The 90,050-nt window shown below is 72.0% G+C and carries 82 protein-coding genes, 3 tRNA genes and 2 pseudogenes (1 of these 87 only partly in view); 44 read left to right on the forward strand and 43 right to left on the reverse strand.

Translation table 11 applies throughout. The annotated features are described in order from the left end of the window. The 6 genes from murJ to trxA form a co-directional block, all read left to right on the forward strand. Nucleotides 1-152: the end of a murein biosynthesis integral membrane protein MurJ gene (gene murJ / locus ABZ716_RS11730; RefSeq protein ID WP_358958325.1), read on the forward strand. Its footprint begins 2,023 nt before the window's first position; the window shows 152 of its 2,175 coding nt (coding positions 2,024-2,175); its start codon lies beyond the left edge, outside the window; the stop codon is at nt 150-152. Between the two features lie 117 nt (nt 153-269). After that, the gene (locus tag ABZ716_RS11735) at nt 270-1,994 is read left to right on the forward strand and encodes a serine/threonine protein kinase (RefSeq protein WP_358958328.1); all 1,725 of its coding nucleotides are present in this window, start codon (nt 270-272) and stop codon (nt 1,992-1,994) included. A gap of 24 nt (nt 1,995-2,018) precedes the next feature. Continuing rightward, a complete protein-coding gene (gene sigM / locus ABZ716_RS11740; protein ID WP_358958331.1) occupies nt 2,019-2,720 on the forward strand; it encodes an RNA polymerase sigma factor SigM in 702 nt (233 codons plus the stop codon). Continuing rightward, a complete protein-coding gene (locus ABZ716_RS11745; RefSeq protein ID WP_358958334.1) occupies nt 2,717-3,730 on the forward strand; it encodes a hypothetical protein in 1,014 nt (337 codons plus the stop codon). The genes sigM and ABZ716_RS11745 overlap by 4 nt, the downstream gene beginning before the upstream one ends. A 147-nt stretch (nt 3,731-3,877) precedes the next feature. Next, nucleotides 3,878-4,837, forward strand: coding sequence for a thioredoxin-disulfide reductase (gene trxB, locus ABZ716_RS11750; RefSeq protein ID WP_351877642.1), 960 nt, complete (start codon nt 3,878-3,880; stop codon nt 4,835-4,837). A 49-nt stretch (nt 4,838-4,886) separates the two neighbouring features. After that, nucleotides 4,887-5,225: a thioredoxin gene (gene trxA / locus ABZ716_RS11755; RefSeq protein ID WP_358809719.1), complete on the forward strand. Its 339-nt coding sequence runs from the start codon at nt 4,887-4,889 to the stop codon at nt 5,223-5,225. Nucleotides 5,226-5,301: 76 nt separating this feature from the next. Here trxA and ABZ716_RS11760 read toward each other — a convergent pair whose 3' ends face one another. The 9 genes and pseudogenes from ABZ716_RS11760 to rpmH form a co-directional block, all read right to left on the reverse strand. After that, nucleotides 5,302-5,925 (reverse strand): GNAT family N-acetyltransferase, encoded by a 624-nt coding sequence (locus ABZ716_RS11760; RefSeq protein ID WP_351877646.1) that lies wholly within the window; start codon nt 5,923-5,925, stop codon nt 5,302-5,304. Between the two features lie 86 nt (nt 5,926-6,011). Beyond that, nucleotides 6,012-7,106, reverse strand: coding sequence for a ParB/RepB/Spo0J family partition protein (locus ABZ716_RS11765; protein WP_358958336.1), 1,095 nt, complete (start codon nt 7,104-7,106; stop codon nt 6,012-6,014). Beyond that, on the reverse strand, nt 7,103-8,221 hold the full coding sequence (locus ABZ716_RS11770; RefSeq protein WP_358958339.1) for a ParA family protein: 1,119 nt from the start codon (nt 8,219-8,221) through the stop codon (nt 7,103-7,105). Before ABZ716_RS11770 ends, ABZ716_RS11765 begins: the two co-directional genes overlap by 4 nt. Before the next feature lie 266 nt (nt 8,222-8,487). Then, nucleotides 8,488-9,204, reverse strand: a complete 717-nt coding sequence (gene rsmG, locus ABZ716_RS11775; RefSeq protein ID WP_358809716.1) for a 16S rRNA (guanine(527)-N(7))-methyltransferase RsmG — start codon at nt 9,202-9,204, stop codon at nt 8,488-8,490. A gap of 117 nt (nt 9,205-9,321) precedes the next feature. Further along, on the reverse strand, nt 9,322-9,834 hold the full coding sequence (locus tag ABZ716_RS11780; RefSeq protein ID WP_351877654.1) for a R3H domain-containing nucleic acid-binding protein: 513 nt from the start codon (nt 9,832-9,834) through the stop codon (nt 9,322-9,324). A 14-nt stretch (nt 9,835-9,848) separates the two neighbouring features. Continuing rightward, nucleotides 9,849-10,955, reverse strand: coding sequence for a membrane protein insertase YidC (gene yidC, locus ABZ716_RS11785; RefSeq protein WP_351877656.1), 1,107 nt, complete (start codon nt 10,953-10,955; stop codon nt 9,849-9,851). A 30-nt stretch (nt 10,956-10,985) separates the two neighbouring features. Beyond that, nucleotides 10,986-11,240: pseudogene (gene yidD / locus ABZ716_RS11790) on the reverse strand (membrane protein insertion efficiency factor YidD); the annotation flags it as partial. Further along, nucleotides 11,237-11,611: a ribonuclease P protein component gene (rnpA, locus tag ABZ716_RS11795; RefSeq protein WP_358809715.1), complete on the reverse strand. Its 375-nt coding sequence runs from the start codon at nt 11,609-11,611 to the stop codon at nt 11,237-11,239. The gene rnpA and the pseudogene yidD, both read right to left, overlap by 4 nt. Nucleotides 11,612-11,632: 21 nt before the next feature. Then, nucleotides 11,633-11,770: a 50S ribosomal protein L34 gene (gene rpmH, locus ABZ716_RS11800; RefSeq protein WP_007265229.1), complete on the reverse strand. Its 138-nt coding sequence runs from the start codon at nt 11,768-11,770 to the stop codon at nt 11,633-11,635. A gap of 360 nt (nt 11,771-12,130) precedes the next feature. Here rpmH and dnaA point away from each other — a divergent pair, with 360 nt between their 5' ends. From dnaA to ABZ716_RS11850, 10 genes are all read left to right on the forward strand, one after another. Beyond that, entirely contained in the window at nt 12,131-13,930 is a 1,800-nt protein-coding gene (dnaA, locus tag ABZ716_RS11805) for a chromosomal replication initiator protein DnaA (protein WP_358958342.1), read from the forward strand. Nucleotides 13,931-14,794: 864 nt separating this feature from the next. After that, nucleotides 14,795-15,925 carry a DNA polymerase III subunit beta gene (dnaN, locus tag ABZ716_RS11810; protein ID WP_351877662.1) on the forward strand — a complete coding sequence of 377 codons (1,131 nt, stop codon included), beginning with the start codon at nt 14,795-14,797 and terminating at the stop codon, nt 15,923-15,925. Nucleotides 15,926-16,120: 195 nt separating this feature from the next. Then, a complete protein-coding gene (gnd, locus tag ABZ716_RS11815) occupies nt 16,121-16,996 on the forward strand; it encodes a phosphogluconate dehydrogenase (NAD(+)-dependent, decarboxylating) (protein ID WP_358809713.1) in 876 nt (291 codons plus the stop codon). An 80-nt stretch (nt 16,997-17,076) separates the two neighbouring features. Then, nucleotides 17,077-18,213 carry a DNA replication/repair protein RecF gene (recF, locus tag ABZ716_RS11820; protein WP_358958345.1) on the forward strand — a complete coding sequence of 379 codons (1,137 nt, stop codon included), beginning with the start codon at nt 17,077-17,079 and terminating at the stop codon, nt 18,211-18,213. Then, on the forward strand, nt 18,210-18,737 hold the full coding sequence (locus ABZ716_RS11825; protein ID WP_351877668.1) for a DUF721 domain-containing protein: 528 nt from the start codon (nt 18,210-18,212) through the stop codon (nt 18,735-18,737). The genes recF and ABZ716_RS11825 overlap by 4 nt, the downstream gene beginning before the upstream one ends. A gap of 354 nt (nt 18,738-19,091) precedes the next feature. Continuing rightward, on the forward strand, nt 19,092-21,113 hold the full coding sequence (gene gyrB, locus ABZ716_RS11830) for a DNA topoisomerase (ATP-hydrolyzing) subunit B (protein ID WP_358809863.1): 2,022 nt from the start codon (nt 19,092-19,094) through the stop codon (nt 21,111-21,113). Nucleotides 21,114-21,155: 42 nt separating this feature from the next. Then, nucleotides 21,156-23,768 (forward strand): DNA gyrase subunit A, encoded by a 2,613-nt coding sequence (gene gyrA / locus ABZ716_RS11835; RefSeq protein ID WP_351877670.1) that lies wholly within the window; start codon nt 21,156-21,158, stop codon nt 23,766-23,768. 3 nt (nt 23,769-23,771) lie between these two features. Further along, a complete protein-coding gene (locus tag ABZ716_RS11840) occupies nt 23,772-24,464 on the forward strand; it encodes a DUF3566 domain-containing protein (protein ID WP_358809711.1) in 693 nt (230 codons plus the stop codon). 94 nt (nt 24,465-24,558) lie between these two features. Then, nucleotides 24,559-24,632: transfer RNA gene (locus ABZ716_RS11845), tRNA-Ile, on the forward strand. A 145-nt stretch (nt 24,633-24,777) separates the two neighbouring features. After that, complete coding sequence (locus tag ABZ716_RS11850) at nt 24,778-24,912, forward strand: DLW-39 family protein (protein WP_208809277.1); 135 nt, start codon at nt 24,778-24,780, stop codon at nt 24,910-24,912. A 251-nt stretch (nt 24,913-25,163) separates the two neighbouring features. Here the strand turns inward: ABZ716_RS11850 and ABZ716_RS11855 are convergent, their stop codons facing one another. Further along, nucleotides 25,164-25,712, reverse strand: coding sequence for a DNA-binding protein (locus tag ABZ716_RS11855; protein ID WP_358809710.1), 549 nt, complete (start codon nt 25,710-25,712; stop codon nt 25,164-25,166). A gap of 162 nt (nt 25,713-25,874) precedes the next feature. Here ABZ716_RS11855 and ABZ716_RS11860 point away from each other — a divergent pair. The 3 genes from ABZ716_RS11860 (at nt 25,875) to ABZ716_RS11870 (ending at nt 27,421) form a co-directional block, all read left to right on the forward strand. Continuing rightward, a tRNA-Ala gene (locus ABZ716_RS11860) sits at nt 25,875-25,947 on the forward strand. Between the two features lie 284 nt (nt 25,948-26,231). After that, entirely contained in the window at nt 26,232-27,107 is an 876-nt protein-coding gene (locus ABZ716_RS11865; RefSeq protein WP_358958348.1) for a hypothetical protein, read from the forward strand. Nucleotides 27,108-27,265: 158 nt separating this feature from the next. Beyond that, nucleotides 27,266-27,421 carry a hypothetical protein gene (locus ABZ716_RS11870; RefSeq protein WP_358958351.1) on the forward strand — a complete coding sequence of 52 codons (156 nt, stop codon included), beginning with the start codon at nt 27,266-27,268 and terminating at the stop codon, nt 27,419-27,421. Between the two features lie 74 nt (nt 27,422-27,495). On the opposite strand, the gene ABZ716_RS11875 is transcribed toward ABZ716_RS11870, so the two are convergent. Next, entirely contained in the window at nt 27,496-30,630 is a 3,135-nt protein-coding gene (locus ABZ716_RS11875; protein ID WP_358958353.1) for a BTAD domain-containing putative transcriptional regulator, read from the reverse strand. Between the two features lie 203 nt (nt 30,631-30,833). Here ABZ716_RS11875 and ABZ716_RS11880 point away from each other — a divergent pair, with 203 nt between their 5' ends. Continuing rightward, nucleotides 30,834-32,309: an ATP-binding protein gene (locus tag ABZ716_RS11880; protein ID WP_358958356.1), complete on the forward strand. Its 1,476-nt coding sequence runs from the start codon at nt 30,834-30,836 to the stop codon at nt 32,307-32,309. 79 nt (nt 32,310-32,388) lie between these two features. On the opposite strand, the gene pepN is transcribed toward ABZ716_RS11880, so the two are convergent. The 12 genes from pepN to ABZ716_RS11940 all read right to left on the reverse strand — a co-directional run bounded on the left by pepN (nt 32,389) and on the right by ABZ716_RS11940 (nt 46,912). After that, nucleotides 32,389-34,977 carry an aminopeptidase N gene (gene pepN / locus ABZ716_RS11885; RefSeq protein ID WP_358958358.1) on the reverse strand — a complete coding sequence of 863 codons (2,589 nt, stop codon included), beginning with the start codon at nt 34,975-34,977 and terminating at the stop codon, nt 32,389-32,391. A 73-nt stretch (nt 34,978-35,050) separates the two neighbouring features. Continuing rightward, on the reverse strand, nt 35,051-36,181 hold the full coding sequence (locus tag ABZ716_RS11890; RefSeq protein ID WP_358958362.1) for an FAD-dependent oxidoreductase: 1,131 nt from the start codon (nt 36,179-36,181) through the stop codon (nt 35,051-35,053). A 59-nt stretch (nt 36,182-36,240) separates the two neighbouring features. After that, complete coding sequence (locus ABZ716_RS11895; protein ID WP_358809704.1) at nt 36,241-37,485, reverse strand: ATP-grasp domain-containing protein; 1,245 nt, start codon at nt 37,483-37,485, stop codon at nt 36,241-36,243. A gap of 52 nt (nt 37,486-37,537) precedes the next feature. Further along, nucleotides 37,538-38,044 (reverse strand): YbaK/EbsC family protein, encoded by a 507-nt coding sequence (locus tag ABZ716_RS11900; RefSeq protein WP_351877689.1) that lies wholly within the window; start codon nt 38,042-38,044, stop codon nt 37,538-37,540. After that, nucleotides 38,044-39,831: an ABC transporter substrate-binding protein gene (locus ABZ716_RS11905; protein WP_358958364.1), complete on the reverse strand. Its 1,788-nt coding sequence runs from the start codon at nt 39,829-39,831 to the stop codon at nt 38,044-38,046. The genes ABZ716_RS11900 and ABZ716_RS11905 overlap by 1 nt, the downstream gene beginning before the upstream one ends. Beyond that, the gene (locus ABZ716_RS11910; RefSeq protein ID WP_358958367.1) at nt 39,828-40,166 is read right to left on the reverse strand and encodes a hypothetical protein; all 339 of its coding nucleotides are present in this window, start codon (nt 40,164-40,166) and stop codon (nt 39,828-39,830) included. Before ABZ716_RS11910 ends, ABZ716_RS11905 begins: the two co-directional genes overlap by 4 nt. Next, nucleotides 40,163-40,969: a dimethylargininase gene (gene ddaH, locus ABZ716_RS11915; RefSeq protein WP_351877694.1), complete on the reverse strand. Its 807-nt coding sequence runs from the start codon at nt 40,967-40,969 to the stop codon at nt 40,163-40,165. Before ddaH (ABZ716_RS11915) ends, ABZ716_RS11910 begins: the two co-directional genes overlap by 4 nt. Further along, nucleotides 40,962-42,215 (reverse strand): ATP-grasp domain-containing protein, encoded by a 1,254-nt coding sequence (locus tag ABZ716_RS11920; protein ID WP_358958369.1) that lies wholly within the window; start codon nt 42,213-42,215, stop codon nt 40,962-40,964. Before ABZ716_RS11920 ends, ddaH (ABZ716_RS11915) begins: the two co-directional genes overlap by 8 nt. A gap of 14 nt (nt 42,216-42,229) precedes the next feature. Continuing rightward, nucleotides 42,230-43,543 carry an MFS transporter gene (locus ABZ716_RS11925; RefSeq protein WP_351877697.1) on the reverse strand — a complete coding sequence of 438 codons (1,314 nt, stop codon included), beginning with the start codon at nt 43,541-43,543 and terminating at the stop codon, nt 42,230-42,232. A 17-nt stretch (nt 43,544-43,560) separates the two neighbouring features. Next, nucleotides 43,561-45,180, reverse strand: a complete 1,620-nt coding sequence (locus ABZ716_RS11930) for a class I tRNA ligase family protein (RefSeq protein WP_351877699.1) — start codon at nt 45,178-45,180, stop codon at nt 43,561-43,563. Then, a complete protein-coding gene (locus ABZ716_RS11935) occupies nt 45,177-45,545 on the reverse strand; it encodes a cupin domain-containing protein (protein WP_358809700.1) in 369 nt (122 codons plus the stop codon). The genes ABZ716_RS11930 and ABZ716_RS11935 overlap by 4 nt, the downstream gene beginning before the upstream one ends. A gap of 50 nt (nt 45,546-45,595) precedes the next feature. Continuing rightward, nucleotides 45,596-46,912: a SidA/IucD/PvdA family monooxygenase gene (locus tag ABZ716_RS11940; RefSeq protein ID WP_358958372.1), complete on the reverse strand. Its 1,317-nt coding sequence runs from the start codon at nt 46,910-46,912 to the stop codon at nt 45,596-45,598. Between the two features lie 228 nt (nt 46,913-47,140). Here ABZ716_RS11940 and ddaH (ABZ716_RS11945) point away from each other — a divergent pair, with 228 nt between their 5' ends. Both ddaH (ABZ716_RS11945) and ABZ716_RS11950 read left to right on the forward strand, forming a co-directional pair. Continuing rightward, the gene (gene ddaH / locus ABZ716_RS11945) at nt 47,141-48,007 is read left to right on the forward strand and encodes a dimethylargininase (protein WP_358809698.1); all 867 of its coding nucleotides are present in this window, start codon (nt 47,141-47,143) and stop codon (nt 48,005-48,007) included. A 107-nt stretch (nt 48,008-48,114) separates the two neighbouring features. Continuing rightward, entirely contained in the window at nt 48,115-48,474 is a 360-nt protein-coding gene (locus ABZ716_RS11950; protein WP_358958375.1) for a LysM domain-containing protein, read from the forward strand. 73 nt (nt 48,475-48,547) lie between these two features. Here the strand turns inward: ABZ716_RS11950 and ABZ716_RS11955 are convergent, their stop codons facing one another. Beyond that, the gene (locus tag ABZ716_RS11955; RefSeq protein WP_358958378.1) at nt 48,548-49,270 is read right to left on the reverse strand and encodes a DUF5324 family protein; all 723 of its coding nucleotides are present in this window, start codon (nt 49,268-49,270) and stop codon (nt 48,548-48,550) included. A gap of 175 nt (nt 49,271-49,445) precedes the next feature. Here ABZ716_RS11955 and ABZ716_RS11960 point away from each other — a divergent pair, with 175 nt between their 5' ends. Next, entirely contained in the window at nt 49,446-49,985 is a 540-nt protein-coding gene (locus ABZ716_RS11960; RefSeq protein ID WP_358958443.1) for a peptidylprolyl isomerase, read from the forward strand. 48 nt (nt 49,986-50,033) lie between these two features. Next, nucleotides 50,034-50,909, forward strand: coding sequence for a rhomboid family intramembrane serine protease (locus ABZ716_RS11965; RefSeq protein ID WP_358958380.1), 876 nt, complete (start codon nt 50,034-50,036; stop codon nt 50,907-50,909). Between the two features lie 117 nt (nt 50,910-51,026). Here the strand turns inward: ABZ716_RS11965 and crgA are convergent, their stop codons facing one another. After that, nucleotides 51,027-51,284, reverse strand: coding sequence for a cell division protein CrgA (crgA, locus tag ABZ716_RS11970; RefSeq protein WP_358809694.1), 258 nt, complete (start codon nt 51,282-51,284; stop codon nt 51,027-51,029). A 92-nt stretch (nt 51,285-51,376) separates the two neighbouring features. Between crgA and ABZ716_RS11975 the strand changes: the two genes are divergently transcribed. From ABZ716_RS11975 to ABZ716_RS12000, 6 genes and pseudogenes are all read left to right on the forward strand, one after another. Beyond that, on the forward strand, nt 51,377-52,153 hold the full coding sequence (locus ABZ716_RS11975; RefSeq protein WP_351877715.1) for a DUF881 domain-containing protein: 777 nt from the start codon (nt 51,377-51,379) through the stop codon (nt 52,151-52,153). Continuing rightward, the gene (locus tag ABZ716_RS11980) at nt 52,122-52,838 is read left to right on the forward strand and encodes a class E sortase (RefSeq protein ID WP_358958382.1); all 717 of its coding nucleotides are present in this window, start codon (nt 52,122-52,124) and stop codon (nt 52,836-52,838) included. The genes ABZ716_RS11975 and ABZ716_RS11980 overlap by 32 nt, the downstream gene beginning before the upstream one ends. 103 nt (nt 52,839-52,941) lie before the next feature. Continuing rightward, nucleotides 52,942-53,118, forward strand: a complete 177-nt coding sequence (locus ABZ716_RS11985; RefSeq protein ID WP_226731531.1) for a hypothetical protein — start codon at nt 52,942-52,944, stop codon at nt 53,116-53,118. Continuing rightward, nucleotides 53,115-53,753 (forward strand): aminodeoxychorismate/anthranilate synthase component II, encoded by a 639-nt coding sequence (locus ABZ716_RS11990; RefSeq protein ID WP_351877721.1) that lies wholly within the window; start codon nt 53,115-53,117, stop codon nt 53,751-53,753. The genes ABZ716_RS11985 and ABZ716_RS11990 overlap by 4 nt, the downstream gene beginning before the upstream one ends. A gap of 143 nt (nt 53,754-53,896) precedes the next feature. Continuing rightward, nucleotides 53,897-54,577, forward strand: a pseudogene (locus ABZ716_RS11995) (class E sortase); the annotation flags it as partial. A gap of 24 nt (nt 54,578-54,601) precedes the next feature. Beyond that, nucleotides 54,602-55,333: a class E sortase gene (locus ABZ716_RS12000; RefSeq protein ID WP_358809692.1), complete on the forward strand. Its 732-nt coding sequence runs from the start codon at nt 54,602-54,604 to the stop codon at nt 55,331-55,333. Between the two features lie 66 nt (nt 55,334-55,399). Here the strand turns inward: ABZ716_RS12000 and pknB are convergent, their stop codons facing one another. The 6 genes from pknB to ABZ716_RS12030 all read right to left on the reverse strand — a co-directional run bounded on the left by pknB (nt 55,400) and on the right by ABZ716_RS12030 (nt 63,440). Next, nucleotides 55,400-57,436: a Stk1 family PASTA domain-containing Ser/Thr kinase gene (pknB, locus tag ABZ716_RS12005; protein ID WP_358809691.1), complete on the reverse strand. Its 2,037-nt coding sequence runs from the start codon at nt 57,434-57,436 to the stop codon at nt 55,400-55,402. A 156-nt stretch (nt 57,437-57,592) separates the two neighbouring features. Beyond that, a complete protein-coding gene (locus ABZ716_RS12010) occupies nt 57,593-59,056 on the reverse strand; it encodes a penicillin-binding transpeptidase domain-containing protein (RefSeq protein WP_351877727.1) in 1,464 nt (487 codons plus the stop codon). Beyond that, a complete protein-coding gene (locus ABZ716_RS12015) occupies nt 59,053-60,477 on the reverse strand; it encodes an FtsW/RodA/SpoVE family cell cycle protein (RefSeq protein WP_351877729.1) in 1,425 nt (474 codons plus the stop codon). Before ABZ716_RS12015 ends, ABZ716_RS12010 begins: the two co-directional genes overlap by 4 nt. A 31-nt stretch (nt 60,478-60,508) precedes the next feature. Further along, the gene (locus ABZ716_RS12020) at nt 60,509-61,972 is read right to left on the reverse strand and encodes a PP2C family serine/threonine-protein phosphatase (RefSeq protein ID WP_351877730.1); all 1,464 of its coding nucleotides are present in this window, start codon (nt 61,970-61,972) and stop codon (nt 60,509-60,511) included. A gap of 141 nt (nt 61,973-62,113) precedes the next feature. After that, nucleotides 62,114-62,614, reverse strand: coding sequence for an FHA domain-containing protein (locus ABZ716_RS12025; protein ID WP_351877732.1), 501 nt, complete (start codon nt 62,612-62,614; stop codon nt 62,114-62,116). Between the two features lie 10 nt (nt 62,615-62,624). Next, a complete protein-coding gene (locus ABZ716_RS12030) occupies nt 62,625-63,440 on the reverse strand; it encodes a DUF3662 and FHA domain-containing protein (protein ID WP_351877734.1) in 816 nt (271 codons plus the stop codon). 291 nt (nt 63,441-63,731) lie between these two features. Between ABZ716_RS12030 and ABZ716_RS12035 the strand changes: the two genes are divergently transcribed. From ABZ716_RS12035 to ABZ716_RS12060, 6 genes are all read left to right on the forward strand, one after another. Then, a tRNA-Leu gene (locus ABZ716_RS12035) sits at nt 63,732-63,814 on the forward strand. 212 nt (nt 63,815-64,026) lie between these two features. Beyond that, a complete protein-coding gene (locus ABZ716_RS12040; RefSeq protein WP_358958386.1) occupies nt 64,027-65,730 on the forward strand; it encodes a sensor histidine kinase in 1,704 nt (567 codons plus the stop codon). An 8-nt stretch (nt 65,731-65,738) separates the two neighbouring features. Continuing rightward, nucleotides 65,739-66,398 (forward strand): response regulator transcription factor, encoded by a 660-nt coding sequence (locus ABZ716_RS12045; RefSeq protein WP_358958388.1) that lies wholly within the window; start codon nt 65,739-65,741, stop codon nt 66,396-66,398. Between the two features lie 114 nt (nt 66,399-66,512). After that, the gene (locus tag ABZ716_RS12050; RefSeq protein ID WP_358958390.1) at nt 66,513-67,967 is read left to right on the forward strand and encodes a DUF2252 domain-containing protein; all 1,455 of its coding nucleotides are present in this window, start codon (nt 66,513-66,515) and stop codon (nt 67,965-67,967) included. A 159-nt stretch (nt 67,968-68,126) separates the two neighbouring features. Further along, nucleotides 68,127-68,957 carry a J domain-containing protein gene (locus ABZ716_RS12055; RefSeq protein WP_358958393.1) on the forward strand — a complete coding sequence of 277 codons (831 nt, stop codon included), beginning with the start codon at nt 68,127-68,129 and terminating at the stop codon, nt 68,955-68,957. Nucleotides 68,958-69,019: 62 nt separating this feature from the next. Next, complete coding sequence (locus tag ABZ716_RS12060; RefSeq protein ID WP_358809686.1) at nt 69,020-69,364, forward strand: rhodanese-like domain-containing protein; 345 nt, start codon at nt 69,020-69,022, stop codon at nt 69,362-69,364. 11 nt (nt 69,365-69,375) lie between these two features. On the opposite strand, the gene ABZ716_RS12065 is transcribed toward ABZ716_RS12060, so the two are convergent. The 6 genes from ABZ716_RS12065 to paaA form a co-directional block, all read right to left on the reverse strand. Then, entirely contained in the window at nt 69,376-70,518 is a 1,143-nt protein-coding gene (locus tag ABZ716_RS12065) for an acyl-CoA dehydrogenase family protein (RefSeq protein ID WP_358958395.1), read from the reverse strand. Between the two features lie 100 nt (nt 70,519-70,618). Next, nucleotides 70,619-71,722 carry a 1,2-phenylacetyl-CoA epoxidase subunit PaaE gene (gene paaE / locus ABZ716_RS12070; RefSeq protein WP_358958398.1) on the reverse strand — a complete coding sequence of 368 codons (1,104 nt, stop codon included), beginning with the start codon at nt 71,720-71,722 and terminating at the stop codon, nt 70,619-70,621. After that, a complete protein-coding gene (gene paaD, locus ABZ716_RS12075; RefSeq protein WP_351877750.1) occupies nt 71,723-72,229 on the reverse strand; it encodes a 1,2-phenylacetyl-CoA epoxidase subunit PaaD in 507 nt (168 codons plus the stop codon). Further along, nucleotides 72,223-72,966 carry a 1,2-phenylacetyl-CoA epoxidase subunit PaaC gene (paaC, locus tag ABZ716_RS12080; RefSeq protein WP_358958400.1) on the reverse strand — a complete coding sequence of 248 codons (744 nt, stop codon included), beginning with the start codon at nt 72,964-72,966 and terminating at the stop codon, nt 72,223-72,225. Before paaC ends, paaD begins: the two co-directional genes overlap by 7 nt. After that, nucleotides 72,963-73,247: a 1,2-phenylacetyl-CoA epoxidase subunit PaaB gene (gene paaB / locus ABZ716_RS12085; RefSeq protein ID WP_329196601.1), complete on the reverse strand. Its 285-nt coding sequence runs from the start codon at nt 73,245-73,247 to the stop codon at nt 72,963-72,965. The genes paaC and paaB overlap by 4 nt, the downstream gene beginning before the upstream one ends. Next, nucleotides 73,244-74,269, reverse strand: a complete 1,026-nt coding sequence (gene paaA, locus ABZ716_RS12090) for a 1,2-phenylacetyl-CoA epoxidase subunit PaaA (protein WP_358809682.1) — start codon at nt 74,267-74,269, stop codon at nt 73,244-73,246. The genes paaB and paaA overlap by 4 nt, the downstream gene beginning before the upstream one ends. A 148-nt stretch (nt 74,270-74,417) precedes the next feature. Here paaA and ABZ716_RS12095 point away from each other — a divergent pair, with 148 nt between their 5' ends. Genes ABZ716_RS12095 through ABZ716_RS12105 form a run of 3 tightly spaced genes read left to right on the forward strand, consistent with a single transcriptional unit; the run spans nt 74,418 to nt 77,082 of the window. Further along, nucleotides 74,418-75,086, forward strand: a complete 669-nt coding sequence (locus ABZ716_RS12095; RefSeq protein WP_358958403.1) for a DUF5819 family protein — start codon at nt 74,418-74,420, stop codon at nt 75,084-75,086. Continuing rightward, entirely contained in the window at nt 75,071-76,276 is a 1,206-nt protein-coding gene (locus ABZ716_RS12100; protein WP_358958405.1) for an HTTM domain-containing protein, read from the forward strand. The genes ABZ716_RS12095 and ABZ716_RS12100 overlap by 16 nt, the downstream gene beginning before the upstream one ends. Before the next feature lie 50 nt (nt 76,277-76,326). Next, nucleotides 76,327-77,082 carry a TrmH family RNA methyltransferase gene (locus ABZ716_RS12105; protein WP_358958407.1) on the forward strand — a complete coding sequence of 252 codons (756 nt, stop codon included), beginning with the start codon at nt 76,327-76,329 and terminating at the stop codon, nt 77,080-77,082. A 19-nt stretch (nt 77,083-77,101) separates the two neighbouring features. Here the strand turns inward: ABZ716_RS12105 and paaN are convergent, their stop codons facing one another. Beyond that, nucleotides 77,102-78,784, reverse strand: a complete 1,683-nt coding sequence (gene paaN / locus ABZ716_RS12110) for a phenylacetic acid degradation protein PaaN (RefSeq protein ID WP_358958409.1) — start codon at nt 78,782-78,784, stop codon at nt 77,102-77,104. 168 nt (nt 78,785-78,952) lie between these two features. Here paaN and ABZ716_RS12115 point away from each other — a divergent pair, with 168 nt between their 5' ends. Beyond that, nucleotides 78,953-80,491: a 3-hydroxyacyl-CoA dehydrogenase gene (locus tag ABZ716_RS12115; RefSeq protein WP_358809677.1), complete on the forward strand. Its 1,539-nt coding sequence runs from the start codon at nt 78,953-78,955 to the stop codon at nt 80,489-80,491. Continuing rightward, a complete protein-coding gene (locus ABZ716_RS12120; protein ID WP_355966853.1) occupies nt 80,488-81,081 on the forward strand; it encodes a TetR/AcrR family transcriptional regulator in 594 nt (197 codons plus the stop codon). Before ABZ716_RS12115 ends, ABZ716_RS12120 begins: the two co-directional genes overlap by 4 nt. Before the next feature lie 19 nt (nt 81,082-81,100). Here ABZ716_RS12120 and ABZ716_RS12125 read toward each other — a convergent pair whose 3' ends face one another. Continuing rightward, on the reverse strand, nt 81,101-81,763 hold the full coding sequence (locus ABZ716_RS12125) for an Lrp/AsnC family transcriptional regulator (RefSeq protein WP_358958445.1): 663 nt from the start codon (nt 81,761-81,763) through the stop codon (nt 81,101-81,103). Nucleotides 81,764-81,885: 122 nt separating this feature from the next. Between ABZ716_RS12125 and pdhA the strand changes: the two genes are divergently transcribed. The 3 genes from pdhA to ABZ716_RS12140 are packed head-to-tail and all read left to right on the forward strand — an operon-like array spanning nt 81,886 to nt 85,372. Further along, a complete protein-coding gene (gene pdhA / locus ABZ716_RS12130; protein WP_358958411.1) occupies nt 81,886-83,022 on the forward strand; it encodes a pyruvate dehydrogenase (acetyl-transferring) E1 component subunit alpha in 1,137 nt (378 codons plus the stop codon). Then, the gene (locus tag ABZ716_RS12135) at nt 83,019-84,026 is read left to right on the forward strand and encodes an alpha-ketoacid dehydrogenase subunit beta (RefSeq protein ID WP_358809674.1); all 1,008 of its coding nucleotides are present in this window, start codon (nt 83,019-83,021) and stop codon (nt 84,024-84,026) included. The genes pdhA and ABZ716_RS12135 overlap by 4 nt, the downstream gene beginning before the upstream one ends. Then, nucleotides 84,026-85,372: a dihydrolipoamide acetyltransferase family protein gene (locus ABZ716_RS12140; protein ID WP_358809673.1), complete on the forward strand. Its 1,347-nt coding sequence runs from the start codon at nt 84,026-84,028 to the stop codon at nt 85,370-85,372. The genes ABZ716_RS12135 and ABZ716_RS12140 overlap by 1 nt, the downstream gene beginning before the upstream one ends. A gap of 59 nt (nt 85,373-85,431) precedes the next feature. On the opposite strand, the gene ABZ716_RS12145 is transcribed toward ABZ716_RS12140, so the two are convergent. The 4 genes from ABZ716_RS12145 to ABZ716_RS12160 are packed head-to-tail and all read right to left on the reverse strand — an operon-like array spanning nt 85,432 to nt 89,714. After that, nucleotides 85,432-86,409, reverse strand: a complete 978-nt coding sequence (locus ABZ716_RS12145; RefSeq protein WP_358958414.1) for an NAD(P)H-quinone oxidoreductase — start codon at nt 86,407-86,409, stop codon at nt 85,432-85,434. A 22-nt stretch (nt 86,410-86,431) separates the two neighbouring features. Next, nucleotides 86,432-87,532, reverse strand: coding sequence for a potassium channel family protein (locus ABZ716_RS12150; RefSeq protein WP_358958417.1), 1,101 nt, complete (start codon nt 87,530-87,532; stop codon nt 86,432-86,434). After that, nucleotides 87,520-88,890 (reverse strand): molybdopterin molybdotransferase MoeA, encoded by a 1,371-nt coding sequence (locus tag ABZ716_RS12155; RefSeq protein WP_358958447.1) that lies wholly within the window; start codon nt 88,888-88,890, stop codon nt 87,520-87,522. The genes ABZ716_RS12150 and ABZ716_RS12155 overlap by 13 nt, the downstream gene beginning before the upstream one ends. Beyond that, complete coding sequence (locus ABZ716_RS12160) at nt 88,824-89,714, reverse strand: NTP transferase domain-containing protein (RefSeq protein ID WP_358958419.1); 891 nt, start codon at nt 89,712-89,714, stop codon at nt 88,824-88,826. The genes ABZ716_RS12155 and ABZ716_RS12160 overlap by 67 nt, the downstream gene beginning before the upstream one ends. Nucleotides 89,715-90,050: the final 336 nt, after the last annotated feature.

Genomic DNA, 90,050 nt, shown 5'->3' on the forward strand with positions numbered 1-90,050 from the left:
AGGTCCTGGGCAGCGGGGCCCTCGGCTCACTCGCCGCCCTCGTCGCCGGCGGGATCGCGCTGGGGGCGGTGTTCCTCCTCGCCGCCAAGCGCATGCGCATCGAAGAGCTCAACTCCATGGTCGGAATGGTCCGCGGCCGACTGGGACGCTGATGCGCACAACCGTCGGGTCCCTTCGCGTGTCGTGCATAGCGCCGGACTGTGGGCACAATTGGCATGGCTTCGCAGACTGGCCGACAGCGCGTAACGGATGGGGAGGCAGGGACGACGGTGGCGGAACGTAGCACAGCTGCCGTCGACGTGGCCGACAACAGCGGCGACCAGCCGCTGGCCGCAGATGCGGCCAAGGCCACGGCCGACGGGGTGGACACCCAGAACGGACGAGCCGCGGACGTGCCCATGCCCGAGAAGGACGGCGAACGCAGAAGCGCGGCGCCCGCCACCGCACCGGAACTCCACAGCGGCCACAAGCTCGCCCGGCGCTACCGCCTGGAGGAGTGCGTCACCCGTCTGGACGGATTCAGCAGCTGGCGTGCGATGGACGAGAAGCTGCGCCGCGCCGTCGGGGTGCACCTGCTGCCCGCCGACCACCCGCGGGCCCGCACGGTCCTGGCCGCGGCCCGCTCCTCCGCCCTGCTCGGCGACCCCCGGTTCGTCCAGGTCCTCGACGCCGTCGAGGAGAACGACCTCGTCTACGTCGTCCACGAATGGCTGCCCGACGCGACCGAGCTCACCGCCGTTCTCGCCGCCGGCACGCTGGAGCCCCACGAGGCGTACCAACTCGTCAGCCAGGTATCCCAGGCCATGGCCGCGGCCCACCGCGAGGGCCTGGCCCACCTGCGCCTGACGCCCAGCGCGATACTGCGGACCTCCACCGGCCAGTACCGCATCCGCGGCCTCGCCGTGAACGCAGCCCTGCGCGGCATCACCAGCGACACCCCGCAGCGGGCGGACACCGAGGCCATCGGCGCGCTGCTGTACGCGGCCCTCACCCAGCGCTGGCCGTACGAGAACGACGCCTACGGCCTGCGCGGCCTGCCCAAGGGCGTCGGTCTGCTCGCCCCCGACCAGGTCCGCGCCGGCGTCCACCGGGGCCTCGGCGAGCTCGCCATGCGCGCCCTCGCCAACGACGGGGCCACGGCCTCCCGTCAGGAGCCGCCCTGCACCACCCCGGAGGAACTGGCCAAGGCCGTCGCGGCGATGCCCCGCATCAAACCGCCCGAGCCGGCCTTCACCGCCCCGCCGGAGTACCAGCACACCACCTACCAGCAGGGCAGCTACGGCCGCCCGGCTCCCGTCGGCATGCCCGCGGCCCCGATCTCCGTGGCCGTGCCCCCGCCGCCCCCGCTGCAGAGCCGGACGGGCCGCGCCCTGAAGTGGGGCGTCGCCGCCCTCCTGATCGCCGCACTGGGCCTGGGCAGCTGGCAGCTGGCCGACGCGCTCCTGGACCACGGCAAGCAGAACAACAACGAGACGACGCAGCCCCAGCAGCAGGGTCCGGCTCCGGAGAAGAAGGAACTCGCCGCCCTCCCCATCAAGGACGCGAAGGAATACGCGCCCGACGGGACCCCCCAGAACCCCGGCGACGTCGACAAGACCTACGACGGGGACGCCTCCAGCTACTGGCGCACCAAGAGCTTCTCCGACGGCCCGAAGATCGTGATCAAGCCCGGCGTCGGAATCGTCTACGACCTCGGCTCCGAGCAGGAGGTCAAGGAGGTCTCGATAGGGCTCAGGTACGGGGGCAACCACACCACCCTGGCGCTCTACGCGGCCGACTCCCCGAGCCCCAAGGATGTCAAGGACGCCGTCGACCCGAAGAAGAAGTTCGCGGGTGTCAACACCAAGGACGACAGCGTCAAGCTGACCGCGTCGAAGCCGGTCAAGACGCGCTACGTGCTCCTGTGGATCACCGAGATGCCGTACGCCGGCTACGACAACTACAGCGGCGCGGGCTACAAGCAGGGCATCACGGACGTGACCTTCAAGGGCTGACGCACGGCAGGGGAGGGCTCACCGTTGGACGAAGCCGCAGCCGGTGACCGCAGCGACCAGGAGCTCCTGGCCCTGCATGTCGCCGGGGACCCCGATGCCTTCGGCGAGCTGGTGCGCCGGCACCGGGACCGGCTGTGGGCCGTGGCGCTGCGGACGCTGGGGGACCGGGAGGAGGCGGCCGACGCCGTCCAGGACGCCCTGGTCTCCGCCTACCGGGCCGCGCATACCTTCCGCGGGGACTCCGCCGTCACCACCTGGCTGCACCGGATCACCGTCAACGCCTGCCTGGACCGGGCCCGCAAGGCCGCCTCGCGCCGGACGGCCCCCCTCGACGACACGGACCGGCTGGAGCTGCTGCTGGAGCCCCACGAGTCCGCTGAGGCCCCCGCGGAACGACACGACCTCCACCGCCAGCTCCTGGCCGCCCTGTCCACCCTGCCCGACGATCAGCGAGCCGCCCTCGTCCTCGTGGACATGCAGGGGTATCCCGTCGCCGAAGCCGCCGCCGTCCTCGACGTCCCCGTCGGGACCGTCAAGAGCCGGTGTGCGCGCGGCCGGGCGAAACTCCTCCCGCTCCTCACTCATCTGCGCACGTCTACCGGGGATAACACCGCCACCGGGCGGGGAAGGAACCGGACGCCGGGGGCATCCGTCCCATCTGCGGCAGAAGCCAGGCATCCAGAACCGGACCCAGACCCTGTGAAGGGCGGAGGTGGACGACCGTGACCCCCACGACCGGCACTGCCGGCACGATCCGGCACCCGGAGGTCTCGGAGATCTCCGACCTCACCGAAGGACTCCTCTCCCCCTCCCGTACCGCCGAGGTCCGCCGTCACCTCGCCGGCTGCACGCTCTGTGCCGATGTCCTGGCCTCCCTGGAGGAGATCCGCTCCCTGCTGGGCACCTTGCCCGGGCCGCCGCGGATGCCCTCCGCCATCGCCGGGCGCATCGACGCGGCCCTCGCCGCCGAGGCCCTCCTCGACTCCACCGCTTCCCGGACCGAGGCCCGGACCGCACCCGAGCCCCGCGTCACCGACGACGTTTCACGTGAAACCAACGATGTTTCACGTGAAACCGCCGGTGTTTCACGTGAAACCGCCGGTGTTTCACGTGAAACGGCGTCGGCCCGGGCCGACGCCCGCCGACCCGCCGGTCACCCGTCCGGCGCAGCGGGGCCCGGTCGTCGCCGCGCCCGCCGCCGTATCGCCGTCCTCACCGGTCTGGCCGGGGCGGCCGCCTGCGTCCTCGGCGTCCTCCTCTTCAACGGGCTGAGCGGAACCGGAGCCCACGAGAGCGCCACGAGCAACAACACCGTCCGGGCCGCCGGCTCCCCCGCCCCCGGCGACTACACCGCTCAGGGACTCCAGCAGAACGTCCACCGGCTCCTGGCCGACGGGCCCACGGCGAACACCACCAAGACCGCGCCCGGTGACTCCAACCGGACCATGGAGCTCCAGGACTCCCCTCCGGGACTGGCCCCCGCCGAGCCGCCGGCCTCGCCGGGGCCGGCCGCGCCCGTGGTCCCCCGCTGCGTCCAGCAGGCCACCGGCCGCACCGAGACCCCCCTCGCCGCCGAACCGGGCCACTATCAGGGCACGGCGGTCTACCTCCTCGTGCTGCCCCATGCGGAGGACTCCGCTTTGGTGGACGCCTACCTCGTGGCCTCAGGCTGCGCGGAGAACCCCTCGACACCCTCCGGAAAGCCGCTTCTCACCCGGACCTACCCCCGCGGCTGAAGGGCTCCGCGGCCCGCTTCCGACGCATCCGGAGGCGGAGGGTGACGGAGGGGGAATGCGCGCGCCGTAGGATCCGTTGGGTGGGGTGAGAGTCCGCACCGGCCCCCGGTAGGCACCACGAAGTCCGCAGAGACGAGGAAAGAACCCGTGAGCGACGTACGAAACGTGATCATCATCGGCTCCGGGCCGGCCGGTTACACGGCCGCCCTGTACACCGCACGCGCTTCGCTCAACCCCCTGGTCTTCGAGGGTGCCGTCACCGCCGGCGGCGCGCTGATGAACACGACCGAGGTCGAGAACTTCCCCGGCTTCCGGGACGGGATCATGGGTCCGGACCTCATGGACAACATGCGCGCGCAGGCCGAGCGTTTCGGCGCCGAGCTCGTCCCGGACGACATCGTCTCCGTGGACCTCACCGGTGAGATCAAGACCGTCACCGACACCGCCGGCACCGTCCACCGCGCCAAGGCCGTCATCGTCACCACCGGGTCCCAGCACCGTAAGCTCGGCCTGCCGGGCGAGGACGCGCTCTCCGGGCGCGGTGTCTCCTGGTGCGCCACTTGCGACGGGTTCTTCTTCAAGGACCAGGACATCGCCGTGGTCGGCGGCGGTGACACCGCGATGGAGGAGGCGACCTTCCTCTCCCGGTTCGCCAAGTCCGTCACGATCGTCCACCGCCGTGACACCCTGCGCGCCTCCAAGGCCATGCAGGACCGCGCCTTCGCCGACCCGAAGATCAGCTTCGCCTGGGACAGCGAGGTCGCCGAGATCCACGGCGAGCAGAAGCTCTCCGGTCTGACCCTGCGCAACACCAAGACCGGCGAGACCTCGCAGCTGCCCGTGACCGGCCTGTTCATCGCCGTCGGCCACGACCCGCGCACCGAGCTGTTCACCGGCCAGCTCGACCTGGACGACGAGGGCTACCTGAAGGTCGACGCGCCTTCCACGCGCACCAACCTCTCCGGTGTCTTCGGCGCCGGCGACGTCGTGGACCACACCTACCGTCAGGCGATCACCGCCGCCGGCACCGGCTGCTCCGCCGCTCTCGACGCGGAGCGCTTCCTCGCGGCCCTCTCGGACGCCGAGACCGCCGCCGCGACCGTCTGACCCCGCTTCACCCCCCTACACCCCACCCCGCAGGAAAAAGGAGGCCGCTGTGGCCGGCACCCTCAAGAACGTGACCGACGCCGACTTCGACGCCGAGGTCCTTCGCAGCGACAAGCCCGTGCTCGTGGACTTCTGGGCCGAGTGGTGCGGTCCGTGCCGCCAGATCGCCCCCTCGCTGGAGGCGATCGCGGCCGAGTACGGCGACCAGATCGAGATCGTCAAGCTCAACATCGACCAGAACCCCGGCACGGCCGCCAAGTACGGGGTCATGTCCATCCCGACGCTGAACGTGTACCAGGGCGGCGAGGTCGTCAAGACCATCGTCGGCGCCAAGCCGAAGGCCGCCATCGTGCGCGACCTGGACGGCTTCATCCAGGCCAAGGCATAAGACAGCGGAACGGGGCCGCCCCTCCCGGGGCGGCCCCGTTCGCGTACCCGGGACCGTCACAGCGGTCCGGGGACCGTCACAGCGGTCGCAGCACCGGTTCCTTGCGCGCCCTCGCCCCGCTCAGCAGCCGGTCCAGGGCCAGTTCCACGTCTTCCTTCCACGACAGCGTCGTGCGCAGCTCCAGCCGCAGCCGCGGATGGGCCGGATGGGGGCGTACGGTCTTGAAGCCCACCGACAGCAGATGGTCGGCCGGCAGCAGGCAGGCGGGCCTCTCCCAGCGGGCGTCGCCGAATGCCTCGATGGCTTTGAACCCCCGCAGCAGCAGGTCCTTGGCGACCGTCTGGACCATCACCCGCCCCAGCCCCTGCCCCTGGTAGCCCGGCATGATCCAGGCCGTGATCAGCTGCACCGCGTCCGGTGAGACCGGGCTCGTCGGGAAGGAAGCGGCGCGCGGTACGTAGGCGGGCGGCGCGTAGAGGACGAAGCCCACGGGCACCTCGTCCACGTAGACCACCCGGCCACAGGATCCCCAGTCCAGGAGGACGGCGGAGATCCACGCCTCCTTCTCCAGCTCCGCGGTGCCCGCTTTCACGGCGGCCTCGCCGGTGACGGGATCGAGCTCCCAGAACACACAGCTCCGGCAACGCCTGGGCAGGTCCTGGAGGTTGTCCAGCGTGAGCGGTACCAGCCGACGACCCATAACGGCATCGTAACCACTGCCCCCCGCATCTTCGAGGGTGGACCTCTCACGACACAGGGGGCAGCGGCAAAACGCGAAGGGGAGAACTACTCCCCGGCGAGCCCCTGTTCCAGCACGCGGCCCTCACCCGGCGCCAGGGTGCCCAGGATCCGCTCCAGGTCCTCCATCGACGCGAACTCGACGGTGATCTTGCCCTTCTTCTGGCCCAGATCCACCTTCACCCGCGTCTCGAACCGGTCGGACAGACGCGTCGCCAGCTCGCTGAGCGCCGGGGACACCCGGCTCCCGGCCCGCGGGCCCTTGGGCTTCACGGGGCCCGACGGCTCGGAGCCCAGCAGGGCGACGATCTCCTCGACCGCGCGCACCGAGAGCCCCTCGGCCACGATCCGCTGGGCGAGACGGTCCTGCTCCTCCCTGTCCTCCACCGACACCAGGGCCCGCGCGTGACCCGCCGACAGCACCCCGGCGGCAACCCGGCGCTGCACCTGGGGGGAGAGCTTCAGCAGCCGCAGGGTGTTGGAGACCTGCGGGCGCGAGCGCCCGATCCGGTCGGCCAGCTCGTCGTGGGTGCAGTGGAACTCCCGCAGGAGCTGGTCGTAGGCGGCCGCCTCCTCCAGCGGGTTCAGCTGCGCGCGGTGCAGGTTCTCCAGGAGGGCGTCGAGGAGGAGCTTCTCGTCGTCCGTCGCCCGGATGATCGCGGGGATGGTCTCCAGCCCCGCCTCGCGGCAGGCACGCCAGCGCCGCTCACCCATCACCAGTTCGTACTGCCCGGGGGAGCCCGCCTGCCGGACCACCACGGGCTGGAGCACGCCCACCGTCTGGACCGATGTCACCAGCTCCGCGAGGGCCTCCTGGTCGAAGACCTCGCGCGGCTGGCGCGGGTTGGGCGTGATGGCGTCCAGCGGGAGTTCCGCGAACGTGGCGCCCGCCATCTCCGCGGCCTCGGGCCGCGCCGGGGCCGGCTCCTCCTGCGGCGGCGTCGCCGCCACCCCCAGGGAGAGAGAAGCATCGGCCTGCGCCAGCGCGGCGAGCTTCGCCGCGGCGATGCCCCGCTCCGACGTCAGTACCGGTACCGCCGACGGGGACGTGGACCCGGCTCCCATCGCCGGGTTCTTCTCCTGGGGAGCGGCCGGGATCAGCGCGCCGAGCCCCCGCCCCAGACCCCTACGTCGCTCACTCACTGGATCCCCTCCGCCATGCTCTGCGTGCTGTTCGTGCCCGTGCCCGGATGGGCGTACTGGGCGTCGTCAATGATTCCGGCTCCCCGGAACGCGATCTCCCGCGCCGCCTCCCGGTAGGAGAGGGCCCCGCTGGAACCCGGGTCGTACGTGAGCACCGTCTGCCCGTAGCTCGGGGCCTCCGAGATGCGTACGGACCGGGGGATGCTCGTGCGCAGCACCTCCTTGCCGAAGTGGGTGCGCACCTCCTCCGCCACCTGCGAGGCCAGCCGGGTCCTGCCGTCGTACATCGTCAGCAGGATCGTGGACACGTGCAGGGCCGGGTTCAGGTGCGCCCGCACCAGCTCGACGTTCCGCAGGAGCTGGCCCAGGCCCTCCAGCGCGTAGTACTCGCACTGGATCGGGATCAGTACCTCCGCGCCCGCCACGAGGGCGTTCACGGTCAGCAGGCCCAGGGAGGGCGGGCAGTCGATCAGGATGTAGTCGAGCGGCTGCTCGTACGCCTGGATCGCGCGCTGGAGGCGGCTCTCACGGGCCACCAGCGAGACCAGCTCGATCTCCGCACCCGCCAGGTCGATGGTCGCCGGGGCGCAGAAGAGGCCCTCCACGTCCACCACCGGCTGGACGACCTCCAGCAGCGGCCGGCTGTCGACGAGCACGTCGTAGATGGAGGGCACGTCGGCGTGGTGGTCGATGCCCAGGGCCGTGGAGGCGTTGCCCTGCGGGTCCAGGTCGATCACGAGGACGCGCGCGCCGTGCTGGGCCAGGGAGGCCGCCAGGTTCACGGTCGTCGTGGTCTTGCCCACGCCGCCCTTCTGGTTGGCGACCACCATGATCCGCGTCTCCGCGGGCCGGGGCAGGGGCACACCGGAACGTCCGAGACCCTCGACCGCCACCTGCGCGGCATGTTCGATCGGGGTGTCCTCGTCGTTGTCCACGAGGAGCGAGGGTGCCTCCGCAGCGGCCGCCGCCGGGGGCGCGCCCAGGGAAACATCCTCGCCTGGAGGTTCAGAGCGGGGACCGGGGACCGGATCGGCCATCGGCCCCGCGAGGTTGGCGTCGGACCGCACGGTGTCACTCTCCTCGGCAGCGGGCTCGCGATGAAGAGAGCCTGCCATGCCACCGGGGTCGCGAACCAGCGGGGCCCGTGCTCCTGTGGATGAATCCACCGTTGTGGACAACTCCGTCACCCCCGCGTCCCGGCGGGGGCGGGGGGCGGCAGCAGCCCGGCCGCGACTGATGATCCCGTGCAGCAGAGAGCGATGTTTCACGTGAAACACGATGCCGGGGCGGAGTCATCAGCCCTCTACGACACTCCGCAATCCCTGCCCATAGGGGTCAAACCCGCCCCGCACCGCTCCTTCTCGCCCCTCTGCCACCGCGGTCAGCGGCGCCGACGGGTCCTGCTGGTGCGCGCCGCCTTCGCCCGCTTGGCCGCGAACCGCACCCCGCCGGGACTCTCCCCGACCTCCACGCGGACCACCGTGGACAGGGGGTCGACCACGCCCTCGCCGACCTGGAGCACTGAGGTCTTCACCACACCGAGCTTGCTGAGCGCGACCTTCGCCGCGATCAGCTCCTCCTCGGCGGTGTCGCCCTTGAGCGCCAGCATCTCCCCGTAGGGACGCAGCAGCGGCACACCCCAGCCCGCCAGCCGGTCCAGCGGGGCGACCGCCCGCGCCGTGACCACATGCACCGGCTGGACCTTGCCGAGGACTTCCTCAGCCCGGCCGCGCACCACCGTGACATGGTCCAGCCCCAGCAGCTCGACGGCCTCCTGGAGGAAGGTCGTCCGGCGCAGCAGCGGCTCCAGCAGGGTGATCTTCAGGTCCCGCCGGACCAGGGCCAGCGGGATACCGGGCAGGCCGGCCCCCGAGCCCACATCGCACACGGTGACGCCGGCGGGCACCACCTCGGAGAGCACCGCGCAGTTCAGCAGGTGCCGCTCCCACAACCGGGGAACCTCACGGGGGCCGATGAGGCCCCGCTTGACACCCGCGTCCGCGAGCAGCTCCGCATACCGCACAGCTTCCGGGAAAAACTCACCGAACACCGCGCGCGCCTCTTCAGGCGCCGGGGGAAGCTCCGCTGCCTCCGTCACGGGGACCGTCCTTCCGTACAGAACCGCTCACGCCACAACCGTGGACGCTCGACTGCCAGGCTTACAAACATCGGCCCCGCCTGCGACACAGGCGGGGCCGACGCACAACTTTCCAGGTCAGGCCGGAAGCACAACGACGAAGCGCTGCGGCTCCTCGCCCTCGGACTCGCTCTTGAGGCCGGCCGCCGCCACCGCGTCGTGGACGACCTTGCGCTCGAACGGGGTCATCGGAGCCAGCTTCAGCGGCTCGCCCGATGCCTTCACGTCCGCCGCGGCCTGGGCACCCAGGGCGGCGAGCTCCTCGCGCTTCTTCGCCCGGAAGCCCGCGATGTCCAGCATCAGCCGGCTGCGGTCCCCGGTCTCCCGGTGCACCGCGAGGCGGGTCAGTTCCTGAAGGGCCTCCAGGACCTCACCGTCGCGGCCCACGAGCTTCTGCAGGTCGCGGCTGCCCGAGTCGCTGACGATCGACACCGAGGCACGGTCGGCCTCGACGTCCATGTCGATGTCGCCGTCCAGGTCGGCGATGTCCAGCAGCCCCTCAAGGTAGTCGGCCGCGATCTCGCCCTCCTGCTCGAGGCGGGTGAGGGTGTCGCCACTCTCAGCGGCGGCGGTGGTGGTGCCTTCCGTCACGGGAGGGACTCCTTCTACTTCTTGGAGGGCTTGCTGGGGGGCGTCTGGCGCTTCGACTTCGGCTGCCGCTTGGGCTGCTGCCGCTTCGTCGCGAGACCGCCGCTCGCCGCGTCGGCGTCCGCGGTGGCCTCGGAGCTCCTGATCACGGAGCCGTCCGCCTGTGCCGCCATGCCCTGCTTCGACAGCGCGGTGATGAACTTGCGCTCGTTGTCGTTGCGGTCCGGGCCCTTGGCCACGATGGCGGCGACGATCTTCTTCTTGCCCCGGCCCTTGACGGTCCCGTGCGTGGAGACGTGCTTCAGGAGACGGGTCAGGTACTGGTCCTGCGCCTTGCTGCCCGGGGTCGGGTTCTGGTTGATCACGTACATCTGCTGGCCCATGGTCCACACGTTGGTGGTCAGCCAGTAGACGAGGACACCGACGGGGAAGTTGATGCCCATGAAGGCGAAGATCAGCGGGAAGATGTACATCAGCATCTTCTGCTGCTGCATGAACGGCGTCTTGACCGAGAGGTCGACGTTCTTCTGCATCAGCTGGCGCTGGGTGTAGAACTGCGACAGCGACATCATGACGATCATGACCGCGGTCACGATGCGGACATCGGTCAGGGAGGCGCCGAGCGCCGCGACCTTCTCCGAGCTGTCCGTGAACTTCGCCGCCAGCGGAGCACCGAAGATGTGCGCCTGACGCGCGCTCTCCAGCAGCGACTGGTTGATGACGCCGATGGTCTGGCCGTTGGCGATGGCCGAGAGCACGTGGTACAGCGCGAAGAAGAACGGGGACTGCGCCAGGATGGGAAGGCACGAGGAGAGCGGGTTGGTACCCGTCTCCTTGTACAGCTTCATCATCTCTTCGGACTGACGCTGCTTGTCGTTCTTGTAGCGCTCCTGGATCGCCTTCATCTTCGGCTGGAGCGCCTGCATGCCACGCGTCGCCTTGATCTGCTTCACGAAGAGCGGGATCAGGCAGATACGGATCAACACCACCAGGGACACGATGGACAGGCCCCAGGCCCATCCGCTGTCCGGGCCGAAGATCGCGCCGTACAGCGAGTGGAACTGGACGATGACCCACGACACGGGTGTGGTGATAAAGCTGAACAGACTGGCAATCGTGTCCACTAATCAGGCTCCTTGAGCATTGCGAGATCTACGCAACGCACTGCGCAGCTGCTCGTGCCAACGCGGGCGTTTACGGGGTGGGACGTGGTCCACGCCGCCGGGGGACCACGGGTTGCACCGCAGGATCCGCCAGGCGGTCAGAGCCGTCCCCTTCACCGCACCATGCCGGTCGATGGCCGTGAACCCGTAGCGCGAACACGACGGGTAATAGCGGCACACCGGCCCGAGCAGCGGACTGATCGTCCACTGGTACAGCTTGATCAAAGCGAGCAGCGGGTACTTCATCGAGGCACGCCTCCCAGCAGCCGCCCGAGGGCGGCGTCCAGGTCGCGGGCCAGCTCGTCGACACCGGCGTCACCCGCTCCGGGCAGGGCCCGCACCACCACCAGGCTACCGTCGGGCAGCCGGCCCAGCCGATCCCGCATGAGATGGCGCAGACGGCGCTTCACCCGGTTCCGGACGACCGCGACGCCGACGGCCTTGCTGACGACGAAACCCGCACGCGGCGAGGGATGAGTCTCCCCCGGCTCGTGCGGGTCCGTGGCACCGCTGGTACGTAGGTGGACGACGAGGGACGGGCGACCTGCCCGGCGACCCCGTCGTACCGCGCTCGCGAAGTCCTCGCGCCGCCTCAGCCGATTTTCGGGAGACAGCACGACGTCACGACCTGCGCGTGGTTACGCGGAGAGGGCGGAGCGGCCCTTGCTGCGGCGGTTCGCCAGGATGGCGCGGCCGGCGCGGGTACGCATACGCAGACGGAAGCCGTGGGTCTTGGCACGACGGCGGTTGTTCGGCTGGAAGGTGCGCTTGCTCACTCGGGGGCTCCAGAGAATGAATCGTTGTGGCGGTACATCGCCTGGCTGTCACCGTGCGCCCACGAGGAAACTCGCGTGTTCGCCCGAGTGGACACCGCTAAATGATCACTAGTAGTGACCTTCGCCCATCGGTAGGCAGGCGGCAGCAGCCATCGACAACTCGACCTCGCTACGGTACGCGGGGCTACGCCATCCGGTCAAACCGAGCGCCCTTGCCCCACACTGTGCACAGGCTGTGGACAACGACTTGAACCGCAGCCACCAGCCTGACTACCGTTGTCTGATCCCTGATTTTTTGTCCCGACCGTCCCAAAGAACCACACATTCGTGGGACGAGGGACCTGTGAGAGAGCGTGCTCTGTGGCTGACGTACCTGCCGATCTTGCCGCAGTGTGGCCACGCGTGCTCGAAAAGCTGCTCGGGGAGGGCCAGCAGGGGATCGAGCCGAAGGACAAGCAGTGGGTCGAGCGCTGCCAGCCGCTGGCCCTGGTCGCCGACACCGCCCTGCTCGCCGTCCCCAACGAATGGGGCAAGCGGGTCCTGGAGGGCCGTCTCGCCCCGCTGATCAGCGACGCCCTCAGCCGCGAATGCGGCCGCCCGATCCGGATCGCCATCACGGTGGACGACTCCGCCGGCGAGCCCGCGCCCCCCGCCCCGCCCGCTCCCTCCCCGCGCGACTCGCGTGACTCGCGTGACCCCCGCGACTCCCGTGATCCCCGTGACTCCTACGAGCAGTACGGCGGCCCGCGCCCCGGCGCCGGCGAGCAGGAGCAGCTGCCCACCGCCCGCCCCGCCTACCCGGACTACCAGCAGCCGCGCCCGGAGCCCGGCGCATGGCCCCGCGGCGGGCAGGACGACTACGGCTGGCAGCAGCAGCGCTTCCCCGAGCGCGACCCGTACGCCTCCCCGCAGCCCGGCTACCTCCAGCAGCCGGAGCCCGGCGGCTACGAGCAGGGCGGCTACGAGCAGCAGAAGTACGAGCCGTCCTCCTACGAGCAGCAGAAGTACGACTCCCAGAAGTACGAGCAGCCCGCCTACGAGCAGCCCTCCTCCCGCCCCGCCCGGCCCACGCCCGCGCCGCCGCCGTCGGCGCCTTCCGGCGGTTCGACCTCGGGCCCGCTGGAGCCGACCGCCCGGCTGAACCCCAAGTACCTCTTCGACACCTTCGTCATCGGCGCCTCCAACCGCTTCGCGCACGCCGCCGCGGTGGCCGTGGCCGAGGCGCCGGCCAAGGCGTACAACCCGCTCTTCATCTACGGGGAGTCGGGGCTCGGCAAGACGCACCTGCTGCACGCCATCGGGCACTACGCGCGGAGCCTCTACCCCGGCACCCGGGTGCGGTACGTGAGCTCGGAGGAGTTCACCAACGAGTTCATCAACTCCATCCGCGACGGCAAGGGCGACGCGTTCCGCAAGCGCTACCGCGAGATGGACATCCTCCTCGTCGACGACATCCAGTTCCTCGCGAGCAAGGAGTCGACGCAGGAGGAGTTCTTCCACACCTTCAACACCCTGCACAACGCCAACAAGCAGATCGTGCTGTCCTCCGACCGGCCGCCCAAGCAGCTCGTCACCCTGGAGGACCGGCTCCGCAACCGCTTCGAGTGGGGCCTGATCACCGACGTCCAGCCGCCCGAGCTGGAGACGCGCATCGCGATCCTGCGCAAGAAGGCGGTCCAGGAGCAGCTCAACGCCCCGCCGGAGGTACTGGAGTTCATCGCCTCCCGCATCTCGCGCAACATCCGCGAGCTGGAGGGGGCGCTGATCCGGGTGACGGCGTTCGCGAGCCTCAACCGGCAGCCGGTGGACCTGGGGCTGACCGAGGACGTCCTCAAGAACCTGATCCCGGGCGGCGAGGACAGCGCGCCCGAGATCACCGCCGCCGACATCATGGCGGCCACCGCGGACTACTTCGGGCTGACCGTGGACGACCTGTGCGGATCCTCGCGCAGCCGGGTGCTGGTGACGGCGCGGCAGATCGCCATGTACCTGTGCCGGGAGCTCACCGACCTCTCCCTGCCGAAGATCGGGGCCCAGTTCGGCGGCCGCGACCACACCACCGTCATGCACGCGGACCGCAAGATCCGCGCCCTGATGGCGGAACGGCGCTCCATCTACAACCAGGTCACGGAGCTCACCAACCGCATCAAGAACGCCTGAGGACGGGCCCCGGACGGCGTGTCAGGGGCCTCCTGCGGACCTCTCACAGGGCGCTCCCGGCTCGAACCGGGGGCGCCCTTCGTCGTTCGTGCGCCCTTGCTCTGTTCGAATACGCCCCCGGGAGCGGCAGTTGTCCACAGATTCCCCAACTTTCTTCCGTCCACAGCCTGGGGAGGGCGATCGTCACCCACAATCTGTCCACAGGGGTACCGGGTGAGCCACCATCAGCCCAGCTCAAACGGCTGTGGATTTGTGCGCAAGCCTTGTCCACAGGCTGTGGACAGAATTTTCATCCACAGCCCCATCCACTCCTCTGTCCACCGCTGACTCACAGGTTGGCGCATCCTGTGCACAGGTTCCCCAGGGTTCTCCACACCGCTGTCCACTGTTCGGCAACCAGCCCCCTCCCGTCACCGCCAAGAGTGAAAGCGGTCACACGGATGTCGACGTTTGGGCTGTGGACTTCCGGGGGAAAACTGGGGACACACCTGTGGAGTAGTGGGGGTCCCCTGGGGACGGCCTGTGCAGAACTTTCTGTTCTCCACAGAGACACCGTGTTGTCCACCGGTGTCACCCACAGGGTGTGGGGATAAAAAACTGGGTCTGACCTGCAAAAACGAGGTTTTCCACCGTTTCCACAGGCCCTACTACTACCCCCATAGACAGTTAGCGCGGATTCGGTTTTCAAGCAGGTCCTGTGCACAACTCGTCGGACAGCCGTCCCGCCGCCCCGCTCCCGACTTGACCGCCAGCCGCAACGACTGTCGGCGCCGTACGTCAGACTGGTGACCGGCATCGGTCGAGGCATCGACGACCGACGACGAAGGCCGGCAGACGAGCGAGCAACAGCAGGAGGCGGTTCCGGTGAAGATCCGGGTGGAGCGCGACGTACTCGCGGAGGCGGTGGCCTGGGCCGCACGCAGCCTCCCGGCCCGGCCGCCGGTGCCCGTGCTCGCGGGCCTGCTGCTGAAGGCGGACGACGGCTCCCTGTCCCTCTCCGGCTTCGACTACGAGGTCTCGGCCCGCGTCTCCGTCGAGGCGGACGTGGAGGAGGAGGGCACCGTCCTGGTCTCCGGCCGGCTCCTCGCCGACATCTGCCGCGCCCTCCCCAACCGCCCGGTGGAGATTTCCACAGACGGTGTACGGGCGACCGTGGTCTGCGGCTCCTCGCGGTTCACCCTCCACACCCTGCCTGTGGAGGAGTACCCGGCGCTGCCCCAGATGCCCACCGCCACCGGCACCGTCCCCGGTGAGGTCTTCGCCTCCGCCGCAGCCCAGGTGGCCATCGCCGCCGGCCGCGACGACACGCTGCCCGTGCTGACCGGCGTCCGCATCGAGATTGAGGGCGACCGCGTCACCCTGGCCTCCACCGACCGCTACCGCTTCGCGGTCCGCGAGTTCCTGTGGAAGCCGGAGAACCCGGACGCCTCGGCCGTGGCCCTGGTGCCCGCCAAGACCCTCCTGGACACCGCCAAGTCCCTGACCAGCGGTGACACCGTCACCCTGGCGCTCTCCAGCTCCGGCCAGGGCGAGGGCCTCATCGGCTTCGAGGGCGCGGGCCGCCGCACCACCACCCGCCTTCTCGAAGGCGACCTGCCGAAGTACCGCACGCTCTTCCCGACGGAGTTCAACTCGGTCGCCGTGATCGAGACCGCCCCGTTCGTCGAGGCCGTCAAGCGCGTGGCCCTGGTCGCCGAGCGCAACACCCCCGTCCGCCTCAGCTTCGAGCAGGGCGTGCTCATCCTGGAGGCCGGCTCCAGCGACGATGCACAGGCTGTGGAGCGCGTCGACGCGACGCTGGAGGGCGACGACATCTCGATCGCCTTCAACCCGACGTTCCTGCTCGACGGCCTGAGCGCGATCGACTCGCCGGCCGCCCAGCTCAGCTTCACCACCTCGACGAAGCCCGCGCTGCTCAGCGGCCGTCCCGCGGTCGACGCCGAGGCGGACGAGGCGTACAAGTACCTGATCATGCCGGTCCGCCTCTCCGGCTGACCCGGTCCGGTACGCGGACACCGGGCCCGGTCCCGCGACTGCGCGGGCCGGGCCCGGCGCCGTCCGGAGCGGCCCCGCGCCACGGCCCGGCGTAGGCTCGGACCCGGCGGGCGACCCAGCGCAAACCGGCCGGAAACCACCGGCCCCCGGGGCGCCCCCGACACAGACGGCCCCAACGATTGAGGAACGCACCTGATGGAGCTCGGTCTCGTCGGTCTCGGCAAGATGGGCGGCAACATGCGCGAGCGCATCCGCCGCGCAGGCCACACCGTCATCGGATACGACCGCAACCCGGACCTCGCCGACGTCCACAGCCTCCGGGAGCTTGTGGACAGCCTCCAGGCCCCCCGCGTGGTGTGGGTCATGGTCCCGGCCGGCGCCGCGACGCAGTCCACCGTGGACGAGCTGGGAGAGCTGCTCTCGCCCGGCGACATCGTCGTGGACGGCGGCAACTCCCGCTGGACGGACGACGAGAAGCACGCCGCGGAGCTGGAGGCCAAGGGCATCGGCTTCGTGGACTGCGGCGTCTCCGGCGGCGTCTGGGGCCTGGAGAACGGCTACGCGCTGATGTACGGCGGCGACGAGAAGAACGTCGCCGTGGTCCAGCCGATCTTCGACGCCCTCAAGCCCGAGGGTGACTTCGGCTCCGTGCACGCGGGCAAGGTCGGCGCCGGCCACTTCGCGAAGATGGTCCACAACGGCATCGAGTACGCCATGATGCAGGCGTACGCCGAGGGCTGGGAGCTGCTGGAGAAGGTGGACTCGGTCACCGACGTCCGCGAGGTGTTCCGGTCCTGGCAGCAGGGCACGGTCATCCGTTCCTGGCTGCTCGACCTCGCCGTCAACGCGCTGGACGAGGACGAGCACCTGGAGCAGCTCAGGGGCTTCGCCCAGGACTCCGGCGAGGGCCGCTGGACCGTCGAGGCGGCGATCGACAACGCGGTGCCGCTCCCGGCGATCACCGCCTCGCTGTTCGCCCGCTTCGCGTCCCGCCAGGACGACTCCCCGCAGATGAAGATGATCGCCGCGCTGCGCAACCAGTTCGGCGGCCACGCGGTCGAGAAGAAGTAACCCCGCCCCAGCGGCGGGCATCACCGCACCACCAGCACCACAGAGCACAGCAGCAGGAAGCCGGGGGAGGTCGGCGCCGTATGCACGTCTCGCATCTCTCGTTGGCCGACTTCCGCTCGTACGCCCGGGCCGAGGTACCCCTCGCCCCGGGCGTCACGGCTTTCGTGGGCCCCAACGGCCAGGGCAAGACCAACCTGGTCGAGGCCGTCGGCTACCTGGCCACCCTCGGCAGCCACCGCGTCTCCTCCGACGCCCCCCTCGTGCGCCTGGGCGCCGACCGGGCCGTCATCCGGGCCGCCGTGACCCAGGGGGAGCGCCAGCAGCTGGTCGAGCTGGAGCTCAACCCGGGCCGCGCCAACCGGGCCCGGATCAACAGGTCCTCGCAGGTCAGACCGAGGGACGTGCTGGGGATCGTACGGACCGTGCTGTTCGCCCCCGAGGACCTGGCCCTGGTCAAGGGCGACCCGGGCGAGCGCCGCCGGTTCCTGGACGAGCTGGTCACCGCCCGCTCCCCGCGCATGGCGGCCGTCCGTTCCGACTACGAGCGGGTGCTCAAGCAGCGCAACACCCTGCTGAAGTCGACGGCGATGGCCCGTCGGCACGGCGGCCGGGCCATGGACCTGTCCACCCTCGACGTGTGGGACCAGCACCTGGCCCGCGCGGGCGCCGAGCTGCTCGCCCACCGGCTGGACCTGATCGCGACCCTGCTGCCGCTGGCCGACAAGGCGTACGAGCAGCTCGCGCCCGGCGGCGGCCCCCTCGCCCTCGCCTACCGCTGCTCCGCCGGAGAGAGCGTCGACGGCGGCGGGGCCCGCACCCGCGAGGCGCTCTACGAGGTCCTCCTCGCGGCCCTGTCCGAGGTCCGCAAACAGGAGATCGAGCGCGGGGTCACCCTGGTCGGCCCGCACCGCGACGACGTCCTTCTGCGCCTGGGCGAGCTCCCCGCGAAGGGGTACGCCAGCCACGGCGAGTCCTGGTCGTACGCGCTGGCGCTGCGGCTGGCCTCGTACGAGCTGCTGCGCGCGGAGGGGAACGAGCCGGTGCTGGTCCTGGACGACGTCTTCGCGGAACTGGACGCCCGCCGCCGCGAGCGGCTCGCGGAGCTGGTGGCCCCGGGCGAGCAGGTCCTCGTCACGGCGGCGGTGGAGGACGACGTACCCGGCGTGCTGACGGGGACGCGCTTCGCGGTGTCCGGCGGCGAGGTGACCCGGCTGTGAACGACGGCGAGCAGCAGAAGCGGAAGGCCCCCGAGCCCTCCGGCGTGGACCTGGCCCGGCAGGCGCTGGCCGCCGCCCGGGAGCAGGCCCGCGCCCGGGGCCACGCGGCGGGCGGGAAGCGCGGCCGGCAGCAGCCCGGGCTGCGTTCCGGGGCGCGAGCCGACGGCCGGGACCCGATGCCGCTGATGGCGGCGCTGGACCGGCTGCGCACCGAGCACGGCTGGGAGATGCCGATCGCGGTGGCCGGAGTGATGGAGCGCTGGCCGGAGATCGTCGGCCCGGAGATCGCCGCGCACTGCGAACCGGAACGCTACGAGGACCGCGAGCTGCTGGTCCGCTGCGACTCCTCGGCCTGGGCGGCCCAGCTGAAGCTGCTGGCCCCGCAGCTGGTGGCCCGGCTCAACGCGGAGCTCGGACAGGGGACGGTCCGGCTGATCAAGGTCCAGGGCCCGGGCGGCCGGCCGAAGCGGTACGGACCCCTGCGCGCGCCCGGCAGCGGCGGTCCCGGGGACACCTGGGGCTAGCCCCGGCGCGGCCTCCGGAGGCCGCCGGGGACGGATTCCGGCCGACGGTCCGGAGCCCGGCCGTCCCCCGGACGGACGCGTGGAATGCGGTGTCCCTCACGGTAGCCACGGGTTGACAGCCCGAAGCGCTGGACGCCCGCGTGAGCCTCTTTGAGCCCCTCCCCGGATATGGGGAGTCGGAGAGTGGAGGTTCAGGGCGGCACATGCGGACTCAGGCACCGGCAAACCCCCACTCATGTCAGTGGTACCGGTAGACTGGAAGCAATCCCGCCTCGACCGCGGGATCACGCAGACAACGCAGATCGACGCGGCCGCTCCCGCCGGCGCACATGCTGGTCCGGAGTACGGGCTGCGCTGTGCCAGAAAGGGCGCTTCGTGGCCGATTCCGGCGACTCCAACGAGAAGAATTACGACGCCAGTGCGATCCAGGTCCTGGAGGGCCTGGACGCGGTCCGCAAGCGGCCGGGTATGTACATCGGCTCGACGGGTGAGCGTGGTCTGCACCACCTCGTCTACGAGGTCGTCGACAACTCGGTCGACGAGGCGCTGGCCGGCCACGCGGACACCATCGACGTGACGATCCTCGCCGACGGCGGGGTGCGCGTGGTGGACAACGGCCGCGGCATCCCGGTCGGCATCGTGCCGTCCGAGGGCAAGCCGGCCGTCGAGGTCGTCCTGACCGTCCTGCACGCGGGCGGCAAGTTCGGCGGCGGCGGCTACGCCGTCTCCGGCGGTCTGCACGGCGTCGGCGTGTCCGTCGTGAACGCCCTGTCGACCAAGGTCGCGGTCGAGGTGAAGACGGACGGCTACCGTTGGACCCAGGACTACAAGCTGGGCGTGCCCACGGCCCCGCTGGCCAGGAACGAGGAGACCGCCGAGACCGGTACGTCGGTGACGTTCTGGGCCGACGGCGACATCTTCGAGACCACCGAGTACTCCTTCGAGACGCTCTCGCGGCGCTTCCAGGAGATGGCCTTCCTCAACAAGGGCCTGACCCTGACGCTGACCGACGAGCGCGAGTCGGCGAAGGCCACGGTGGGCGCCGACGACCCCGACGCCGAGGCGGCCGAGCCGCAGGCGCGCACGGTGAAGTACTACTACGAGGGCGGCATCGTCGACTTCGTGAAGTACCTCAACTCCCGCAAGGGCGAGCTCATCCACCCGACCGTCATCGACGTCGAGGCCGAGGACAAGGAGCGCATGCTCTCGGTCGAGATCGCGATGCAGTGGAACTCGCAGTACACCGAGGGCGTGTACTCCTTCGCGAACACGATCCACACGCACGAGGGCGGCACCCACGAAGAGGGCTTCCGCGCGGCGCTGACCGGCCTGGTCAACCGCTACGCGCGCGACAAGAAGCTGCTCCGCGAGAAGGACGACAACCTCGCCGGCGAGGACATCCGCGAGGGTCTGACGGCGATCATCTCGGTCAAGCTGGGCGAGCCCCAGTTCGAGGGCCAGACGAAGACCAAGCTGGGCAACACGGAGGCCAAGACCTTCGTGCAGAAGGTGGTCCACGAGCACCTCAACGACTGGTTCGACCGCAACCCGGTCGAGGCGGCGGACATCGTCCGCAAGTCGATCCAGGCGGCCACGGCCCGTGTCGCGGCCCGCAAGGCCCGCGACCTCACCCGCCGCAAGGGCCTGCTGGAGAGCGCCTCGCTGCCCGGCAAGCTGTCGGACTGCCAGTCGAACGACCCCACCAAGTGCGAGATCTTCATCGTCGAGGGTGACTCCGCCGGCGGCTCCGCGAAGTCCGGCCGCAACCCGATGTACCAGGCCATCCTGCCCATCCGCGGCAAGATCCTGAACGTCGAGAAGGCCCGCATCGACAAGATCCTCCAGAACACCGAGGTCCAGGCGCTGATCAGCGCCTTCGGCACCGGTGTGCACGAGGACTTCGACATCGAGAAGCTCCGCTATCACAAGATCATCCTGATGGCGGACGCCGACGTCGACGGCCAGCACATCAACACCCTGCTGCTGACCTTCCTCTTCCGCTTCATGCGTCCGCTGGTCGAGGCCGGGCACGTCTACCTCTCCCGTCCGCCGCTCTACAAGATCAAGTGGGGTCGCGACGACTTCGAGTACGCGTACTCGGACCGCGAGCGCGACGCCCTGGTCGAGCTCGGCAAGCAGAACGGCAAGCGGATCCGCGAGGACTCGATCCAGCGCTTCAAGGGTCTGGGCGAGATGAACGCCGAGGAGCTGCGCGTCACCACCATGGACGTCGACCACCGCGTGCTCGGCCAGGTCACGCTGGACGACGCGGCGCAGGCCGACGACCTGTTCTCGGTGCTGATGGGTGAGGACGTCGAGGCGCGGCGCTCCTTCATCCAGCGCAACGCCAAGGACGTCCGCTTCCTCGACATCTGAGTCGGCCTGTCGCTGACCGCCTGAAAGGACTTCTGACCAGCAATGGCCGACGAAACCACCCCCACCGCAGAGAATCCCGCGGAGGAGCAGCCCGTGCTGCGCATCGAGCCCGTCGGGCTCGAGACGGAGATGCAGCGCTCCTACCTCGACTACGCGATGTCCGTCATCGTCTCGCGTGCGCTGCCCGACGTGCGGGACGGCCTCAAGCCCGTCCACCGCCGCGTGCTGTACGCGATGTACGACGGCGGCTACCGGCCCGAGAAGGGCTTCTACAAGTGCGCCCGCGTCGTCGGCGACGTCATGGGCACCTACCACCCGCACGGCGACTCCTCGATCTACGACGCCCTGGTCCGCCTGGCCCAGCCGTGGTCGATGCGGATGCCGCTGGTGGACTCCAACGGCAACTTCGGCTCCCCGGGCAACGACCCGGCGGCCGCCATGCGGTACACCGAGTGCAAGCTCATGCCGCTGGCCATGGAGATGCTCCGGGACATCGACGAGGAGACCGTCGACTTCACGGACAACTACGACGGCCGCAACCAGGAGCCGACGGTCCTGCCGGCGCGCTTCCCGAACCTGCTGGTGAACGGCAGCGCCGGTATCGCGGTCGGCATGGCCACCAACATCCCGCCGCACAACCTGCGCGAGGTCGCGGCCGGCGCCCAGTGGGCGCTGGAGCACCCCGAGGCCACGCACGAGGAGCTCCTCGACGCGCTGCTGGAGCGCATCAAGGGCCCCGACTTCCCGTCGGGCGCGCTGGTCGTGGGCCGCAAGGGCATCGAGGAGGCGTACCGGACCGGGCGCGGCTCCATCACGATGCGCGCGGTGGTCGAGGTCGAGGAGATCCAGAACCGCCAGTGCCTGGTGGTCACGGAGCTGCCGTACCAGACCAACCCGGACAACCTGGCGCAGAAGATTGCCGACCTGGTCAAGGACGGCAAGATCGGCGGTATCGCCGACGTCCGCGACGAGACCTCGTCCCGTACGGGCCAGCGCCTGGTGATCGTGCTCAAGCGCGACGCCGTCGCCAAGGTCGTGCTGAACAACCTCTACAAGCACACCGACCTCCAGACGAACTTCGGCGCGAACATGCTGGCGCTGGTGGACGGCGTGCCGCGCACCCTGTCGATCGACGCGTTCATCCGTCACTGGGTGCAGCACCAGATCGAGGTCATCGTCCGCCGTACGCGCTTCCGCCTGCGCAAGGCGGAGGAGCGGGCGCACATCCTGCGCGGCCTGCTCAAGGCCCTGGACGCCATCGACGAGGTCATCGCCCTCATCCGGCGCAGCAACACCGTCGAGATCGCGCGCGAGGGCCTGATGGGCCTGCTGGAGATCGACGAGATCCAGGCGAACGCCATCCTGGAGATGCAGCTGCGCCGCCTGGCGGCCCTGGAGCGCCAGAAGATCGTCGCCGAGCACGACGAGCTCCAGGCGAAGATCGACGAGTACAACGCGATCCTGGCCTCGCCGCAGAAGCAGCGTTCGATCGTCAGCGAGGAGCTGGCCGCCCTCGTCGAGAAGTACGGCGACGACCGCCGCTCCAAGCTGGTGCCCTTCGACGGCGACATGTCCATGGAGGACCTGATCGCCGAAGAGGACATCGTCGTCACCATCACGCACGGCGGCTACGTCAAGCGCACCAAGACCGAGGACTACCGCTCGCAGAAGCGCGGCGGCAAGGGCGTGCGCGGCACGAAGCTCAAGCAGGACGACCTGGTCGACCACTTCTTCGTCTCCACCACGCACCACTGGCTGCTGTTCTTCACCAACAAGGGCCGCGTCTACCGGTCCAAGGCGTACGAGCTCCCGGACGCCGGCCGTGACGCGCGCGGGCAGCACGTGGCGAACCTGCTGGCCTTCCAGCCGGACGAGAAGATCGCCCAGATCCTCGCGATCCGCGACTACGAGGCCGCGCCCTACCTGATCCTGGCCACCAAGGGCGGCCTGGTGAAGAAGACGGCGCTCAAGGACTACGACTCGCCCCGTTCGGGTGGCGTCATCGCCATCAACCTGCGGGAGACCGAGGACGGCAGCGACGACGAGCTGATCGGCGCGGAGCTGGTGTCCGCCGAGGACGACCTGCTGCTGATCAGCAAGAAGGCGCAGTCCATCCGCTTCACGGCGACGGACGAGGCGCTGCGCCCGATGGGCCGCGCCACCTCCGGTGTGAAGGGCATGAGCTTCCGCGAGGGTGACGAGCTGCTGTCCATGAGCGTGGTGCGGCCCGGTACGTTCGTGTTCACCGCGACCGACGGCGGCTACGCCAAGCGGACCGCGGTGGACGAGTACCGCGTCCAGGGCCGTGGCGGTCTGGGCATCAAGGCCGCCAAGATCGTGGAGGACCGCGGGTCGCTCGTCGGCGCGCTGGTGGTGCACGAATCGGATGAGATCCTCGCCATCACGCTCGGCGGCGGTGTGATCCGTACGCGCGTCAGCGAAGTCAGGGAGACGGGCCGTGACACCATGGGCGTCCAGCTGATCAACCTGGGCAAGCGGGATGCCGTGGTAGGCATCGCCCGTAACGCCGAGGCGGGTCAGGAAGCTGACGAGGTCGACGAGATCGAGACAGGGATCGAGGCCGCGGCAGCCGAGGGTACGGCCGTCGAGGCCGCCGGGGACGCGGTGTCCCCGGATCGGGAGCACGAGGAGTAAGTCGTGAGTGGAGCCACGGGCGCCGGACCGGCCAAGACTGGAGCGAACGGTGCCCGTGGCCCCGCCACGGACTCCAAGGGCGGGGAGACACCCGCCGAGGGCGAGGGCAGGGGGGGAACCGTGACGGACACCCGAGGACCGCAGGCGAAGCCGGAGTCCAAGCCGGAACCGAAGCCGAAGTCGAAGCCGGCGTCCCAGCAGAAGCCGAAGCCCGCCGCGGACGCGGAGGCGGCCGGGCAGCCCTACCACCCCCCGCAGGCGTACGCGGCCCCCAAGGGGCCGGGCGCGCAGCGGGGACCCCGTCCGGGGACCCGTACGACGCCCCGGACGCGCAAGGCGCGGCTGCGGGTGGCCAAGGCCGACCCGTGGTCGGTGATGAAGGTCAGCTTCCTGCTGTCGATCGCGCTGGGCATCTGCACGGTCGTGGCGTCGGTGGTGCTGTGGATGGTCATGGACGCCATGGGCATCTTCTCGACGGTCGGCGGCACGATCAGCGAGGCGACCGGTTCCAACGAGGGCAACGGCTTCGACCTCCAGTCGTTCCTGTCGCTGCCCCGCGTGCTGATCTTCACCTCGGTCATCGCGGTGATCGACGTGGTGCTGATGACCGCCCTGGCGACGCTGGGCGCGTTCATCTACAACCTGTCGGCGGGCTTCGTGGGCGGCGTGGAGCTCACGCTGGCCGAGGACGAATGACCCGCTGACTGACCTGCGGGAAAGCCCCCGGGGAACGGATTTGGGTTCCACTGCGTCTGTGCGCTAATCTTCAGGAGTCAGCGCGCAGCGCAGAGGGGCTATAGCTCAGTTGGTTAGAGCGCATCCCTGATAAGGATGAGGCCACAGGTTCAAATCCTGTTAGCCCCACAGTGTCGAAGACCCCCAGGCCCCCGGGCCCGGGGGTCTTCGTCGTTGGGCCGTCGGGGGCATCCCAGATAACCGATCGGTATCGGTCGGTGTGTATTGTTGGCGCCCAGAAGTCCCCAACGTCAACGAAAGACGAGGTCGCGCGGTGAAGAAGCTGCTCCTGGTCGCACTGGCCGCCATCGGCGGGCTCCTCGTGTACCGCCAGATCCAGGCGGACCGCGCCGAGCAGGACCTGTGGACGGAGGCTACCGACTCCGTGCCTTCCGGTTCCGGCGTGTGAGCCCCACGTTTGATCTCATGAAGCCCCGGCTGCCGCTGCTGCCGGGGCTTCGTGCTGTTCCGAGGGCGTAACCGGTGGGCCCGGCAAGGGGCTTGTGCGCCCGTGTGACGGTCCGGAAGAGGTTTCGGGTGTCCCAGGTGCGGGAGGTGTGCGAAGGGGCCCCACAGCGCCACCGGGCCCGTCGCCCCGTGCTGTCCCCCTAACCCCCCGCCCCCGTGCTCGTCCCCCGTACCCCCCGCCCCCCGGCCGTGTCAGTTCTGGTGGGCCTCGTAATGGGTGATGGCCTCCGCCGTGCGCCCGGCGCCGTACACCCGCAGGAACTCCGCCAGTTCGGGGTGGCTGGGGGCGAGGGCGTTCGCCGCGTCGATGATGTCGCCGGCCGACGAGACCGACCGCAGCAGCGACTGGATCTCGCGGACCACCCGCTTGACGGTGGGCGCGCCGGAACTCGTGGCGCTCTGGGCGCTGTTGCTGAGGACGGAGCCCCCCTGGGTGTTCTTGATCTCGTCCATGCGGTCGGAAGCCTCGCCCGCGCTGACGCTGCCGTCCGCCACCTGTCCGGCGAGGTCCTGGAGGGCCTGGACCCGCTGGACCACGGCCGGGTTGCCGATCTTGGCGCGCTGGCCGCTCATCAGCTGGGACAGCATCGGTGCCGACAGTCCGAGGACAGCAGCGAGGCGGGCCTGGTTCAGGCCGAGGTCATCTATGAGCCGGCGGAAGAGGGCGCCGAGCGGCTCCCCGTACCAACTGCGCTGGAGCTCCCGGGCTCTGGCGGTGGCCTCCTGCTGTACTGCGTCCACGCTAACTACTCCCCTTCGCTGGTGCGAACCTCGCGAGCATCTTACGGAGCGTGGTCGCGGGGCGGGAGTCCCTATCATTTTGCGGGATGAGGGGGTTCACCGGGTACTCTGTCCTGCGGAACGGACGCTCCCTCCCGGGGGCGCGGCCGTGTCCGGGCGTACGGGGCCTTAGCTCAGTTGGTAGAGCGCTGCTTTTGCAAGGCAGATGTCAGGAGTTCGAATCTCCTAGGCTCCACTTCATCACCCCCTGACCTGCGGAAACGCGGGTCAGGGGGTTTTTGCTTCCCCCGCCTTCGCCGCCCCTCGCCCGGCCTCGTTCCCACCCCGTTCCCGCCCTGCTCGGGGCCACCTGGAGGATCCCCGGAGGGGGTCTGGGGCGGTGCTGGACGTGCTGGAGTCCGGGGCCGGTACGAATCCGGACAGTCCGGGGAAAGACGGCGGCCGTCCAGGACCACGGGGGGATCTGATCGGGAAGGCGGGACGTCACTATCTCCCGAGGAGTCCGACAAGGGGGACACGGTGAGTGACAACCAGAGCGCACAGCGGGCCAGAAGGGCCCTGCTGGTGATGCCCGGGCCGGGGCTCGTACGAGCGGCCCGGGCGGCGGGGCTGGAGGTCTGGGCCGCCCTGGACCACAGGCTGGAGGTGGAGCCGGGGGTCCGGGCCGAACTGCCGCCGGAGCGGATCCTGCGCGTGGACTTCGCGGAGACGGCCGCGCTGCGGGCCGTCCTGACGGACACGGCACGTCACCACGGCATCGGGCACATCCTCTACCTTCCCGGAGCGCTGACGGGCGGGGCCTCGGCGGCCGCGGAGGCGGTGGCCCGCGAGCTCGCGGACGGACGGGAGGAGGCGGCGGTGCCCGCCCTGCCGGACGCGGCGGCCATGCGGCGCGTCCTGAACGCCAGTGGGATCTCGGCCGTACGCGCCGAGGAGGCGGCCACCGTCGCCGAGGCGCGGGCCCTGGCGGAGGCGTTCCCGCTGCCGGTGGTGATCAAGTCCGCCGACGCGGCGGGCGTGTGGCACACGTCCCCGGTACGGGACCACGCGGCCCTCGCCGACTGGGCCGGGCGGGCCGTCGCCGGCCGCTACCCGGGCCCGCACCTGGTCGAAGAGCTGCTGACGGGGCCGCGGTTCAGCGTGGAGACCTTCTCGGTGGACGGGATGCACCTGGTCGCCGGAATCACCCCCGAGGGCCACGCGGAGCCGCTCTCCGAGGAGGACCGGGCGGGGGTGCGGGCGACCGTACGGGCGCTGCTGGACCTGTCCGGGTACGAGAGCGGGACCACGCGCACGCAGGTGCTGCTCACCTCGCGGGGGTCACGGATCGCGGCCTCGCGGGAGCCGTACGGGAACCCCGCGCGCCGGCCGGCGGGAAGCGGGGCACCGGCCTGACCGGTGGATACCGGACAGTGGTAACTCGCCAGAAGCACACAGGAGTTGGACAGGGATCGGAAAGGGAACGGTCCGGTATCGCCGTGGCCCAGTCTCAGTGATGTCGAAAGCGGCCCGCCGCACAGCGGAGCCGCACCGCACACATCAGGGGGATGGGTATGAAGAGCAAGCTGGCGGGCCTGGCCGGAATCTTCGCGGCGGCTCTGGTCCTGGGACTCGGGGTCACCGTGCACGGCGAGGGCGTGCCGGCGGGCCACCAGGTGCTCGCGGACGACCGCGGCCCGGCGGCGCCCTCCCCGGCCCCCCTCCACTGACGTCCGCGCGGTACCCACGAGACGGACGTGCCCCGCACCGGAGATCCGGTGCGGGGCACGTCCGTGTGCGCGGGTCAGCGGGCGCGGCAGAGTCCGGGGATCCCCATGAACGCGAAGATCTCCTCGGCCTCGGCCCACTGCCGCGCGGCGGCCGCCGGTTCCCCGAGCGCCTCGGACACCCTCGCCAGGCCGACCAGGGCGTCGGCCTCCTCGGGGCGCAGGCGCATCCCGGCCGCGATGCGGTGGGCGTGGGCCAGCAGGGTCCGCGCGGCCTCGTACTCGCCCCGGCGCACGAGCCGGCGTCCGAGGAGGTTCTCCACCTTCACCAGCCGGATCGGCGCACCACTGGCCCGGGCCAGGGCCAGGGCCCGCTCCGAGAAGGCCGCGGCCTCGGCCTCTTCGCCCAGCCGGTCCGCGACCTCCGCGGACAGCGCGAGCAGCAGGGCGCCGTCCGCCCGTTCCCCGCCCCAGTCGCACAGACCGCGAGCGGTCCGCAGGGAGGCGGACGCCTCCCCGTACTCGCCGCGGCCCGCCTGGGCGAAGGCCAGGTCCGTCAACGCCGTGACCTCGCCGCCCTGGTATCCGAGGCTGCGGCTGATCCCGAGCGCCAGACGGGCGGTCTCCTCCGCCTCCGTGAAGCGTCCGCAGTTCGCGTGCAGCGTGCTGAGCATGGTGAGGCCCTCGGACTCCTCGCGGCGCGCGCCCAGTTCCGCGGCCATGCCGATCGCCCGCTCGATCAGGGGGAAGGCGGCGGTGTACTGCCCGAGCGTCGACAGCAGCAGGCCGATGGTCGACTCGCTGTGGGCCTCGATGTGCCGGTCGCCGAGGCGTACGGCGGTGTCGCGGCCCTCCGCGGCCACCTCCAGCCCCTCCTCGAAGCGGCCGAGCTTCCAGCAGGCGGCGCCCAGGTTGGCCAGACTGACGCTCAGCAGGTGCGGGTCGTCGAGCCTGCGGGCGGCGGCGACGGAGATGCGGCCGAGGCTCCAGAACTCGTCGAACCGGCCGCGCGCGTGCAGGTGGAAGGCGAGGTTGCGGCTCAGGCAGGCCGTGTAGCGGTCGTGGCCGCGCTGGTCGGCGAGGGTGACCGCGGCCATGAGGCCGTCGTGTTCCTGGTCGAACCAGCGGCCCGCCAGGTCGGCGCGGCCCAGCGGGGGGAGTTCGCCCTCGTACGGGGAGATGCCCGTGGGGCGGTGCTTGCGGCCCGGGAACAGGACCTCGCAGGCGGTGTCCGTCGCCGTCAGGTAGTAGCCGAGCAGCCGCTCGACCGCCGCCGCGTCGGCGGCCTCCGTCGCCGGGACGCGCAGGCTCTGGGCGAAGCTGCGCACCAGGTCGTGGAAGGTGTAGAGGCCGATCTCGGGCTGCTGCACGAGGTGGACGTCGAGCAGGAACTCCAGGGTGTCGTCGGCGTCCCGGACGGTCGTGCCGAGGAGCGCCGCCGCCGTGTGGACGTCCACGTCGGCGCCCGGGTGCAGGCTCAGGATGCGGAAGGCCGTGCGGTGCTTCTCGTCCATGGCCAGGTAGGACAGCCGCAGCGTCGCCGCCACACTGCGCTCGCCGGAGCTCAGCTCGTCCATCCGGCGGGTCTCGTCGCGCAGCCGCTCGACCAGGTAACGGACCGTCCAGCGCGGCCGGTTGCGCAGCCGGGCGGTGGCGATGCGCAGGGCCAGGGGGAGGTGCCCGCACAGCTCGGCGAGCTCCGCGGCCGCCTCCGGCTCGGCGGCCACGCGGGCCGCGCCGAGCGTCTGCGTCATCAGGTCGGCGCTCTCCCCGGGCTTCATCAGGTCGACGGAGACCCACTCGACCCCGTCGAGGTCCATCAGCCGGGCCCGGCTCGTGACCAGCACCAGGCAGCCCGGCGAGGCCGGGAGCAGGGGCCGGATCTGGGCGGCGTCGGCGGCGTTGTCGAGGAGCAGCAGGACCCGGCGGCCGTCCAGTACGGACCGCCACAGGGTGGTGCGGCCCTCCAGGTCCTCGGGGATGCGGTCTCCGGGGGTGCCGAGGGTGCGCAGCAGGCCGTCCAGGGCGCTCGCGGGGTTCACCGGGGTCTCGCCCGGGGTGAATCCGCGCAGGTCGATGAGGAGCTGGCCGTCCGGGTAGCGGGCGGCCAGCCGGTGGGCGGCGCGGACCGCGAGGGAGGTCTTGCCCGTGCCGCCCATGCCGTCGATGGCGACGATGCGGGAGTACCGTTCCTGGCCCGGGCCGCCCTCCACGCCTGCCTGGACGAACGAGAAGAGCTCGTTCAGCTCCTCGGCGCGGCCGGTGAAGTCCGGCAGGTCGTAGGGGAGGGTGCACGGGGCCTCGGTGGCGGGGGCCGGCGGTGCCTCCTCCTGTGGCTGCGCGGGGACGGGGACGGGTACGGGCGCCGCGGCGGGCTCCGGGACCGGGTCGGGCGCCGGCGGCTCGGGGACGGCCAGTTCCGGGCCGTCGCGCAGGATCGCCTCGTACAGCCTGGCCAGCTGCGGCCCCGGGTCGATGCCGAGCTCCTCCACGAGCAGTTCGCGCACCCGCCCGTACTCCTGGAGCGCCTCGGCCTGCCGTCCCGTGCGGTACAGGGCGAGCATCAGCTGGCCGCGCAGCGTCTCCCGCAGCGGGTGCTCGCCGATCAGCGCACGCAGCCCCGGCACCAGCTCGCCGCTCTCCCCGAGGGTCAGGCGCAGGCCGAAGTACTGTTCGGCGGCGGACAGCCGGCGCTCCTCCAGCGCGGTCGCCACCCCGTCGATCACGGGCCCGCCGGCGCCGGACAGGACCGGACCCCGCCACAGGGCCAGGGCGGAGGCCAGGCGTTCGGCGGCGGTGGTCAGCCGGCCGTCCTTCGCCGCCTGGCCCGCGGCCTGGACGGAGGCGTCGAACTCGAGCAGGTCGAGCTGCCCGGCGGTCACGGCGGCCCGGTAGCCGGGGCCGTCGGTGACGATCACCTCACTGCCGTCGGGTATGCGTCGTCGCAGGTCGGCGACGGCTTTGCGGACCTGGTGCGCGGCCGTCGCGGGAGGGTCCTGCTCCCATGCGGCCTCGACCAGCCGGGCGACGTTCACCACCCGGCCGGATTCCAGCAACAGCATGGACAGGACGCGCTCCTGGATCGCGCCGCCCAGTTTCAGCCGCCCCCCGGCGGCCCAGCTCTCTAGGGATCCGAGCACGTTGAAGCGCAGCGCGTTCCCTTGGGGAACCGCCTCGCGTCTGCCCTCGGAGCCCGGTTCTGTCGTGGTCATCGACAGCTGATCCCCCCCAGCCCAACAAATCCCCAGGTAGGGGCCTTTGCCAACGGGATCATAGGCGGTTCCCCCGGGGCGCGGTAAGGCTGCGGGAAGGGAACGGGAAGGGCAATGCGGAGGCTGTGTCGGCCGACAGGTCCGGCCCCCGGGGCCGCTGTCGCGTGGCGCATTCGACACAGCGAGCGGCAAAGGAGCAGAAGGTGGGCAGACTGGAGAGACCCCTCGCCCCGGACGCGGGACCCGTCACCGCGTTCGCCCGGGAGCTGCGCAGGCTCCGGGCCGCCGCGGGCAGTCCCGGCTACCGGGACATGGCCAACCGGGCGATGTTCTCCGCTTCGGTGCTCTCCGACGCGGCCGCCGGATACCGGCTCCCGACCCTCCAGGTGGCCCTTGCCTTCGCCGAGGCGTGCGGCGGGGACCGGGCGAGCTGGGAGCGCCGCTGGCGGGAGGCCGCCGGTGCGGAGGGGGCCGAGGGGGTCTCCCGTCCGGCCGCCAAGAGCGTCCAGCAGCACCAGGAGGCCGAGCTGCGCGCCGCCGCCGTGCGGGCCGTGGTGCCGCCGCCCGCGCAGCTGCCGATGGAGCCGCACCGGCTGGTGGGGCGCGGGCACCTGCTCCAGCGGGCCCGGGCGCTGACCGCGTCCCGGGGCGGGGGGAACAGCGCGGTCCGGCCGCTGGTGATCACCGGTCAGGTCGGGGCGGGAAAGTCGGCGTTCGCGCTGCGGCTCGCCCACGAGATGGCGGCGGACCTGCCGGACGGACAGCTGTACGCGGACCTCGACCCGGCCGCCGACGGCCGCAAGGACGCCCACGGGATCGTCGGCGGTTTCCTGGAGGCGCTCGGCATCCCGGCCGACCGGATCCCGGCCGACACCGGTCCGCGGTTCGGCCTCTACCGTTCGCTGCTCGCCCGCCGCCGGGTCCTGGTGGTCCTCGACGGGGTGCAGCACGAGCGTCAGGTGCGCGAGCTGCTGGCCGCCGCGCCGGAGAGCCGGATGGTCGTCACCAGCCGCTCGCGGCTGCTGGGCCTCGACGGGGTGCAGCGGCTGCGGCTGCCGGCCCTGGACCGGGACGAGTCGGTGGAGCTGCTGGTGGAGCTGCTGGGCGAGGAGCGGGCCGGGGCGGAGCCGCGGGCCTGCCTGCGGCTGGCCGAGGCGTGCGGGGACCTGCCCGCCGCGCTGAACCTGGCCGGGCGGCGGATCGCGGCCCGGCCGGAGTGGATGCTGGAGGACTGTGTCGCGGAGCTGCTCGGCGAGGGCGCGCCGGCGCCGGGGCCGTTCCTGTCCCGGCTGCGGGCCGGGGACGAGAGCCTGAACCGGCGTCTGGAGGCCGCCTGGCGTGCGGCCGTGCCGTGGGCCCGTCCGCTGCTGCGCGAGATCGCCGTCTCCGGGCGGCCGTCGGTGGACGCGGTGGTGTACGCCTGCGCCGATGCGCTCGTCCAGGGGGTGGAGCGGTCGGCGGAGCCGGTCGAGGACCTTCTGGAGAGCCTGCTGGACGTGGGTCTGCTCGCGCCCAGTGACCTGCCGGGCCAGTACGGACTGCCGCCGCTGGTACGGGCGTTCGCGCTGGCCCAGCCCGATCCGGAGGCGTCCGCCGGCTCCGCCGCGGGCCCGTCCCCGGCGGCTTCCGCGGCTGCCGCGGTGGTCGCCGCCGCCCGGGCGGCCGCCGCGGGCTCCTGACGCCCCCCCGGCCCGTCCACAGGCCCGTGATCCCCTGGGGACGGGCCCCTTGAGACCGGCCCCCTTCCCCCGGGGGGCCTCAGCCGCGCGCTGCCGCGTCCACCCCCTGGGCGCGCAGCGCGCGGCTCATCTCGTCACGGGCCTCGGTCAGCAGGCGCCGCAGGGCCGGCGGGGGCGCGGCCTCGGCCAGGTAGGCGTCCGTGCGGTCCACCGTCTCCTGCTCGACGAGCAGCCTCGGGTAGAGCCCGGTCACCAGGGTGCGGGCCACCTCCGGCGAACGCCGTGCCCACACCTCGCCGATCTCCGCGAAGTACCGGTCCGCGTACGGGCGCAGCAGCTCCCGCTGGCAGCCCTGGGCGATGCCGAGTCCGATGGGGCTGTGGACCCCGCCGATCAGCGCCCGCCGGGTGCCGTTGCCGACGTCCTCCCGTACGGCCGCCTCCCACGCCTGGGCCTTGGCCTCGGCGTCGGGCCGCGCGGCCAGGGCGCCGGCGGCGTACTCGGCGCCGGCCGTGGTGCCGTCGCGCAGCCGCTCGGCCTCGATCTCGGCCGGACCGGCCTGGTCGCCCCTGACGAGGGCGGCGAGCAGGGCCCAGCGGAGCTCCACGTCCACGACGAGGCCCTCGATCTCCACGCTGCCGTCCCGCAGTCCGGCGATCAGGCGCAGTTCGGCGGCGGTCCCCGCCACCCGGGCCAGCAGCAGCGCCCAGGCGAGCTGGATGTCGCTGCCGGGCGCCGACGAGGTCAGCCGCCGGCGGGCCGCCTCGGCCACGGCGGCGCGCAGCTGCCGGCGGGACTGCGGTGCGGCGTACTGGTCGAGGCTGGTCAGCAGGGTGGAGTGCAGGGTCTGGACGACCTCGGTGTCGCTCTCGCTGTCCACCCCGGCCAGGACGAGGTGGACGTAGTCCCCGGCGGCCAGTTCCCCGGCCCGGACCATGTCCCAGGCGGCGGCCCAGGCCAGGGCGCGCGGCAGGCCCTCGGTGAAGGCGCCGACGCCGTCGGGGCTGTCAAGGAGGCCGCTCAAGGAGTGCGGGTCGAGCCGGATCAGGGCGTACGTGAGGTCCTCGTCGTTGAGCAGCACCACATCGGGGCGGGCGGTCCCGAGGAGGGCGGGCACCTCGGTACGGGCCCCGGAGACGTCCACGCGTACCTGGCCCACCCGCCGCAGCGCTCCCTCCCGCCGGGAGTACAGGCCCACCGCGAGCCGGTGCGCGCGCAGGTACGGGTGCTCGGCCGGGGCCTCCTGGAGGACGGCGAAGGAGGTGAAGCGGCCCTCGTCGTCCACGGTGTACTCGGGGCGCAGGGTGTTGACGCCCGCCCGGCCCAGCCACTCCCGCGCCCAGCCGCCCAGCTCGCGGCCGGATGCCTCCTCCAGGGCGGCGATCAGGTCGGCGAGGGTGCTGTTGCCCCAGGCGTGGCGGGCGAAGTAGGTCCGCATACCGGTGAGGAACTCCTCCTCGCCGACCACGGTGACCAGCTGTTTGATGGCGGAGGCGCCCTTGTAGTAGGTGATCTGGTCGAAGTTCTCCAGGGCCTGCTCGATGTCGGCGGCCGGGCCGGCGACGGGGTGGGTGGAGGGCAGCTGGTCCTGGCGGTAGGCGTTGGCCTTGTCGGCGGTGGCGAAGCCGGTCCAGGAGTCGTGCCAGCGGGTCGTGGCGACCTGGGCGCGCACCGACATGTAGGTCGCGAAGGTCTCCTTCAGCCAGATGTCGTCCCACCAGCGCAGGGTGACCAGGTCGCCGAACCACATGTGGGCCAGCTCGTGGAGGATCGTCGCGGCGCGCCGGTGGCGTACGGCGTCGGTGACCTTGGAGCGGAAGACGAAGTTCTCGCGGAGGATGACGGTGGCGGCGTTCTCCATGCCGCTGAGGTTGTACTCGGGGACGAAGACCTGGTCGTACTTGGCGAAGGGGAAGTCGGTGCCGAAGGCTTCCAGGTAGAAGTCCAGGCCGCGCTTGGTGGTCTCGAAGAGCTCCTCGGCGTCGAGGTGTCCGGCGACCGAGGCGCGGCTGGCCAGCCGCAGCGGGACCTCCTGCCCGGACTTGGCGGTGTAGTGGTCGCTCACCAGGTGGTACTCGCCGGCGACGAGCGAGGTCAGGTAGGTGGGCAGCGGGGGCGTGGGCGCGAACCGCCAGACGGCCGCGCCGTCCGGGGCGGGCTCGGGCCGGGGGGTCGGGGAGGCGGAGAGGACCGTCCAGGAGGCGGGGGCGGTCACCGTGAAGGTGAACGGCGCCTTCAGGTCGGGCTGTTCGAAGGTGGTGAAGACCCGGCGGGCCTCCTGCACCTCGAAGTGGGTGAAGAGGTAGACCCTGCCGTCCACCGGGTCCACCGAACGGTGGAGCCCCGCGCCGGTGTGGGAGTACGCGCAGTCGGCGACCACGAGCAGCTCGTTCTCGGCGGCCAGCGCGTCCAGGTGGATCCTTCCGCCGCGGTGGACGGCGGACGGGTCGAGGGGGCGGCCGTTGAGGGTGATCCCGTGGACCTCTTCGGCCAGCAGCTCCGCGAAGGTGGCGGAGGGTCCGGCGGGGTCGGCGGTGAAGCGGATCAGGGTGGTGGAGCGGAAGGCGGCCGGACCGCGGGTGAGGTCGAGGCCGACCTCGTAGGAGGTGACCGAGAGCAGGGCGCTGCGCGCGGCGGCTTCTTCGTGGGTCAGGTTCGGGCCGCTCATGGTGGTGGTGCTCCTCGTCTCGGTCGTGCTCGCGCGGGTGGCAGGGGAGTGACGCGGGGGGTGGCAGGGGGAGTTACGCGGGGGAGGGCAGGCGGGTGTCGAGCGGGTGGTCGAGGGCGGCGAGGCCGACGGGGGCGGGGTCGGCGCCGGTCAGCCGTTCGGCCAGGGCCCGGGCGATGAGGGGGGCGAACTTGAAGGAGGTGCCGCCGCAGGCCGCGTACGCGTATCCGTTGCCGCCGAGCGCCACCAGGAGCGGGCCGCCGGTGTCGGCGAAGGACATGTAGTAGGCGTCCTTGGCGTCGGTGATCCAGGCGGGGCCGATCCCGGGGATCAGGTCCGCGAACTCCGCCTCCAGCCGGCGCCGGAAGCCCTCCTCGGTCGCGTAGTCGGTGATCTCGTCCACCGCGCGGCAGACCGAGGCCGAGGTGATCTTCAGTGCGGTGCCCGCCACCGGCGGGATCAGCCAGGCACCGCGCCGGGTGCCCAGCGAGGGAACGGCCGGGGTGGCCGCCCAGGCCGCGGCCTGCCGCCGGGGGACGCGGCAGTACAGCAGGGACTGGCGGAACAGCACCAGCCGCTCGGCGATCCCCGGCGGCAGCAGCCCGCGCGACCAGGGGCCCACGGCGACCAGGACCGCGTCGCCGCGCAGGACCCGGCCGTCGGCCAGCCGGACGCTGGCGCCGTCGCCGTCCACCTCGGTGGCCGCGCGGTGCTCGATCAGCTCGATGCCGGGCTGCCACTTGAGCCAGGCGACGCAGGCATGGAGGACGCGGTCGGCGAGCAGCACCCCCGCCTCGTCCTCCAGTACGGCGCCCAGCGCACCGTCCAGGTACAGGTGCGGGTAGCGCTCGGCGAGGGCGGAGGCGGTGAGCTCCCGGGCACTGCCCCCGGCGCCGGCGACGAGCAGCGCTCCGGCGGCGGCCGCGGCGGGCGGCAGCACGGTCAGGGCGCCGACCTGCTCGTAGAAGCGGGTGGAGAGCAGCTCTTCCAGTTCGAGCCAGCGGCGGTGGGCCCGGAGCGCGGCCGCCGTGGCCGTCGGGTCGGCGGGGTGCAGGGCGCGCAGGATGCGGTGCTGGTCGAAGGAGGTGGCCCGGCTGAAGGGGATGGGCCCCTGGTCCACGATCGTGACCTTGTGCCCGCCGAGTACGCACTCGACGGCCGTGAGCAGGGCGATCACGCCGCCGCCCACCACTGTCACTCTCATCGCACACCTCACTTTCTTGTTGGCGTAGGGCCGGGCGGGTGCCCGGTGGGGCCGGCGGGTCAGCTGTCGAGGACGAGGGTGGTGAGGGCGGCCGCCTTGTCGAGGGCCTCCTCGACGTCCGCGAAGTCCTCGCCGGCGCAGATGACGTAGGCGTAGCGGGCGAGGTAGCCCTCGGGCGGGAGCAGCAGGGTGGTGCCGGGCTCCACCATGGGGACGGCCTCCAGCAGGCCGGGACCGGCCGCGGGCTCGGGGACGTCGACCGAGCGGACGGTGCCGTTGGCGTGCGGGCAGAGGAAGCGGATGCCCACGGTCCGCCGGTGGGCGGGGGTCCACTCGGGGCGGACGCCCGTCGCCGCGTCCACGGCCAGCGCGGCCGGGTCCACGCCGGTGGCGAGCTTGCCGAGGTAGGGGATGAGGTCGCCGCCCAGGCGGGCGTTCACCTCGATGATCACCGGGCCGCGGGAGGTCAGCTTCACCTCGGTGTGGGTGATGCCGTACGCGATCCCCAGTTCGCGGTGGGCCGTGCGCAGGACGTGCAGCAGCTCCTCGTCCTGGAGCAGCGGGTCGGTGGCGCTGAGGGTGTGGCCCGTCTCCTCGAAGTACGGGGCGGGGCCCAGTTCCTTGTGGGCGAGGAACAGCGGGGTGTACTCGCCGTCGAAGTTGACCCCGTCGATGCTGATCTCGGGCCCGGTCACGCACTCCTCGACCAGTACCCCGCCCTCGTAGGACAGGGAGCCGCCACGGCTCGCGGAGTCCGCGACGTCGAAGGCGGTGAGCACCTCGCCGGGGCCGTCGACGCGGATGACGCCGATGCTGGCGCCCATGCCGCGGGGCTTGAGGACCACCGGGTAGCCGAAGGAGTCGGCGGTGACCAGGGCCTCGTCGGCCTCGGTGACATAGGCGAAGCGGGGCTGGGGCAGTCCGGCGGCGGTGAGCACCTGCCGGGTGTTGTGCTTGTTGCGGCAGTTCTCCACGCCGGCCACGGTCAGCCCGGGCAGGCCGAGCCGCTCGGCGATGTGGGCGGTGGCCACGACGAGGGTCTCGTCGTAGCTGAAGACACCCGCCACGCGGTGGGTGCGGGCCACCTCCTCGGCGGCCGCGACCAGCGCCTCCTGGTCGGGGACCAGGCGCTCGGCGTCCAGCAGGGGGACGGTGGTCGACCCCCGTACGTAGGGTTCCTGCCAGGTGGGGTCCACCGCGTCCAGGATCCAGACCGGGTGGCGGCGGGCCGCGCCCGCGAGGAGGTACTCGCGGTAGGGGCGGCCTCCGCTGCCGACCAGGATCACCACTGCGTCGTCCGTCATGTCCTTCACCTCGTTCGTCACTGCCTGGGTCGTGTGGTCGTTCATCGGGGCGTCAGCCCGCCGCGGTGGCGAGGACCCGGTCGTCGGCCGTCGATATCGCCGCGACGCGCGGCTGCGCGATGCGGAGGTAGTCGGCGGTGTCCAGGGCCACGGAGCGGTCGAGGCGGGCGGCGTTGAAGTAGATCTCGTCGTGGTCGAGCAGCCGCTCGTCGACGATCAGCCGGAGGTCGGGGTGGAAGCCGAAGGGCATCACCGTGCCGCTGACGCTGCCGGCGAGGCGTTCCGCGATCTCCCGGGTGGCGAAGGCGGTGCGGCCGCAGCCGCCGACCAGGTCCGCGAGGGCGTCCATGTCCACCTGGCGGTCGCCGGGCACCACGGCCAGGACGTACACCCCGGTCCGCTTGGTGATGCCCACGCGGACGATGAGGCACTTGGCGGCCTCGTCGAGCCGGTGGCCGCGCAGCACGCTCGCGAGGTCCGTGCGGCCCTCGGCGGGGTGGTCGATCAGCCGGTAGCGGGCCTGGTGGGAGTCGAGGAGGTCGATCAGCTTCCCGTACATCACAGCTCCTGTTCCGCGTAGTACCAGTCCTCCGGGTTGATGAGCCCGAAGGGGTTGACGGGGGCGACGCCGTGGAGGTCCTTGGCGACCTCCAGCAGCCGGAAGGGGAAGTTCGGCATCCAGATCACCGGTACCTGCTCGGCGATGTAGTCCTGGTAGGCGTGGAGGTCGGCCAGGTCGTCGCTGACCACGGTCCGGGCGATCAGGGCGTCGGCCCGGGGATCGCTGTAGCTGCCGAAGTTGACGGAGGATCCGGTGGAGTAGAGGGCCTCGCCGGTGGGGTAGAAGCCGGGGCCGTAGCCCCAGCCGCCGTTCCAGTCGCTGAACTCCCACAGGCAGGGGCTGTCGGGGCCCGGGGTGCAGGTGGTGTCCTCCAGGACCAGGACGCTCGCCTCGACCTCGGTCAGCTCGATCGCGATACCGGCCTGCGCGGCGTCGGCGGCGAACTTCCGCATGACCTCCGTGAGGGTCTCGTGGCCCTGGGCGTAGCGCATGGAGAACCGCAGCTCGGTGCCGGCGGGGATGCCCTCGCCCGCCTCGCCGGGGCCGGTGCCCGGGCGGACGCAGCGGGCCGGGGTGGTGGAGGTGTCCCAGCCGTTGGCCTCCAGCAGGGCGCGGGCCCGGCCGACGTCGAAGGGGTACGGGTCCTCGCGGCGGGCGGGGGAGAGCAGGGGGCTCTCGGGCAGGGCCGGGACGGGGCCGGTGGTGGGGTAGCCGTAGCCCTTGTAGACGTCGCGGATGGCGCCGCGCCCGTCGAGGCAGGACTGGAGGGCCTGGCGGAAGTAGAGCTCCTTGCAGATCCGGCCCTTGACGGTGGGGTTGTTGAAGTTGATGGGGAAGTAGTGGATCTTGTAGGTGAGTTGGGGCAGCAGGTCGTAGTGCTCGCCCAGCGGGTTGGGGCCGCCGGTCATCGGGTCCTCGGCCGGCTCGGTGATCTCGTCGAAGGGCAGGAAGCCGATCTGTACCCCGCCCGGGACACCGGGGCCCTTGAGGAGCCGCTCGTACTGGTCGGTGTCGGAGTCGGTCGGGATCAGCCGGAACGCCTCCAGGTAGGGCTTGTTCGGCCCCGAGTAGCTCTCGTTCGGCACGAGCACGCACTCGCCGGTGACCCCGTCGATGGTGTAACGGTCCAGCTTCCAGGGGCCGTTGACCACGCTCCACACCGGGCTGGTGTCCCAGCTCGTGCGGTCGTCGTTGCAGGCCCTCAGGTAGGCGTAGACGGCGGCGGCCTGCGCGGGGTCGTGGGTGGCGTCGGCCGGGCCGTCGGCGGTGCGGTCCCAGGCCCTCGGCAGCGGGGTGATGGTGCTGAACTGGTTCATCAGCACCCAGTTGTGCGAGTACGCGTCGTCGAAGGTGAAGCTGACCTTGTCCTCGGCGACCTTCTCGTAGGAGACCAGGTTGTCGGGGAAGAAGCCCGGGGTGTAGCCGCCGAAACGCTCCTTCTCCGCCTCCAGCAGGTGCATCCACAGCATCACGCCGTCGGCGTCCACCGTCTCGCCGTTGGACCACCGGTACGGCTTGACGGTGATCGTCGCCCTGCGCCCGTCGGCGTCCCACACGGGGGGCTCGGCGAGGCTGCGCGTGTAGTCCACCGTCGGCTGGCCGCCGCTGCCGTACCAGTACAGCGGCCGGTACATCAGCGTCTGGAACTCGTGCAGGTTGGCGACCCCGTAGTAGTCGCCGGGCGTGAAGGGGAAGATGAACACCGGGCTGAAGCCGCTGGTGCAGGCCCAGGTGACGCTTCCGCCGCGGCGCGGGGCAGGGTGGGTCGTCGGGGTCGTGGTCATGTCAGTACCTCTTCCAGGGCGGACTCGCCGCTGTTCGCGCGCTCGCCGTAGCGCTCCCAGCGCTCGTTCAGCCGGATGCGTCCGTCGGCGAGGATCTCGGGGGTGCTCCAGCACCGGCCGGCCACCACCTCGCCGTCGTCGAGCACCATCGTGTAGGTGAATTCGAGGGTCCCGTCGGCGTTGACCAGGCCGCTGAGGGCGCCCCGGCGGACCGGTCCGCCGTCGAAGTGGGCCCACAGCAGGTCGCCCTCGTGGCGGTAGTGGCCGACGGGGGCGCTCTCGCCGGGCGCGTAGCCGGTGTTGCGGAAGCGCCGGCCGTCGTAGTCGATGCTCACCGGCGGATCTCCAGCGTGCAGCACTTCACCGATCCGCCGGCCTTCAGCAGCTCCGAGGTGTCCACCCCGTGCGGGACGAACCCGCGCTCGCGCAGCTCGGCGATGAGCCCGGTCGCCGTCTCCGGCAGGACCACGTTGAGCCCGTCGCTGACCGCGTTCAGCCCGAACGCCTCGGCGTCCTCGCGGGAGGCGATGACCGCCTCCGGGTACAGGGCCCGCAGCACCGCCAGGCTCTCGGCGGAGAAGGCCGCCGGGTAGTACATGACCGTCTCGTCGTCCAGGACGCACAGGGCGGTGTCCAGGTGGTAGAAGCGCGGGTCGACCAGGGTCAGGACGACCACGTGCAGGCCGAAGAACGCCTCCAGCCCCTCGTGCGCCGCCGCGTCGCTGCGGAAGCCCGTGCCGGCCAGGATCCGCCGGCCCGCCGGGGCGAAGTCCCCCTCGCCCTCGTTGACGTACTCCGGGACGTGCACCTCGGCGTAGCCGCGCTCGGCGAACCAGGCCCGGTAGGCGTCGGCCTCCGCGGCCCGCTCCTCGTGGCGGAAGCGGGCCACCAGCACCCTCCCGTCGATGACGGTGGCGCCGTTGGCGGCGAAGACCATGTCCGGCAGGCCCTCCACGGGGTCGATCAGATCGACCCGGTGGCCCAGCTCGCGGTACAGGTCGCGGATCCGCTCCCACTGCGCCATCGCCAGGTCCGCGTCCACCGGCTTGCCGGGCCGCATCCAGGGGTTGATGGCGTAGCTGACCTCGAAGTGGGCGGGCGGGCACATCAGGTAGTGCCGCTGGGTCGCCTCACGCATGCTCCGGCCTCATCTCGGTGCGGATGCGGCTGGCCATGACGTGGGCGGTGCTCAGCGCCTCCTCCAACGAGGCGCCGCGGGCTCCGAGGAAGCCGAGGATGTTGTTGCCGGCCGGCGGCCGCTTGATGACCGTGCCGGGCGTGGCCGTGATCTTGAGGAAGAAGACCGAGGGGTCCTCGGCGGCCCCCTCCGGCACCTCCACCGAGGCCACCGTTCCGGAACCGCTGATCAGGCACATCGCGGCCGTGTGCACCTGTGTCGGGGAGTACGGGGAGACGTCCGGGCGTTCGCCGCGCGCGACGTCGGCCACGCAGCGGATCGGGTCGTGGCCGGCGCTGATCCGGGCCATGTGGTCCAGGCCGCCGCCGCCGGGGCGGACGGCGATCTCCAGGACGAACGGGCGGCCCTGGTGGAAGCGGATCTCGGCGTGCAGCACGGCCCGGCGCAGCCCCTGGGCGTGGGCTGCGGTCCGCACCACCTGGTGCACCTCGGCGACCTGCTCGGGGGTCAGGGAGGTCGGCGCGTGGTGCACGTCGTCGTCGAAGGTGCCGCTCTCGACCGTGATCCGGTCGACGATGGACCCCAGGTAGACCTCGTCGTCCCAGGCCACGGCCTCGATGAGGTGCTCGTGGCCGTCGAGGTAGCCCTCGATGATCACCCCGTTGGGTCCCAGGTCCAGGCCCTCGGCCTCCATCAGGGCCCAGGTCATCGTCTCGATGCCGGTCATGACGTCGGCGAAACGGACCCGCATCTCCTGAGGGTCGTCCACCTTGAAGACGAAGTTGCTCGCCGCGCCCAGGGTCGGCTTGAGGATGAGCGGGTAGCCGAGCTCGGCGCCGGCGGCCAGGGCCGCGTCGACGTCCGCGGCGAAGCGGAAGTCGGGGTGGGCGGCGCCGCCGCGTTCGTGCGCCTGGCGCATCAGGTACTTGTTGCGGCTGGTGCGGGCGGCCTCGACCCCGATGCCGGGCAGGCCCAGGGCCTCGGCGACGGCCGCGACGGCGACCACGCCCGACTCCGAGAAGGTCAGGACCCCCTCGAACTCCTCCTCGGCGTGCCACTCCTTGGCCGCCTGGATGATGTCACCGATGTTCTGCGATCCGGCGATCCGGTAGCGGGCCGGGTCCCAGAAGTCCTCGGTGCCCAGGCCGTTGAGCACGTGGAGCTCGGCTCCGAGCGCCTCGACCTGCTGGTAGCGCGACACGTAGTACGTGGCGTTCTGGCTGGCCTCCACGGCGAGCAGCTTCATCTTCGTTCGCCCTCTCAGGACTTGGCCGCGGCGGTCACGAGGACCTGGGCGTCGGCGTCGGATGCGGTCTCGGTCGCCGGCGCGGCGGCCGGGGCGGGGGCCACGGCCTCCGGCTGCGCGGCGGGAGCCGTGCGGAAGGACTTCGGCAGGGCCAGCACGGTGGCCGTGGCGACGACCACGACCAGGGCGGAGAGGGCGTAGAAGCCGTACTCCACCCTGGTGGCGTCGACCAGGAGGGAGATCGCCGTCACGGCGGCGGTGCCGGCCGCGAGGCCGAAGGCGTTGGTGGCACCGAAGACGAAGCCGGTGCGCTCCTCGGGAGCGGCGGTCATCAGGGCGGTGCGGGCGGCGATACGGGCCACGCAGAAGGTGATGCCGGCGAACGGAATGGCCGCCATCATCGCGTACAGGTGGGTGGACTCGGTGATCAGGATGACGGCCCAGACGAGGTAGCCGATCAGGGCCGTCTTCACCAGGCCGGAGCGGGCGCTGAGCTTGCCGAAGGTCCAGGGGGCGGCCAGGGCGCCGAGGCCGAACAGGGCGTCCACGATGCCCAGGTAGCCGGTGTTGCTGTGGAAGGCGTCGATGACCAGGACCAGCATGATGCTGTTGCCGGTGATGATGACGATGTTGCCGATGGCGTAGAGCAGGGCCAGGCGGGCCAGCGGCGGCTTGGGCCCGGTGGCCTTGGCGGCGGTGGCGGCGGCCTGGGCGGCCTTCGCGGCGGAGGCGGCCGCGGCGCCCGCCGGGCGGCGGCCGATCGCGAACAGCATCAGGGCGGAGAGGAAGAAGGTCGCGGAGTTGAAGTAGAAGAGGGCGTCGACACCGGTCCAGACGATCACCCAGCCGCCGAGCGCGGCCGAGGCGAGCGAGCCGGCCTGGATGGCGACCTCGGAGTTGCCGTTGAACTTCGCCAGGCGGGCCTCCGGGATGCGCTCCTTGATCAGGGCGTTGCTGGCTGGGAAGAACAGGGCCGCCGAGATCGACAGGACGAAGCTGGCGACGTAGCTCACCGTGGACGGCTCACCGCCCAGCGCCAGCCACAGCGGCAGGCCGATCGCCGCCACACCGCTGACCAGGTCGGAGGTGACCGCCAGGGTGCGGCGGTCGAAGCGGTCGACCAGCTTGCCGAAGTACACCGACAGCGCGACCTGCGGGATGGTCACGGCGATCATCAGCCAGCTGACCGCGAGCATGGTGTTCTGGGCGGTGAAGACCAGGTACGAGGCGGCCGTCAGCTGGATGCCGTTGCCGAGGTTGGTGATGAACGTCGCGGGGACGAGCAGCCGTTCGGCCTTGTTGGCCTTCGGCGGGGCGGTCGTGGACACAGGGGCTCCTCGGGGGGTCAGACTCGGACGTCGACCGGCTCGGCGGGGGCGTCGAAGGCCCCTGCGGCGGTGGACAGGGTGGGCAGTCGCAGGGCCGCGACGGGGGTGGCCGGGGTGAAGCGGCCCGGAAGGCTCAGGTCCATGCCGGCCGCCTCGGCGCGCTCGGCCAGGTCCACCAGGAGCGGCGCGGCGCAGGCGAGCAGGGCGCGTACGGACAGCAGCAGATCGGCGGTGGCCGGCAGGTCGCCCGCCGTGGTGCGCTCCGCCTGCTTCAGCAGCCGGTCGAGGGAGACGACGACCAGGTCGGAGGCCCGGTGCAGGCTGAAGCTCTCCAGCTCGTAGTGGGCGCGGAAACGGTCGACCAGGATCCCGGCCCGCTCGGCGCCGGTGGCGGACACCGGCAGCCGCGTGCCCTCGGCCACCCCGTCGAGCAGCTCCGCCACCCGGCCGGCCAGCCGGTTCCACGGATCGACCAGCCGGGAGGAGGCCAGGGAGTCCAGGGCCGCGCGGCTGAAGTTGGTCCGGGAGTGCTCGGGCGCGGTCAGGGCCAGGTAGAAGCGGACCAGGTCACGGGGGACCTCGGCCACCAGGTCGGCGGCCCAGACCACGTGCCCCTTGCTGGTGGAGAACTTCTGGTTCTCCAGCTCGTAGAACTCGTTGGAGACGATGGCGTGCGGTTCGACGTACCGGCCGCCGTGCGCCATCAGCAGCGCCAGGTGCGTCATCCCCCAGAAGTAGACGTTGTCGAAGCCGAGGAAGTAGACGAGCTCGATGTCGTTCTCGGCGAGCCAGTGCGCGTCGAAGGCGTCGGTGCGGTCCCCCTGCTGGGCGGCGGCCCACCAGGTGCAGTACATCGACGCCGCCATGCCCTCGGCCCAGGCGTTGAGGACCTGTCCCGGGGTCTCCGCGAACGGCGCCGCGATGCCCCAGGACAGCGGGTAGGTGACGGGGAAGTCGGGCAGCGGCCGGGCCAGTGCCTCGCGCACCAGCTGCTCGGTGTGCGGGCGCAGGACGTCGCGGTGCGAGGCGTAGTAGGCGGTGAGCCGGTCGCGGTACTCCTCCATCGGCAGGACCAGGACGGTCGCCTCGCGGTGGGTGACCACGGCGTCCGGGTCGGTGGTGGAGCGGGGGCGGAGCAGCTCGTCGAAGTTGTTCGGGTGGCCGCAGGACTCGCACAGACCGCCGCGGCTCTCCAGCAGGCAGACGGGGCAGTCGCCGGCGACCAGGCCCTCGACGAGGTACTCGCCGGTGGCCTCCACGTACGGGAAGCGGACCGTCTTCAGCCGGAACGCCCCCGCGGCGTGCAGGTCCGTGACGAAGTCCAGGACGGTGGTGCGGTAGCCCTGGTCGAAGGGGGCGAAGCCGTCCACGGAGACCCCCGCCGCCTCCAGGGTGGCGGTGATCTGCGCGGCGGAGCGGTCGGCCAGCTCCTGCGGCTCCAGCCCGGCGCGCAGGGCGCTGGCGACCACGTAGGTCTGGCTGTCGTCGGTGCCGCTGGTGTACGTCACCGGGCGGCCCGAGGCGCGCAGGTAGCGGGCGTACACGTCGCCGGCGAGGAAGGGGCCCGCCAGGTGCCCGGTGTGCAGGTCCCCGTTGGGGGTCGGCGGGGGCGCGATGATGACCGTACGGCGCGTCACCGGGCCGCCTCCGCGTGACGGGCCGAGAAGCGCTCGGTCATCTCCAGGTCCCACCAGACGCTGTACATCTGGAAGTCCGCGTCGGAGTCGTTGACCACCCGGTGCCCGGTGCCCGGGGTGAAGTGGACGATGTCCCCCGGCTCGAAGGGCACGCGCTCGCCGTCGGACTCCAGGAAGGCGGAGCCGGAGACGGCGATGAAGACCTCGTACTCGTGGTGCGCGTGCGGGGTCGAGGCGGTGCCGGGCGCGATCACGCACCACGAGCCCTCGAAGGGGGCGTTCAGTTCGGGCCAGGGCAGCAGCCGCTGGGCGTCCAGTCCGTTCTCGTGGACCAGACCGGGGCGGTCCAGGTGCTTGATGAGCATCGGGTGGTCTCTCTCGTGGAGTGGCGGGAGGCGTACGGGCGGCGGGACCGTCAGACGGCGGCGCCGGCGAACGCGAGCTCGCGGGCCTGGGCCGGGATGGCCACCGGGGTGGTCGAGCGGTGCGCGAGGATGTCGAGGGTGATCTCGGCGGAGCGGCCCGCGAGGACGCTGAGCAGCGAGTCGGCGATGCCGTGGGTGGCCTCGTTGACGCCCTGCAGGTAGACGGCGGCGCTCGCGGGGCGGCCCAGGTCGAGCCGGTAGTGGCGGCTCACCTCGATCCGCTCCAGGCCGATGGAGCCGGCCAGGCCGCGGACCGCGCGCGGCATGTCCCGGACGAAGCCGGTGCCGAGGAGGACCAGGTCGGTGCGCATCTCCCGTTCGGCGCCCGTCTTGCGGTCGGCGAGGGTCAGGACGACCTCGTCGCCGTCCATGCGCGCACCGCGGACATCGGTCATCGGCTGCATGCCCAGGCGGCCCTCGCCGCTGCGGCGGTCCTGGTAGAACTGCCGGTAGAGGGCGTCCAGGGTGGCCGGGGCCAGACCGCCGTAGTTGGAGCGGTACATCTCGCCGAGCAGCTGCCGGCGCGCATCGGGGGCCGAGTCGTAGAACTCGTCGATGAAGGACGAGTAGTAGAGCTCGTTGGTGAACTTGCTGCTCTCGTAGCCGTTGAGGCCGATCGAGCGCATGATCATCGTCGGGCGGCACCCGGGCAGGTCCCGCAGGGCCTGGCCGAACAGCTCGGCCGCGCTCTGCGCGCCGCCGATGACGGCGACCCGGTGCGGGAGCCCGGCGTCCACCTCGCGGATGCGCTGCGTGTACTGCGTGCTGTGGATGACCCGCTCCGCCGGCAGGCCGGCGAACACCTCGGGGACGTGGGCGTCGCGGCCCGCGCCGACCACCAGGTAGCGGCACTCGATGGTGTCACCGTTCGCGAGGGAGACCACCCAGCCGGTGATCTCGCCGTCCTCCGCCGTCCGCGCGGTGACGGCGGCGCACTCGCGGCCGTACTCGATGCGCACCGTGGCGAGTTCGTCCGCGACCCACTGGAGGTACTCGGATATCTCGCTGCGGTACGGGACCCAGCTGCCCAGGTTGACGAAGGCGTCGAGACGGTCGTTGGCGTGCAGGAAGTTGACGAAGGAGAAGCGGCTCTGCGGGTTGCGCAGGGTCACGAGGTCCTTGAGGAAGGAGACCTGGCTGAGCGCGTCGGGCAGCAGCATGCCGCGCTGCCAGACGATGTCCTGTTCGCGTTCGATCAGCAGGGTGTCGCCGGCCAGCTCAGGGGCGAGCTCCTCGATCGCCACGGCCAGGGCCAGGTTCGCCGGTCCTGCGCCTACCGCGAGCAGTTCGACCTTGCGATGTGCCATGGAAGTTACCTCCGAGAGGGGGTGCGATAACCGGATTCCACGCCCCGCCGGGATTGCCCGGAAGCTCTGGACGGCACGGACAATCAACTCGGCCGAGGCGGGGCCCGGAGCGTTGATTGACCGGCTCTCCAGGGCGCTTCCGGTCAACGTGCGGCCGGATTTCGATGGGCCTTGACCCCCGTGACCCTCCGCACCCATGACCCTCCGCACCCGTGACAAGGAGTGCCCGTGCCGATCACCGACACCATCACCCCCGCCGGCACGTACTACCGGCCGGCCGCTCCGGCCCGGGTGGCCACCCGCCGCCGCCTGCTCATGTGCCGGCCCCGGCACTACGACGTGACGTACTCGATCAACCCGTGGATGAACCCGCAGCTGGCCACGGACACCGCGCTCGCGGTCCGCCAGTGGGAGGGGCTGCGCGACCTCTACCTGGAGCTCGGCCACGTGGTGGAGGAGATCGACCCCCTCGACGGGCTGCCCGACATGGTGTTCGCCGCCAACGGCGCGACCGTCGTCGACGGCCGGGTCTACGGCGCCCGCTTCCGGCACGCGGAGCGCACCGCCGAGGGGCCCGCCTACCTGCGCTGGCTGGAGGGCCGCGGCTACAAGGACCTGCTGTGGCCCGAGTACGTCAACGAGGGCGAGGGCGACTTCCTCACCGTCGGCCGGCGCATCCTGGCCGGCACCGGCTTCCGTACCGATCCGCGCTCGCACCTGGAGGCCCAGGAGTTCCTCGGCCTGCCGGTCACCTCGCTGACCCTGGTCAACCCGGACTACTACCACCTGGACACCGCGCTGGCGGTGCTCTCGGACGAGGAGGTCATGTACTACCCGGCCGCCTTCTCCCCCGGCAGCCAGGCCGTCCTGCGCGCCATGTTCCCGAGCGCCATCCTGGCGAGCTCCGAGGACGCGGCCGCCTTCGGCCTCAACGCCTTCTCCGACGGCCGCCACGTCCTGCTGCCCGCCGCGGCCACCGGTCTGCACGGGCAGCTGAGGGCGCGCGGCTTCGAACCGGTCGGTGTCGAGCTCTCCGAGCTCCTCAAGGCCGGCGGAAGCGTGAAGTGCTGCACCCTGGAACTCAGGGACCGCTGAGGTCCCCCGGACGGCCCGGTCACAGGGCCGCCGCGCGTCAGGTGGCCGACAGTGGGTGCAGGTACGCACCCAGGGGGTCCACCACACCACGCCGGAGGCGCACGCAGATGGGACTCTTCGATTTCCTGAAGCACGACAAGAAGAAGCAGGAGGAGCGGACCGGGGCCACGGCCAAGGCGTCCGCGGCGTCGCGGACGGCCCCCGCGGCGTCCCGGCCGCACCCGGGGCCCGCCGAGCCCAGCGACCACTCGGCCGCGCACAAGGCCGTACCGGTGCCGCCGAAGCCGGCGCCGACGGCCAAGAAGCGCACGTACACCGTCAGGCCGGGGGACTCGCTGTCCGCGATCGCCCGCCGCGAGCTCGGCGACGAGGCGCGCTGGCGGGAGGTGTACGCGATGAACCGGGGGGTGATCGGCACCGATCCGGACGTCATCCACCCGGGGCAGGTGCTGACGCTGCCCGTGTGAGCGGCGGCTCCGCCCACGGGCAGGGGCCCGGATCCCGCCGGATCCGGGCCCCTGCCCCTGGGGGCGGGTGCGCTCAGTGCGCCCCGTTCCCCTTCTCCGCCTGCTTCCCCGGATCGGACGGCTCGCCCGATCCGGCCTGCTTCTCCTTCTCGGCGAGCTCGTCGTCGAAGCTCGCCGGGGCCGCGTCCTGCGAGGACAGCTCGGTGGCGGCCGGGGGCTCCACCAGCCAGTCCGGGTTCGACTGCTGGTCCCACCACCTCCATGCCGCGTAGGCCACGCCGGCGATCAGCCCGGCCAGCGCCAGGCCCTTGAGGGCCCGTCCGTACGCGGCCCGCCGCTGGTTGCGCCGCACCAGCCACTGCACGTCCTCGGGGGTGACCTGCCCGCGCAGGGCGGCCAGCGCGGCGATGGAGCGGTTCGACGCCTCCTCGGCCACCGGTTGGGCGGCGGCGAGGGCGCTCTCCAGGCGGGGGGCGGTGTAGTCGACGGCGTGCCGGCACGCATGCCGCGTCTGGTGGACGGCCTTGGTGGCGGCCCGGTCCACGTTGGGGGGCAGGTGCGTGCGCGCCGCGTGCATCCGGGGCTGCAGATGGGTGCCGTAGGCGGCGCGGGCCTGCTGGGACGCCTGACCGGCGACGTAGGAGACCTTGGGGGCCAGTCGTGCGTTCGCTTCCTGGGCGTAGTGGACGGCCGCGTCCTTGGCGGTCCCCGCGTAGGGTGCCACCACTTCCGCCGCGTGCCTCATCGCGTCCCTGGCGTTCTCGGCGGCCAGGCTCACGCTGTCCTTGCGGGTCACGGGATCCTCCTCCTCGGTGGCGGACACGGTTCACCTATCCACCCTTTGTCGGATCATGCCTCCCATAGCGGCGCGGGGCATGTGTGACAGGGCATCCGGGTGGAGGAATTTCCGCCACGTACGGCCCTCCGTGGGAGGATCGGAAGCGACAGCGATGACTATGGAAGGCAGATCCGTGGCCGAGAAGCTCTACGCCACCCTGAAGACGAACCACGGCGACATCGAGATCGAGCTGCTGGAGAACTTCGCGCCCAAGACCGTCCGGAACTTCGTGGAGCTCGCCACGGGCGCCCGCGAGTGGACCCGCCCCACGGACGGCCAGAAGACCACGGCTCCGCTCTACGACGGCACCGTCTTCCACCGCGTCATCAGCGGCTTCATGATCCAGGGCGGGGACCCGCTCGGCAACGGCACCGGCGGCCCCGGCTACCAGTTCGCCGACGAGTTCCACCCCGACCTGGCCTTCACCAAGCCCTACCTGCTCGCCATGGCCAACGCCGGCCCGGGCACCAACGGCTCGCAGTTCTTCATCACCGTGGCGCCGACCGCCTGGCTGACCCGCAAGCACACCATCTTCGGCGAGGTCACCGACGCCGCCAGCCAGAAGGTGGTCGACGCCATCGCGTCCGGTCCCACCAACCCGCGCACCGAGCGGCCGCTGGACGACGTGATCATCCAGTCCGTCACCGTCGAGCGGCGCGAGATCCGCCGCTGACGGAGGGACCGAGGGGGATCGACGGACCGAGGGGACCGTGGGGGACTGATGGACACCGAGCCTCTGCCGGGCTGCTACCGCCACCCGGAGCGCGACACCGGAATCCGCTGCGCCCGCTGCGAGCGGCCCATCTGCCCGGAGTGCATGATCAGCGCCTCGGTCGGCTACCAGTGCCCCGCGTGCGTGCGCGGCGGCTCCGGCACCGGGCACGCCCCGGCCGCCAACGCCCCGCGTACGGTCGCGGGCGGGCTGGTCGCCGGCGATCCCCAGCTGGTCACCAAGATCCTGATCGGGATCAACGCGGCCGTGTTCCTCGTCGCGTACGCCGTCCCGGGGCTGGCCGTGCAGCTGGAGCTGCTCGGCCGGTACGTGGAGTACTACGGGGCGCCCGTCGAAGGGATCTCCACCGGGCAGTACCACCGGCTGCTGACCTCGGTGTTCCTGCATGTCGAGTGGTGGCACATCTTCGGCAACATGGTCGCCCTGTGGGTGATCGGCGGCCCGCTGGAGGCGGCCCTGGGCCGTGTCCGCTACCTGGTCCTCTACCTGCTGTCGGGACTGGGCGGAAGCGCCCTCGTCTACCTGCTGACCGCGCCGAACACCCCCACGCTCGGCGCGTCCGGCGCGATCTGCGGGCTGCTCGGCGCCACCGTCGTCCTGGCCCGCCGGCTGCGGTACGAGATGCGGCCGGTGCTGGTCACCCTCGGGCTGATGCTGCTGGTGACCTTCGTGCCGCTGGGCGGCGGCTGGTCGGTGTCCTGGCAGGCGCACATCGGCGGCCTGGTGACGGGCGCGCTCGTCGCCCTGGGGATGCTCGCCCCGGCCACGGGCAGGAAGCGCACCCTCGTCCAGGGCGCCACCTGCGCGGCGGTGCTGCTGCTGACGGTGGCGCTGGTGCTGGTGCGGACCGCCGCACTCACCTGATCACACCGGCGTCAACTCTCCACAGAGTTATCCACAGATCTTCTGTCTTTTCCTCAGGTGTGGATGACGCTGTGGATAACTCATGGGGAGAGGTTGCGCGGCTGGGCTATCCGTGTACTACTTCCACTGGGTGGAGACGCCGAAGCCGGCTGCGATGAATCCGAAGCCGACCACGATGTTCCAGTTGCCCAGCGCCTCGATCGGCAGCTGGGTGTCGGTCACATAGAAGACGACGATCCACGCGAGGCCGATCAGGAAGAAGGCCAGCATGACCGGCGCGACCCAGCCGCGGCTGCCCAGCTTGATCTGCTGCGGCTGCTGCTTCGCCGGCGGCGGCGTGTAGTCGTCCTTCTTGCGGATACGTGACTTCGGCACGAGGGGCTCTCCTGTCGATGCGCTGGGGGACCTTGCCTGCCCCGGGCGTCCGTTAGCGTAGTGGACCTGTGGCGTTGAAGGAGAAGGGTACGTTGACCAATTCCGACGACTCCTCCGCGGGTCCCCGCCGGCGGGTCCGAGCGGTGCGGCTGCTGACCGCCGCCGTGTTCGCCCTCGCGGGCCTCATCTTCGTCACCAGCTTCAACACGTCCAAGGGTACGAACCTCCGCACGGACGCCTCCCTCCTCAAACTCTCCGACCTGATCCACGAGCGCAGCGCCAAGAACGCCGAGCTGGAGAAGAGCGCCGCCGCCGTCCGCTCCCAGGTGGACGCCCTCGCCGACCGCGACAACGGCAGCACCAAGGCCGAGGACGCCAGGCTGGCCGCCCTGCGGCGGGCCTCCGGCACCGAGGAGCTGGCCGGCAAGGGCCTCAGCGTCACCCTCAACGACGCCCCGCCGAACGCCACCGCCCGCGTCCCGGGCGTCCCCGAACCGCAGCCCAACGACCTCGTGATCCACCAGCAGGACCTCCAGGCCGTGGTGAACGCGCTGTGGCTGGGCGGCGCCGAGGGCATCGAGGTCATGGGCCAGCGGCTGATCGCCACCAGCGCCGTGCGCTGCGTCGGCAACACCCTGATCCTCCAGGGCCGGGTCTACTCGCCCCCGTACAAGGTGACGGCGGTCGGCGACCCCGGCGCCCTGCGCAAGGCCCTGAACAACTCCCCCGCCATCCAGAACTACCAGCTGTACGTCAACGCCTACGGGCTCGGCTGGAAAGTGGAGGAGGACAAGAGGCTGACACTTCCCGGCTACTCCGGCACAGTGGACCTCCACTATGCGAAGCCGCTGGAGTCCGCCTCGCCCTGACGCCGTACTGCGCCTGCTGGTGCGGGCGTTGAGCGAGCTGTGCCTGACGGCCGGGACCCTGGTCGTGCTGTTCACCGCGTACGTCCTGCTGTGGACCGGGGTCAAGGCCGACCAGGCCATGGACGCCGAGCGGGCCCGGCTGCGCGATCGCTGGGCCGCGGGCTCCCCCGCCGCACCGGCTCCCCCGCCGGCGTCCTCACCGGCCCCGGCGCCGGTCAGCGCCCCGCAGCCCTACCCCGCAGGGCGGGCCTTCGCGGAGATGTCCGTCCCCCGCTTCGGCGCGGACTGGAGCAAGCCCGTCCTGGAGGGAACGGACACCGAGCTGCTCAAGAAGGGCCTCGGCCACTACCCCGGCACCGCCCGCCCCGGCGGCGACGGCAACTTCGCCGTCGCCGGCCACCGGCGCACCTACGGCGACCCCTTTAAGGACCTCGACGCGCTGCGCCCCGGAGACACCGTGATCATCCGCGACGCCGGGAACCTCTACACCTACACCGTCCGCGCCGAGCCCCTGCGCGTCCTGCCCACCGAGACCGGGGTGGTCGAGCCCGTCCCGCGCCGCTCCCCCTTCGCCACCCCCGGGCGCTACCTCACCCTCACCACCTGCGACCCCGAGTGGGGCCACAGCCACCGCCTGGTCGTCTGGGCGGAGCTCACCGGCACCCGGCCCGCCGATCCCCGGTGATTGCCCGGGTGAGCCCCGCCGCGGGGGCCCCGGCCCGTAGTCTGGTGCGGTACCGCCCCCGCGGTGCGTGAGTGAATCGTGGACGACGAAGGAAACAGACGGAATGTACGGCTGGATCTGGCGGCATCTGCCGGGCAACGCGTGGGTGCGGGCGCTGATCTCTCTCGTACTGGTCCTCGCGGTGGTGTTCGTACTCTTCCAGTACGTGTTCCCGTGGGCCGAGCCGCTCCTTCCCTTCAACGATGTGACGGTGGACGAGGGATCGGGAGCCACTCGGTGAGCGCGCGCATTCTGGTTGTCGACAACTACGACAGCTTTGTCTTCAATCTGGTCCAGTACCTCTACCAGCTCGGCGCCGAATGCGAGGTGCTGCGCAACGACCAGGTCGAGCTCGCCCACGCCCAGGACGGCTTCGACGGCGTCCTCCTCTCCCCCGGCCCGGGCACGCCCGAGGAGGCCGGCGTCTGCGTGGACATGGTCCGGCACTGCGCCGCCACCGGCGTACCGGTCTTCGGCGTCTGCCTCGGCATGCAGTCCATGGCCGTCGCCTACGGCGGGGTCGTGGACCGCGCCCCCGAGCTGCTGCACGGCAAGACCTCCCCCGTGCTCCACGAGGGGCTCGGAGTCTTCGCCGGACTGCCCTCCCCCTTCACCGCGACCCGCTACCACTCCCTGGCCGCCGAGCCCCAGACCCTGCCGGACGTGCTGGAGGTCACCGCCCGCACCGAGGACGGGATCATCATGGGCCTGCGTCACCGGGAGCACGAGGTGGAAGGCGTCCAGTTCCACCCCGAGTCGGTGCTGACCGAATGGGGCCACCGGATGCTCGCCAACTGGCTCGTGCGCTGCGGTGACGCCGGCGCCCTCGCCCGGTCGGAGGGCCTGGCCCCGGTGGTGGGCAAGGCCGTCGCGTGACGACGGTCGCGCCGTCCGCGCCCCATGAGGGCCGGGCCGCGCGGCGCAAGGCAGCGCGGGAGGCCGCCAAGCGCTCGCACGCGCGGGCCCGCAAGCGGGGCGGCCGTGGCAGACGTCGCGCCCGCGGCCCGCGCTCCGGCGGGCCGGTGGTGGTGCTCAGCCGGGCCGTCGGCGAGCTGTTCATCACCGCCGGTGTGGTGATGCTGCTCTTCGTCGCCTACCAGCTCTGGTACACGAACCTGCTGGCCGAACGGGCGGCGAACGGGGCCGCGGGCTCGCTGCGCCAGACCTGGGAGCACCCCCCGGCGGCCGCCGCGCCGCCCGTGGCCGCCTTCGAGCCGGGGCAGGGCTTCGCCATCCTCCACATTCCCAAGCTGGACCTGAAGGTGCCCGTGGCCGAGGGCGTCAGCAAGCCCAAGGTGCTCGACAAGGGGATGGTCGGCCACTACGGCGAGGGCGCGCTGAAGACGGCCATGCCCTCCGACAAGGAGGGCAACTTCGCGCTCGCCGGCCACCGCAACACCCACGGCGAGCCGTTCCGGTACATCAACCAGCTGGTGCCCGGGGACCCCATCGTGGTCGAGACCCGCGACACGTACTACACGTACCGGATGACCTCGGTCCTGCCGCAGACCTCCCCGGCGAACGTCTCCGTGATCAAGCCGGTGCCGGAGGGTTCCGGGTTCACCGGGCCCGGCCGCTACATCACCCTGACGACCTGCACCCCTGAGTTCACGAGCACCTACCGGATGATCGTATGGGGCAGGATGGTCGACGAACGCCCGCGCAGCCAGGGTGCTCCGCCCGCGCTGAACAGCCGCTGAACAGCCTGTAAGGACGAATCCGCAGTGTCTCGTGCCCGCCGTCGCTCCGCACCGCCGACCGCCGACCGCAGTGTGATCGCCGGGGCCCTGAGCCTGCTCGGAGAGCTCCTGATCACGGTGGGGCTGGTTCTCGGCCTGTTCGTGGCGTACTCGCTGTGGTGGACCAACGTCCTCGCCGACCGCCAGGCATCGGCCCGCGGCGACCAGATCCGCCGGCAGTGGCAGCAGACGCCCGCCGCCGCGGGCAGTGGCGGACAGCCGGGGGCGCTCGACACCGGGGACGGGATCGGCTTCCTGCACGTGCCCTCGATGGACAACGGCGAGGTGCTGGTCAAGCGCGGCACCTCCCCGGAGGTCCTCAACGACGGCGTGGCCGGCTACTACACGGACCCGGTGAAGTCGGCGCTGCCCTGGGACGACAAGGGCAATGTCACGCTGGCCGCGCACCGCGACGGGCACGGGGCGAAGTTCCACAACATCGACAAGGTGAAGAAGGGCGACGCGGTCGTCTTCGAGACCAAGGACACCTGGTACGTGTACAAGGTCTTCGCCGAGCTCGCCCAGACCTCGAAGTACAACACGGACGTGATCAACCCGGTTCCGAAGGAGTCGGGCAAGACGGCCCCGGGCCGCTACATCACGCTGACGACCTGCACCCCGGTGTACACCTCGAAGTACCGGTACATCGTCTGGGGCGAGCTGGTGCGCACGGAGAAGGTGGACGCGAACCGTACCCCGCCGGCCGAGCTGCGCTAGTTCCACGTGAAACAGGCCCGGCCCACGCGGGGGCCGGGCCTGTTTCACGTGAAACCGTCGTTCGGGTTACCGGCGACCGCCGGTCAGACCGCCGAAGAAGCCTCCGCCGCCCTGCTGGCCGCCGTCCTGCGGCGGGTTCGGGTTCGCCATGGTGCGGACGTTGACGACCGTGCCCGCCGGGACCGGGGTCCCCGCCGGCGGGTCGGAGACCACCACGATGGCGTTGTCGTCGGTCGGACCGCCGAGGACCGACCCGAAGTTCAGGCCGGCCACCTTGAGGGTGTTCTTGGCCTGGGCCACGGTCTGCCCCGCCACCACCGGCACGCCGGCCGGCTGCGCGTTCCCCTTGGCGATGCTGACGTTGACGGTGGTGTCCTTGGGGAGCTGCTGACCGGGCTCGTACTGCTGGGCCACGATCGTCTTGGGCGCGGCCCCGGGCTGGTCGACCTCGGTGGTGCTGCCCAGCTTGAGCTTGGCGTCCTGGAGCGCCTTGCTCGCCTGTTCCTTGGTCATCCCGCTGAGATTGGGGACGAGGCCCTTGGCGACCTCCTTGGCCACGGTGAGGGTGATCACCGAGCCCTGCTCGGCCTGGGAGCCGGACTTGGGGTTCTGGTCCGTCACGGTGCCGGGGGTGGCGTTGTCGTTCTCGACGAGCTTCTTCTCGACCTGGAACTTCTTGTCCTTCAGCGTCGACTCGGCGTCCTCGAACTTCAGCCGCAGCACATCGGGGACCGCCATCTTGGGGGCGCCCGAGGAGACCTTGACCTTGACCGTCGAGCCCTTGTCGACCTTGGTGTCGGCCGCCGGGTCCTGCGAGCAGACGTTGCCCTTGGGCTGGTCCGCGCAGGGCTCCTCGGCCTCCTTCACCACGGTCAGCCCCATGTTCTTGCCGCTGCTCTGCGCCGCGTCGAAGCTCTGGCCGACGAGCTTGGGCACGGCGGGGCGGTTGTCGGCGCTGCTGGAGAGGGACTTGCCGATCAGGATCGCGCCGACCAGGACGAGCACCCCGGCCACGGCCAGCAGGATCGTCGAGGCCCGGCTCTTCTTCTGCGGGCGGCGGCCGTGACCCTGGTCGTAGCCGCCCTGGTCCGGGTACCCGTAGCCGCCGTCGCCCCCGGGGGGCATCGGCGGCATCATCGAGGTCTGGTTCGCGTCCGGGGAGCGCAGGGCGGTGGTGGGCTGGTCGTAGCCCTGGTGCCCGTAGCCGCCCTGGTCGGGGTAGCCGTAGCCGGCGCCGCCCATGGTGGCGGTCGCGGCGACGGGCTGGCCCTCCAGGCACGCCTCGATGTCGGCCCGCATCTCGTCGGCGGACTGGTAGCGGTAGTCGGGGTCCTTGACCAGGGCCTTGAGGACGATGGCGTCCATCACCGGCGTGATCTCGGGGTCGAAGTTCGACGGCGGCTGCGGCTCTTCCCGCACGTGCTGGTAGGCGACCGCCACGGGGGAGTCGCCGACGAAGGGGGGCCGCACGCACAGCAGCTCGTAGAGCAGGCAGCCCGCCGAGTACAGGTCGGAACGCGCGTCGACCTGCTCGCCCTTGGCCTGCTCCGGGGAGAGGTACTGGGCGGTGCCGATCACGGCGGCCGTCTGCGTCATGGTCATCCCGGAGTCGCCCATGGCGCGGGCGATGCCGAAGTCCATGACCTTGACCTGGCCGGTCCGGGTGAGCATGACGTTGGCCGGCTTGATGTCACGGTGGACGATGCCCGCGCGGTGGGAGTACTCCAGCGCCTGGAGGATGCCGATGCACATCTCCAGGGTCCGCTCGGGCAGCAGCTTGCGGCCGGAGTGCAGCAGCTCGCGCAGGGTGGAGCCGTCGACGTACTCCATCACGATGTACGGGATGGAGATGTTGTCGACGTAGTCCTCGCCGGTGTCGTAGACCGCGACGATGGCCGGGTGGTTGAGCGAGGCGGCCGACTGGGCCTCTCGGCGGAACCGGGCCTGGAAGGACGGGTCACGGGCGAGGTCGGCACGCAGGGTCTTGACGGCTACGGTACGGCCGAGCCGGGTGTCGTGTCCGAGGTAGACCTCGGCCATGCCACCGCGGCCGAGCACGTGGCTCAGCTCGTACCGGCCGCCGAGGCGACGCGGCTCTTCCATAACGTTCCAGCCCTCTCCGTCAGTCCCGACCGCACCCGTGTGTGGTCCGGCGGTGTGCTGTTCGCGGCAAGGCTACCGGCCGATCGTCAGTGATCGGTTCGTGACCACAGGCTGATATCGGACCGGTACCGAGCGCTCGGATCCTGTCTGCGGGTCTCATCCCTTGTTCTTCAGGACGGCTTCCATGACGGCCTTCGCGACGGGCGCGGCCAGACCGCCGCCGGTGATGTCGTCGCGGTCCTGGACGTTGCTGTCCTCGATGACGACGGCCACGGCCACCGGGCTGGTTCCGTCCGGCAGCTCCGCGTAGGAGATGAACCAGGCGTAGGGGCGCTTGGCGTTCTTCTCGCCGTGCTGGGCGGTACCGGTCTTGCCGCCGACCTTCACGTTCTTGATCTTGGCCGGGGTACCCGTGCCGTTCTCGACGACGTTCACCATCATCTGCTGGACCTTCTGCGCGTTCGCCGCGCTGAGGGGCCGGCTCATCTCCTGCGGCTCGTGCTTCTCGATGGTGTCGAGGTTGGGCGCGGTGAGCTGCTCGACCATGTACGGCTTCATCAGCTTGCCGTCGTTGGCGATGGCCGCGGTGACCATGGCCATCTGGAGCGGGGTGGCCGCCGTGTTGAACTGGCCGATCGAGCTGAGCGCGTTGCCGTCCTTGCCCATCGTCTTGTCGTAGACGCTGGCGAAGGCGCGGACCGGGGTGTCGATGGTGCTGTTGAAGCCGAACTTCTGGGCGGTCTCGACCATGCCGTCACGGCCGACCTTGTCACCGACGTTCGCGAAGACCGAGTTGCAGGAGACCTGGAGCGCGTAGTTCAGGGTCGCCTTCTCGCAGCCGGTGGCGTGGTTGACCATCGGGGTCTTCGTGCCGGGCAGGATGTACGGCTCGGGGGTGTCGGTCGGGGTGTTGATGTCGCTGATCACCCCGTGCTCCAGCGCGGCGGCGGCGGTGACCACCTTGAAGGTGGAGCCCGGCGGGTAGGTCTCGCGCAGGGCGCGGTTGACCAGGTTCTTGTCGGCGCTGTCGTTCAGCTCGCGCCACGCCTTCTCGTCGTTCTTGGAGTTGCCCGCGAAGGACGAGGGGTCGTACGAGGGGGTGCTGGCCAGGGCCAGGATGGCGCCGGTGCGCGGGTCGATCGCGGCGACCGCGCCCTTCTTGTTGCCCAGCTGCTGGAAGGCGGCCTTCTGGGCATCGGCGTTCAGGGTGGTGATGACGTTGCCGCCCTGCTTCTTCTCACCGGTGAACATGCCGATCGTCCGGTCGAAGAACAGCCGGTCGTCGTTGCCGGTGAGGATGCCGTCGTCGATCTTCTCCAGCTGGGTGGAGCCGAACGCCTGCGAGGCGTAGCCGGTGACCGGCGCCCACAGCGGGCCGTCGATGTAGGTCCGCTTGAACTTGAAGTCGCTGCCGTCGGTGACCGCGGAGCCGGTGACCGGCTGGCCGCCGACGATGATGTTGCCGCGTTCGGTGGCGTACTGGGCGATCTGGACCCGGCGGTTCTCCTTGCGGGTGCTGAGGTCCTCGGCCTGCACGTACTGCAGCCAGTTGGTCCGGATCAACAGGGCGAGGACGAGGAGCCCGCAGAACAGCGAGATGCGGCGCAGGGGCTTGTTCATGACGGGCGGACCACCTGGGTCATCTCGGAGTCGGGGGACGGGGCGGGGGCCGGTGCGGGGCGGCGTGCGGTGTCGCTGATCCGGATGAGGATGGCGATGAGCACCCAGTTCGCGAGGACGGAGGAACCGCCGGAGGCGAGGAAGGGCATGGTCATGCCGGTGAGGGGGATGAGGCCCATGACCCCGCCGGCGACGACGAAGATCTGGAGGGCGAAGGCGCCGGACAGGCCGATGGCGAAGAGCTTGCCGAAGGGGTCGCGGGCGGCGAGGGCGGTGCGCACACCCCGCTCGATGATCAGGCCGTAGAGCAGGAGGAAGGCCATGACGCCGGTCAGGCCGAGTTCCTCGCCGACGGTCGAGAAGATGAAGTCGGAGTTGGCGGCGAAGCCGATGAGGTCCGAGTTGCCCTGGCCCCAGCCGGTGCCGAGGACCCCGCCGGAACCGAAGCTCATGATCGACTGGCCGACCTGCTCACACGCGCCGGAGGTGCTGTAGCAGGCGAAGGGGTCGAGCCAGGCGGTGACGCGGACCTTGACGTGGCTGGCGGTCATGCCGACGACGGTGGCGCCGCCGACCGACATCAGCAGGCCGATGACGATCCAGCTGGTCCGCTCGGTGGCCACGTACAGCATGATCACGAACATGCCGAAGAACAGCAGCGAGGTGCCCAGGTCGTTCTCGAAGACCAGGACGAGCAGGCTCATCGCCCAGATCATCAGGATGGGGCCGAGGTCGCGGCCGCGCGGCAGGTAGAGGCCCATGAAGCGGCGGCTGGCCAGGGCCAGGGCGTCGCGCTTCACCATCAGGTAGCCGGCGAAGAAGATCGCGATGACGATCTTGGCGAACTCACCGGGCTGGATGGAGAAGCCGCCGACGCTGATCCAGATCTTCGCGCCGAAGACGTCCGCGCCCAGGCCGGGGACCACGGGCAGGATCAGCAGGACGAGGGCGCCGGCCATCGAGATGTACGTGAACCGCTGGAGCACGCGGTGGTCCTTGAGGACCAGCAGGACGACGGCGAACAGGGCGATGGCCAGCCCCGTGTACATCATCTGGCGCGGTGCGGACTCGGTGAAGCCGCCGAAGCTGCGCTTGGCGAGGTTCCGCAGGCGCTCGGACTGGTCGAGCCGCCAGATCAGCACGACGCCGAGGCCGTTGAGCAGGGTCGCGATCGGCAGCAGCAGCGGGTCCGCGTACTTTGCGTAGCGGCGTACGACGAGGTGCGCGATCCCGGAGAGGACGGCGAAGCCGAGCCCGTAGGCGAGCATGCCCGGGGGCAGCTTGCCGTGGATCGACAGGCCCACGTTGGCGTAGGCGAAGATCGGGATGACCACGGCGAAGGCGAGCAGCAGGAGCTCGGTGTTCCGCCGGCTCGGCGCCTCGATGGCGCCGATGGTGGTCGTGTTGGTGACTACGCTCATGGTGTGGCGGGCCCCCTGTGCCCGCGTATGTCTACTGCTTCTCGCACTGGCCGACGACAGCCTGCTCCGCGGGAGTCAGGCTGGGCCCGGGCGTCTGGCTGCCCTGCGCTTCGGCGGCGCGGCGGGCCTCTTCCTGCTTGCAGGCGGAGACCTGGGTGCCGAGCTCGTCGATCTTCTTGCGCGCCTTGTCCAGGCTCTCTTCGCTGATGGTGGCCTCGACCTGCTTCCGCTTGAAGGACGGCAGGTACTTCAGTTCGATCTCGGGATGATCCGTCTCCACCTGGGAGAGGTGGATCAAGGGCAGGTTCTGGCTGATGCCCCGGTACAGGGCGACGTGGTCACCCTTGACTCCCACGTAGAACTGGGTCTGCGTCCAGCGGTGCGCCGCGTACAGGCCCCCGCCGACGACACCGGCGACGAGGAGCAGGATCAGCGTGCGGGTGGTCCACTTGCGCCCTTTGCTGCGGCGCCGGCGCGGGTGGTCGTACGTGTCGTCGTACTGGCCGTCGGCGTCGTACGCCTCGGGTTCGCCGAAGGATCCGTACGGGGCGCCGCCGCCCTGGCTCTGGTCGGGGTATCCGTAGCCGGCGGCGTCACCGCTGCCCGGGGGGCCGAAGGCGCCCGGGGGCGGCGGGGTCTGGCGGCCCAGGCCCGAGGCCCGGCCCGCCGGGGTCTGCATGGCGTTGCCGTCGAAGAGCTGGTGCGGGTTCTCGGCGACCGCGCCGACGACCACCGGGGTGTCGCTCACCTGGGCGGCCATGGTGTCGCCGCTGTCGGTGTCGAGGACGTCCGCGACGATGCAGGTGATGTTGTCCGGTCCGCCGCCGCGCAGGGCGAGCTGGATCAGGGACTGCACCGTCTCGTGCGGGCCGTGGTAGTCGGCGAGGGTTTCCTCCAGGGTCTGGTGGGAGACCACGCCGGAGAGCCCGTCGGAGCAGATCAGGTAGCGGTCGCCGGCCCGGACCTCGCGGATGGAGAGGTCGGGCTCCACGACGTCGCCGCTGCCGAGGGCGCGCATCAGCAGGGAGCGCTGCGGGTGGGTGGTGGCCTCTTCCTCGGTGATCCGGCCCTCGTCGACGAGCCGCTGGACCCAGGTGTGGTCCTGGGTGATCTGGGTGAGGACGCCGTCGCGCAGCAGGTAGGCGCGGGAGTCGCCGACATGGACGAGGCCGAGCCGCTGGCCCGTCCACAGCAGGGCGGTGAGCGTGGTGCCCATGCCCTCCAGCTGGGCGTCCTCCTCGACCATCACGCGCAGCTGGTCGTTGGCGCGCTGCACGGCGATGCCGAGGGCGGTGAGGATGTCGGAGCCCGGGATGTCGTCGTCGAGCTGGACGAGCGAGGAGATGACCTCGGAGCTGGCGACCTCGCCGGCTGCCTGGCCGCCCATGCCGTCGGCGACGGCGAGGAGCCGGGGACCGGCGTAGCCGGAGTCCTCGTTGCCCTCGCGGATCATGCCCTTGTGCGATCCGGCGGCGAAACGCAGGGTCAGACTCATGCGCACCTGCCCTGTCGACGCCTCGGGGTACAACCGGTCTCGAGCCACACTGCCCACCCTCCGGTCGGGAGCGCGCTCGGGCCCGTGTCCCCGGTGGGACGGACCGCTGCGGCTCGCTCGCTCCGCTCGCTCATTCTCGTACTACTTCCGCAGCTCGATGACGGTCTTGCCGATGCGGATCGGGGCGCCCGGCGGAATGGGCGTCGGGGTGGTGAGACGGGTCCGGTCGAGATACGTGCCGTTGGTGGACCCGAGATCCTCGACGATCCACTGGCCGTCACGGTCGGGGTAGATCCTGGCATGGCGGCTGGAGGCGTAGTCGTCGTCCAGCACGATCGTGGAGTCGTGGGCCCGGCCCAGCGTGATCGTCTGTCCGGCGAGGGTCACGGTCGTGCCCGTGAGGGTCCCCTCGGAGACGACCAGCTTGGTCGGCGCGCCCCGGCGCTGCCGCTGCTGCGGAGGGGCGGCCTGGCGCCCCGTCTGCTGCTGCGGCGCCGCGGCGGCGCCGCCGCGGCGCGAGCCGCGCTGCGTGACGCGCGTACCGAAGAGGTCGCTGCGGATGACCTGAACGGCCACGATGACGAACAGCCACAGAACGGCCAGGAAACCCAACCGCATGACCGTCAGGGTCAGCTCTGACATTGCCCCCGCTTCACCCTTCGGCTTGCCGGTAAATGATGGTGGTGCTGCCCACGACGATCCGCGAGCCGTCGCGGAGCGTAGCGCGGGTGGTGTGCTGCCCGTCCACCACGATGCCGTTGGTGGACCCGAGATCCTGGATCGTCGGGGGTGTTCCGGTCCGGATCTCACAGTGCCGGCGGGAGACGCCGGGGTCGTCGATCCGCACATCGGCCTCGGTGCTGCGGCCGAGTACGAGCGTGGGGCGCGAGATCTGGTGGCGGGTGCCGTTGACCTCGATCCAGCGGCGCGTGGTGCCCGGTGCGCCGGGAGACGGAGGGCCGCCGCCGGGGCGGCCGCCGGGTGCGCCCGGGGGCGGACCCGCGGGCATGGGAGGGGCGGCGACCGGCGGGTAGCCGTAACCGCCCTGCGGGCTCTGGAGGGCCTGGGGTGCCTGGCCCGGGTCCTGGGAGGTGCTGGAGGCTAGGGTGCGGCTGCGGACCCGGTAGAGGCCCGTGTCCAGGTCCTCCGCCTTCTCCAGGTGGACCTTGATGGGTCCCATGAAGCTGTAGCGCTGCTGCTTGGCGTAGTCGCGGACGAGGCCCGCGAGCTCGTCGCCGAGCTGCCCGGAGTAGGGGCTCAGGCGCTCGTAGTCGCCCGTGCTCAGCTCCACGATGAAGTCGTTGGGGACGACGGTGCGCTCGCGGTTCCAGATGGTGGCGTTGTTGTCGCACTCCCGCTGGAGGGCGCCGGCGATCTCCACCGGCTGGACCTCGGACTTGAACACCTTGGCGAAGGTGCCGTTCACCAGACCTTCGAGTCGCTGCTCGAACCGCTTCAGGACTCCCATCGGGCACCTCCTCCGTCGCTGTCGCCCTGTACTGCTTACTGATCGTATCCACGCGTGGCGGATTCGGGTGGTTCCCCTTCGCTCCTGCCCGCAGGAGTGTTGGTCCTCACAAGGGATCGTAGGGGCGCTCCAGGGACAGTGTCCCGCACCCGGAGGGGGCGGCGGGAGAGGCCGTCGGGAGGTCCGGCGGGGGTGGGGGAAAGCGATTTCAATCCACCCCGTCTGACGTGCTACTGTTTCGACGTCGCCAGGGGAACGGGCCGAAAGGCAAGATCCACTGGGGAGCTGCTCGGGCGAGTGGCGGAACGGCAGACGCGCTGGCTTCAGGTGCCAGTGTCCTTCGGGACGTGGGGGTTCAAATCCCCCCTCGCCCACATCGGGGAAGCCCCGATCCGGACTCCGGATCGGGGCTTCCTGCATGTTCGGGCTTCCTGCATGTCCGGACTTCCTGCGTGCCCGGGGCCTTCTGCGTGTGTCCGGGGCAAGGAGGCGTCGGCGGTGGGTCGTTCGGCCGGCGACTTTCGTCGTGCCGGGCGCGACGAAAGAGGGCGGGCGCCGGAGTGTGCGGCTGTCTAGGGTCGGTCGCGTGGATGCCGAGGCGGGGATGCGTGCGTGCCGGGACTGGCTGAAGGGGCCGGAGCCCTGGTCCCGGCGGATGCTGGCGGGGGACCTGACGGTCGCCGGGGTGCTGGCCCTGCTGGGGCTCGGCGTCGACGAACTCAGCCGCAGCTCCGGCCTGAAGATGGCCTCGGGGGCCGTGGCCGTGGTGGCGCTGGTGCTGCTGCGCAGGCGGCTGCCGGCGGTCACGCTGGTGCTGGGCGCCGCCGCGAGCGCGTTCCTTCCCACCGTGTTCCTCGTGACGATCGTGCTGGGCTGGTCCGCGGGACGCCGGATCGTCGGCGTGGGCCGGGCGCTGGCGGCGTTCGTGCTGGCCTTCCTGGCCTCGGTGGGCCTCACGCTCGTCGACCAGTGGTCGCAGATGCGGCCCCTGCTGACGGTCGTCTTCACCACCCTGCTGTTCCTGGCCGCGACCGTCATGCCCGGTCTGGCCAGCCGTTACTGGCATCAGCGCCGGACCCTGCTCAGCGCCCTCCAGGAGCGCAACGACCGGCTGGTGCGCGAGCGGACGATGGTCGCCGGGCAGGCCAGGCTGAGGGAGCGGCAGCGGATCGCCCAGGACATGCACGACAGCCTGGGCCACCAGCTGGCGCTCATCTCGGTGCACACCGGGGCGCTGGAGGTGGACCCCTCGCTGACCGACCGCCAGCGCGAGGCGGTGGGGGTGCTGCGGCAGGCGTCGGTGGCGGCGATGCACGAGCTGCGGGAGGTCGTCGGCATCCTGCGCGACGGGGTGGAGGCCCCGGCGCCCGTGGAGGAGGCGCAGCCGGCCGCACGGGGGGTGGCCGGGATCGCCGGCCTCGTGGAGGCGGCGCGGGCCGCGGGGACGGACGTACGGCTCGCCGCGGCGGGGCGGCCCCGGCCGCTGGTCGCGGCCTGCGACCACGCGGCGTACCGGATCGTGCAGGAGGCGCTGACCAACGCCTACAAGCACGCGCCGGGGTCGGCCATCTCCGTGGAACTGCGCTACGAGGACGACTCGCTGGTGGTCGAGATCGCCAACGGCCCGGCCGCCGACCGGGGCCGCGGCGCGGTGGTCTCCGGCGGGCAGGGGCTGACGGGGCTGCGCGAACGGGCCCGGCTGGTCGGCGGCATGGTGCACGCCGGCACCACCGAGGACGGCGGGTTCCGGGTGGCGGGCGTACTGCCGTACGGGACGGAGCCGGCCGGGCTCGTCGAGGAGGACGTCGCGGACGACTTCGGACAGCGGACGCAGGCCCGGGCGCTGGCGCTGCGGGGGGCGCCCAGGGCGGCCCCGCCGATGGACTGGGCGGCGCTCGACCGCGAGCTGGCGGCCCCCGTACGCCGCGGAGCCGGGGGCGTCGCGATGGGCTGCGGGATCGCCGTCGCGGCCCTCGTGCTGCTGGTCATCGTGCTGGGTGCCGGGGCGGCCCTGCTGGTGGGATCCGCGGACAAGGCGATGATCAGCACCCGGGACTACGACGCCGTGCACGTGGGCGAGGCCGAGGAGGACGTCCGCACGCGGCTGCCGGACGGCGACAGCGTCCTGACCTCGGGCCTGGAGCGCAAGGGACCGCCCCGGCCGCAGGGAGCGGACTGCTACGCGCTGCTGTCCACGGAGGACTCGAAGGTGACGAGCGACACGGTTTTCCGGTTCTGCTTCCGTGACGGCAAGCTCGTCGAGAAGCAGACGTACGAGGTCAAGCAGTAGGAGCGCGGGTGACAGCCAAGGTGATCCGAGTGGTGATCGCTGACGACGAGCCGCTGATCCGGGCCGGGATCAGGATGATCCTGACCTCGGCACCGGACATCGAGGTCGTCGCGGAGGCCGCCGACGGGCGGGAGGCGGTCGAACTGGCCCGCTCGCACGCCCCGGACGTGGTGCTGCTGGACATCCAGATGCCGGTGATGGACGGGCTGACCGCCCTGGAGGAGCTGGCGCGGGCGGCGCCGGGGGCGCGGGCGCTGATCCTGACCACCTTCGGGGAGCGGGAGAACGTGTTGCGGGCGCTGCGCCAGGGCGGCGCGGGGTTCCTGCTGAAGGACTCGGCGCCCGGCGAGCTGATCGGCGCGGTCCGGGCGGCCGCCGCGGGTGACGCCTACCTGTCGCCGGCCGCGACCCGGCACGTGGTGGACCAGCTGGCCACCGGGCAGACCGCGGGCCGGGGCGAGGAGGCACGGCGTCGGGTGGACGCGCTGAGCGAACGGGAGCGCGGGGTGCTGGCACTGCTCGGCGAGGGCCTGTCCAACGCGGACGCCGGGCGCAGGCTCCACATGAGCGAGGCGACGGTGAAGACGTACGTGAGCCGGATCCTCGCCAAGCTGGACTGCGAGAACCGGGTGCAGGCGGCGCTCCTGGCCCGGGACGCGGGTCTGTAGCAAGGCTGTGGCGCCCCTGTAGCGGTGCCGCGTACCGGACTTGGGGTACCGTCGGGCCGATCTGACCGGCGAAGAAGCCGTCGGCAGGGCGCGAAGAGTGCGGGGGCGGCGCAGATGGTGACGGCATCGGGACAGTACGCGACGGACGCGGCGGCAGCCGCCGGAGCGGCCCCGGAACGGGCCGGCGGGCGGATCCCGCGCGTGCCGGGCTTCGCGCCGCGGGCCGTGAGCGGCTCCGCCAGGGAAGCCGGCAAGGCCCTGCGGCAGCGGGTACCGCGCGCCGCCCACGCCTCCTTCCGGATGCCCGCCGACCGGCCCGACGCCGTGCGCGCGGTGGAGGAGTCCAATGTCGGCCGGGTCGCCGAGCTGACACCGATACGCGTCGGCCGGATGGCCGCCAACCCCTTCGCCTTCCTGCGCGGAGCCGCCGGACTGATGGCGCACGACCTGTCCGGCGGCCCGGTGACCGGGGTGGGCGCGCAGATCTGCGGCGACGCGCACGCGGCCAACTTCGGCCTCTACGGTGATGCCCGCGGCCGCCTCGTGATCGACCTCAACGACTTCGACGAGACCGTGTTCGGCCCGTGGGAGTGGGACGTGAAGCGGCTCGCCACCTCGCTGGTCCTGGCCGGACGTGTGGCGGGCGCGGACGAGGACACCTGCCGGGCGGCGGCGCGGGACGCCGTGGGCGCCTACCGGCGCACCATGCGGCTGCTGGCCAAGCTCCCGGCGCTCGACGCCTGGAACGCCATCGCCGACGAGGAACTCGTCTCCCACACCGACGCACGCGATCTGCTGGGCACGCTGGAGCGGGTCTCGGAGAAGGCCCGCAACAACACCTCCGCCCGGTTCGCCGCCAAGTCCACGGAGCTGTGCGCCGACGGCAGCCGCCGCTTCGTGGACGCGCTGCCCGTGCTGCGCCGGGTCGGCGACGGGGAGGCCGCCGCGGTGGCCGCCTCGCTGGGCCCCTACCTGACGACCCTCTCCGGGGACCGGCTTCCGCTGCTGGCCCGCTACGCCATCCACGACGTGGCCTTCCGCGTCGTCGGCACCGGCAGCGTGGGCACCCGCTCGTACGTGGTGCTGCTGCTGGACCACCGGGGCGAGCCGCTGGTGCTCCAGGTCAAGGAGGCCCGGCCCTCGGTGCTGCTGCCCCACCTGCCCGCGCTGGGCTTCCACTCCCCGGAGGAGGAGCACGAGGGCCGCCGGGTGGTGGCCGGGCAGAAGCGGATGCAGGTGGTCTCCGACATCCTGCTGGGCTGGACCACCGTCGAGGGGCGCCCGTACCAGGTCCGCCAGTTCCGCAACCGCAAGGGCAGCGTGGACCCGGCGGCGCTGACCCCCGAGCAGATCGACGACTACGGCCGGATGACCGGCGCCCTGCTGGCCCGGGCGCACGCCCACAGCGCCGATCCGCGGCTGCTGGCGGGGTACTGCGGCAAGAACGAGGAGCTGGACGAGGCGGTGGCCGCCTTCGCCGTGGCCTACGCCGACCGCAGCGAGGCCGACCACGCCGACCTGGTGGCGGCGGTGCGCTCCGGCCGGATCGCGGCGGAATTCGGGGTCTGACGCGGGCGTGGCCCGGTGTTTCACGTGAAACCGGCCCGTGGACGTTTCACGTTGTTTCCCGAGAAGTCGTTTCACGTGAAACCGGGGCCGGTCTCCCGTGCGCCGGGCGATGGCGGCCGGGGGAGACGGGTGCCCCCGGCCGGGCCGTAGGCTGGCCGGGTGAGCGAGCAGAGCGGACAGACAGCCCCCGAAGAGCCCACCGCTTCCGGTGACGAGCGGCCCGAGGCGCGCCTGGAGCGTGCCGTGCGGGCCGCCGAGCAGGCACTGATCGAGTTCGAGATCGCCGTGGAGACCTTCCGGGTGGAGGTCGAGAACTTCTCCCGGCTCCACCACCAGAAGCTCGGCCCGATATACGCCCGGCTCGACGAGCTGGACGCCCAGATCGCGGAGGCGAAGGCCGCCCGCAGCGGTGATCCGGAGGACCTGCGGCGGGCCCGGGAGGCCCGCTCGCTGGTCATGCCGATGCCCGGGGTGGACGAGCTGTTCCACGACTGGCTGGGCTCGGACGGGATCTCCGACGATGCCGCCGCCATGCTCACCGACCGGCCGGTGCGCCCGCCCCAGCGGGTGCGGCCCTCGGAGGAGGTCCGCCGGCTCTACCGTGAGCTGGTCCGCCGGGCCCACCCTGACCTCGCCCAGGACGAGGCGGAGCGGACGCGGCGTGACGCGTTCATCGCCCGGGTCAACGCCGCCTATGCGCGGGGCGAGGAGCAGCTGCTGCGCGAGCTCGCCGAGGAGTGGGACGCCGGCCCGGTGCAGAAGGCCGCGGCGCCGAGCGAGAGCGAGGAGCTGTACGCCCGCCTGGAGTGGCTCTCGCAGCGCAAGGAAATGCTGTCGATGGTGGCCAAGGAGCTGGAGGACGGCGCGATCGGCGCGATGCTGCGGATGGCTCCCGACGACCCGGACCGGCTGCTGGAGGAGATCGCCGAACAGCTGCTGGCCGAGGTCGGCGAGCGCGAGGCGGAGCTGGCGGCTCTCGTCACTCCGTGAGTCCCCGCCCTCCGGTCGGATAGGTTGGCAGGCCAGATCCGTGAAGAGAGAAGGCGACTGTCATGAACTTCGGACCGCTCCCCTCGGTGGAGGCCACCGCGGTGCCCGCCGGAGGTCTCGTCCTGGACGTCCGCGAGGACGACGAATGGGCGGCCGGTCATGTCGAGGGCGCGCTGCACGTCCCGATGAGCGACTTCGTCGCCCGCTTCGGTGAGGTGACGGAGGCGGTCGCGGACGGTCGCACCGCCTACGTGATGTGCCGTGTGGGCGGGCGCAGCGCCCAGGTCACCCAGTACCTCGTGGGCCAGGGCATCGAGGCCGTCAACGTGACCGGTGGCATGCAGGCGTGGGAGGGCGCCGGGCGCCCGATGGTGACGGACAACGGGAACCCGGCCTTCGTCCTCTAGCGGCCGCGGTCTCAGCCGAGGGGGTGGGCGGCCAGCAGGTCGCCCAGGGCCTCCTCGTGCGCGGCGGCCGGGCCGAGCTGGAGCTCCAGCTGCTTGGCCCAGGCGTGGTAGCGGTGCAGCGGGTAGTCGGTGTCGGCGCCGAAGCCCCCGTGCAGGTGCTGGGCGGTCTGTACGACCCGGCGCACGCCCTCGGAGGCCCACATCTTGGCGACGGCCACGTCCCCCGCGACCGGCAGCGGGCCGCCCGCCGCGCCGGTCGCCGCGTCGAGCCGCCAGGCCGCCTGCCAGAGGGTGGCCTCCATGGCCCGCAGGTCGATGTAGCGGTCGGCGGCCTGGACGGCGACGGCCTGGAAGGTGGCCACGGGGAAGCCGAACTGCTCCCGCTTGCTGGTGTAGCCGCTGGTCATGGCGAGGACGGCCTCGCCGAGGCCGAGCGCGAGGGCGCAGGTGCCGGTGGCGAGGACCTGGCGCAGCCGCTCCCAGGCGCCGGGGGTGTCGATCAGATGGGAGGCGGGGACCCGGACCCCGTCCAGGGTGAGTTCCGCGAGCTTTTCCCCGCTGGTGGAGTACTGGTCGGCGAGGGTGAGGCCCTCGGTGGTGCGGGGGAGCAGCGCGAGGACGGCCTCGCCGTCGCCGGCGTGCGCGGGTACGGCGATCCAGTCGCTGCTGTGCGCCCAGGGGACGGCCGTCTGCATCCCGTCCAGGATCCAGGCGGGCCCTTCGCGGCGTGCGGTGACGGCGAGCTCGGCGGGATCGTGGCCGGTGCGGCCGTGGGCGGCGACGGTGAGGACGAGCGTGCCGCGTCCGGCGCCGGGCAGCAGGGCGGCGGTCAGCTCGGGGCCGCCGTGGGCCTGGACGGCCATGGCGGTGGCGCAGTGCTCCAGGAGCGGGACCCGGGCCAGCACCCTGGCCGCCTCGCGCAGCACCAGGCAGAGCGCGAGGGTGTCGAGGCCGGCCCCGCCGTGTTCCTCGGCGAGGACGAGGCCCAGCAGGTCGGAGCCGGCGAGCGTGGCCCACAGGGGCCGGTCGAACTCCTCGGCGACGGCTCCCGGGGTCAGCGCGGGGCTAGGTACGCCGTCGGGAGCGACGTCGGCGAACACGGCCCTGGCCGCCTCGACGGCCGCCTGCTGTTCCTCGGTGAAGGTGAAGTCCACTGCCTGCCTCCCGCGTGCACCGGTTCCGGACCGCCCACTGGACCTGACGGGCCGTCAAGATAAGCCAGGCGGCGGAAGAATCACAGCCCGCGGGGGCCGCTCAGCGGTCGAAGTCGATCTCCACTTCCTCCGTCACCGGGTGGGACTGGCAGGCCAGCACGAACCCGGCCTCCGTCTCCTCCTCCTCCAGCGCGAAGTTGCGGTCCATCCGCACCTCGCCCGACACCACGAACGCCCGGCAGGTGCCGCAGACCCCGCCCTTGCAGGCGTACGGGGCATCGGCGCGGTTGCGCAGCACGGCGTCCAGCAGGGACTCCCCCGCCTGTACGGGCCAGGTGCCCGAGCGGCCGTCGAGCCGGGCGGTGACCCGCGCCTGGTCCGCCGCCGGGGCCGACGACCGTACCGGCTCCTGAGGGGCGGTCTCCTCGACGTGGAAGATCTCCTCATGCACCCGGCTCCGGGCCACGCCCAGCGCCGCCAGGGCCCGCTCCGCACCCGTCACCAGTCCGTACGGGCCGCACAGGTACCAGCCGGTGACCTCCGCGACCGGCAGCAGCGCGGGCAGCAGGGCCGTGAGGCGGGACTGGTCGAGCCGCCCGGACGGCAGCCCGGCCTCCTGCTCCTCGCGGGACAGGACGGTGACCAGCTGGAAGCGGTCGGGGTAGCGGTCCTTGAGGTCGGCCACCTCCTCCAGGAACATCGTGGAGGACGCCGTCCGGTCGCTGCGCACCAGGCAGAACCGGGCGTCGGCGCGGGCCGCGAGCACCGTCGCCGCGATCGACAGCACCGGGGTGATCCCGCTGCCGCCGACGATCGCCGCGTAGTGCGGGGAGGCCGGGGCCGTGGCCGGGTCCAGCACGAACCGCCCGGCCGGGACCATCACGTCCAGCACGTCCCCGGCGGCGATCTCCTTGTGCGCGAAGGTGGAGAACTCCCCGCCCTCCACGAGCCGTACGCCGACCCGGAGCTCGGCCGGGCCCGGGCCGTCGGCGGCCGGGGCGGGGGAGCAGATCGAGTACGTCCGGCGCACCTCGGCGCCCTCGGCGGCCCTGCGGCGGAGCGTCAGGTGCTGGCCGGGGGCGTGCCGGTACTCGGCGCGCAGCTCCTCGGGCACCGACAGGGTCAGCGCGACCGAGTCGTCCGTGAGCCGGTCGACCGCCGCCACCGTCAGGGGGTGGAACGCGCCGTGGCGGGGTGCGGCCATCTACAGCTCCTTGAAGTGGTCGAACGGTTCGCGGCAGGCGACGCAGCGGCGCAGCGCCTTGCAGGCGGTGGAGGAGAACCGGCTGAGCAGCTCGGTGTCGGTGGAGCCGCAGTTCGGGCAGCGCACCGACAGGGTGAGGGGGACCGGACCGCCGGCGGAGTGCGGGCGCGGCGGGGCGATGCCGAATTCGCCGAGTTTGCGCCGGCCTTCGGCGCTGATGTCGTCGGTGGACCAGGCGGGGGACAGCACCGTGGTGACGCGCACCTCGGGTATGCCGTGGGCGGTCAGCACCCGCTCGATGTCGGCCGCCATGGCCTCAATGGCGGGGCAACCGGTGTACGTCGGGGTCAGGAGCACCTCGGCGTGGCCGTCCTCATGCATCCGCACGCCGCGCAGGACGCCCAGCTCGGCGAGGGTCAGGACGGGCAGCTCCGGGTCGGGGACGGTGCCGGCCAGCTCGGCCAGCTCCGCCTCCAGGCGGGTGGTCCCGGCCCCGGCGGTCACCACGACGCTCCGGGGTGGCTGCGGTGCAGGTGCTGCATCTCGGCGAGGAGCCGCCCGAACGGCTCGGTGTGCAGGCCCTCCCGGCCCGCTCCGGCGCGCCACGCGCCCGTCCGCGGACCCTCGGGCAACGCCAGCCCGGCCTGCTCCAGCACCCGGCCCAGCGCGGCCAGCCAGCGGGCTTCCAGGGCGGCCGTGTCCACATCGAGGCCGTCGACCGGGCGGAACATCTCCCCCGTGTACTTCCACAGCCCGTCCAGGCCCGCGCGGATCCGCCGCCGGCTCTCCTCGGTGCCGTCGCCGAGCCGCAGCGTCCACTGCTCGGCGTGGTCGCGGTGGTAGGCCGTCTCCTTGACGGCCTTGGCGGCCAGCGGGGCGAACGGGCCGTCACCGGTGGCCAGTTCCCCGTACAGCTCGTGCTGGTAGAGGGAGAAGTACAGCTGGCGGGCGATGGTCTGGGCGAAGTCCCCGTTGGGCTGCTCGACCAGCTGGAGGTTGCGGAAGGCGCGCTCCTCGCGCAGGAAGGCCAGCTCGTCCTCGTCGCCCGCCATGGAGAGCAGGACGCGGGCCTGGCCGAGCAGGTCGAGCGCGATGTTCGCGAGGGCGACCTCCTCCTCCAGGACCGGGGCGTGACCCGCCCATTCGCCGAGGCGGTGGGAGAGGATCAGCGCGTCGTCCGCGAGGGCGAGGACGGCTGCCGTGGCCCGGGGCGGGGTGGCGGCGGTGGCGGTGTCGGCGCTCACAGGTGGCGCACCCCCTCGGGGATCTCGTAGAAGGTGGGGTGCCGGTAGGGCTTGTCGGCGGACGGGGCGAAGAACGGGTCCCGCTCGTCCGGGGAGGAGGCCGTGATCTCGGTGGAGGGCACGACCCAGATCGAGACGCCTTCGCTGCGCCGCGTGTAGAGGTCGCGCGCGTTGCGCAGGGCCATCTCGGCGTCGGGGGCGTGCAGGCTGCCCGCGTGCGTGTGCGAGAGGCCGCGGCGCGAGCGCACGAACACCTCCCACAGGGGCCAGTTCTGCGTCATGCCTGTACCTCTCGTCCGGTGCCGGTGTGCTGCCGCGCGTGCTGGTCCGCTTGCTTGCGCGCGTACGCCGTGGCCGCTTCGCGGACCCAGGCGCCTTCCTCGTGAGCCTTGCGCCGCTGGCTGATGCGCTGTTCGTTGCAGGGGCCGTTGCCCTTGAGCACGTCCCAGAACTCCGCCCAGTCGATGGCGCCGAAGTCGTAGTGCCCGCGCTCCTCGTTCCACTTGATGTCCGGGTCGGGCAGGGTCAGGCCCAGCGACTCGGCCTGCGGGACGGCGATGTCCACGAAGCGCTGGCGCAGCTCGTCGTTGGAGTGCCGCTTGATCCGCCAGGCCATCGCCTGGGCGCTGTGCACCGACTCGTCGTCCGGCGGGCCGAACATCATCAGGGAGGGCCACCACCAGCGGTCCACCGCGTCCTGCGCCATGGCGTGCTGGGCCTCGGTGCCCTGGGAGAGGGCGAGGAGCAGCTCGTACCCCTGGCGCTGGTGGAAGGACTCCTCCTTGCAGATCCGGACCATCGCGCGGGCGTAGGGGCCGTAGGAGCAGCGGCAGATCGGCACCTGGTTGGTGATCGCCGCGCCGTCCACGAGCCAGCCGATGGCGCCGACGTCCGCCCAGGTCAGAGTCGGGTAGTTGAAGATCGAGGAGTACTTCTGCTTGCCGGAGTGGAGCTTGTCGAGCAGCTCGTCACGGCTGGTGCCCAGGGTCTCGGCGGCGCTGTAGAGGTAGAGGCCGTGCCCCGCCTCGTCCTGCACCTTGGCCATCAGGATGGCCTTGCGGCGCAGCGAGGGCGCGCGGGTGATCCAGTTGGCCTCGGGCTGCATGCCGATGATCTCGGAGTGGGCGTGCTGGGCCATCTGGCGGACCAGGGAGGCGCGGTACTCCTCGGGCATCCAGTCGCGCGGCTCCACGCGCTCGTCCGCCGCGACGGCGGCGTCGAAGTCCGCTCTCAGCTGTACGCCGAGGCCGGCCCCTGCCTCCGCCCCGCCCGAGCTCCCCGTCTCCGGAGTCACTGCGACCATCACGGCTCCCTGTCCGAATCTGCGTCCGAGTCCGCCCGTCCGCCCGACCGACCGATCGTTCGGTTCATTCTCTTCAATGGTGAGACGACGGCCCGTAGGGTGTCAACCTCTGTGGGCAACCCTGTGGACGCCGGATGATCGGGGCGGGATGGACGCGAACGAGCGCGAGCGTGCGGAAGGGCCCGGTACGGCGCCTCCCCGGGCGCCCGGGATCGCCGGCCTCGCGCTGCCGTACCGGGTCCTCGCGGCGCTGGTCCTGGCGGCCCTGGCCGTCGCCGCGTGCCTGCACCTCGGGCTGGTCTTCCTGCACGTCGCACCCTCCAACACGCTGAGCAAGAAGCACGCGGGCCTGGTCGACGGCTGGATCTACCCGGAGTTCGAACAGAACTGGAAGCTCTTCGCCCCCAACCCCCTCCAGCAGAACATCGCTGTGCAGGCCCGCGCCCAGGTCCGGGGCGGGTCCGGCGCCCTCGTCACCACCGGCTGGCGCGACCTGTCCGCCGAGGACGCCGCGGCCATCCGGCACGGGCTGCTGCCCAGCCACACCGAGCAGAACGAGCTCCGCCGGGCCTGGGACTTCTACACCGGCTCCCACGACGACGAGGGCAAGGCGGTCCAGACCGAGCGCGCCGAACTGTCCGAGGCGTACCTGAAGCGGATCGCCGGCCGCCGGCTGGGGGCCGGGCTGGCGGAGGGCGAGCGGATCGTACGGGTCCAGCTGCGCTCGGCGACCCGGTCCGTGGCCGCGCCGGCCTGGAGCACGGAGACCACCGACACCCAGACGTACTACCGGGAGCTGCCGTGGTGGAGCGTCTGAGGCGGGCACTCGCGCAGGTCAGCGGGCAGGCGCTCGGCCCGTACCAGAGCGCGGTCGTCCGCATCGGCTTCGCCGGTACCTGGCTGTTCTTCCTGCTGCGCGAGTTCCCGGAGCGGCACGAGCTGTACGGGCCCGACGGGCCGTGGAGCTGGCAGCTCGCCGAGCGGCTCGTCACGGGGAACCACGCCTTCACGGTGCTGCTGTGGTCCCCCTCGGGATGGTGGTTCGAGCTCGTCTACGGCCTCGCCGTGGCCGCCGGCGCGCTGCTCGCGCTGGGCTGGCGGACGCGGGCGACGTCCGTGCTGTTCATGGTGGGGGTGCTCTCGCTGCAGAACCGCAGCGTGTTCATGGGCGACGGCGGGGACAACGTCATCCACCTGATGGCGATGTACCTGGTGCTGACGCGGTGCGCGCAGGTGTGGTCGCTGGACGCGCGGCGGGCCCGGCTGAGGGGCTCCGCCGCGGCGGGGGCGGCCGGGCCGGTGCTGTGGGGGGTGCTGGGCGCCGTCCTCGCGTACGGGGCCCTCAGCGGGCGGCTGAGCGGCGGCTGGGCGGCCGTGTTCGCCGCGCTGTGGACGGGCGCGGCGCTGTGGTGGCTGGCCGAGCGGTACGAGCCGGGGGGCGAGCGGCGCGCCGCCCTGGACGTGCTGGCCAACCTGCTGCACAACACGGGCATGCTGGTGATCATGGCGGAGGTGTGCCTGATCTACGCGACGGCGGGCTGGTACAAGATCCAGGGGTCCCGTTGGCAGGACGGGACCGCGCTGTACTACCCGCTGCGGCTGGACTACTTCACGCCGTGGCCGGAGCTGTCGGGGGCGCTGGCCGGGAGCGGGGTGGCGGTGATGCTGCTGACCTACGGGACGGTGGTCGTGCAGGTCGCCTTCCCGTTCACGGTGTTGAACCGGCGGGTCAAGAACGTGCTGCTGGGGGTGATGGTGCTGGAGCACGCGGGGATCGCCGTGCTGCTCGGGCTGCCGTTCTTCTCTCTGGCGATGATCGCCGCTGACGCGGTGTTCCTGCCGACCGGGTTGCTGGTGTGGGTGGGGGCGCGGGCCGCCGCGCTGCGGGTGCCGCTGCGCGGAGCCGCTCCCCGGCCCGCCCTTTCTCCGTTTCCCGGGAGGGCCCGGACCCCCTTGGGGGCTCCGCCCCCAGACCCCAGCGCCTCGAACGCCGGCGAGGCTGGATAGTCGCGGGCGCTCGGAAAGGGGTGGCTCTGCCGGGCCGTAGGGTCGGGGTCATGAGTGAGCAGCGGAGTGGGTGGGGCGTCGGGCGGGAGTGGGGCGGGCTCGTCGAGCGGGGCGACGTGGTGCTGCTCGACGGGTTCCACGCGTTGAAGCACGCCCTGCGGTTCGGGGCCGAGGTCGTGCTGGCCGTGGCCGAGGAGCCCGAGGGGGTGCGGGCGCTCGCCGCCGAGCTGGCTCCCGATGTGGAGGAGGCGGTGGTGCGGCTCGTGCGGCAGGGGTCGCTCAAGGGGCTGATGCCCCGGGTGCACCCGACCGGGGTCGCGGCCCTCGCCGTGCGGCCCGGGCGGGAGGCGGGGCGGGCCGCCCTGGCGCGGCTGCCCCGGCCCGCGCCCGTCGTGGTGCTCGACAACCCCCGCAACCTCGGCAACGTCGGAGCCGTCGTCCGCCTCGCCGCCGGCTTCGGCGCCACCGGCGTGGTGACCCGGGGCGACCTCGACCCCTGGCACCCCAACGTGGTCCGCGCCGGGGCCGGGCTGCACTACGCCACCACCGTGGACCGGCTGGAGCTGGAGGAGCTGCCGCCCGGCCCCCTGTACGCGCTCGACCCGGAGGGCGAGGACATCCGTGCCCTCACCCTCCCGGACGACGCCCTGCTCGCCTTCGGCTCGGAGCGGCACGGGATCTCGCCCGAGCTGCGCGCCCGCGCCGACCACCTGGTGTCCCTGCCGATGCGCCCCCAGGTCTCCAGCTACAACCTGGCCACCAGCGTGGCCATGACCCTCTTCCACTGGGGCGGGCCCAGGCCCTGAGGCCCGGGCCCCGGCGCGGCTACGCCTGGCGGCGGACCTCCACCACGCGGAAGCGGTTCGCGACGAACGCGCCGTCGCACAGCGCGGCATTGGCCGCCGGGTTGCCGCCCGAGCCGTGGAAGTCGGAGAAGGCCGCGGTCTGGTTGACGTAGACCCCGCCCGTGAGGTTCAGCGACAGCTGCGCCGACTCCTCCAGGCAGACCTCCTCGATCGCCCGCTCGGTGTCCGCGGAGGTGGTGTACGCCCCGACCGTCATCGCGCCCTTCTCCCGCACCGTACGGCGCAGCAGTTCCAGGGCGTCGGCCGTGGAGTCCACCGCGACCGCGAAGGAGACCGGGCCGAAGCACTCCGACAGGTACGCGGCCTCCGGGTCGGGCTTGCCGGCGTCCAGCTTGACGATCACCGGAGTGCGTACGACCGCGTCCGGGAACTCGGGGTTGGCCACCTCGCGCGAGGCCAGCGCCACCTCGCCCAGCTCGGCCGCCGCCTCCAGACGGGCCTTGACGTCCGGGTTGACCAGGGCGCCCAGCAGGGCGTTGGCCCGGGCGTCGTCGCCCAGCAGGCCGCCGACCGAGGCGGCGAGGTCGGCGACCACCTCGTCGTACGACTTGTGGCCGGCGTCCGTCTCGATGCCCTCGCGCGGGATCAGCAGGTTCTGCGGGGTGGTGCACATCTGGCCGCTGTAGAGGGAGAGCGAGAAGGCCAGGTTGGACAGCATGCCCTTGTAGTCGGAGGTCGAGTCGACGACGACCGTGTTGACGCCCGCCTTCTCCGTGTAGACCTGCGCCTGACGGGCGTTGGCCTCCAGCCAGTCACCGAACTCCGTCGAGCCGGTGTAGTCGATCAGCTTGATCTCGGGCCGGACCGCCAGGGTCTTGGCGATGCCCTCGCCCGGCCGCTCCACCGCCAGCGCCACCAGGTTCGGGTCGAAGCCGGCCTCGGCCAGGACCTCGCGGGCCACCTTCACCGTCAGCGCCAGCGGGAGGACGGCGCGCGGGTGCGGCTTGACCAGGACGGCGTTGCCGGTGGCGAGGGAGGCGAACAGGCCGGGGTAGCCGTTCCAGGTGGGGAAGGTGTTGCAGCCGATCATCAGCGCGATGCCGCGCGGCACCGCCGTGAAGGTCTTGCCGAGCTCCAGCGGGTCCCGCTTGCCCTGCGGCTTGGACCAGTCCGCCCGGCCGGGGACCCGGGTCTGCTCCTCGTACGCGTAGGCGACGGCCTCCAGGCCGCGGTCCTGCGCGTGGGGGCCGCCCGCCTGGAAGGCCATCATGAACGCCTGGCCGCTGGTGTGCATCACCGCGTGCGCGAACTCGTGGGTGCGGGCGGAGATGCGGGAGAGGATCTCGACGCAGACCACGGCGCGCGCCTCGGGCCCGGCGTCGCGCCAGGCGCCCATGCCGGCCTTCATCGCGGGCAGCAGCACCTCCACGTCGGCGTGCGGGTACTCCACGCCCAGCTCCGGGCCGTACGGGGAGACCTCCCCGCCGGTCCAGCCGTCCGTTCCGGGCTGGTCGAGCTCGAAGCGGGTACCGCGGACGGCCTCGAAGGCGGCGAGCCCGTCGGCCGGGGCGCTCTCCCCGTATGCCTTGGGGTGCTCGGGGTGCGGGGACCAGTAGGCGCGGCTGCGGATGGCAGCCAGCGCCTGGTCCAGCGTGGGCCGGTGCTTCTCGGTGAGCTGGGAGAGGGTGAGCTCGGCGGCCATCAGGGACCAACTCCTCGTTGAGCCGGGCGGGATCGGGCTGGTTCTCAGCACGGGATCGGGCAGGGGCGGGTGAAGAAGAGCAGACTGGAGTTAGAGTAACCGAACGATCGGTCGGGACAAGAGGGCCCGGCAGGACCTGTGGACAACCCGGTGCGGGAGGATCAGGACATGACAGCAATCGAGCGGTCCCGCACTGTGGCGGTCGTCGGCGCCGGCACCATGGGGCAGGGCATCGCCCAGGTCGCCCTCCTCGCAGGTCACCAGGTGTTCCTCTACGACATCGACGCCGGCCTGGCCGCCGGTGGCGCCGCCATCGTCCAGGACCGTGTCGAGCGCATGGCCGCGAAGGGCCGGCTCGGCCGCGCCGAGGCCGATGACGCCATCGGCCGGATCGGCGCGACCGCCGCCGTCGCCGACCTCGCCGGAGCCGCCCTGGTCATCGAGGCCGTCGTGGAGGACGTCGCCGTCAAGCGCGCCGTCTTCGAAGCCCTCGAAGAGGTGGTTTCCCCGGACACCCTCCTGGCGACGAACACCTCCTCGCTCTCCGTCACCGAGCTCGCCGCCGGCCTCGCCCACCCCGGCCGCTTCCTCGGCCTGCACTTCTTCAACCCGGCCCCGCTGCTCCCCCTCGTGGAGGTGGTGAGCGGCTTCGCCACCGACCCGGCCGCCGCCGAGCGCGCGTACCGCACGGTCGAGAGCTGGGGGAAGACCCCCGTCCGCTGCGCCGACACCCCCGGCTTCATCGTCAACCGCATCGCCCGCCCCTTCTACGCCGAAGCCTTCGCCGTCTACGAGGAGCAGGGCGCCGACCCCGCGACCATCGACGCCGTGCTGCGCGAGAGCGGCGGCTTCAAGATGGGCCCGTTCGCGCTGACCGACCTGATCGGCCAGGACGTCAACGAGGCCGTCACCCGCTCGGTGTGGGAGTCCTTCTTCCGCAGCCCCAAGTTCACCCCCTCGCTCGCCCAGCGCCGGCTGGTCCAGTCGGGCCGCCTCGGCCGGAAGTCCGGGCACGGCTGGTACCCGTACGGCGAGGACGCGCGGCAGCCCGCACCGCACACCGCCGGGCCCGAGGAGGCTCCGGAGAAGGTGACCGTCGTCGGCGACCTCGGACCGGCCGCCGTCCTGGCGGAGCTGATCGAGGAGGCCGGGATCGCGGTGACCTCCACCGCCCACGGCGGCCCGTACATCCAGCTGCCCGGCGAGGGCCAGCTGGTGCTCGCCGACGGCAGGACCGCGGTCGAGTTCACCGACGTCGTCTACTTCGACCTCGCCCTGGACTACCGCGAGGCCGGCCGGATCGCCCTCTCGGTCAGCGAGGACACCACCGAGCGCACCCTCGCCGAGGCCGTCGGCCTCTTCCAGAAGCTCGGCAAGCAGGTCTCCGTCATCGGTGACGTCCCCGGCATGATCGTCGCCCGGACCGTGGCCATGCTGATCGACCTGACGGCCGACGCCGTGGCGCGCGGCGTGGCCACCGCCGAGGACATCGACACCGCCATGCGGCTCGGCGTCAACTACCCGCTCGGCCCCTCCGCCTGGCACGCGCGGCTCGGCCGGGACTGGGCGTACGACCTCCTGCACCACCTGGACGAGCGCTGTCCCGGCGGCCGCTACGCCCCCTCGCTGGCCCTCTTCAAGCTGGGCTACGCGGACGACGGCGAGGCGGAGGCAGAAGCGGAATCGGCGGAGGAGGGCACCGGATGACCACGGCCAGGCGGGACACCTACACCCCCGAGACGCTCCTGTCGGTGGCGGTGCGCGTCTTCAACGAGCGCGGCTACGACGGCACCTCCATGGAGCACCTCTCCAAGGCCGCCGGTATCTCCAAGTCCTCGATCTACCACCACGTCGCGGGCAAGGAGGAGCTGCTGCACCGGGCGGTCAGCCGGGCGCTGGACGAGCTCTTCGCCGTCCTGGAGGAGCCCGGCGCCGTGCGCGGCCGGGCGGTGGCGCGCGTCGAGTACGTCACCCGGCGCACCGTCGAGGTCCTGGTCGCGGAACTGCCGTACGTGACCCTGCTGCTGCGGGTGCGCGGCAACACCCGTACCGAGCGCTGGGCGCTGGAGCGCCGCCGCGAGTTCGACCACCAGGTCGCGGAGCTGCTGAAGGCCGCGGCCGCCGACGGTGACCTGCGGGCGGACGTGGACATCCGGCTGGCGACCCGGCTGCTCTTCGGCATGGTCAACTCGCTGGTCGAGTGGTACCGCCCGCACCCGGGCACGACCCCCGACCAGCTCGCGGACGCGGTGGTCAGCATGGCCCTGGACGGCCTGCGGACGAAGCCCCAGCCGTAGGAGGCCGCGGGGGCCCGGCTCAGTCCTCCGTGAGGGCCGGGCCGGCGCCCGGGCCCGGGTCCAGCAGGTCCGTCTCCTCGAACACCAGCAGCGTGCGGGTGGAGAGGACCTCCGGGATGGACTGGAGGCGGGTCAGCACCAGCTCCCGCAGGGTGCGGTTGTCCGCCGTGTGGACCAGCAGCAGGACATCGAAATCCCCGCTGACGAGCGCGATGTGCGCGGCCCCCGGCAGCTCGCGCAGCTTCTCGCGCACCGTCCGCCAGGAATTCTGGACGATCTTCAGGGTGATATAGGCGGAAGCCCCCTGGCCTGCGCGTTCGTGGTTCACCCGGGCCGTGAACCCCCGGATCACCCCGTCGTCGATCAGCCGGTTGATCCGGGCGTACGCGTTCGCGCGCGAGACGTGCACCTGCTCGGCGACCGACCGTATCGACGCGCGGCCGTCCGCCTGGAGCAGCCGCATGATCGACCGGTCGATGGGGTCGAGGGGGCGGGGCGGCACGGGCGGCGCCGGGGGGACCGCGGGGGCCGTGGCCGGCGCGGGCGGCTGCGTCCCCGGGGCTGCCGGGGCACCCCCCGGCGGAACCGGTACGGAGCCCGCCGCGGCCATTTGTTCATCCGGCATTGCCCACTGCCTCCCTCTCCTGGACGTCCTGCACCCATCCCAGGGCCCCGCCGCCAGTTTGTCCACAGCCTGGAGCCGCCTGTAGCCAAATTGCGCCGACGACCGAACAATCGGTAGGTGAGGCACCCCACAACCGGGGTGTCCTTCTGCCCGCTTCCCACGAGGAGGTGTACGCCGCCATGACGGTCCAAGAGCTGCCCGGTGCCGGTGCGTCCCACCGTGTCACCCCGCCACCCGCCTGGAGGCCCCGTACGGAGGCCGCCGCGCTGCTTCCCGACCCGGAGCCCTACCGGGTCCTGGGCACGACGGCCGCCGAGCACCTCGACCCCGCGCTGATGCGCCGCTACTACGCCGAGCTGGTGCGCGGCCGCCGCTACAACGCCCAGGCCACCGCGCTGACCCGGCAGGGCCGTCTCGCCGTGTATCCCTCCACCGTGGGGCAGGAGGCCGCCGAGATCGCGGCCGCGCTCGTCCTCCAGGAGCAGGACTGGCTCTTCCCCAGCTACCGCGACACCCTCGCGGCCGTGGCGCGCGGACTGGACCCCGTCCAGGCGCTGACCCTGCTGCGCGGCGACTGGCACACCGGCTACGACCCGCGCGAGCACCGCATAGCCCCGCTGTGCACCCCGCTCGCCACCCAGCTCCCGCACGCGGTCGGCGTGGCGCACGCCGCGCGGCTGCGCGGGGACGAGGTCGTCGCGCTCGCCATGGTCGGCGACGGCGGCACCAGCGAGGGCGACTTCCACGAGGCGCTGAACTTCGCGGCGGTCTGGCAGGCCCCGGTGGTCTTCCTGGTCCAGAACAACGGCTTCGCCATCTCCGTCCCGCTCGCCAAGCAGACGGCCGCCCCCACCCTGGCCCACAAGGCCGTGGGCTACGGGATGCCCGGCCGGCTGGTCGACGGCAACGACGTCGCCGCGATGCACGAGGTCCTCACCGAGGCCGTGAACCGGGCGCGCGCGGGCGGCGGCCCGACGCTGATCGAGGCCGTCACCTACCGGATGGAGGCCCACACGAACGCCGACGACGCGACGCGCTACCGGTCCGACTCCGAGGTCGAGGCATGGAAGGCGCACGACCCCGTCGCGCTGCTGGAGCGGGAGCTGACCGGGCGCGGCTGGCTGGACGAGGCCGGCATCCAGGAGGCGCGCGAGGCGGCCGAGGGGATGGCGGCGGAGCTGCGCGAGCGGATGAACGCCGAGCCCGTACTGGACCCGATGGACCTCTTCGCGCACGTCTACGCCGAGCAGACCGGCCGGCTGCGGGAGCAGGCGGCCATGCTGCGCGCGGAACTGGAAGCTGAGGACGACGCATGACCACGGTGGCTCAGCAGGGGGTCAAGCCCGCGACGATGGCGCAGGCGCTGACCCGGGCCATGCACGACGCGATGGCCGAGGACCCCACGGTCCATGTGATGGGCGAGGACGTCGGCGCGCTCGGCGGGGTCTTCCGGATCACCGACGGGCTCGCGAAGGAGTTCGGCGAGGACCGGGTCACGGACACGCCGCTCGCGGAGGCGGGCATCCTCGGCACGGCCGTCGGCATGGCGATGTACGGGCTGCGGCCGGTCGTGGAGATGCAGTTCGACGCGTTCGCCTACCCGGCGTTCGAGCAGCTGATCTCGCATGTGGCGAAGATGCGCAACCGCACCCGGGGCGCGATGCCCCTGCCGATCACCATCCGGGTGCCGTACGGCGGCGGCATCGGCGGGGTCGAGCACCACTGCGACTCCTCCGAGGCGTACTACGTGGCCACGCCCGGCCTGACCGTGGTGACCCCGGCGACCGTCGAGGACGCGTACGGGCTGCTGCGCGCGTCGATCGCGAGCGACGACCCGGTGGTCTTCCTGGAGCCGAAGCGGCTCTACTGGTCGAAGGCGCAGTGGTCGCCGGACACCCCGGCGGCGGTGCCGGGCATCGGCACGGCGCTGGTGCGGCGGGCGGGCACGAGCGCGACGCTGATCACGTACGGGCCGTCGCTGCCGGTGTGCCTGGAGGCGGCCGAGGCGGCCCGCGCGGAGGGCTGGGACCTGGAGGTCGTGGACCTGCGCTCGCTGGTCCCGTTCGACGAGGAGACGGTCGTCGCCTCGGTACGCCGGACCGGGCGCGCGGTGGTGGTCCACGAGGCCGGCGGCTTCGGCGGACCGGGCGCGGAGATCGCCGCCCGGGTGACGGAGCGCTGTTTCCACCACCTGGAGGCGCCGGTGCTGCGGGTGACGGGCTTCGACATCCCGTACCCGCCGCCGATGCTGGAGAAGCACCACCTTCCGGGCGTGGACCGGATCCTGGACGCCGTGGCCCGCCTGCAGTGGGAGAACTGATGCCGCAGGTCATGGAATTCAAGCTGCCGGACCTCGGTGAGGGTCTGACCGAGGCCGAGATCGTGCGGTGGCTGGTGGCGGTGGGCGACGTCGTCGCCGTCGACCAGCCGGTCGTCGAGGTCGAAACGGCCAAGGCGATGGTGGAGGTGCCCTGCCCGTACGGCGGTGTGGTCACCGCCCGGTTCGGTGAGGAGGGCGAGGAGCTGCCCGTCGGCGCCCCCCTGATCACCGTGGCGGTGGGGGTGGAGTCGGCGCCCGCCGGGGCCGCGCAGGCGCCGGTCGCCGAGGCGGAAGCCGAAGGTTCCGCGCAGCCCCGGCCGCTGATCGGGTACGGCTCGGACCACGCGCGCCCGGCGCGGCGGCGACGGGTGCGACCCGTCACCGCCGCGGTGTCGGCGCCTGCCGCTGTTCCGGTCGCGGTGCCTGCTCCGGTGCCGGTTCCGGTGGCGGTGCCGGTTCCGGCGGCCGCCGCCGGGCCGGTGCCCGTCATCTCGCCGCTGGTGCGGAAGCTGGCCCGGGACAACGGGGTCGATCTGCGGGCGCTGCGCGGTTCCGGCCCCGAGGGGCTGATCCTGCGGGCGGACGTCGAGGCGGCCCTGCGTCCCGCGGCGCAGCCGGCGGCCCCGGCTGCCGCCCCCGCCCCCGCCGCCGCCCCGCTGGGGGAGCGCATCCCGCTCAAGGGCCTGCGCGGCGCGGTGGCGGAGAAGCTCTCCCGCAGCCGGCGTGAGATCCCCGAGGCCACCTGCTGGGTGGACGCGGACGCCACCGAACTGATGGCGGCGCGGGCCGCCATGAACGCGGTGGACGGCCCGAAGGTCTCGGTGCTCGCCCTGCTGGCCCGGATCTGCACGGCCGCGCTGGCGCGGTACCCGGAACTCAACTCCACGGTGGACCTCGCGGCGAACGAGATCGTCCGACTGCCGGCCGTCCACCTGGGCTTCGCCGCGCAGACCGAGCGCGGGCTGATGGTCCCGGTCGTCCGCGACGCCCAGACTCGCAGCCCGGAGTCCCTGTCGGCGGAGTTCGCCCGGCTGACGGAGCTGGCCCGGGCGGGGAAGCTGGCGCCGTCCGACCTCACCGGGGGGACGTTCACGCTGAACAACTACGGGGTGTTCGGGGTGGACGGCTCCACGCCGATCATCAACCACCCGGAGGCGGCGATGCTCGGGGTGGGGCGGATCATCGCGAAGCCGTGGGTGTACCGGGGCGAGCTGGCCGTGCGCCAAGTCGTCCAGCTGTCGCTGACGTTCGACCACCGGGTCTGCGACGGCGGTACGGCCGGAGGTTTCCTCCGCTACGTCGCGGACTGCGTCGAGAACCCGGCGGTCCTGCTGAGAAGTCTGTAGCCGGCCGGTGGCTGCCGCTGCGCGGGGCGGGAAGACGGCTCCGCGCAGCGGCCCCCGGGTCAGACGGTCAGCAGGAGTTTGCCGACGTGGGTGCTGGACTCCAGGACCCGGTGGGCTTCCGCGGCCCGCGCCATCGGGTGGGTCGCGTGGACCACCGGCCGGACGCGGCCGCCCTCGACCAGCGGCCAGACGTGCTCCCGTACGGCCGCGATGATGGCCGCCTTCTCCTCCAGCGGACGGGCCCGCAGCGAGGTCGCCGTGATGGCCCCCCGCTTCGCCAGCAGCATCCGCAGGTCCAGTTCCGCCTTGACCCCGCCCTGGAAGCCGATCACCGCCAGCCGCCCGTTCATGGCCAGCGCCTCCAGGTTCCGGCTCAGGTACTTGGCGCCCATGATGTCGAGGATCACGTCCGCCCCGGCCCCCTGCGTCGCGGCCTTCACCTCCTCCACGAAGTCCTGTTCGCGGTAGTCGATCAGGACGTCCGCACCGAGCTCCGCGCAGCGGGCCAGCTTCTCGCGGCTGCCCGCCGTCACCGCCACCCGTGCGCCGACGGCCTTGCCGAGCTGGACGGCCATCGTGCCGATGCCGCTCGACCCGCCGTGCACCAGCAGCGTCTCGCCCGGCCGCAGTCCCGCGACCATGAACACGTTGGTCCACACCGTCGCGACGACCTCCGGAAGCGCGGCCGCCTCCACCAGGCCCACGCCCTTCGGCACCGGCAGCAGCTGCCCCGCCGGGACGGCGACCTTCTCCGCGTAACCGCCGCCCGAGAGCAGGGCGCACACCTCGTCGCCCACGGCCCAGCCGGAGACCCCCGGTCCCAGCGCGGCGATACGTCCGGAACACTCCAGGCCGGGATAGGGCGAGGCCCCCGGCGGCGGATCGTAGAAGCCCTGCCGCTGCAGGACGTCGGCGCGGTTCACGGCGCTCGCCGCGACCTCGACGAGCACCTCGCCCTCGCCCGCCACCGGATCGGGTACGTCGGCCCAGACGAGGGCCTCGGGGCCGCCCGGCTGTTCGATGGTGATCGCATGCATGGCCCGGAATCTACCGCGCCCGCTACTCCGCCGGACCGAGCGTGACCTGAGGCATCGTCGGGGGTGCGGCCCGCACGATGGTGATGAGCCGGTCCGTCAGCTGGAGCGGGCTCGCGTGCGGATCGTCGTACGGGAGCAGCCGGTGCCCGCGCACCACGCTGACCACGAGGTCCTCGGTCTCCCGTACGCCCCGGCCGACCTCGGACCGGTTCACGGGCCGCTCGATCAGGTCCAGGCCGCTGCCTTGGTGGATCAGGTCCTCCATCACCGCGCCCGCCCGGGGGCTCAGCACGGACAGGCCGAGCAGCCGTCCGGCCGCGCTCGCGCTGGTGATCACGGCATCCGCCCCGGACTGCTTCAGCAGCGGGGCGTTCTCCTCCTCGCGGACCGCCGCCACGATCTTGGCGCCCCGGTTGAGCTGCCGGGCCGTCAGGGTGACCAGGACGGCGGTGTCGTCGCGCTGGGTGGCGATGATGATCTGACGGGCCTTCGGGAGCTCCGCCCGCAGCAGCACCTCCGAGCGGGTGGCATCGCCGACGACCCCGGTGAAGCCCTCCGTGTTGGCCATGTCGATGACCTTGGCGCTGGGGTCGACGATGACGACCTGTTCCTTCGGAAGGCCGGTCGCCAGCAGGGTCTGGAGCGCCGAGCGGCCCTTGGTGCCGAAGCCGACGACGACCGTGTGCTCGCGCACGTTCTTCCTCCAGCGGTTCAACCGCCATTCCTCCCGGGTGCGTTCGGTCAGGACCTCCAGGGTGGTACCGACCAGGATGATCAGGAACAGCACGCGCAGCGGGGTGATCAGCAGGACGTTGACCAGCCGCGCGCTGGCGCTGTACGGGACGATGTCGCCGTATCCGGTCGTGGAGAGGGTGACGGTCGCGTAGTAGACGCAGTCGAGGAGGTCGATCGGCTCGCCGGCGTTGTCGTGGTAGCCGTCCCGGTCGAGCCAGACGATCAGGACCGTCAGGCACATCACGAACAGCGCCATCAGCAGCCGTCGCGTCACCTGGCGCAGCGGCTTCTCCACCACCCGATTGGGGAGCGTGACGCGGCGTGCGACGAGCTTCTCGTCGGCGCCGCGTGCCATCGCGTCCTGGCCGGGGAGTTTCACGTGAAACATCCCCCGGCGGCCCACGGCAGGTCGAGGATCTCCAGCTCCTGCTCGCTCCGCGCACCGTGCGGCGGTACGACGGCCAGTGCGTCGGCGGCGGCCACCCCGCGCAGCATCGCGGGGCCGTTGTAGCGCAGCGGTACGGCGTGCTCGTCGGTGAGCAGGACCGGCACCAGCCGGGTGTCGTACGGGTGCCCCGGCACGTCGCCCTGGACCGGTACGGCGTAGCGGGAGCGCTGGCGGCGGCCGGCGAGGGCGCGCACCAGCGGCTCGGCGAGGGTCAGCAGGCCGGATACGGCGGCGAGGGGGTTGCCGGGCAGGCCGACCAGGTGGCGCCCGTCCGCGCGGTCGCCGAGGCGGGCCAGCAGCATCGGATGGCCGGGACGTACGGCGACCCCGTCCACGAGCAGCTCGGCGCCGGCCCGCTCCAGGACGGGACGGACGTGGTCGACGGGGCCGGAGGCGGTGCCGCCGGTGGTGACGACGAGGTCGGCGGTGGAGCCGGTGACCGCCTGGAAGAGGGCCTCGGCCCCGGCCGGGTCGTCGCCGAGCCTACGGGTGGAGAGGACTTCGGCGCCGATGCGGGTGAGCCAGGGGCCGAGCATGGGGCTGAGGGCGTCGCGGATCAGCCCGTCGTGCGGGCGGCCGGAGGTGAGCAGTTCGTCGCCGAGGACGAGGATCTCCACGCGGGGCCGGGGCCGGGTGACGAGCTCGTCGTACCCGGCGGCCGCGGCCAGCCCGAGGACGGCGGGGGTGACGAGGGAGCCGGCCGGGAGCAGCGGGTCCCCGGAGCGGCACTCCTGGCCGCGCGGGCGGATGTCCTGGCCGGTGCTGACGGGCCGGGTGGCGTGGAGCCGGCTGCCGGACTCGCGGGCGTGCTCGCTGCGGATCACGGCGGTGGTGTCGGCGGGGATCCGGGCGCCGGTGGCGATCCGTACGGCCTCGCCGTCGGCCAGGGGGGCGGTGGGGGCTTCGCCGGTGCCTCCGGCCAGGATCCCGTCGCCGGGCCGGATCATCCAGGGGCCGGGTCCGGCGACGGCCCAGCCGTCCATGGCGGAGGTGTCGAAGGAGGGCAGGTCGCCGAGGGCGTCCAGGGAGGTGGTCAGCACCTCGCCGAGCGCGTCCGCGAGGGCCACCCGGTGGCTGCGGGCCCGGACGGTGGTGCCGGCCAGGGCGGCGGTCTCACGGGCACGCTGCCAGGCGGTGGCGCGGTGGCCGCCCGAGCCGCCGCCCTCGCCGGCGGAGGCGGGGCGGACCAGGGCGAGGGCCTCGTCCAGGGCGCCGTCGGCGTCGGTACGGGTCATGGAGAGCCGTTCCCCTCGGGGTCGGTGGGCTGGGGGGCGGGCGTCTCGGCTTCCGCCGCCCAGCGCAGGGCCAGGTCGGCGGCCTTCCGGGAGGCTTCGGCGACGGCCCGGGCCGGGTCGGCGCCGGCCGCCTCGGCGCGGGCGGCGGCGTAGCCGACGAGGAAGGTCGTCAGGGGCGCGGCGGGCCGGGCGACGCCGTGCGCGGCGTCACGGGCGAGGTCGAGCAGCGTCTTGGTGTCGACGTCGATCTCGATGCCGAGCTCGGTCTTGGCGGCGTTGATCCATTGATCCAGCACGTTCCCATGCTCCCTGATCCGGGCGCGGGCCGTCGCCAGGTCCCCCCAGGTGTCGCAGTCGAAGGAGGCGAGCGGTGCGGCGGCGGTGACCCGGACGAGGCTGAGCTCGGCGGTGAGGGCGCGGAGGGGGAGGCCGTGGAGGGTGCCGTGCTCGGTGGCGAGCAGGGCGATCTCGCGGTGCAGGGGTTCGGCCCGGTAGGCGGCGACGAGGGGCTGGTCGCGGCCCTCGGGGTCCCTGAGCAGGGCCCCGTCGGCGGGGCCGGCGGCGGCCGCCGTGAGCAGGGCCTGGACGGTGTCCGCGTCGAGGAAGGGGAGGTCGGCGGAGAGTACGAGGACCAGCCCGGCGGTCGTGCGGCGCAGCCCGGCGTGCAGGGCGGCCACCGGGCCGCCGCCGGGCGGGGACTCCATCGCCCAGTCGACCGGGCGGGCGGTGGGCCTGCGGCTGCCGACCACGATGGTCGCGGCGGCGTCGGGGCAGGCCGCCAGGACGCGGTCGAGGAGGGTGCGGCCGCCCACCGGGAGGGCGGGCTTGTCGGCCCCGCCGAGGCGCCGGGCGGCGCCGCCGGCGAGGACGATGGCGTCGTAGCTCATGCCCCTGAGTATGAGCGGGCCCGTGCCCCCTGCGTGGGGGCGCTGGAGCAGGGGCTTGGTGCCGCTGCGCGGAGCCGTCTCCCCGCCCCGCCCTTTCACCGTTTCCACCTCGAACGCCGGTGGGGCTGAAAACCGCGGGGCTCCGCCCCGCACCCCCCGGGGGTGCAGGGTCGTGGTGCTGTGCCCCGCGGCTCCGCCCCGCACCCGGGCGGGCTGGAAGGAGGCGGGGGCCGTTCCGGGCCCCGGGACTCGGGTGCCGGCGGGGCTGGAAGGGGCCCCGCCGGGAGGTGGGGGGAGGGGCGGGGGGGGGGAGAGGGGGTGGTGGGATGGGGTGGG

The organism is Streptomyces sp. NPDC006687, from assembly GCF_040636215.1.
In the GTDB taxonomy this organism is placed as follows: Bacteria; Actinomycetota; Actinomycetes; order Streptomycetales; family Streptomycetaceae; genus Streptomyces.

Bases quoted from the DNA above. Each gene is read 5' to 3' on its own strand.
- ABZ716_RS11760 (WP_351877646.1), bottom strand. From the start codon at position 5,925: ATGGGTCGTCGGCTGGTACCGCTCACGCTGGACAACCTCCAGGACCTG.
- ABZ716_RS11770 (WP_358958339.1), bottom strand. From the start codon at position 8,221: ATGGCAGGCTCTCTTCATCGCGAGCCCGCTGCCGAGGAGAGTGACACC.
- gnd (WP_358809713.1), top strand. From the start codon at position 16,121: ATGGAGCTCGGTCTCGTCGGTCTCGGCAAGATGGGCGGCAACATGCGC.
- recF (WP_358958345.1), top strand. From the start codon at position 17,077: ATGCACGTCTCGCATCTCTCGTTGGCCGACTTCCGCTCGTACGCCCGG.
- gyrA (WP_351877670.1), top strand. From the start codon at position 21,156: ATGGCCGACGAAACCACCCCCACCGCAGAGAATCCCGCGGAGGAGCAG.
- ABZ716_RS11870 (WP_358958351.1), top strand. From the start codon at position 27,266: ATGAAGAGCAAGCTGGCGGGCCTGGCCGGAATCTTCGCGGCGGCTCTG.
- ABZ716_RS11875 (WP_358958353.1), bottom strand. From the start codon at position 30,630: ATGACCACGACAGAACCGGGCTCCGAGGGCAGACGCGAGGCGGTTCCC.
- pepN (WP_358958358.1), bottom strand. From the start codon at position 34,977: ATGAGCGGCCCGAACCTGACCCACGAAGAAGCCGCCGCGCGCAGCGCC.
- ABZ716_RS11890 (WP_358958362.1), bottom strand. From the start codon at position 36,181: ATGAGAGTGACAGTGGTGGGCGGCGGCGTGATCGCCCTGCTCACGGCC.
- ABZ716_RS11895 (WP_358809704.1), bottom strand. From the start codon at position 37,485: ATGACGGACGACGCAGTGGTGATCCTGGTCGGCAGCGGAGGCCGCCCC.
- ABZ716_RS11900 (WP_351877689.1), bottom strand. From the start codon at position 38,044: ATGTACGGGAAGCTGATCGACCTCCTCGACTCCCACCAGGCCCGCTAC.
- ABZ716_RS11905 (WP_358958364.1), bottom strand. From the start codon at position 39,831: ATGACCACGACCCCGACGACCCACCCTGCCCCGCGCCGCGGCGGAAGC.
- ddaH (WP_351877694.1), bottom strand. From the start codon at position 40,969: ATGCGTGAGGCGACCCAGCGGCACTACCTGATGTGCCCGCCCGCCCAC.
- ABZ716_RS11920 (WP_358958369.1), bottom strand. From the start codon at position 42,215: ATGAAGCTGCTCGCCGTGGAGGCCAGCCAGAACGCCACGTACTACGTG.
- ABZ716_RS11935 (WP_358809700.1), bottom strand. From the start codon at position 45,545: ATGCTCATCAAGCACCTGGACCGCCCCGGTCTGGTCCACGAGAACGGA.
- ABZ716_RS11940 (WP_358958372.1), bottom strand. From the start codon at position 46,912: ATGGCACATCGCAAGGTCGAACTGCTCGCGGTAGGCGCAGGACCGGCG.
- ABZ716_RS11950 (WP_358958375.1), top strand. From the start codon at position 48,115: ATGGGACTCTTCGATTTCCTGAAGCACGACAAGAAGAAGCAGGAGGAG.
- ABZ716_RS11965 (WP_358958380.1), top strand. From the start codon at position 50,034: ATGGACACCGAGCCTCTGCCGGGCTGCTACCGCCACCCGGAGCGCGAC.
- ABZ716_RS11980 (WP_358958382.1), top strand. From the start codon at position 52,122: ATGCGAAGCCGCTGGAGTCCGCCTCGCCCTGACGCCGTACTGCGCCTG.
- ABZ716_RS11985 (WP_226731531.1), top strand. From the start codon at position 52,942: ATGTACGGCTGGATCTGGCGGCATCTGCCGGGCAACGCGTGGGTGCGG.
- pknB (WP_358809691.1), bottom strand. From the start codon at position 57,436: ATGGAAGAGCCGCGTCGCCTCGGCGGCCGGTACGAGCTGAGCCACGTG.
- ABZ716_RS12010 (WP_351877727.1), bottom strand. From the start codon at position 59,056: ATGAACAAGCCCCTGCGCCGCATCTCGCTGTTCTGCGGGCTCCTCGTC.
- ABZ716_RS12015 (WP_351877729.1), bottom strand. From the start codon at position 60,477: ATGAGCGTAGTCACCAACACGACCACCATCGGCGCCATCGAGGCGCCG.
- ABZ716_RS12020 (WP_351877730.1), bottom strand. From the start codon at position 61,972: ATGAGTCTGACCCTGCGTTTCGCCGCCGGATCGCACAAGGGCATGATC.
- ABZ716_RS12025 (WP_351877732.1), bottom strand. From the start codon at position 62,614: ATGTCAGAGCTGACCCTGACGGTCATGCGGTTGGGTTTCCTGGCCGTT.
- ABZ716_RS12030 (WP_351877734.1), bottom strand. From the start codon at position 63,440: ATGGGAGTCCTGAAGCGGTTCGAGCAGCGACTCGAAGGTCTGGTGAAC.
- ABZ716_RS12050 (WP_358958390.1), top strand. From the start codon at position 66,513: ATGGTGACGGCATCGGGACAGTACGCGACGGACGCGGCGGCAGCCGCC.
- ABZ716_RS12060 (WP_358809686.1), top strand. From the start codon at position 69,020: ATGAACTTCGGACCGCTCCCCTCGGTGGAGGCCACCGCGGTGCCCGCC.
- paaE (WP_358958398.1), bottom strand. From the start codon at position 71,722: ATGGCCGCACCCCGCCACGGCGCGTTCCACCCCCTGACGGTGGCGGCG.
- paaB (WP_329196601.1), bottom strand. From the start codon at position 73,247: ATGACGCAGAACTGGCCCCTGTGGGAGGTGTTCGTGCGCTCGCGCCGC.
- paaA (WP_358809682.1), bottom strand. From the start codon at position 74,269: ATGGTCGCAGTGACTCCGGAGACGGGGAGCTCGGGCGGGGCGGAGGCA.
- ABZ716_RS12095 (WP_358958403.1), top strand. From the start codon at position 74,418: ATGGACGCGAACGAGCGCGAGCGTGCGGAAGGGCCCGGTACGGCGCCT.
- ABZ716_RS12105 (WP_358958407.1), top strand. From the start codon at position 76,327: ATGAGTGAGCAGCGGAGTGGGTGGGGCGTCGGGCGGGAGTGGGGCGGG.
- paaN (WP_358958409.1), bottom strand. From the start codon at position 78,784: ATGGCCGCCGAGCTCACCCTCTCCCAGCTCACCGAGAAGCACCGGCCC.
- ABZ716_RS12115 (WP_358809677.1), top strand. From the start codon at position 78,953: ATGACAGCAATCGAGCGGTCCCGCACTGTGGCGGTCGTCGGCGCCGGC.
- ABZ716_RS12120 (WP_355966853.1), top strand. From the start codon at position 80,488: ATGACCACGGCCAGGCGGGACACCTACACCCCCGAGACGCTCCTGTCG.
- pdhA (WP_358958411.1), top strand. From the start codon at position 81,886: ATGACGGTCCAAGAGCTGCCCGGTGCCGGTGCGTCCCACCGTGTCACC.
- ABZ716_RS12135 (WP_358809674.1), top strand. From the start codon at position 83,019: ATGACCACGGTGGCTCAGCAGGGGGTCAAGCCCGCGACGATGGCGCAG.
- ABZ716_RS12140 (WP_358809673.1), top strand. From the start codon at position 84,026: ATGCCGCAGGTCATGGAATTCAAGCTGCCGGACCTCGGTGAGGGTCTG.
- ABZ716_RS12145 (WP_358958414.1), bottom strand. From the start codon at position 86,409: ATGCATGCGATCACCATCGAACAGCCGGGCGGCCCCGAGGCCCTCGTC.
- ABZ716_RS12150 (WP_358958417.1), bottom strand. From the start codon at position 87,532: ATGTTTCACGTGAAACTCCCCGGCCAGGACGCGATGGCACGCGGCGCC.
- ABZ716_RS12160 (WP_358958419.1), bottom strand. From the start codon at position 89,714: ATGAGCTACGACGCCATCGTCCTCGCCGGCGGCGCCGCCCGGCGCCTC.